Consider the following 110747-nt stretch of genomic DNA (forward strand, 5'->3'; position numbering starts at 1 on the left):
GCCTGGTGATCTATCTCGCAGGGGCCGATCCCTTCGAACGCGATCGCCTCGGCCGTCTCAAGCTGAGCTTCGACGGCCTGGAGGCACGCGACCGGCGCGTCTTCGATTTCGCCTGGCAACGGCGCATTCCGATGGCCTTCGCGATGGCCGGTGGCTATGCGAGCGACATCGCCGAGACGGTTCAGGTGCAACTGGGCACCTTCAAGGTCGCCTTCGAATACTGGCGGCGCTGGCAAAATGCCGCGCCATGAATGCCCGACCATCCCCCGAACTTCGCACCGGCTACCTCGCCTTTCGCAGCATTCCCACGCGCTGGGCGGACAACGACATGTACGGGCATGTCAATAACGTCGTCTACTACAGCTGGTTCGATACCGCGGTCAATGCGCTCCTGATCGAGCGGGGCGCGCTGGACATCCATCACGGCACGACGATCGGCTTCGTCGTGGAGACGCAGTGCAACTACTTCGCGCCGCTTGCGTTCCCGCAGACGGTGGAGGCGGGGATTCGGGTGGCACATGCCGGCAGCTCCAGCGTGCGCTACGAGATCGCGCTGTTCGCAGAGGGCGCCGAGACCGCAGCGGCACAAGGGCACTTCATCCACGTCTATGTCGACAGGGCGACCCAGCGGCCGGTCAAGTTGCCGGCGGCACTGCTGGCCGTGGTCGACGACCTGCGCGTCTGAGGCAAAAGAAAAACGGCGCCCTAAGGCGCCGTTGGCAATCGCGAACCGGCCCGGAGGCCGATGGGGCTGATTAACCCTTTGTCTTCATGGCCTTGATTTCGGCCTTGCCCTTGGCTTCGTCAGCCTTGGCTTGCTTTTCGCAGGCGTTCTTGGCATCGCCCTTCAGGTCGTCGCACTTTTCCTTGGCGACTTCATAGGTGGCCTTCACCTGTTCTTCCTTCACATTGCGAGCATGGCTTTCGCTGGGCTTGTATTGCTGTTCGAGTTCAGCCTTGGCGACGTTTTCCTTGCCCTTGGCTTCCTTGTCGCAGACATCCTTGGCGTTGTCCTTCAGCGTGTCGCACTTCGCCTTGTCGACCTTGTAGTCGGCTTCGATCTTTTCCTTGGCGACCTTGTATTCGTCACTGGTCATCGCGCTGGCTTGGCCCGCAATCAGGCATGTAGATGCGATGGCGATCATGAGCAGATGTTTTTTCATGGCTTTTCCCTCTGGAGTTGTGAATCGGTTGTTCGGTGAATGAGTGGACGCGGCGTCAGACGCGTTCCATCCAGATGGCAGCAGGGGTGCGGCCGTCGCGGCTTTCCCAGTCGGCCACCTGCTTTTCGGCTTCATCGCGGCTGATGCCATGGCGTTCCTGGATGCGGCCCAGAAGCTGATCGCGCTTGCCGGCGATGACGTCGAAGTCGTCGTCGGTGAGCTTGCCCCACTGCTCCTTGACCTTGCCCTTGAGCTGTTTCCAGTTGCCTTCGACGGTGTCCTTGTTCATGACGTATCTCCTTCAGATCAGGTTTCGTCGCCGACCTGAACTTGTGCTGGTCGGCGTGGACACACTGTCGCGTCAAGGCATTGGCCGCACGGTAGGACGCCCGGGGAACGGTTCGTAGGCACATGCCGACGCAGCCCGTGATAATCGAACGCACATCGAACCCGGAGACAGCGTCCCGCACCATGATCATTCACAGCCTGCTCGATACCGACCTCTACAAGTTCACGATGATGCAGGTGGTGCTGCATCACTTTCCGGGCGCGCGCGTCGAGTACCGCTTCAAGTGCCGCAATCCCGGCATCGACCTGGCGCAGTTCGCCGGCCAGATCCGCGAGGAAGTGCGCCACCTCTGCTCGCTGCAGTTCAAGGATCCGGAACTGAGCTACCTGCGCACGATGCGTTTCATCAAGAGCGACTTCGTCGATTTCCTCGGCCTGTTCCGCCTCAACGAGAAATACATCAACATCATCCCGAAGGCTTCCGGCGAACTCGAGATCCGCATCGAGGGACCCTGGCTGCACACCATCCTGTTCGAGATCCCCGTGCTGGCGATCGTCAACGAGGTGTACTTTCGCAATACCCAGCCGAACCCGGACCTCGCCGAAGGCCGCAACCGGCTCGACACCAAGATCGTGCAGTTGCAGGACGAAGGTCTCGCCGACCTCAAGATCGCCGACTACGGCACGCGCCGCCGTTTCTCCAAGGACTGGCACGAAGAGGTACTGCGCACGCTCGCGACGCGGCTCGGCGCCGTGACCGCGCCCAACCATCCGAGTGCGTCGGGGAAGCTGCCGCAGTTCGCCGGCACCAGCAACGTGCTGTATGCGATGAAGCTCGGGTTGATTCCGCTGGGCACCATGGCGCACGAATATCTCCAGGCCTGCCAGGCGTTGGGGCCGCGGCTGCGCGACAGCCAGATATTCGGCTTCGAGTCGTGGGCGCGGGAGTACCGCGGCGACCTGGGCATCGCGCTGTCGGATGTCTATGGCATGACGGCGTTCCTGCGCGACTTCGACCTTTACTTCTGCAAGCTGTTCGACGGTGCGCGCCACGACAGCGGCGATCCTTTCCAGTGGGGCGAGCGCATGCTGGCCCACTACATCGCCAACCGGGTCGATCCGCGGACCAAGACGCTGATCTTCAGCGACAGCCTCACCGTGCCCCGCACCATCGAGCTTTACCAGCAGTTCCGCGGACGCTGTCAGCTGGCTTTCGGCATCGGCACCAATCTCACCAACGACCTGGGCTACGAGCCGCTGCAGATCGTGATCAAGATGATCCGCTGCAACGACCAGCCGGTGGCCAAGCTGTCGGACACGCCATCGAAGAACATGTGTGAAGACGAAAGGTATCTGGCCTATCTGCGCCAAGTGTTCGAAATCGCCCAGCCCGTCGCATGACAGCGGGGCAAACCACGAAGACTGCTTTGCGCATGCTGGCGGCCGGCGCATTGCCGATGGTGGCGCCGGCCATGGCCTTTGCAGCCGATTTCGACGGGAGTCGCCTTTCTCCGCTGTGGGGCGTGCCGTTCGCCGGCCTTCTGCTGTCGATCGCGCTGATGCCACTGCTGGTGCCGTCCCTCTGGCATCACCACTACGGCAAGGTGGCTGCGGCCTGGGCGCTGGCATTCTTGCTGCCCTTCGCAGGGATCTATGGCCTGTCGCTGGCGAGCGCCCAACTCGTGCATGCGTTGCTGGCCGAATACATACCGTTCATCGTGCTGCTGGGTTCGCTCTTCGCGGTGGCTGGCGGCATCCACATTCGCGGCAACCTGCGCGGGTCGCCCAAGCTCAACACGGCGATTCTGGCGATCGGCGCTGTGCTCGCGAGCCTCATGGGCACGACGGGCGCGTCGATGCTGCTCATCCGGCCGATGATCCGGGCGAACGACAACCGCAAGCACAAGGTGCATGTGGTCGTGTTCTTCATCTTCATCGTGTCGAACGTCGGCGGCTCGCTGACGCCGCTGGGCGACCCGCCGCTTTTTCTCGGCTTTCTGAAGGGCGTTGATTTCTTCTGGACCGCGAAGAACATCTTTCCAGACACCCTGTTCGTCGTCGGTGCGCTGCTCGCCATCTTCTATGCGGTCGATTTCTTCTACTACCGCAACGAGGGCGTGATGCCCTTCGATCCGACGCCCGATACCGGCGCGATCGGCTTCGATGGTGCCGTCAATTTCTGGCTGCTGGGGGGCATCCTGTTCTTCGTCCTGCTGAGCGGCATCTGGAAATCGCCCGTCAGCTTCGACATCCATGGCACCACGGTTGGCTTGCCGGGCATCGTGCGCGACGTGGCGCTGATCGTGATCACGCTCGTCTCGCTCAAGATCACCGCGCCCAACGTGCATGCGGCCAACCAGTTCGGCTGGGAGCCGATGGCGGAGGTCGCCAAGCTCTTCGCCGGCATCTTCCTGACCATCGTTCCGGTGATCGCCATGCTCAAGGCGGGCACGGAAGGTCCGTTCGGCGCCATCGTCTCGGCCGTGACGCGGCCCGACGGCCAACCCGATCCCGCGATGTACTTCTGGGCCACCGGGATCCTGAGCTCTTTCCTCGACAATGCACCGACCTACCTGGTGTTCTTCAATACCGCCGGCGGCGACCCCCAGGCGTTGATGACCACCTACGCGACGACGCTGGCGGCGATTTCGGCCGGCGCCGTGTTCATGGGCGCCAACACCTACATCGGCAATGCGCCCAACCTGATGGTCAAGGCCATCGCTGAAAGCCGCGGTGTGCGCATGCCGAGCTTCTTCGGCTTCATGCTGTGGTCGGGTGTCATCCTGATCCCGCTGTTCATCATTGCGACCTTCATCTTCTTCCGTTGATCATGAGCAAACCCAAAATCCTCGTTGCCCGTTCGATCTTTCCCGAGACCATTGCCCGTCTAGAGGAACACTTCGAAGTCGATTCCAATCCGAACGACGAAAGCTGGAGCAAGGCCCGGCTAATCGAAAAGCTCCAGGGCAAGCAGGGCGTCTTCACCACCGGCAGCGAGCGCATCGACGCCGAGGTGCTCGATGCCTGCCCCGACCTGAAGATCTGCGCCAACATGGCCGTGGGCTACAACAACTTCGACATCGACGCGATGACGGCGCACAGGGTGCTCGGAACCAACGCACCGGACGTGCTGACCGAAACCACGGCCGATTTCGGTTTTGCGCTGCTGATGGCCACTGCGCGCCGCATCGCGGAAAGCGAGCATTTCTTGCGCGCGGGCAAGTGGGAAAAGTGGAGCTACGACATGTTCTCCGGTTCCGACATCCACGGCGCCACGCTCGGCATCATCGGCATGGGCCGGATCGGGCAGGGCATTGCGAAACGCGGCGCGCACGGCTTCGGCATGAAGGTGATCTATCACAACCGTTCGCGGCTCGACGCGGCGCTCGAGGCCGAATGCAAGGCCAGTTACGTGGGCAAGGAAGAATTGCTGAAGACCGCCGATCACGTCGTGCTCGTGGTTCCCTACACGCCGGCATCGCATCACACGATCGGTGCGGCCGAACTGGCGCTGATGAAGCCCACCGCCACGCTCGTCAACATTGCGCGGGGAGGCATCGTCGACGATGCGGCGCTCGCGGCGGCGCTGCGCGACAAGCGCATTGCGGCGGCCGGCCTCGACGTATTCGAGGGCGAACCGAAGGTGCACCCGGACCTGCTCACCGTGCCCAACGTCGTGCTCACGCCCCACATCGCCAGCGCCACGGTGCCTACGCGCCGGGCCATGGCCGACTTGGCGGTCGACAACCTCATTGGCTACCTCATGAACAACAAGCCGGTCACGCCCCTCAACCCCGCAGTGCTTGCGGCCAAATAAGAAGACAACGTCACCCGTGATCGAAACCTGGATCCTGCTGGCCCTCGCGGCCCTGAACTTCATCCTCATCCTGTGGTTGCTGCTGCGCAAGCAGCCGGCGCCCGACCATTCGACGCTGGTCGCGACCCTGGGCGCCGGCAACGAGCGCATCGAGCGCGAACTGCGCCACGAGATCGGCGAGTCCTCGCGCGGCGCCCGGCAGGAAACGGCGCAAGCTTTTGCCACCTTCCAGCAGGCGTTGATCCAGCAAGGCGCGGAGTCCACCCGCACGCAGAATGCGCAGATCGACGCCTTCGCGCAGCAACTCACGCTGTTGCAAAAGACGCTGGCCGACACGCTCAACACCCAACTCCAGGGGCTGAGCGAATCCAATGCGCGCCGACTCGCCGAAGTGCGCGCCACGATGGAGACCCAACTCGCACAACTCCAGCAGAACAACAGCGCGAAGCTCGACGAGATGCGCAAGACGGTCGACGAGAAGCTGCAGAGCACGCTCGAAGCCCGCCTGGGCGAGAGCTTCAAGCAGGTGGCGGACCGGCTCGAACAGGTTCATAAGGGCCTGGGCGAAATGCAGACGCTCGCCGTCGGCGTGGGCAGCCTGCAGCGCGTGCTGACCAATGTGAAGACCCGTGGCGTGTTCGGCGAAGTGCAGCTCGAGGCGCTGCTCGAACAGGTGCTGACGCCCGACCAGTATGCCAAGCAGGTCGAGACCAAGCCCCGCAGCGGCCAGCGCGTGGATTTCGCGATCCGCTTTCCGGGCCGCGGCGGCGATGGCGCGCCGGTCTGGCTGCCCATCGACGCCAAGTTTCCGCGCGACGACTACGAGCGCCTGCTCGACGCACACGAACGGGCCGATCCGGGCGCCGCCGAAATTGCCGCCAAGGCGCTGGAAACACGCATTCGCACCGAAGCAAAGTCGATCGCCGAAAACTACCTGGCCGCGCCGCACACCACGGACTTCGCGATCCTCTTCCTGCCGGTCGAAAGCCTCTATGCCGAAGTGCTGCGCCGTCCCGGCCTGATGGATGCGATCCAGCGCCAGCATCGCGTGACGCTCGCCGGGCCAACCACGCTGCTGGCGATGCTCAACAGCCTGCACATGGGCTTTCGAACGCTCGCGCTGGAGCAACAGGCTTCCGAAGTGTGGAAGGTGCTGGGCGCGGTCAAGACGGAGTTCGAGCGCTACGGCGAATGGGTCTCGCGCATCAAGGAACAGGTGGCGAAGGCTTCCGACACCCTCGACAAGGCGGACACGCGCGCCAAGCAGATGCGGCTCGCGCTACGCAAGGTGGAGGCGTTGCCCGAAGCGCAGTCCCAGGCGCTGCTGCCGCCTGCCGACGGCGACGACGACCTCCAGACGTGAATGCCGGCCTGCTTCGCCTGATCCTCGCGCAGGTCTGCCTGCACGCCGCGATGACGGGCACCCGGCTGGCAGCCCCGCTACTGGCGCTGCGTGAGGGCTACAGTGCGGCCGCCGTCGGGGTCCTGCTGGCGCTGTTCGCGCTGACGCAGGTGTTCCTGGCGCTGCCTGCCGGGCGCTTTGCGGATCGGCATGGACTGCGGCGGCCGTTGACCATCGCCGTTGTTTCAGCCTCGGCCGGAGCCGCGATGGCCGCGGTACTGCCGGTGTTCCCGGTGCTTTGCCTGGCGGCGCTGTTGACGGGGGGCGCCACCGGCATCGCGGTGATTGCGCTGCAGCGCCACGTCGGCCGCGCGGCGAGCAACCCCACCCAACTCAAGCAGGTGTTCAGCTGGCTCGCGATCGCGCCGGCTGCGGCCAATTTCGTCGGTCCCTTCGTCACGGGTCTGCTCATCGACCATGCCGGCCCCACACCGGGCGATTTGCTCGGCTATCGGGTGGCTTTCGCCTTGCTGGCGCTGCTGCCAATTGCTTGCTGGATGCTCGCGCGCGGGACAGCCGAACTCCCCCCGGTGCGCCTGCCACCCGGAGTGCCAAGGCCGCGTGCCTGGGATCTGCTGAGCCAGCCCATGTTCCGGCGCCTGCTGTTTGTGAACTGGCTGCAGTCCGCGTCGTGGGACGTGCACACCTTCGTGTTGCCGATCCTGGGTCACGAGCGCGGGCTGAGCGCGTCGATGATCGGCTCCATCCTCGGCGCCTTCGCGGTGGCTGCGGCCGGCATTCGCGTCGTGCTACCGCTGGTGGCTTCGCGCTTCAGCGAACGCGGCGTGATCACCGCATCGAACGTGGTCACGGCGCTGGTCTTCGCGGCCTATCCATTCATGACCTCGGCGTTCGGCATGGGCGTCTGCTCGGTGGTGCTGGGTGTGGCCCTTGGTGCGGTGCAACCGATGGTGATGAGCATGCTGCACCAGATCACTCCGCACGCGCGGCACGGCGAAGCCCTCGGCCTGCGCGTGATGACGCTCAACGCCTCCAGCGTCGCCATGCCCATGCTCTTCGGCGCAGCCGGCGCCCTGATCGGCGTCGCGGGCGTGTTCTGGATCGTCGGCGGCGTGGTGGCGCTTGGCACCCGCTCGGTCTGGGGACTGCAGGCTCCGTCGCGCGAAGACCAGCCCGTTCAGAGTTTGTAGAAAGTCTTGATGTAGTCCCAGGCGTCTTGCGGGGCATCCACGTATTCGATCAGCTTCACGTCGTTGGGCGAGATCACACCTTCCTCGGCCAGGAACTCGAAATTGATGAGTTGCTTCCAGTAGTCCGAGCCGAACAGCACGATCGGCACAGGCTTGGCCTTGCGGGTCTGTACCAGCGTGATGACCTCGAACAGCTCGTCCAGGGTGCCGAAGCCACCGGGAAAGGCCACCAGCGCCTTTGCCCGCATCATGAAATGCATCTTGCGAATCGCGAAGTAGTGGAACTTGAAGCTCAACGCCGGGGTGACGTAGGGGTTGGCTTCTTCCTCCATCGGCAGCGCGATCGCCAAGCCGACGGAGAGGCCTCCACCTTCGTACGCGCCGCGGTTGGCCGCCTGCATGATGCCCGGACCGCCGCCGGTACAGACGAAGAGCTTGTCCTGGGGCTCCTTGTCGTTGCTGTACTGCGCGACGAGCTTGCCGAAGGCACGCGCCTTTTCGTAATAGTGGGAACTGCGTGCGAGCTTGCGCCAGCGGTCGGCCGCGATCGAGTCGCCGGATGCCTCGGCTTGCGCGATCAGCGCGCCTGATTCCTCTTCGCTTCGAAATCGCGCGCTTCCGAAAACGACCACCGTGTTCTCGATGCCGTGCGCGCGCATCTCGAGGTCGGGTTTCATGAGCTCGAGCTGCATGCGCAGTCCGCGCGTTTCGCGGCGCAGCAGGAATTCGGGGTCGGCGAAAGCCAGGCGCGAAGGATCGGTGTGCAGGGGAAGGCCTTTGTCCGCATGGGCCTGCAGAGTGGCCCAGGCGTCGGCGAGGCGCTTGTCGTGGAGGTCGTGTGTGCTGTTGGGCATGGTCTTGCGAGGAAAGCGAGGCTGAATTGTGCGCCTTGCAGATTTCGGGCCCGGTGCGTCGGAACGCACGCAAAAAAGGCTCCCGAAGGAGCCTTTTTCAGGGTGATCGGTCGCTCAGACGCGCTTGCGGTATTCGCCGGTGCGGGTGTCGATTTCGATGCGGTCGCCTTGCGCCACGAAGAGCGGCACGCCGATTTCGAAACCGGTGGAGATCTTGGCCGGCTTCATGACCTTGCCCGAGGTGTCGCCCTTGACGGCCGGTTCGGTCCAGGTGATTTCGCGCTCGACGCTGGTCGGCAGTTCGACCGAGATGGCCTTGCCGTCGTAGAACACCACTTCGACCGGCATGCCGTCTTCGAGGTAGTTGAGCGAGTCGCCCATGTTCTCGGCTTCGACTTCGTACTGGTTGTACTCGGTGTCCATGCAGACGTACATCGGGTCGGCGAAGTAGGAATAGGTGCATTCCTTCTTGTCGAGCACGATCTGCTCCATCTTGTCGTCGGCCTTGAAGACCACTTCGGTGTTGAAGTTGGCGATCAGGCTCTTGAGCTTCATGCGCACGGTTGCGGAATTGCGGCCGCCACGGCTGTATTCGGTCTTGAGGACGACCATGGGGTCCTTGCCGTGCATGATCACGTTGCCAGCGCGGATTTCTTGAGCGATTTTCATAATCAGGGTCTCTGGATGTTGGCCGCTCGGTGCGTCGTCGAGCCCTCTGGCCCTTCTGGCGCATTCACCGCGGCGGGTTCAGCGGATGGTGCGGCAATCGGGGAACGCCCCGGCCGGAAATCCGCAAAGCCCGCAATTTTAGCTTTTTTGGGCGACGAAACGCTGCAGCCGCGTCAAAAGGTCGTCCTGTTCGAGCAGGCATGCGCGTGCGGCCAGCGCGCTGGAACCCCAGGATTCGAGCGTCGTCGGGTTCAGATCCGGCAATCGATCCCTTGCCATGCCGTTCCAGAGATGGTGGAAGCCGCGCAAAGAGGGCGCGGCGTTCATCCAATCCATCAAAGCGTTCAGTTTGGTGTGGTGCGCGTCGTCGTCCTGCGGGTAGATCTGCCAGATGAAGGGAGCGCCGGCCCAGATCGCCCGAACCAGGGAGTCTTCGCCACGGACGAAATTCAGATCGCAGGTCCAAAGCAGGTGGTCGAATTCGGGTTGCGGCACATGGGGCAGCCATGAGATCGAAAGCGCGCCGCGCTGTGCGGGACCGGGTGGCAAGGCGGCCGCGGCGCGTCCTGCCGTGACCAGCAAGCGGGTGGGCCGGTCGGCGCGCTCGAATTGGGAGAGCAGGGCTTCGAGCGCCGGCGGTTCGTAGCAAAACAGCGAGACGAGGCGTTCGCCTTGCCAGGGGATGCCTTGGCTTGCGAGCCACGCGCCGCGATCGAATCGCTCGCGCCGCGCTATCAACTCGGGCTCGCGCAGCAGGCCGCCCGTGGCTCTGGTGAAGCCTGGATAGAAGAAATGCTTGGTCAGCCCGGCGCCGGGTGCCCTGAAGACGGGGGAGGGGAGGCCGTGCAGGCGCTCGACATAGGGCTCGGCCGACAGGTATTCCAGGTTGATCCATCGGTGAGTCGAGCCGTTTCTTGGCGCGTGCAGCGCGAACATTGCAACGATTTCTGGCGCGGGATCGCAGCCGAAGGCCTCGATCAACACGTCCGGGGCGGGTGCGTTGGTGGCCTGGATTTCCGCCGTCGCCGCAGTCCAGGCGACGACAGAAACCCCTTCGCAACCTTCGGGCGCCATCCAGGCCAGCGCGGAGGGATCGTCGATCCACAAGCGCACCGTCTCGCCTTCGCCGCTGAGCGCAGCGGCCAGCCGCCAGCAGACGCCGGCGTCGCCATGGTTGTCTATCACCTTGCAGAAAATGTCCCAGCGCATCGCGGGATACTCTACAGCCCCCCAATGGAGACACCGGAGACAGATTCCATGTCACATCACTCCGCCGACATCCTCTGGCAACGCGACGGTCAGGATCTCGTCGGCAATCGCTACAGCCGTCGCCACGCGATCCGCTTCGACGGCGGCGCGGAATGGGTCGGCTCGTCCTCTCCGCACGTTGTGCCGCTGCCGATGTCGGATGCCACGGCCGTCGACCCGGAAGAACTCTTCGTCGCTTCGCTGTCGAGCTGCCACATGCTGTGGTTCCTGTCGATAGCGGCATCGCGCGGCTTTTGCGTGGAACGCTACGCCGACAGTGCCGACGGCCGGATGGGGCGCAACGCTGCCGGCAAGTTGGCGATGACCGTCGTCACGCTGCGGCCGCAGGCGCTTTTTTCCGGCGAGCGCCTGCCGACGCGCGAGCAAATCGAAGCCATGCACCACTCGGCGCACGACCAGTGCTTCATCGCCAATTCGGTCCACACCGACGTGCGCTGCGAGCCAGTGCTGGAAGACGGGACCCCACAGTAAACACAATGGCTGAAACGCATTCCGATCAATTGCTCAGCGAAGTGGCGGCATTGCCGCAATTGCCTGGTGTCTATCGCTATTTCGACGCGGCAGGTGCGGTGCTCTACGTGGGCAAGGCGCGCAATCTCAAGAAGCGCGTGGCGAACTATTTTCAGAAGAATCACGCCGGCACGCGCATCGGCCACATGATCTCGAAGATCGCCCGCATGGAGACCACGGTGGTGCGCTCCGAGGCCGAGGCGCTGCTGCTCGAGAACAACCTGATCAAGACGCTCAAGCCGCGCTACAACATCCTGTTTCGCGACGACAAGAGCTATCCGTATCTCAAGATCGCCTCGCACACCTTCCCCCGGCTGGCGTACTACCGCGGGTCGGTCGATCGCAAGCACCGCTATTTCGGGCCGTACCCAAGTGCGTGGGCGGTCAAGGAGTCGATCCAGCTGCTGCAGAAAGTGTTCAAGCTGCGCACTTGCGAAGACACGGTCTACAGCAATCGCACGCGGCCCTGCCTGCTCTACCAGATCAAGCGCTGCAGCGGCCCCTGCGTGGGCTACATCACGCCCGAGGATTACGCACAGGACGTCGCCAACGCCGAGGCCTTCTTGATGGGTGACACGCAGGTCGTTCTCACGCAACTCGAGGCGCGGATGATGTCCCACGCCGAGAAGCTGGAGTTCGAGCAGGCGGCCGAATTGCGCAACCAGATGTCGGCGCTGTCACGTGTGCTGCACCAGCAGTCGATCGAGATCGCCTCCGACAAGGATGTGGACATCCTCGCCGTCAAGGTGCAGGGCGGCAAGGCCTGCGTGAATCTCGCGATGGTGCGCGGCGGCCGGCACCTGGGCGACCGTGCCTATTTCCCGGTGCATGTGGAAGACGCCACGCAGATCCAGCATGGCGAGCGGGATGCCGAGAGCGACGACGAACCGCCGTTGTCCGACACGGTCGAGGTGCAGGTACTCGAGGCCTTCATCGCGCAGCACTACATCGACGTGCCCGTGCCGGCCACGCTGGTTCTGAGCGAACTGGTGGGCCGCGAGCTCATCGAGGCGATTTCGCAGCAGGCGGGCACGCGCGTGACCGCCGTGTTCCAGCCGCGGGAGCAGCGTCGCCACTGGCTGGAAATGGCGTGCAAGAACGCGGCGCTCCAACTCGCGCGCCTGCTTGCGGAGGAGGGCTCTCAACAGGCGCGCACGCGCGCGCTGGTCGATGCGCTCGAACTGGCGCCGGACGATCTCGACAACTTCCGAGTCGAGTGCTTCGACATCTCGCACACGGCGGGCGAAGCGACGCAGGCTTCGTGCGTCGTGTTCGAGCATCACGCCATGCAGAACCGCGAATACCGGCGCTACAACATCGAGGGCATCACGCCGGGCGACGACTATGCCGCGATGAGGCAGGTGCTGCATCGCCGCTACGGCAAGCTGGCCGAGGCGATGGCGGCGGAGACCGATGCGCCCCCTGCCGGCGATGCCGCGGGCGCGGGCACTGATGCACGGCCGGGCACGCGGACCGCGCGCATGCCGGAACTGGTGCTGGTCGACGGCGGCAAGGGCCAGGTGTCGATGGCGCGTGAAGTGTTCAGTGAGTTGGGGCTGCCGCTGTCGCTGATCGTCGGCGTGGAGAAGGGCGAGGGTCGCAAGGTCGGGCTCGAGGAGCTGGTGTTCGCCGATGGCCGCGAGAAGGTCTATCTTGGCCGCGATTCGGCGGCACTGATGCTGGTCGCGCAGATTCGCGACGAGGCGCACCGATTCGCCATCACCGGCATGCGCGCCAAGCGGGCGAAGATCCGGGTGGGCGGCAGCCAGCTCGAAGATATTCCTGGCATCGGGCCCAAGCGTCGCGCGCGCTTGCTGCAGCGCTTCGGCGGAATTCGCGGCGTTGCGGCAGCCAGCGTCGAGGACATCGCTTCGGTCGAGGGAATCGCTTTTGACCTTGCCGAGGAAATCTATAGAGCCTTGCATTGACCGGTCCCCGGCCTCGCACCGGGGCGGGCCATATACTCGTTCCAATGTTCTGGACTCTGCCAACGATCATGACCTGGACGCGCATCGTCGCGATTCCGTTGATCGTGGGTGTGTTCTACCTGCCGCTGTCGGAGCCGATGCGCAATCTCATCGCGACGGTGATGTTCATCGTGTTCGCGGCAACCGATTGGCTCGACGGCTTCTTGGCGCGCCGGCTCAACCAGACTTCGGCGTTCGGCGCCTTCCTCGATCCGGTCGCCGACAAGTTCCTCGTGTGTGCTTCGCTTCTCGTGCTGGTGCACCTGAATCGCGCTGACGTGTTCGTGGCGCTGATCATCATCGGTCGCGAGATCGCAATCTCCGCGCTGCGCGAATGGATGGCGCAGATCGGCGCCGGCAAGAGTGTCGCGGTCCACATGGTCGGCAAGGTCAAGACCGTGGTGCAGATGGTGGCGATCCCCTTCCTGCTCTTCAACGGCATGCTGTTCGGTGTGATCGACACCGGCGCCTGGGGCCAGTGGCTGATCTGGATCTCCGCCGTGCTCACCGTCTGGTCGATGGTCTACTACCTACAGAAGGCCATTCCCGAGATCCGGGCCCGGGCGAAATGACGGGGGCGGCCCGTTCGGCGGGCTGGCTTCGCATCATGCCAGCGGTCTTCGTGCTGATCTGGAGCACCGGCTTCATCGTGGCGCGGTATGGCATGCCTTACGCGCCGCCGCTCAAGTTCCTCACGGTGCGCTATGCACTCTCGGTGATCTGCTTCCTCGCCTGGGTCCGGGTGGCGCGCGTCGCGTGGCCGCGAGATCGGGTGCAGTGGGGTCATCTCGCGGTCACCGGCGTGCTGATGCAGGCGGGCTACCTGGGTGGCGTCTGGGCGGCCGTCAGGGCCGGAATGGGCTCCGGCCTCATCGCATTGCTGGTCGGTATCCAGCCGGTGCTGACCGCCGTCTGGATGTCGATGACTGGCGGCACGATCACGCGTCGCCAGTGGGCGGGACTGTTCCTCGGATTTCTCGGGCTCGTGCTGGTCGTGTCGCGCAAGCTGGGACAGGGCGGGGAGGTCAATGTGCTGACGATGGGGCTGGCGCTGATGGCGCTCCTGTCGATCACCGCCGGCACGCTGTATCAGAAGCGCTTCGTCGCGCCTCGCGACGTGCGCAGCGCGAATGCGATCCAACTCGCAGCGGCGCTGCTGGTCACGCTGCCCTTCGCTGCGCTGGAGACCGACAGCATCCAATGGAACCTGGCTTCAGGTGGTGCGATGGCATGGTCCGTCCTCGCGCTGTCGCTGGGCGGCAGTTCGCTGCTCTATATCCTGATCCAGCGCGGCACCGCCACCGCCGTCACGAGCCTGCTCTATCTCGTGCCGCCGTGCACCGCCGTGATGGCTTGGCTCTTGTTTGCAGAGCCGATCACCGTGGTGACGCTGGCAGGCATTGCGACGACCGCCGTTGGCGTGAGCCTGGTGGTGCGCGGCGAGCGCTGAAAGCTCAGCGCGAACGCGTGGGGTCGACCTTCCACGGCTCGCCGCGAAAACGTTCCACCAGAAAGTCGATCAGTACCCGCACGCGCCGGGGCGTCTTGGGTCGCCACGGCGCGACCCATTGAATGTCGGCATCCGGCATCGCGAGTTGCGGCAGCACGCGCACCAGTTCGCCCGAGGCGAGGTGAGGTGCAATGTCCCAGAGGCTGCGCAGCATGATCCCGCGACCGGCCAGGCACCAGTCGCGCACCAATTCACCCGAGTTGCTCGACAGTGGACCGCGCACGTGGACGCGAACCGTGGTTCCGTCCTTGACGTGGCGCAGCGTCCAGAGCGCGAATTCACGCTCGCTGCCTTCGCTGTTCTCGCGTGCCACGAGGCAGTCGTGCGACGCGAGCGCAGCAGCGTCGGCCGGAAGACCATGGTGTTCAAGATACGCCGGAGCAGCCGCCAGCACGCGCTGGTTGCGCGCGACGCGGCGCGTGACCCAGTCGCCTGCACGGCGATGTTGGGGCTGCCACAACCACACGGCACCGTCGTGTCCTTCCGCGCCCAGGTCGGGCAGTTTCTCCGCCAGCGTGAGCTGGATCTGCAGTCCGGGATGCTGCTCGTTGAACGCCGCGAGCGCCGGCCCGAGCCAGCGCCTGCCGAATCCGAAGGTGGCGACGAGCCGGATGGTGCCGCTCAGTTCGCTCTGGCGTTCGCCCAGTTCGTTCTCGAGCGCGGCGAAGCCGTCGAGCAGGCCTTTGGCATGCAGGCACACCGCTTCGCCGTCCGCCGTGGCGCTGAGTCTGCGCGTGGTGCGGTCGAACAGCCGCTGGCCCAGTCGCGCCTCCAGCGACCCGAGCCGTTTGGTCACCACGGAAGGAACGACGTTCAGCGCGAGCGCGGCACCGGCGAGGCTTCCGCGCGCGCGGATCGCCATCACGAGTTCCAGATCACTGCGTTCCATTGCTGCCATTTGGGAAAGTATCAATTGGCTGATTGTTGCTTGATGAAGAGAGGTGTGCAACGCACAATTCATCGCATGTTGGCTTCGTTCTCCACCTTCGACTTGTCGCGCGACGGTGTTCGGCTGCACGGACGCGTTGGTGGCAACGGCGCACCCCTGCTGCTGCTCCATGGGCACCCGCAGACGCACGTGATCTGGCATCGCGTGGCGCCAGTGCTGGCCGAGCACTTCACCTTGGTCATGCTTGATCTGCGCGGCTACGGGGACTCCGGCCGTCCCGTGGCCGATGCGGCCCATGTCCGCTACAGCAAGCGCGAGATGGCGCTCGACGCGCTCGCCGCCATGCGGCATCACGGTTTCGAGCGCTTCGGCGTGCTCGCGCATGACCGGGGGGCGCGCGTGGCCCATCGGCTCGCGGCAGATCGCCCGGAGGCGGTGGAGCGCCTCATGGTGCTCGACATCGCGCCGACGCTCGCGATGTACGAGGACACGTCCGAAGCTTTTGCGAAGGCCTATTGGCACTGGTTCTTCCTGATCCAGCCGCCGCCGTTGCCCGAAGCGCTGATCGAATCGGATCCGGTGCGCTATGTGCGCAGCGTCATGGGCAGTCGCCATGCGGGTCTTGCGCCCTTTGCACCGGAAGCGCTCGCGGAGTACGAACGCTGCGCATTGATCGATGGCAGCGCGAAATCCATCTGCGAGGACTATCGGGCCTCGGCCACCATCGACCTGGATCACGATCGCGCCGACATCTCGGCCGGCCGCAAGCTCACGCAGCCGCTGCGCGTGCTGTGGGGCGAGCATGGTGCGGTCGGGCGCTGCTTCGATGTGCTGGCACTCTGGCGCGAGCGCGCCGACGACGTCTCGGGCGAAGCGCTCGCCTGCGGCCACTACATTCCCGAGGAAGCGCCGCACGACCTGCTGGCACGCGCGCTTCCCTTTTTCAACGCGACCCACAAGGATTGAGACATGAGCACCCAACGAATCGCAGTCATCGCCGGCGACGGCATCGGCAAGGAAACCATGCCCGAAGGCCTGCGCGTGCTCGATGCCGCAGCGCGCAAGTTCGGCATCGACCTGAAGTTCGACCACTTCGATTTCTCGAGTTGGGACTACTGCGAGAAGCACGGCAAGATGCTGCCCGACAACTGGAAGGACCAGATCGGCGGGCACGACGCGATCTACTTCGGAGCGGTCGGCTGGCCCGAGAAGATCGCTGACCATGTGTCGCTCTGGGGCTCGCTGCTGCTTTTTCGTCGCGAATTCGACCAGTACGTCAACCTGCGCCCCGCGCGCCTGATGCCGGGCATCGTCGCGCCTGTGGTTCGTCGCGATGGCACGCCACGGCAACCGGGTGAGATCGACATGTACATCGTGCGCGAAAACACGGAGGGCGAGTACTCGAGCATCGGCGGCAGGATGTACGAAGGCACCCCGCGCGAGATCGTCGTCCAGGAGACCGTGATGTCGCGAGTCGGCGTGGACCGTGTGCTCAAGTTCGCGTTCGATCTGGCGCAGTCGCGCCCGAAGAAGCATCTCACCAGCGCCACGAAGTCCAATGGCATCTCGATCACCATGCCTTACTGGGACGAGCGTGTGGCTGCCATGGCGCAGAGCTACCCGGACGTCAAGCTCGACAAGTTCCACATCGACATCCTGACCGCGCACTTCGTGCAGCGCCCTGACTTCTTCGATGTGGTGGTGGCGAGCAACCTGTTCGGCGACATCCTGTCGGACCTGGGGCCTGCATGCACCGGCACGATTGGCATTGCGCCTAGCGCCAACCTGAATCCGGAGCGCACCACGCCGTCGCTCTTCGAGCCCGTGCATGGCTCCGCGCCGGACATTGCTGGCAAGGGCATCGCCAACCCGATCGGCCAGATCTGGTGCGGCGCGATGATGCTGGAGTTTCTCGGCCACAAGGCCGCGCACGACGCGATCCTGTCGACGATCGAGAAAGTGCTGGCTCCCGGCAGCGGCGCCCCGCGCACGCCCGACATCGGCGGAACCGCAAGCACGAGCGACCTGGGCAAGGCGATCGCCGAGGCACTTTGAAAAAGACTTGTCAAAACGCCACTAAAATCGCGCTCCTCGCTGTGTTCTAGGGGGGAGTGTCGTATTGACACCCTGTAGACCAGTGGTTGTAATCCTTGTCGGCAGCGCGCTGCCGGCGCGTCAGAACTGCCACCCTTTTTTCGCATTTCGCCCCCGTGGCATCGTCACGGGGCTGGCATCGCTTCTGACGACTGATCAACAATTTTCCTGCAAGGGGCCCTTGTGAACAAAACCGAACTCATTGAGCACATCGCAAAAAACGCCGACATCTCCAAAGCTGCCGCCACGCGCGCACTCGAATCCACCATCGGCGCCATTCGTACAACGCTCAAGAAGGGCGGTTCCGTATCGCTCGTCGGTTTCGGTACATTTGCAGTAGGCAAGCGTGCCGCGCGGACCGGTCGCAATCCGCGCACCGGCGACGCGATTAAAATCAAGGCCGCCAAGATCCCGAAGTTCCGTCCCGGCAAGGCGCTGAAAGACGCGCTGAACTGAGACACTGTTTTCCGGTGGGGTGCTTAGCTCAGCTGGTAGAGCGGCGCCCTTACAAGGCGTAGGTCGGGGGTTCGAGCCCCTCAGCACCCACCACCCGAAGCAAAGGCGAACAGCGTGTTCGCCTTTTTTGTTGCCGTCCCGCAATCCGTCACAGAGAGTGCCCAAGCATGTTTGATTCCTTCCGCAAGTACAACAAGATCATCATGGTGCTCTTGTTCTTGCTGATCATTCCTTCGTTCGTGCTCTTCGGCGTCGATCGGTATCAGGGAAATACGCAAGGCGAAATGGTCGCGCGCGTCGCGGGCCATGAGATCACCCGTCCCGAATGGGATGCGCAGCATCGCAACGAGGTCGACCGAATCCGCCGTCAGGCGCCCAACATCGATCCGGCCTTGCTCGACTCCGATGCAGCGCGCTACGCCACTCTGGAGCGCATGGTGCGTGATCGCGTGCTCGCGGCAGCGGCGTCCAAATCCAATATGACCGTGTCGGAAGAGCGGCTCGCACGCCTTTTTGCGGCGGACTCGGGCCTCGCTTCGTTCCGCACAGCCGATGGCAAATTCGACCGCGAGAGCTTCATGCGCGCGACCGGCCGCACGCCCGAGCAGTACGAGGCGTCGGTTCGCGCCGATCTGGCAACCCAACAGGTGTCTCTGGGCGTTTCGGGTACGACCTTCGCGACCGTCGCCCAGGCCGCCGCGGCGCTCAATGCGTTCTACGATCGCCGCGAGATTCAGGTGGCGTTGTTCAAGCCCGCCGACTTCGCGTCGAAAGTCAGCGTGAGCGATGCCGATCTTCAGGCTTTCTACAAGGACCACGCGGCGCAGTTCCAGGTGCCTGAACAGGCCAGCGTCGAATACCTGGTCCTGGACCTCGAAGCCGCGAAGAAGAACATATCGGTCAGCGAGGCGGATCTGCGGAGCTACTACGACCAGAACAGCGCGCGCTTCGGCACCAAGGAAGAACGTCGTGCCAGCCACATCCTCATCGCCGCGCCGGCCAACGCACCGGCCGCCGAGCGCGAGAAGGCGCGTGCCAAGGCGGAACAACTGCTGGCCGATCTCCGGAAGGCACCCCACACCTTTGCCGAGACGGCACGGAAGAATTCGCAGGATCCCGGATCGGCGGAGAAGGGCGGCGATCTCGATTTCGTGACGCGCGGCGCGATGGTCAAGCCTTTCGAGGATGTGATGTTCTCGCTCAAGAAGGGCGAGATCAGCAATGTCGTCGAGACCGAGTTCGGCTACCACATCATCCAGCTCAACGACATCAAGCCCGCCGTGGTTCCGCCCTTCGACAAGGTGCGTGCCACCATCGAGAACGAAGTGCGCAGCCAGCAGGCCACGCAGGAGTTCGCCAAGGCCGCCGAGATCTTCACAGACATCGTCTACCAGCAGCCGGACAGCCTGAAACCAGCTGCCGAGAAACTGAAGCTCACGATCCAGACGGCTGGCAATGTGGCGCGTACGCCTGCGCCGGGTGCCGCGGGCGCGTTGGCCAACCGCAATTTCCTGAACGCGCTCTTTGCTCCCGACACGCTCGAGCGCAAGCACAACACCGAAGCCATCGAAATCGGGCCAAACCAACTCGCATCGGGTCGCGTCACGCAATACGCTCCGGCGCGCACGCTGCCCTTCGAAGAGGTCAAGGACAAGGTTCGCACGCAACTCATTGCCCAACGCGCGGCCGCCCTCGCAAAGGCCGAAGGCGAGGGCAAGCTGGCGGCCTGGCAGGCGAACCCTGCGGGCGCGACTTTCGGCGCACCTGTAACGGTTTCGCGGCTGGAGATGCAGTCGCAGCCGCCAGCTGTCATCGAAGGCGCGTTGCGTGCCGATACCAGCAAGCTGCCGGCTCTCATCGGAACGGATCTTGGTGCGCAGGGCTTTGCCGTGGTGCGCGTCGTCAAGGCCGTCCCCCGTACGCCGCCCGCGGCGGAGCTGGCGAAGCAGGAGAACGAGCAGTTTGCACAGGCCGTGGGCGCGGCGGAAAGCTCCGCTTACTACGACTTGCTGAAGAACCGCTTCAAGGCTGAAATTTTGGTTCCGAGGCCCTCGGATCCGACGGCGGGCGTCGAACGCTAGTTTTTTCACGCTACAATCGCAGGCTGCGGTGGCTGTAGCTCAGCTGGTAGAGTCCCAGATTGTGATTCTGGTCGTCGTGGGTTCGAGTCCCATCAGCCACCCCAAACGTCATTGACAAAAAGCGCCGATCGAATGGTCGGCGCTTTTTTTGTGCCTGCCTTACTTGTGGCAATTGACTTTTGAATTAGAATTTTCGCTTTCTAATTCGAGGATTAGCACCGATGGCCTCATCCCTTGCCGACATCAATTCCCAGATCAAGAAGCACGACGAGCAGATTGCGCAATTGCGCAAGCAAGCCGAAGAGCTGAGAAATCAGGAACGCTCAGGAGTGATCGAGGAGATACGCAAGAAGATCGCTGAATACGGTTTGACGGCAACCGATCTCAAACTCGCGGGACGCGTTGGCAAGCGCAGCGCAGGGGTTGCTGTAACCAAGTCCGCTGCAAAGTATCGCAGCCCCACCGGTGAGACCTGGTCCGGCGGCCGTGGTCGCAAGCCGCGTTGGATCACGGAGGCGCTTGCAGCCGGTAAATCGCTGTCGGACTTCGAGATCAAGTAAGGCCTTCGTGTCGGCCAAAGTAAAAAGCCCGCTCATGCGGGCTTTTTTGCGGGCTTCTCGAGTCCTCAGTTGACCAGCACGAGCTTGCCCTTGACCCCGCGCGAGCCCATGTGGGCGTAAGCGGCCTTGAGTTCCGCCATAGGGATGGCGCGATCGATCACGGGCTTGATCCTGCCCTGGCCGTACCACTGGGCCAATTCGGCCATCATCTGCGCGTTGGCCTTGGGCTCGCGCTTGGCGAAATCGCCCCAGAACACGCCGACCAGCGATGCGCCTTTGAGCAGCATCAAATTCAATGGCAGCGAAGGAATGGGGCCTGCGGCGAAACCGACGATGAGATAGCGGCCGCGCCAACCGATCGAGCGGAACGCTGGTTCGGCAAATTCGCCGCCCACAGGGTCGTAAATGACGTCAGGTCCTTTGCCGCCGGTTGCTGCTTTGACTGCATCGCGAAAACCATTGGGAATCGCGTGCGTGGTGTAGTTGATCGTGACGTCCGCTCCGATGGATTTGCAGAGTTCGCATTTTTCATCGGTCGACGCGGCTGCGATGACCTTGGCACCCGCAGCCTTTGCAATCTGGATCGCCGCGGTTCCGACGCCGCCGGCTGCACCGAGCACCAGCACTGTTTCACCCGCCTTCAATTGCGCGCGGTCCATCAATGCGTGCCAGGAGGTCGCGTAAATCATGATGAACGCGGCGGCATCGACATAGCCAAAGCCTTCGGGAAGGGGCATGCAAAGCGCTGCGGGCGCGAGCGTATGCGTTCCGAAGCCGCCCGTGCCGGACAGACATGCAACGTTTTGCCCGATCTTGAGATGCGTGACGCCTTCGCCGACGGCGGTGATCACGCCGGCGTATTCGGAGCCCGGCACGAAAGGCAGTGGCGGCTTGATCTGGTATTTGTTCTGGACGATCAGCAGATCGGGAAAATTCAGGCTTGCCGCCTTGATTTCGATCAGCACCTGTCCGGGCCCGGGGGTCGGCGTTGGCAGTTCTTTCCACGTGAGTGCGTCGACGCCGGTGGGGTTCTCGCAGAGCCATGCGTGCATGCTCGTGTCTCCTATCAATGAGTCTGGGGGCAATGAATGCGGGCCATGATAGGCGCGGTGCGCTGGCCGTGTTGTCCCAGCCGTGACGCCCCCGCCGCCTACAATCGCGCGCACTGATAGACGCCATGAAGATACTTATTTCGAACGACGACGGTTTCCAGGCTCCGGGTATCGTCGCATTGCACGACGCACTGAAGGAAATTGCCGAGGTCGAAGTGGTCGCGCCCGAGCACAACAACAGCGCGAAGTCGAACGCGCTCACGCTGGCCGCGCCGCTCTACGTGCATACCGCTCACAACGGATTCCGCTACGTGACCGGAACGCCGGCCGATTGCGTGCACATCGCGTTGAAAGGCTTGCTCGACTATCGGCCCGACTTGGTCGTGTCCGGCATCAACAACGGCGCCAACATGGGCGACGACACGATCTATTCGGGCACTGTCGGCGCCGCGATGGAGGCCTACCTGTTCGGCATCCCAGCGATCGCCTTCTCCCAGATCGAAAAGGGCTGGGCCCACATCGACGCGGCGGCCCGAGCGGCGCGGCGACTGGTCGAGCAGATCGAGCGAGATCAGATGCTTGGCGGTAACGCATTCCTTCTCAACGTCAACGTGCCGAATCTTCCCTTCGATGAACTGAAGTCGGTCCAGGTGTGTCGTCTGGGGCGTCGCCATGCCGCCGAGAAAGTGATCACGCAAGACAGTCCTCGCGGCGAGACGATGTACTGGATCGCCGGCGCGGGGGGAGCGAAGGACAGCGGCGAGGGCACCGACTTCCATTCCACCGCTGCCGGCCACATCGCGCTGACACCGTTGCAGATCGACCTGACCGATCACGCCAATCTGGGACAGTGGCGCGACACGGTGGCTCGCCTCGGCGAGCGCTCCTGACATGGCTGGCCAGCGCCCGGGATTTCCCGTGCGGCTAACGCCCACGGCTTCTGCGGCGACGCGCGGACGTTTGCCCGCGGTACCCGCCAAACCGACGGTCCACAGCACGCCTTCCATGGCGTCGGACGCGGTCCGTGCGCGGATGGTCCAGCGCCTCGCCGCTCAAGGCATTGCCGATGCGCGTGTACTGCGCGCCATGGGCACGGTGGAGCGTCACCTGTTCGTGGACAGCGCGCTGGTCAATCAGGCGTACGAGGACACCAGCCTGCCGATCGGGCTGGGCCAGACCATCTCCAAGCCCAACGTCGTGTCACGCATGATCGAATTGCTTCTCGGCGCGTCCGCATTGGCGGGCAAGCCCGGCGATCGATTGGGACGAGTGCTCGAGATCGGCACCGGCTGTGGTTACCAGGCCGCGGTGCTCAGCCACGTTGCGACCGAGGTCTACAGCATCGAGCGCTTGCGAGGGTTGCATGAACGCGCGCGCACGAACCTTCGCCCTTTCAGGTTGGCGACAGTCCATCTATTGCTTGGCGACGGGATGATCGGCTATGCCAAGGGTGCGCCTTATGCCGGAATCATCGCGGCGGCGGGCGGGGAGGCCGTGCCGGAAGCGTGGATTACGCAGTTGGCGGTGGGCGGAAGAATCGTCGCGCCGACGCAATCCGCGACGGGCGGACAAGCCCTGGTTGTCATTGACAAAACCGCACGCGGCGTCGAGCGACGCATTCTTGAGGCGGTTCACTTTGTCCCCCTAAAATCGGGAATTGCTTGAAGGAAAAACACATGCAGGGTATTGGCAATCGGGGCTGGCTTGCCGGCATGACGCTGGTGGTTTCGCTCGTGATTGCGGGTTGTGGCGCACCGCGTGGCCCGGTGCCGGTCGAGGATCGCGGCACCATGACTCGTACGCCGGTCGCAGCCACCAACGGAGCCGCTGTTCCTGGTGTGCCGCCGATCACCACCGATGCCAGCGGCAAGCCGCTGGCCGGCATCGAGAACTACGGCAAGCCGGGGTACTACGCGGTGCGTCCGGGCGACACCATTCGCCGCATCGGCACGGAAACCGGCCAGAGCTGGCAGAACATCGCGCGTTGGAACAATCTCGACAATCCTGATCTCATCGAAGTCGGCCAGGTGCTGCGGGTGATCCCGCCCGTTGGCGCAACGGCGACGGCATCCACACCGCCCGCGACGACCGACGCGTCCGGTGTCGTCACTCGGCCGGTGACACAGCCGATCGTCGCACCGAGCACCGCGGCGGCGGCTGCGGCTGCGGCTGCGGTCGCACCTGGTGCGGCGCCGAGCGCGGCAACCAAGCCGACTCCGCCGGTCACTGCGTCGCCAACGCCGCCGGCCGCCACGGCTTCGGGCGACGAGGACGTGGGCTGGATCTGGCCAGCCCAAGGATCTTTGATTGCAGGCTTCGACGAGGCCAAGAACAAGGGGCTCGATATCAGCGGCAAGGCGGGCGATTCGGTCCTCGCGGCAGCCGATGGTCGTGTCGTCTACGCAGGCGCAGGACTGCGCGGCTATGGCAACCTCATCATCCTGAAGCACAACAACACTTACCTGACCGCCTACGCCCACAATCGCACGTTGCTGGTCAAGGAAGATCAGTCGGTGCAGAAGGGGCAGAAGATTGCCGAGATGGGCAACAGCGACGCAGACCGCGTCAAGCTGCACTTCGAAATCCGCCGCCAGGGCAAGCCGGTTGATCCGGCGCGGTACCTGCCAGCGCGCTAGCGTCATGACCGCCTCTCGCCTTCGTCGCACCCCGGTCGTGCGGCGAGTGGCGGGCAACGGCGGCACCTCGGACTTCGAACCGCCGCGAGCTTCGGACTCTCCCATCCCGATGCGGGGCGCGGTGGACCGCGTCGCTGGCGAGGCGTTGGGCCTCAATGAAAATCCTCGCGAAGCAATACCCACCGACCTTGGCGGCGATGGTGGCGATTCGTTGACGATCTACCTGCGCGAGATCCGGCGCACGCAGTTGTTCACGCCCGAGGAAGAGTATGAAACCGCCTGTGCCGCACGCAGCGGTGATTTCGCAGCGCGGCAATCGATGATCGAGCACAACCTGCGGCTGGTGGTCAATATCGCCAAGTCCTACCTCGGACGCGGCGTGCCGATGGCGGACTTGATCGAAGAGGGCAACCTCGGTCTCATGCATGCGATCAACAAGTTCGAACCGGAGCGCGGCTTCCGCTTCTCGACCTATGCAACCTGGTGGATTCGGCAATCCATCGAACGCGCGGCAATGATGCAGGCGCGCGCCATCCGCTTGCCGGTGCATGTGGTGCGTGAGTTGCAACAGGTGATGCGCGCGCGTCGTGCGCTGGAGGGCGACCCCGAATTCATTGCCCGTCGTCCGGATGGCGTGCGCGTCGAAGATGTCGCAGCGCTTCTGGGCCGCGAGGTGCAGGAAGTGGCGGACCTGATGGCGCTCGCCGAGGCACCGCGCTCGCTCGACGCCGGTGCTGAGCGCGGCGACGACAGCTTCACGTTGGCAGACACGGTGGCGTCGGACGACGAAGGCGGCGATCCTACGGGCGTCACACAGACGCACGAGGTCGAGAAACTGCTCGATCAGTGGATCCTGGTATTGACCGAGCGCGAACGCGAAGTGCTCGAAGGCCGGTACGGCCTGCATGACCGTGATCCGGAGACGCTGGAAGTGTTGAGCGTTCGTCTTGGACTGACCCGCGAGCGCGTCCGGCAGATCCAGAATGAGGCGCTGGCCAAGATGCGCCGGCAACTGGCGCGCGCAGGCGTGCAGCGTGACGCGCTCCTGTAGGGCCCGAGGAGCGCGCTTCCCGCGGCCTGAGACAATCCAGGCATGACGGAATCGATTGAAAAGAAGGAAGCGCAGCGCCCCCACGATGAATGGCTGCAGGTGGAGTCGCTCGATCTCGACGCGCAGGGTGTGGCGCACAAGGCCGACGGCATGGTGGTGTTCATCGAAGGCGCATTGCCCTTCGAAGAGGTGCAGTTCAACGTGCACCGGAAGAAGAACAACTGGGAGCAGGGCACTGTGACGGCGATTGCCCGTGAATCTTCGCAGCGCGTGCGACCCGGGTGCCCGCACTTCGGCTTGCATGCCGGTGCCTGCGGGGGCTGCAAGATGCAACACCTCGATGCAGCCGCACAGGTTGCGGTGAAGCAGCGATCGCTCGAGGACAACCTCTGGCACCTCGGCAAGGTGCGGCCCGAGAACGTGCTGCGCCCGCTCGAAGGACCCTCCTGGCACTATCGCTATCGTGCGCGCCTTTCCGTGCGTCACGTGGTGAAGAAGGGTACGGTTCTCATCGGCTTCCACGAACGCAAGAGCCGCTATCTGGCGGACATGAAGGTATGCCCCGTCTTGCCGGCGCAGGTCAGCGACATGCTCATGCCCTTGCGCGAACTGATCGGCTCGATGGACGCGCGGGAGACCTGCCCGCAAATCGAGCTGGCCTGCGGCGATTCTCCCGATGGCACGGGCCGCTTGGGTGTCATTGCCTTGGTCCTGAGGCATCTGGAGCCGTTGACCCATGCCGATGTGGCCCGGCTCAAGGCTTTTGCATCAAAGAACGAAGGCGTTCAATGGTGGCTGCAATCCAAGGGGCCCGAGACCGTCAAGTTGCTGGAAGAGGGCGGAGAGCCGCTGGCTTATGGGCTCCCCGAGTTCGGTGTCACGATGCCCTTCAAGCCGACCGATTTCACACAGGTCAACCCGCACATCAATCGCGTGCTGGTCGGCCGCGCGTTGCGGCTGCTCGATGTGCGGCCCGATGAACGCGTGATCGACTGGTTCTGTGGACTGGGCAATTTCACCTTGCCGTTGGCGAGCCGGGCTCGCGAGGTGCTGGGCATCGAAGGCAGTGACACGCTGGTGGCGCGTGCCACGGACAACTACGAGCGCAATCGCCCCGCGGTGCCCGGGCGGCGCGCGCTGGCATCAACGAGCTTCGTTGCGCGCAATCTGTTCGAGATGACGCCTGCGATGCTGGTAGCAGACGGCGCTGCGGACAAGTGGCTGGTCGACCCGCCGCGCGAAGGCGCGTTTGCGCTGGCCAAGGCGCTCGCGGATCTGCACCAGCAGGTCGAATTGCATCGGGGCGGCTGGGCTCCGCCCAAGCGGATCGTTTATGTGAGCTGCAACCCCTCTACGCTGGCGCGCGATGCGGGCCTGCTGGTTCATCAGGCCGGGTATCGATGCACCTTCGCGGGGGTGGTCAACATGTTCCCGCACACCTCGCACGTGGAATCGATCGCAGTATTCGATCTCGCATGAAAAAAGGGCCCTTGGGGGCCCCTTTTTCTGATGTGGCGAGACCTCTCAGTCGCGCTCGCCGCCGAAGATGCCGAGCAGGGCCAGGAGGCTCTGGAATACATTGAACAGATCGAGGTACAGCGCCAGCGTGGCGCTGATGTAGTTGGTCTCGCCGCCGTCCATGATCTGCTTCAGGTCGTACAGCATGAAGGCCGAGAATATGCCGATCGCGGCGACCGAGATTGCCATCATGCCTGCGCTCGAACCCACGAATACGTTGATGATGGCGCCGACCATCAGGACGATCGCGCCGACGAAGAGCCATTTGCCCATGCCGGAGAGGTCGCGCTTGATCACCGTGGCCAAAGAAGCCATCACGAAGAACACGCCAGCGGTGCCGCCGAAGGCGGTCATGATCAACTCCGAGCCATTCTTGAAGCCCAGCACCATCGCGATCAGCCGCGACAGCATCAGGCCCATGAAGAAGGTGAAGGCCAGCAGCACCGGCACGCCGGCAGCAGAGTTTTTGGTCTTCTCGATCGCGAATATGAAGCCGAACGCACCGCCCATGAACACCATGAGGCCGAGGCCGCCACCGAGAGAGCGGGTGATGCCGGTGGCAACGCCGAGCCAAGCGCCGAGCACTGTGGGCAGCAGGCTCAGGGCGAGCAGCCAGTAGGTATTGCGCAGGACGCGCTGACGGTCTGCCTGCGGCAACGTCTGGCCGTAGCCGACGGTGGTGTCGAGGGTGTTGACGCGGTCGTTCATTGCTGAAACTCCAGGGGTTTGCTGCAAAGATGCAGTTGGGCGCATTCTAGGACCCTGCAAGGGCCACCGATCAGAAAGACCTGGGTTCGGATATTCCTATCTGCGTCAAGGGCTCTATCGGTCCCAAACGCTATGCTTCGGGATTACGCAACTTCCCTCAAGACCATGAAGACCAAGTCATTCCTCGAACTCGCCGATGTCAAGGCCATTGCCGCCGCCGCCGAAGCCGAGGCCCTCAAGAACAACTGGGCCGTGACCATCGCCATCGCCGATGACGCAGGCAATCTGCTGTGGTTGCAGCGACTGGACGGCGCGGCAGCGTTGTCGTCCCACATTGCGCCAGCCAAGGCCCACACGGCTGCGATGGGACGCCGCGAAAGCAAGACTTACGAAGACATGATCAATGGTGGTCGCACTTCGTTCCTGACGGCGCCGGGCGTCACGGGCCTGCTGGAAGGCGGCGTGCCAATCGTCAAGGATGGCCACGTCATCGGCGCGGTGGGCGTGAGCGGCGTGAAGTCGAACGAGGACGCCCAGATCGCCAAGGCGGGCATCGCGGCAATCGGTCTCTGAGCACCGCCCCGTCAAAAGCAAAACGCCGACTGCGAGGTCGGCGTTTTTCGTTGGCGGTCCAAGGTGGAAAAAGAGCTTGGCTAGTCGGCGAACCGTTGGCTAGCAAAAAACGACCCTTCGGAGATGAATCTCCTCGAGTCGCCCCACGATGAAACTTGCGCGAGGGGCGGACTGAACCTTATTTGGTCAGGATCAGCTTGCCGAGTTTGGTGGCTTGAAGTCGATAGAGGGAACCGTTGTGCAGGATGCCGACCGTCTTGCTGCCCTTGAGGAGTTCAGCGCTTTCGAGCAACGGCGCCGGGCGCGCCACCTCGCTGGAAACGCGGCCACCGCCTGTATGGTCAAGCGAGGGATGGCTCAAGACGGTGAAGGCATTGGGCGTGGCTTGCATTGAAAATCCCCTTATCGAAGCGATGAGCAAATGATAATGATTCTCAATAAAAAGTCAATCGTCGCGATCGATTTTTTTGTCTTGCGCGCCTGCTTTACTTGGGATCGGGTTCGGTGATGAACCCGATCTTGCGCACGCCGGCTTCGCGCGCCGCCGACATGGCCTGCGCCACACGCTCATAGCGGACCGCCTTGTCACCGCGAATATGCAGTTCGGGCTGCGGGTCCTTGGCGGCTTCCGCGGCGAGACGCGTCTTCACGTCGGCGTCTTCGATCTTCTGCTCGTTCCAGTAATAGGTGCCGTCGGCTGCCACTGTGAACAGGATGTTCTGCGGCTTGGTCTGCTCCGGCTCGCTCGAGGCGCGGGGAAGGTCGATGTTCACCGCATGCTTCATCACGGGCACCGTGATGATGAAGATGATGAGGAGCACCAGCATGACGTCGACCAGCGGCGTCATGTTGATCTCGTTCATCACCTCATCGGGTTCGTCCTGTGTTCCGAAAGCCATGGCGCTCAGCCTTTCTTGAGCGGAACGACCGTGGCTTCGACGCTGCCGCTTTGAACGCGCGCGCCGGTCACGAAGTAGGCATGCAGATCATGCGCAAAGCTGTTGAGCTTGGTCAGCACGAACTTGTTGCCGCGCACGAGTGCGTTGTAGCCCAGCACGGCGGGAATGGCGACCGCGAGGCCCAGCGCCGTCATGATCAGCGCTTCACCGATCGGACCGGCCACCTTGTCGATGGTTGCCTGGCCAGCAGTGCCGATGCTCATCAGTGCGTGATAAATGCCCCATACCGTGCCGAACAACCCGATGAACGGCGCCGTCGAGCCGACCGAAGCGAGGACGGCGAGACCGGTCTGCAGGCGCGCCGTGAACTCGTCGATGCCGTTGCGCAGTGCGCGCGTGATCCAGTCGCTGACGTCGAGCGCATCATGAAGATGGGCCTTGGTGTTGCGATGGTGGGCGGCCGCTTCGCGACCTTCGAGGGCCAGTGCCCGGAACGGATTGCTGTCGTTCGTGCCCAGCTTGTTGAGTGCGGTGGCGAAGTCTTCGCTGTGCCAGAAGTCTTGCGAATGCGTCGCCTGGCGCTTGTACTTGATGACGTCGAGCGCCTTGATCAGGATCACGATCCATGATGCGAGGGACATGCCGATCAAGAGCAGCGCAACGGCCTTGGTGACGAAGTCGCCCTGATGCCATACGTTCATCAGGCCAAATTGGGAATCCATACGAAGCTACTCCAGAGAAATTAATTGAGAACCCAGTTGATCGGCACGTTGAACTCCATCGGTTCAACGACCCCGTTGCGTTTGCCCGGCACGAAGCGCCAACTCATCACGGCGGCACGTGCAGCGTCGTCCAGCCGTTCGTAGCCGCTTGACGTGCGAATGCTTGCTTGTTTGGGAAGCCCGTCGACGCCGATCAGGACACGCAGGACCGTCTTGCCTTGTTCGCCGAGGCGCCTGCTCATGGCAGGGTAGACCGGCTTCGGGTTCTGCAGATAGTCGGCGTTGCTGGACGGCAGTTGAATCGAAGTTGGCGCCGGCGGCGCGGGCGGAGGTGCCGGCGGCTCGGGCGGCGCCGGCGGTGCAATGGGCGCGGGTGGCGGTGGCGGTTCGACGCTGCCGGTCGGCGCGTTCGGCGCCGGTGTTGGCTTGGGTTCGCGAATCGCCTGCGGGCGCGGCGGAGGCGGTGTCTTGGTGATCTGCCGCTTGGGTTCGGGTGGCGGCGGAGGAGGAGGGGGCGGTTCGACCGGCTTGGGCGGCTCGACGAACTCGCTCAGGATCGACACCGGAATGACCACCTCGGCGGCGCGGCGCAACAGCCCGCTTTGAAGCGCCCAGAGGGCGGCGACGTGAAAGAGCACCACGCCGCCTGCGATGATGGCGTTGCGCGAAAGGCCAAGGGCTGTGGGAGGGGGCGGAGAAAAGCGGCTAGACACAATCAACCATTCGAGTGCGGACACCGTCAAAGGTGCCCCGATGCAGCAAAACCGCTACGCCAATTACTACTTGCGAAAAATCCACCAGACCGAGCTGGCGACGAAGATCAGGCTACCGCCGAGGGCCGCGAAGAGTTCCATGCGTTGCTTTCCTTGATGGAATTGGCAAGCTGGATCGCCACCGGCCCTGTTTCGCGATGAAGCGCGGCGACCGGATGCGAGATGCTGCACTGCGCGACCACGTCGCGCGCGCAACCTTCGCACTGGCCGCACTGGGTGGCCACGCCGAGTTCAAACTGCACTTCGTCGAAAGTCATGCCGGCTCGCACGTGACGTGCGATTTCTCGGTCGGAGACTCGGCGACATACGCAAACGATCATGGCGGTGAGAGCGGCTGTTGGCTGGCTGTTTGAAGAGGATTCGATTATAAATACGAATTCTTCGCATTTGCAATAACTATCGTGTCTTCAGGGTCGGCCCGCCAACGCCAAGCCCTCAGACCTCAGACCACATGCGCAGGAGATTGTGGTACTGGCCGGTGAGCGCGACGGATTCTTCGCATTCTCCGAGGCGACCGCGCAGTTTCTGGATCACCTGGTCCATTTCGAACAGCATGGAGCGCTGTCGGTCGTCGCGCACCATGCTTTGCAGCCAGAAGAACGAGCAGACACGCGCACCGGCCGTTACTGGGTGGACGCGGTGCAAGCTGCTGGACGGATACAGGATCAGGTCGCCCGCCGGCAGCTTGACCTCGTGCGTGCCATAGGTGTCGACCACCTCGAGTTCGCCGCCCTCGTAGTCCTCCGGATCGCACAGGAACAGCGTGCAGGACAGGTCGGTGCGCAACTGCTCGCCGCTGCCCGGTACCGAGCGCACCGAGCCGTCGACATGCAGGCCGTAGTGCTCGCCGCCCTCGTAGCGATTGAACAATGGCGGCACGAAGCGCAAGGGCAGGGCGGCCGAGAAGAAAAGTGGATTGCGTGCCAGGGCGCCGAGGATCGTCCTGCCAAGTTCGCGGCCGACCGGGGATTGCTCAGGCAACTGCCGGTTGCGCTTGACCATCGCCCCTTGGTCGCCAACGGTCTCGCGTCCATCTACCCAGTCGGTAGCGTCCAGGCCGGCGCGAATCTCACGCACTTGATCTGTGCTGAGAACTTCGGGCACATGCAACATCATCTTGCGGATTCCTCAAAGAAATAGCCCCGCCCAAGGGGCCGAATGCGAGTGTCGCACCGAGGGGACGCGACTGGATGGACCGGGGAAGGCAACTTCACGGCTCAATAGACGTCGCGGCAATACCTTCCGCTGGACAAGAGCTCGCCCATGACGGACTCCCCGACGATCTGGCGCAGCGCCGCGTCGACGCCACCCGCCATGCCCTGCAGGCTGCCACATACGTAGATCGCGGCATCGCGCGTAACCCAGGCGCGCACTTCCTCGTGCAGTTGCAGCAGGCGATGCTGAACATAGAGCCGCTCGGACTGATCGCGCGAAAACACCATGTCGACCCGTTGCAGAACCCCGCTGTGCTGCCAGGCTTCGATTTCGTCGCGGCAGAGGAAGTCGTGCTGCACATTGCGCTCGCCGAATACCAGCCAGTTGTCCTGTCGACCCATAGCCGCACGGGCCCGCAGGTGGCTGCGGAGGCCAGCCAGGCCGGTGCCGTTGCCGATCAGCAGCAAGGGGCGGCGCGCGTTCTCGCCAAGGCGAAAGCCGCGGTGCGGGCGCAGGCGCAACTGAATCGTGTCGCCCAGGCTCAGCGTCGACGTCAGCAGCCCGGATGCGGCGCCGAGGGTGCCGTCCTGATGCTGCTCTTGCCGCACCAGGAGCTGCAGTTCGCCGTCGGCGGCGATGGAGGCGATCGAGTAGTCGCGGGGCCGTCCGGAATCGCTCGCGAGCGCCAGTTGCGCGATGTCGCCGGACTCCCAGTCGGGCGCCGGAGCGGCCGCCGGCGTGAAGGCCAGCAAATAGACCGGGGCACCCGCGCTGCCACGGTTCAGCAGGCGGCGCGAGGCGAGGCGCCAGGATGCGTCTCGCGTCTCTGGAGTGTCCGCCGTGGAGGTGTCGGGGCTGCTGCCGCATCGCGCTTGCCATTCAGCCAGCGTGGCTGGGTCCGCGTTGTCGACTTCGATGCGCTCGAAGGCACGTGTCGCGCCAGCCGCGTGGAGCCATTCGTCGAGCTGGCGCCCGAAGCGGCAGAAGTTGGCGTACTGCCGGTCGCCGAGCGCCAGCACCGCATAGCGCAGGGATGACAACTCGGCCCGCACACCCATCACGCGCTCCGCGAACACGCTGGCGCCATCGGGCGCGTCGCCTTCGCCATAGGTGCTGGCTATGAACAGGGCCCGTGGCGCGCTGCGGAGCATGGCCGTGTCGACATCGTTGAGCGCAAGCACGCGGGCGGGCGTACCGGCCTCGTGCAGCCATCGACCGGTCTGCCAGGCGAGGGCTTCAGCCTGTCCAGTCTGGCTGGCAAACAGCACCAGGGTCGCCGCGCCAGGCTGGTTGCCGGCCAGCGCCGCTGCCCGGCGGGCCGTGGCGTCGCGCAGTTGCCGCTGGCGCCAGTAGATGGTGGTGCACAACACGACATAGGCGAGCACGGTCAGGCTCGCGGCCAGCGCTCGCAGGGTGGGCTCGGTCATGGGGCGGAGTCGCTGAGTACGGGCCAGCGGTCGCTGGCGAGTCGCTGCGGCCCATCGGCGCCGCGGCAGACGAACAGCGCGGCGATGCTGTGCCGCCGGGCGAAGGCCAGGCCCTCTTGTGGACCGAGCACGGTCAGCACCGTCGCCAGTGCGTCGGCCTGCATGCAGGCCTGGTGCAGTACCGTCACCGAGCCCAGGGCGTGGATGCTCGGTTCTCCGGTACGAGGATCGAGCGTGTGAGACCAGCGCCGGCCCTGGTGCTCGCGCACGTGCCAGCGGTCGCCGGAGGTTGCGATCGCCATGTCTTCGAGTGGCATTCGCAGGGGGGGCACTGTTGATGCTTCTATCGACACTCGCCAGGGTTGGCCGTCAGGCCGCCTTCCAGCGGCACGCAGTTCGCCGCCGACCTCGAACAGGAAGTCGGACAGTCCGAGAGCCCGCAGTCCGGCGGCGCCCAGATCGACCGCGAAGCCCTTCGCGATGCCCGAAAGGTCGAGCGAGGCTCTACCTGGCTGCACGAGGCTGCGCGTGGCAAGGTCGAACCTCAGGCGCTGCCAGCCTACCTGTCCGCGCGCGTGCGCGAGCGCGGCTGGAGAAGGCGGAGCGATGGCTGATGCGCCGGCATGCGCGCCGAATCCCCAAAGCGCGACCAACGGACCGATGCTCGGATCGATCGCGCCCTCACTGGCGGCCGCCCAGTCGAGCGCGCAGGCCAGCACTTCGGCGAATTCGGGATCGAGCAGGTGCCGACTGCCGGTATCAGAGCGGTTGAAGCGACTGATGGCCGAATCGGCCTCCCACGTGCTCATCTGCGCGACTACGCGGTCGAGAGCGCCCTGCACGCTGGCGCGCACCTCGTCGAGCGCCATCATGCGTGGGTTGTCGAAGCGAAGCGACCAGGTCGTGCCCATGGTGCGGCCCGCCAGGGACTGCAGCGTCGGCGGATCGGCGCGGCGCGGCTGCGGCGTATTGGCGTAGCCGCCAGCGCGCCAGGTTGCGAACGAGGGGCGTTGCGCGGCCGGATCGTTGCTGGGACTCAGGGCATCACTTCCAGGGTGGCGGCGTAACTCAGGCGGCGTTCCTTGGCCTTCGGCGCCGAGGTCTTCTGGTCCGTCGTGTTGACATCGAGCCAGTACATGCCGGCTACCGGCCAGGTCACGCTGAACTGGCCCTTGGCGTCTGTCTTGATCTTGAGCTCGTCGAGCTTGTCGCGGTAACGTGTGTTGCCCAGCGTCACCGTGACCTCGAGATCCTTGGCCGGCTGGCCGTCGAGTTGCAGGGTGAAGCTCGTCTTCTCGCCCTTGACCAGGTCGGTCGGGTTGGCCGAAATCAGTTCGAGGCCCTTGCCGGTCGGGCGCAGCGCACTGGGCTTGCCGACGGTGATGAAAGTCTCGTTGCGGCCCGCCGATTGCGTGATCTCGACCTCCTGCGCATCGGCCGGGATCTGGCCGGCGATGTTCTCTGCCGTCCCACGGGCGCGCTTGGCTTGGCCGGTGGCCTTGTCCTTCCAGCGTGCGAAGACGCCGTCGTTGACGAGTGCCACACGGTACGTGCCGGACTGCGTGAGGTTCAGGTCGAACACGCTGCGCAGCTTGCCCTTGAACATGTTCTCGGGCTTCACCGTGCTGCCGTCGGGCGCGGTGACGGCCAGGCTGTCCAGGTTCAGCGGGTTGTGATTGAAGAAGAACAGGTCGTTCGACACCGCGGCGTCGACCGTGATCCAGTCGGCCTTCGACAGCACGGTGCTCGAAGGCATCAGCCAGGCATTGTGGGCCTGGACGGCGGCGGTGCCGGCGCAGAGGGCGAGGCCGAGGGCAAGGGTGCGAAGGGAGAGCTTCATGATGGGATTCCGGTGAGGATGTAGGAAGAAGAACTCAGGGCTTGAGTTCGAGCGTGACGGCTCCGAGCTCGCTGTTGCCTGCGGCCTGCGACTGCTCGGCCTTCGCCGGTGGCCACTGAAAGGGAATGCTCACGATCTCGCGGCCGCCGACCTCGCGCGCGGCCTCGACATACAGCTTGTAGGCCCCGGGGGCCAGCTTCGGCAGCATCACCGAACCCTCGGAGAACGCGATCTGGTGCTTGCCGGCGGGGCGGGTGGCGCTGCTCACGCCATCGATCGGCATTTCCAGGTCGCGGCCGGTGCGTCGCCACCACTGGCGCATGTCCTTGAGCCACTTGGTGCCTTCGCCCTCGGCATTGCCGCCCTTGTTCTTGACGTCGTACCAGACCGCGAGCGTGCTGGCCACCGACTGGTCGGGCCGCTCGATCCAGGCGGCCACGTAGGGACGGTGGTACTCGGACACATTGAGCCGCGGCACTTCGATGTTGACCGTGAGCCCCGCAGCGAAGGCCGGCGCGCCGAATAGTGCGGCGAGCGCGAGGGAGTAACGAACTTGCACGAAAACCTTCTTTCCTGGATCAGTGGATGAACAGCAGCGCGAGCAGCACCGGTATCACGAGGCCCATCCCGACCATCGGCCAGGTGAAAGGCCGGTTGCCGGCGTGCATCTTGAGAATGAAAAGCCCGGTGATCGAGAACACCAGCGTGGCGGCGGCAAAGATGTCGATGAACCAACTCCATGCGGCGCCGCTGTTGCGGCCCTTGTGCAGGTCATTGAAGTAGGACAGCCAGCCGCGGTCGGTGCGTTCGTACTCGGCCTCGCCGTCGGCCAGGCTGAGCCGCAGCCAGGCATCGCCGCCGGGGCGGGGCAGGGAAAGGTAGATCTCGTCGTCCGACCATTCGGCCTCGCGGCCCGCTGTGTCGATCGACCACTGCTTGTGGATCCACTGCTGCAGGTCGGCGGGCAGTTCGGCCTTGCCCTTGTTGGCCTTTGCCTCGGGCAGTTGCTTCAGCAGCGCTGCGCGCAGGACATCGTCGGCCGTGGCGGTCCGGCTCGTCACCTTGGGCTTGGCTTCGATGCTGGCCGCATGGTTGAGCGTGAAGCCGGTGATGCCAAATAGCAGCAGGCCGATCAGGCAGAGCGCCGAACTCACCCAGTGCCATTCGTGCAGGGTCTTGAGCCAATAGGCGCGTCGGCGGTTGTCGGTGGGAGCTGCGGTCATCGAAGGCGACGATTCTAGCCTTACAGATGAGAATGAATGTTATTTGCGAGATCGTGGATCAAGAGTCGCCAGGGAGGCCGAGGTACCTGGGCGCCTCGTCGTCGCTAAGTCGAATGCTCCGAAATTGATAGCGGTGAAGTTTCGTAAAGGCGAAAAAAAGCGGGGCTGGGCCCCGCTTGGATGGTGCGTGTCGCGCGCCTATTCGATCTCGCCCATCTGCGACTGCAGGTAGTTCTGCAAGCCGACCTTGCCGACCAGATCGATTTGCGTCTCGAGAAAGTCGATGTGCTCCTCGGTGTCATCGAGGATTTCCTGGAGCAGGTCGCGCGAGACATAGTCGCGTACCGATTCGCAATGAGCGATGCCGGCCTTGATGGTCGCTTGCGCGCCGGTTTCAGCCTTGAGGTCGCACTCGAGAATTTCCGGCACGTCCTCTCCGACGTTGAGCTTGGCCAGATCCTGCAGGTTGGGCAGGCCGTCCAGCATGAAGATGCGGTCCATGAGCTTGTCGGCATGCTTCATCTCGCCGATCGACTCGTCGTATTCCTTCTTCGCGAGCTTGTCCAGACCCCAGTGCTTGAGCATCCGGTAGTGGAGGAAGTATTGGTTGATCGCAGTGAGCTCGTTCTTGAGCTGCGCCTGCAGATGATCGATGACTTGTGGGTCGCCCTTCATGGTTTTTCCTTGTTCTTAAATGGTCGATTGTGAGAGCCACTCGTGCGGCGTTGCAAGTAAACCCATGCTTTCGCGCTCTGCATGCGTGTGAGGGTGATAGGCGTTCGCATTCATAGGGGAGTGCAATGCCTTTAATAGTTCATGCCTATTAAAATTGACAAATCAGTAGTTATACTAAGCACTCGTTTTTTCATCAGCTACCAAGGAACCCTACATGTCCCTGATCAATACAGAAGTCATCCCGTTCAAGGCCACCGCATATCACAACGGCAAGTTCGTGCCTGTCAGCAACGAGAACTTCAAGGGCAAATGGTCCGTCGTCGTGTTCTACCCGGCCGACTTCACCTTCGTGTGCCCGACTGAACTCGGCGACCTGGCCGACCACTACGCAGAGTTCCAGAAGCTGGGCGTCGAGGTGTATGGCGTGTCGACCGACACCCACTTCACGCACAAGGCATGGCACGACACCTCCGACACCATCGGCAAGGTGAAGTACCCGCTGATCGGCGACCCGAGCCAGCAACTGGCCCGCGCTTTCCAGGTTCTCATCGAAGAAGGTGAAGACGCAGGTCTCGCTTACCGCGGCACCTTCGTGATCGACCCCGAAGGCAAGATCAAGACCATCGAAGTGCACGACAACGGCATCGGCCGCGACGCTGCCGAACTGCTGCGCCGCGTGAAAGCTGCCCAGTATGTGGCAGCGCACCCGGGCGAAGTCTGCCCCGCCAAGTGGACCGAAGGCGCTGAAACGCTGAAGCCTTCGTTCGACCTGGTCGGCAAGATCTAAGCCGCCTCGTTCGCGCCACAGCCCGGGCGTGTCAACTCCCGGGCTTTTTTGTTCCCATCGCATTCAAGAAGAGAGTTCACCATGCTCGACGCCGGCACCAAATCACAACTCAAGAGCTATCTCGACCGCATCACGCAGCCCGTCGAGATCGTCGCATCGCTCGACGACAGCAAGGCGTCGGGCGAACTGCAGGCCCTGCTCAAGGACGTGGCTGAATCGTCGACGCTGGTGAAAGTCATCGAGAGCCGCGACGACAACCATCGCAAGCCTTCGTTCTCAATCAATCGGCCGAGCGAAAACCACGGTCCGCGTTTCGCGGGCGTGCCCATGGGGCATGAGTTCACCTCGCTGGTGCTGGCGTTGCTGCAAGTCGGCGGCTATCCGCCCAAGGTCGACGACGCGGTGCTGCAGCAGATCCGTTCGCTCGACGGCGATTTCGAGTTCGAGATCTACATTTCACTGACCTGCCACAACTGCCCGGACGTCGTCCAGGCGCTCAATCTGATGGCAGTGCAGAACCCGCGCATCAAGTCGACCATGATCGATGGCTCGCTGTTCCAGGACGAAGTCAAGGAACGCCAGATCATGGCCGTGCCCACCGTGTTCCTTAACGGAACCGAGTTCGGTCAGGGTCGCATGAGCCTGGAGGAAATCCTCGCCAAGATCGATACCAGCGGCGTCGAGCGCGAGGCCAAGAAGATCGCTGGCAAGGATCCGTTCGACGTGCTCATCGTTGGCGGTGGCCCCGCGGGCGCAGCGGCTGCGGTGTACGCGGCACGCAAGGGAATCCGCACCGGTGTGGCATCCGAACGTTTCGGCGGCCAGGTGCTGGACACCATGGGCATCGAGAACTTCATCTCGATCAAGGAAACCGAAGGGCCCAAGTTCGCGCTGGCGCTCGAGGAGCATGTGCGCAACTACGACGTCGACATCATGAATCTGCAGCGCGCGGCGGCATTGGTGCGCGGCAGTGATTTCATCGAGGTCAAGCTGGAGAGCGGGGCCTCGCTCAAGAGTCGCTCGGTGGTGATCTCCACTGGCGCACGCTGGCGCAACATCAACGTGCCCGGCGAGCACGAATACAAGAACAAGGGCGTGGCCTATTGCCCGCACTGCGACGGTCCCCTGTTCAAGGGCAAGCGCGTGGCGGTGATCGGCGGCGGCAACTCGGGCGTCGAAGCGGCAATTGACCTGGCCGGCATCGTGGGCCATGTGACCCTGATCGAGTACGACACGCAACTGCGCGCCGACGCAGTGCTGCAGCGCAAGCTGCACAGCCTGTCGAACGTCAAGGTCATCACCAACGCGCAAACGACCGAGATCACCGGCGACACGCAGAAGGTCAATGGCCTGGTCTACAAGGATCGCGCGAGTGGCGAGAGCCACTCGGTGCTGCTCGAAGGCGTGTTCGTCCAGATCGGCCTCGTGCCCAACACCGACTGGCTCAAGGGCACGGTCGAGTTGTCGAAGCATGGCGAGATCGTGGTCGACGCGAAGGGACAGACTTCAGTGCCCGGCGTGTTCGCGGCCGGCGACGCGACCACGGTGCCGTTCAAGCAGATCATCATCGCAGCCGGCGACGGTGCGAAGGCGGCGCTCAGTGCCTTCGATCACCTGATCCGCACCTCGGCGCCGGCGGAAGAGACAGTGGCCTGACAACCTTTGATCCGACGGCACGAGCCAATATCTCTTCGCGCAGCCCGCAACCGGTTCAGTAGGTCAGCCGTTCGGGCCGCAGCTCCTGCAGGATCGTCGTCGCGATCTCCTCGATCGACTTGGTTGTCGTCGACAGCCAGCGGATGCCAGCGCGGCGCATCATCGCCTCGGCCTCGCTGACCTCGTGGCGGCAGTTTTCGAGGCTCGCGTAGCGCGAGTTCGGCCGCCGTTCGTTGCGGATCTCGCTCAGGCGCTCCGGTTGGATCGTGAGCCCGAAGATCTTCTTGCGATGCGGCATCAGGGCCGGCGGCAACTGGCGGCGGTCGAAGTCTTCGGGAATCAGCGGGTAATTCGCTGCCTTCAGGCCATGCTGCATGGCGAGGTACAGCGAGGTCGGCGTCTTCCCGCTGCGGCTCACGCCGACGAGGATCACGTCCGCGCCGTCGAGATCGCGATTGCTCTGGCCGTCATCGTGCGCCAGGCTGAAGTCGATGGCCTGGATCCGAGCGTTGTATTCCTTGCTCTTGCTGACATCGCTGAAGCGGCCGATGCGATGGTTGGACTTCATCGCCAGCTCGATTTCCAGCGGTCGGACGAAGGTGCCGAACATGTCCAGCAGCATGCCCTTGCAGCCGGTTTCGATCACCTCCAGGACTTCCATGTTGGCCAGAGTCGTGAAGACGATGGGGCGAAGCCCCTCGATCTCCGCCGTGTGATTGATTCTTCGAACCGCCTGGTGGGCCTTGTCGACCGTGTCGGTGAAAGGCAGCCGAACGTGGCGGGGCTTCATCTCGAATTGGGCGAGAACGGCGTTACCGAAAGTTTCGGCAGTGATGCCGGTTCCGTCCGAGACGAAGAAAACTGTGCGCGTGTGCATGATGTGGCGGCCTTGTCCTGCGGCACGCCGAACCGGGGCGCGCCTACAATTCGGCCCATTATCGGGAATGCGATCCGCGATTCCCGCCCCAATCTTTCCATGCACCTCCCGCCAACGCCCAGAACAAGAAAAGTGATCGCGTTGCGCCGCCTGCATGAAGCGTCGGTTTCAACTTCTGGAGCTTTCCCATGTCTGCACTCTTCGAAGCGACCGCCCTGGTCGTACCGTTTGAAAACCTGAGGATGACCGACGTCGAGTCGGTCGGCGGCAAGAACGCCAGCCTCGGCGAGATGATTTCCCAGTTGCCCGAGGGCGTGCGCGTTCCCACGGGATTCGCCACCACGGCCCACGCGTTCCGGCAGTTCCTCGCCCACGACGGTCTGGCCGACAAGATCAGCGCCAAGCTCGCGAAGCTCGACACGGAGGACGTTCGCGCCCTCGCAGCCGCCGGCGCCGAGATTCGCGCGATGGTCGAGGCGCAGCCCTTCCCGGACGATCTCCAAAAAGCAATTCAGGGCGCTTTTGCAACCCTTTCGGCGGGCAGCCCCCAAGCCAGTTTTGCGGTACGTTCTTCGGCGACGGCGGAAGACTTGCCGGACGCGTCCTTCGCAGGGCAGCAGGAAACCTTCCTGAACGTGGTCGGTATCGACGACGTGCTCCACAAGATGAAAGAGGTGTTCGCCTCGCTCTACAACGACCGCGCCATCAGCTACCGCGTCCACAAGGGCTTCGCGCACGACGTCGTTGCCCTGTCGGCGGGCGTCCAGCGCATGGTGCGCAGCGACCTCGGGGCTGCCGGCGTGATGTTCACCATCGACACGGAATCGGGTTTCGAGGATGTGGTTTTCATCACGTCGAGCTATGGCCTCGGGGAAACGGTGGTGCAGGGCGCGGTGAATCCCGATGAGTTCTACGTGCACAAGCCGACGCTCAAGGCCGGCAAGCGCGCGGTGATCCGCCGCAACCTCGGCTCCAAGCTGATCCAGATGGAATTCGCGACCGCCGAGGAAAAGGCGGCCAGCGGCAAGCTCGTCAAGACCACCGATGTTCCGACCGAACACCGCAACCGCTATTCGCTGAGCGACGTCGACGTCGAGCAACTCGCCAAATACGCGCTCGTGATCGAGGAGCACTACGGCCGTCCGATGGACATCGAATGGGGCAAGGACGGCACCGACGGTCAGCTCTACATCCTTCAGGCGCGGCCCGAAACCGTGAAGAGCCAGCAGCAGGGCAAGGCCGAGCAGCGCTACAAGCTTCTCGGCAGAGGCGCCGTGCTGGCCGAGGGGCGCGCGATCGGGCAGAAGATCGGGACCGGGCCGGTGCGCCTTGTCCACAACATCAGCGAAATGGACAAGGTGCAGGCCGGCGACGTGCTTGTGACCGACATGACCGACCCGAACTGGGAACCGGTGATGAAGCGCGCGGCAGCGATCGTCACCAATCGTGGCGGGCGTACCTGCCACGCGGCCATCATCGCGCGCGAGTTGGGTATCCCGGCGGTCGTGGGCTGCGGTGATGCGACGGACCTGCTCAAGGACGGCACACTGGTGACCGTCAGCTGCGCGGAAGGCGATACCGGTTTCATCTACGACGGCTTGCTCGAGACCGAAGTGACCGAGGTCACGCGCGGCGAGATGCCCGAGATCGACCTCAAGATCATGATGAACGTGGGCAACCCTCAGCTTGCTTTCGACTTTGCCCAGTTGCCGAATCACGGCGTGGGTCTGGCGCGCCTCGAGTTCATCATCAACAACAACATCGGCGTGCACCCGAAGGCGATCCTCGACTACCCCAATGTCGACGCGGACCTCAAGAAGGCGGTGGAGTCGGTCGCACGCGGCCACGCGTCTCCGAGGGCCTTCTACGTCGACAAGGTGGCCGAGGGCATCGCGACGATCGGTGCGGCGTTCTGGCCCAAGGCGGTGATCGTGCGCCTGTCCGACTTCAAGTCGAACGAATACCGCAAGTTGATCGGCGGCAGCCGCTACGAGCCCGAGGAAGAAAACCCGATGCTCGGCTTCCGCGGCGCGGCGCGCTACCTCAGCAAGGATTTTGGCGAGGCGTTTGCCATGGAGTGCGAAGCGCTCAAGCGTGTGCGCAACGAGATGGGCCTGACCAACGTGCAAATCATGGTGCCCTTCGTGCGCACCCTGGGCCAGGCAGAGCGCGTGACGAGTCTGCTCGGCGAGCACGGCCTGAAGCGCGGCGAGAACGAGCTCAAGCTGATCATGATGTGCGAGGTGCCGAGCAACGCGATCCTTCCGGAGGAATTCCTGAAGTACTTCGACGGCTTCTCGATCGGGTCCAACGACCTGACCCAACTTACCCTGGGCCTGGACCGGGACTCGGGTCTCGAACTGCTTGCCGCAGATTTCGACGAGCGGGATCCGGCTATCAAGGCGCTTCTCGAGCGCGTCATCAAGGCATGCAAGTCGCAAGGCAAGTACGTCGGCATTTGCGGGCAGGGGCCTAGCGACCATCCGGATTTCGCGCTGTGGTTGGCCGAGCAGGGTATTGAATCGATCTCGCTCAATCCCGACAGCGTGATCGATACCTGGCAGCAGCTCGCGAAGCGCTGACGCGAGGGGCGGCGGCGGATGCTTGTCACCGCCGCGCAACGACATTGTTCACAGCTGAGGTCGTAATCCCTATGTCAGCTTGGTGTACTTGAAACCAAATGAATCTTTGGTGTCAAACTTACCACTCACAGGGGGATGCACCTCCGAGAGCGCGCACATGGGCCGTATGTCGGTCTCGAAGGCGCTCCGGACTTCCGCGTCCAGGAACACATGATTCTTGTCAAGACAGAAGCCGGGCACCAAGCGCTCAAGGACCGATCCGTGCGGCTCACGCCCCGGCAACGCTCCGCATTCATCCTCTTCGACGGCAAACGCTCGTTGAACGACGTGCTCGAAGCCGGCATGGGCATTGCGCGAGAGGACATCGACCAGATGGTCGAACTCGGGCTGCTAGGGCAAGTGGGCGGATCTTCGGATGCGGCCAACGCTGGGGCAGACGGTAAGCCAGCCATGCCGGACGTCCCGGCGCGCGTGCCGTCGGCGCCTCCGACCGAGATGCTGCCCGTTGCCTCATCGTTGCCCTCGGAGCGCTCGAGCCAGCAGCGCTACAAGGACGCCTATCCGATCGCTACGCAACTCACGGGAAGCCTCGGGTTGCGGGGGTTCAGACTCAATCTGTCGGTCGAAGGAACCTCGACATACGAGGAACTGGTCGAGCTCCTGCCGAAGATTCGGGCCGCCGTAGGCCCGGAGAAGGTGGCCGCACTGGAACTCGCGCTGGTCGGGTGATCGGTCACGGGCCTGCCGGCAGCGTTTGACTGCTATAATTTCCGGCTTTGCCTTGCCACACCGCGACCGACGCTGCGGGTGGCTTTATCCCTTCTACGGAAGATCCACAAGGAGTGCCATGCGTCACTACGAAATCATTTTGCTGATCCACCCGGATCAGAGCGAGCAAGTTCCGGCCATGCTGGAGCGCTACAAGGGCCTGATCACCGCCGGCGGCGGCAAGGTCCACCGCGTCGAAGACTGGGGCCGCCGCCAGCTGGCCTACCAGATCAACAAGCTCAACAAGGCGCATTACCTGTGCGTCAACATCGAGGCTGAACAAGCCGTGATGGCCGAGCTCGAGCACGCATTCAAGTTCAACGACGCTGTTCTGCGCCACCTCACCGTGGTCAAGAAGAAGGCCGATACCGGTCCTTCGTCGATGATGAAGACGGTCGAACGCGAAGAGGCCCGCAAGGCCCAGCAGGCCGAATACGCCGCCAACAACAACTGATGGTGTGAGTGCTGCCGCAGTCAATCAGCTGGTGCTGACTGCCTGCGTCGCCGAACTCGGAGCCCTGCGTTTCACTCCTGCCGGATTGCCCGCCGTCGACCTCAGACTCGAACACGAGTCGACAGTCTCCGAGGCGGGGCAACCCAGGCAGATCAAGGCGGCCCTCAAGGCCGTGGCGTTCGGCGCAGTGGCCGAGCGACTCGCAAGGCAGGCGTTGGGAAGTCTCTGGCGATTCCAGGGATTTCTCGCCACCCCGGGCAACGGCAAGCATCCGGTTCTGCACATCCAGGATTTTCAGCAAGATTAATTTTCGACAAGAGGTCCCTCAATGGCCACGTTCAAGAAATTCAACAAAGACAAGCGCCCGAAGCGCAATACCCAGTCGCTGCTGTTCAAGCGCAAGCGCTTCTGCCGCTTCACCGTCGCTGGCGTCGAAGAAATCGACTACAAGGACATCGACACCCTGCGCGATTTCATCAGCGAAAACGGCAAGATCATCCCCGCACGCCTGACCGGCACGCGCGCGATCTACCAGCGCCAGCTCAACACCGCGATCAAGCGCGCACGCTTCCTCGCAATGGTGCCGTACAGCGACCAACACCGCGTCTAAGGAGCAAGACACCATGCAAGTCATTCTTCTGGACAAAGTCGTCAACCTCGGCGTGCTCGGCGAGATCGTCAAGGTCAAAGACGGCTACGCACGCAATTTCCTGATTCCGTCGGGTCGCGCACGCCGCGCCACCGAAGCCAACAAGGCCGAATTCGAAGCCAAGCGCGTCGAACTCGAAAAGGCCGCGGCCGCCAAGCTGGCCGAATCGCAAGCCCAGGGCGAAAAGCTCGGCGGCACGACCGTCAAGCTGACGCAGAAGGCCGGCGTTGACGGCCGTCTGTTCGGTTCGGTCACCAACCACGACATCGCCGAAGAGCTGAACAAGCAAGGCTACAAGGTTGCGAAGTCGCAGGTGCGTATGCCCAACGGCCCGATCAAGGTCGTCGGCGACAGCACCGTCAGCGTCGCACTGCACACCGACGTGGTGGTCGATATCACCGTCACGGTGTACGGCGAAAGCGCCTGATCACCGAGCGCGCCTCGTGCGCGTCGAAAAAGCCGCCTTCGGGCGGCTTTTGTTTTTCTGGCCACCTGGGTTGTCCCGCGTGGTGCACCGGAAGATCACCGTTTATTCACAGCCTTGTCCACGTGACGCAGCGCGTCGCGCGGCTTAGCATGCAAGGTTGCAAGGAGCTTCATGTCCGCCGTCTTTTCCTACGCCGATAACGATCCGTCGTCCGATCGCCAGATTGCGCAGCTGCGCATCCCCCCGCATTCGATCGAGGCCGAATCGAGCGTGCTCGGCGGCCTCCTGCTCGACAACGGTGCCTGGGACCGGATGGCCGATGTGTTGGTGGACAGCGATTTCTATCGCCATGAACACAAGCTGATCTACGCGTCCATAGGTACGCTGATCAACGCCAGCAAGCCGGCGGACGTGATCACGGTGTACGAGCAACTGCAAAACCTCGGGAAGGCAGAAGAGATCGGCGGCCTCGCATACCTCAACTCGCTCGCGCAGTACGTGCCGAGCGCAAGCAACATCCGGCGCTACGCGGAGATCGTGCGCGAGCGCTCGATCCTGCGCAAGCTGGTCAGCGCGAGCGACGAGATCGCGACCAATGCGTTCAATACGCAGGGCAAGGCGGTTGACAAGATCCTCGACGAGGCCGAACAGAAGATCTTCAACATCGGCGAAGAAGGCACCCGCATGAAGCAGGGCTTCCAGGGCATGGATACGCTGGTGGTCGAACTGCTGGATCGGGTGCAGGAGATGTCGGAGAACCCCAACGACATTACCGGCGTTCGTACGGGCTTCTACGAATTCGACAAGATGACTTCGGGTCTGCAGCCGGGCGACATGATCGTGCTGGCGGCGCGCCCGTCCATGGGAAAGACCTCGCTGGCGATCAACATCGCCGAGCACGTCGCGCTCAACGAGGGTTTGCCGGTGGCGGTGTTCTCGATGGAAATGGGTGCGTCGCAACTCGCGGTGCGTATCGTCGGCTCGATCGGCCGCATCGACCAGGGACATCTGCGGACCGGCAAGCTCACCGACGAGGAATGGCCGCGTCTCACCGAAGCGATCGAGAAGCTTCGCAATGTATCGCTGCATATCGACGAGACGCCAGGTCTGACCACCAGCGAGTTGCGTGCGAACGCCCGACGCCTGGCGCGGCAGTACGGGAAGCTCGGGCTGATCGTGGTCGACTACCTTCAGCTCATGAGCGTGTCGACCAGCATGAACGATGAGAACCGCGCGACGGCCGTGGGCGAAATCTCTCGCGGACTGAAGATGCTCGCCAAGGAACTCAAGTGCCCGGTGATCGCGTTGTCGCAGCTCAGCCGTGGCGTGGAAAGCCGCACCGACAAGCGCCCCATGATGAGCGACCTGCGCGAATCTGGCGCCATCGAACAGGATGCCGACATCATCATGTTCATCTACCGCGACGACTACTACGACAAGAACAGCAAGGAGCCGGGCGTGGCCGAAGTGATCATCAGCAAGCATCGCAATGGGCCGACGGGGACGGTCAAGCTGGCGTTCCTCAAGCCGCTCACCAAGTTCGAGAACCTCGCCGGTGGCGGCGCCGATTTCTGACCTATGACTTCTGCGGTGAATCGTATTGCCGCGATTCTTCCTGCAGGCGTCGAAGCAACTCGGCCAGCGTCTTGCCGGGTTCATCGCGAAAGCGCTCGGGCAGAACTTCGATATGGTCGATGCGATCGATCCTGAACCCGCGAAAGTCCTGGCGGAGCTCGCACCAGGCGGAAAAGGTCCAGACCTTTCCCCAATAGAAACAGCCGAGCGGCCGGACGATGCGCTGGCTCGGGGCGCCATTGACGTCGCGGTAGTCCATGCGCAGCTTCTGGCGTGATTGCACGGCTTCACGCAAGGTCTGCAGGCGGGCGCGCGTCCCGTCGTCGAGCGCGTAGGCCGGCGCGTAGAGCGCAAGGCTTTCGGCCGAGATCCGCGCTGCCGGAGACAAAACCGACAGGATCTTGCATAGCGCAGTCTCGATGTCCCGCGCCATCGCGGGATCGACCCAGCTTTGCGCCATCCGCGCCGACGCCACCAGTGCCGCCGCTTCATCCTGCGTGAACATCAGCGGCGGTACGTCGAAGCCTGCGCCGATGCGATAGCCGACGCCGGCTTCGCCCTCGATGGGCACTCCCTGGCGCTGAAGGTCGGCCACGTCGCGGTACACCGTTCGATCCGACACCTCGAGGCGTTGCGCCAGGAAGGTGGCGGTCGTGAGTCGTCTCCCGCGAATGAGCTGGACGATCTGGAAGAGGCGGTCTGCGCGACGCATAAAGGGAGATTAGCGCATGAGCTTCTTCTCGAAGTCCTCGACGAAATATCGCCGTCCGCGCTGGACCACGGTGTGACCTTCGGATTCGAGCCGTTGCATGAGTTCATCGAGGCCGCCCGGATACTTGAGATTCAGCTCGCCGTTGGCTTTCAAGGTGCGCCAGTAGGGCGTGATATCTGCAACGCCGGCCTGCCGGTCTTCTTCGGCGGCCTGGGCCGCCATGCTCGCGAAGATGGCCGTTGTCACCGTGCAGCCGATCGTGGTGCCGTGCTGAAGGGCCAGTTGCTGTCCGATGCCGAAGACCGTGACCAGGCGACCTTCCGGCACGCGCTTCATCGCTTGGTCGACCTCGCGAGGGGAGGGCGTCACGATCGTCCCGTGTCCGTGGCGCTGCTGCATGCGCTCCGGAATCGGCTTGATGTCGGGCAGCGTGGGATAGCCGGCGAGCCTCTCTCGCCAGCTTTTGCCGTTCCTCGCGATGGCCGAACCCATGTCAATCCAATTCGACTCCGATGTGGATGGCGACCTGTTCCGGGCCGCTGTAGGCCTCGAAGTCGCTCCGGTAGCGGCGCTTGATTTCGGGGTGCTCCTCGAAATACTGCCAGATCGCCCTCCACACGGCGAGCACCATCTCCGGCATTTCGCCTTGCCCAGTAAAGACCAGGTAGTCGCCCCCCTCGATCCGGACCGCCGACGGCCCATCCGACACCGCGACGCCGGTTGTGATGTCGAACACTCCGTGCGTGTCTGCCGCGCAGGCGGAATAAACGCCGAAGAGCCGCATGTCGTTCATCCGGTGCGGCGTCTTTTCGTACACGCGCTCGTCGAAAAAGCGATCCCACAGTGCACCGATCTGCGCAGCGCCGGGGTCGCTGTCGTTGCGATGAGTGGTTCGCCCGGAGACGCCAGCGACGTTGAAGGCGTCGACGCGTCGAAGTTGGGGTTGTGATTGAGTCTGCATGTGTCGCTCCATGTGAAATCAGAGGGCGAGCGCCCGGGGACTGGCCTTCATCGCGCCGGCGATCAGGCGCATGTCGTGCTCGTTGACTTCAAATAATCCGAATCGGAACGTGTAGCCCCAGCGCCTCGGGTCTTCGACGAAGTCGAACCGGTCGATCAGGGGAAGGATCTGCGCCTCGCTCGCGACCGCATAGCGCACGTCGCGGCGCCACGGAACGAAGCCGTTGCCCATGTCCGCTTCGTAGGGCTCGTCGCCGTGCACAAGGCCAATCGAAACGAAGCTTTGAAGTTTGTCGGTGCCGCCCAACGCGGTGGCGGGCGAGTAGTAGGCGATGCGGTCGCCTGCGGCAATCCGCTTCAACGGCGCGAGCTTGCCGTGCCCGACCTGCATGAAGCCGCCTTCCGGGTTGTCACGCCCACGGCGGGCGTGCTCGGCACTGGCGACTGCGATCCAATTTCTGCGGTTCATGCCCGCCATGCTGCGCGAGCCCTACTGACAGCGTCCTGTCAGCAGCGATGTGGCTCGCCCCCAGGTTGGCTCACTTCGTGTAGCTGCCCACCCCCTGCCGGGGGCAACACCAGCGGCCCGGCAAAGCCGGTACCGCGGCGTTTCACCAACGGGCCTGGCTTCGCCAGGGTCGTCCTCGGCCGGCTAAACGAAGGGGACTAAAGGACTTCGCTGGCGAAATCGGCTAGGCGCGAGCGCTCGCCGCGTGCAAGGGTGATATGGCCGCTGTGCGGCCAGCCCTTGAACTTGTCGACCGCGAAGGTCAGGCCGGACGAGCCCTCGGTGAGGTAAGGCGTATCGATCTGCGCCAGGTTGCCCATGCAGATGATCTTGGTGCCCGGACCCGCGCGCGTGACCAACGTCTTCATCTGCTTGGGCGTCAGGTTCTGCGCTTCGTCGATGATCACGTACTTGTTGAGGAAGGTGCGCCCGCGCATGAAGTTCATGCTCTTGATCTTGATCTTGCTGCGGATCAACTCGTTGGTCGCCGCCCGTCCCCATTCGCCTGCGCCGCCGCTGTCGCCTTTGGCGAGGAATTCGAGGTTGTCGTCGAGCGCGCCCATCCAGGGGCCCATCTTTTCCTCTTCCGTGCCGGGCAGGAAGCCGATGTCCTCGCCGACGCTCACGGTGGCACGGGTCATGATGATCTCGGTGTAGCGACGGTCGTCGAGTACCTGTGTCAGGCCCGAGGCCAGCGCCATCAGCGTCTTGCCGGTCCCGGCGGTGCCGGTGAGCGTCACGAAGTCGACATCGGGGTCCATCAGCAGGTTCATCGCGAAGTTTTGTTCGCGGTTGCGCGTACTCACGCCCCAGACAGCGTTTTTGAGCGAACCGTAGTCCTTCAGCGTCTTGAGTACTGCCGTCTTGTCGCGGATTTCGGTCACGCGCGCATACATGCTCGGCTCGCCGGGCGCCTCGAAATAGACGAACTGATTGATATAGAGGTTCGGCACGATCGGACCGCTGATCCGGTAGAAGGTGCTGCTGCCGCTCTGCCAGCTCTCGACCGTCTTGCTTTGGCGCGTCCAGAAATCAGCTGGCAGGGCGAGCGATCCGGAGTAGAGGAGGTCGCCGTCCTCGAGCGTTTTGTCGTTCTGGTAGTCGTCGGCGGCCAGGCCCAGCGCGCGCGCCTTGACGCGCATGTTGATGTCTTTGGACACCAGCACCACTTCCTGCTTCGGGCGGTCGGGCGCGTCCTTGGCGTAGAGGTCGCGCAGGGCCTGCACCACGCCCAGGATCTGGTTATCGGCCTTGCCTTGCGGCAGGCTGGTCGGCAGCGTGTAGTCGAGTGGCGCGGTCTGGAAGAACAGCTTGCCGCCGGCTTCGCGGTGACCGGTGGTGTCGAGCTTCAGGCCTTTGCCGATGTCCGCGCCTTGCGCCGCGGCGAGCGCATCGAGCGTGCGGCTGGTCTGGCGGCCGTTTCGCGCGACTTCCGTCGTGCCCTTTTTGTGGCCATCGAGTTCTTCCAGCACGATCATCGGCAGGAAGATGTCGTGTTCCTCGAAACGGAACAGGCACATCGGGTCATGCAGCAGCACATTCGTGTCGAGGACGAAAAGCTTGGCCGGACCGTTGGATTTGCCGCGTTTGGCGCGCGGCGGGTTTTGCGGGGCAGCCACCGGCGCGCTCACACGAGTCTCGCCGCGGCGGCTGGGCGGCGCTTCGGGCACCGCTGGCGCGGGTGCTTTTGCCCTGGGCGCGACCGGCGCCTCGACAGCGCCGCCGGCTTCCGCGGCATGGCGGTCGAACAATTCGAGCGGTCGGGTCCCGTTCGACCCGGCGTCTTCGGTACTGCGATCAGACGAGCGTCGGCCGCTTCTTCCGTGCGAAGAACGGGCGGGCGCGTCGTGCGCGTCCGGCGAAAGCAATGCGGCGCGTTTCGTGGGGGCGGGAGGCAGGGGCATGGATCGGTTCGCTCGCAAAAAAGAAGGGGCCAGAAAGCGAAAAAGCCGCCTGAAGACCAGGGCGGCTTTGTTCGGTGGATGCGGTCGTGGAGCTCAACGGCATTGGGCCATTATGCACATCAGGTGTGTCGCATCCGGTGTTCGTTGCGCGTCACCAACGAGATTGCGCAAAACCTCACACACTTCACAGTTCAAGCAGCTTTTTTGAGTGCCTTGACAGCCTTCAGCACGTCGTCCACGTGGCCGGGCACCTTGAGGCCGCGCCATTCGGCCTTCAGGACGCCATCGGCGCCGATCAGGAACGTGCTGCGCTCGATGCCCTTGACCTTCTTGCCGTACATGATCTTGTTCTTGACCACGCCGAACATGTGGCACATCTTTTCTTCGGTGTCGGCGATCAGTTCGAAGGGGAGTTCGAGCTTGGCCTTGAATTCATCGTGCGACTTCATGTTGTCGCGAGAAACACCGAATACGGTGGCGCCTGCCTTTTCGAAGTCCTTGTAGCGGTCTCGAAACTGCATCGCTTCCGTCGTGCAACCTGGCGTGTTGTCCTTGGGGTAGAAGTACATGACCAGCACGTGGCCGAGATGCGAGGTGTTCGAGACCTTGAGACCGCCGGTGGCATTGGCGTCGAATTCGGGAATGGGTTTGTTGACAACGATCGCCATGAAACTTGTTTTCTCCGTTTGATTCCATGCCCGATCCGGTCGGGTTCATGAAGGATTGGTCGTTGCTAACTGAGGGCGGGCCGCCGGTTCGCAACCCGCGATTTTACCCCGAAATGCCTGCTACTGCCCAGCGTCCGGGCTCTCGACGAGCAGAGCGGCGACCACGTGACGGCCTTCGCTCGCAAGGATGTTGTAGGTGCGGCAGGCCGCAGGCGTGTCCATCGTCTCGACACCGGTACGCTGCGCCATCAGGGGCTGAAGCCAGGCCGGTTGCGGGAAACGGATGCGTGCGCCGCTGCCAAAGATGATCAGTTCCGCGCCCAGCGAGGCGAGTTGGGCGAAATGCTCCGCGCCGATTTCGTCGAAGCGGGAGCAATTCCACTCGACGCGCTCGCCGCGCGAGCCGACCACCACACTGGTTTCGACCCGTTCATTGTTGATGGCGACCCAGCCCGGGCCATGTGCCGTGAGTGTCTGGACGTCGGATTTGTCGGGCTGGAGCTTCATCTGGAGGGGGTGGGAACTGTGGTCAAATTATAGGTTTTCCCCTGCGCAGACCCCCTTGGAGGGACTTTGAAACCGCTCAAGAAATCGGCCAAGCTGGCCAACGTGCTCTACGACATCCGCGGCCCGATCATGGACGCCGCGAAGCAGATGGAGGAAGAGGGCCAGAAGATCATCAAGCTCAACATCGGCAATCTCGCCCTGTTCGGCTTCGATGCACCCGAAGAGGTCCAGCAGGACATGATCCGCAATCTGCCGGCGTCGGCGGGCTATTCGGACAGCAAGGGGATTTTCGCGGCGCGCAAGGCCGTGATGCACGAAACCCAGAAACAAGGTGTCGCGGGCGTCACGCTGGACGATATCTACCTCGGCAATGGCGCCAGCGAACTGATCGCGATGGCCACCAACGCGCTGCTCAATGATGGTGACGAACTGCTGCTGCCGGCGCCTGACTATCCGCTGTGGACGGCAGTGGCGAGCCTGTCGGGCGGCAAACCGGTGCACTACCTGTGCGACGAGGACAACGGCTGGATGCCGAACCTCGACGACATCCGCGCCAAGCTTTCGCCCCGTACCAAGGGCATCGTCGTCATCAACCCCAACAACCCGACCGGCGCGCTGTATTCGGACGACCTGCTCAAGGGCATCGTCGCTATCGCGCGCGAGCACGGCCTGGTGATCTTCGCCGACGAGGTCTACGACAAGGTGCTCTACGACGGCGTCAAGCACACCGCCATCGCCAGCCTCTCGAAGGACGTGCTCACGCTCACCTTCAATTCCTTGTCGAAGAGCTACCGCTCTTGTGGCTATCGCGCCGGATGGCTCGTCGTGTCCGGCGACAAGAAGATGGCGCGCGACTACATCGAGGGCTTGAACATGCTCTCGAACATGCGCTTGTGCGCCAACGTGCCGGGCCAGTGGGCGATCCAGACCGCGCTGGGCGGCTACCAGAGCATCAATGACCTGGTGGGTCCGGGCGGTCGACTGCGCAGGCAGCGCGACCTGGCCTACGAACTCATCACCGCGATTCCGGGCGTCAGTTGCGTCAAGCCCAGTGCGGCGCTCTACATGTTCCCGAAGCTCGACCCCAAGGTCTATCCGATCGATGACGACCGGCAGTTCTTCCTCGAATTGCTCAAGGAGACCAAGGTGATGCTGGTGCAGGGCACCGGCTTCAACTGGTCGACGCCGGACCACTTCCGCATCGTGTTCCTTCCCCACGAAGAAGACCTGCGCGAGGCGGTTGCACGCATCGCCAGCTTCCTCGAACGCTACCGAAACCGGGTCGCCTGAAGCCGCCGCGCGTTCAGATCCCATTGCTTTAGAAGACGAATCGAATGAATCCCATCCAAGTTGGCCTGCTCGGCATCGGCACGGTCGGTAGCGGCACCTTCAAGGTGCTCCGGCGCAACCAGGAAGAAATCAAGCGCCGCGCGGGCCGCGGCATCGAGATCACGATGGTCGCCGATCTCGATACGGCGCGCGCCAGGGAGGTGGTCGGCGATAGCGTGCAGGTCGTCAACGACGCACGCGCCGTCATCGCCAATCCCGAGATCGACATCGTGGTCGAGCTGATCGGTGGCTATGGCATCGCCAAGCAGCTGGTGCTCGAGGCGATTGCCGCCGGCAAGCACGTGGTCACCGCCAACAAGGCGCTGCTCGCCGTGCACGGCACCGAAATCTTCGCGGCGGCGCACGCCCAGGGCGTCATGGTGGCCTTCGAAGCCGCGGTCGCAGGCGGCATCCCGATCATCAAGGCGCTGCGTGAAGGCCTCACGGCCAACAGCATCCAGTGGATCGCCGGCATCATCAACGGCACCACCAACTTCATCCTGTCGGAGATGCGGGACAAGGGCCTCGACTTCGCCACGGTGCTGAAGGAGGCGCAACGCCTGGGCTACGCCGAAGCCGATCCGACGTTCGACATCGAAGGTGTCGATGCCGCGCACAAGGTCACTCTGATGAGCGCGATCGCCTTCGGCATCCCGGTGCAGTTCGACAAGGCGCACATCGAGGGCATTACCAAGCTCGCCGCGCAGGACATCAAGTACGCCGAGCAGCTCGGCTACCGCATCAAGCTGCTGGGTGTGACCAAGCGCAAGGCGCAGGGCATCGAGCTGCGCGTGCATCCCGCGCTGGTGCCTTCCAAGCGGCTGCTCGCGAACGTCGAAGGGGCGATGAACGCGGTGGTGGTCAACGGCGATGCCGTCGGCACCACGCTCTACTACGGAAAGGGCGCCGGCAGCGAGCCGACCGCCAGCGCGGTGATTGCCGACCTGGTCGACATCGCGCGCCTGCACACGGCCGATGCGGCGCACCGCGTTCCGCACTTGGCCTTCCATCCCGACGCAATGAGCGACCTGAAGGTCCTGCCGATGGCCGAGGTGGTGACCAGCTACTACCTGCGCCTGCGAGTGGCGGACGAGGCCGGCGTGCTCGCCAAGGTGACGGGCCTGCTCGCCAGCGCCGGCATCAGCATCGATGCCGTGCTGCAGCGGGAAGCCGACGAAGTGGGCGGCGAAGGCTCGACGCAGACCGACTTGATCATCCTCACGCACGACACGCGCGAAGGGACCCTGGACGACGCGCTCGCCCAACTGCAGGCGCTGCCCACGGTGCTGGCGCCGATCGTGCGCATTCGCAAGGAAGAGCTGTCCTGATGCGTTATCTCTCCACGCGCGGTCACCCGGACCGCCGACGTTTCTGCGAGATCCTGTTGGAAGGTCTGGCGCCCGACGGCGGCCTGTACCTGCCCGAGCGATACCCCCAAGTCGATGCCGCCACGCTGGCGAAGTGGCGTGGGCTTTCCTACGCCGAGCTGGCGTTCGAAATCCTCTCGCTCTACATCGACGACATCCCGCCTGCCGACCTGAAGGCGATCTGCGCGAAGACGTACACCGCCGAAGTGTTCGGCACGGTCGAAATCGTTCCGCTGCGCGAGCTGGAGGATGGCGTCTACCTCGAGGCCCTGTCCAACGGCCCCACGCTCGCGTTCAAGGACATGGCGATGCAGCTGCTCGGCAACCTGTTCGAGTACGAACTGGCCCGCCGTGGCGAAGAGCTCAACATCCTCGGCGCGACCAGCGGTGACACCGGCAGCGCCGCCGAGTACGCGATGCGCGGCAAGAAGGGCGTGCGAGTCTTCATGACCTCGCCGGACGGGCGCATGAGCCCGTTCCAGCAGGCGCAGATGTTCAGCCTGCAGGACGCGAACATCCACAACATCGCGATCGCCGGTGTGTTCGACGACTGCCAGGACATCGTCAAGGCGGTGTCGAACGACCTGGCCTTCAAGCGCAAGTACAAGATCGGCACGGTCAACTCGATCAACTGGGCGCGCTTGCTGGCGCAGGTCGTCTATTACTTCGCGGGGTACTTCCAGGCGACGGGCGGCAACGACAAGCAGGTGAGCTTCACCGTGCCGTCCGGAAATTTCGGCAACGTCTGCGCCGGCCACGTCGCGCGCACGATGGGCCTGCCGATTCGCACGCTCGTGGTCGCCACCAACGAGAACGACGTGCTCGACGAGTTCTTCCGCACCGGCGTCTACCGGGTGCGCTCGGCCGCCGACACACACGAGACGTCGAGCCCGTCGATGGACATTTCCAAGGCAAGCAATTTCGAGCGCTTCGTGTTCGACCTGGTCGGCCGCGACGCAGCGAAAGCGCGCGGGCTGTTCGAGGACGAACTCGGCCGCGAAGGCCGCTTCGATCTGAGCAAGGATCCGGTCTTCGCCCAGGCCGCGACGCGTTTCGGCTTCGCGAGCAGCCGGAGCACGCATGCCGACCGGCTCTCCACCATCCGCGATACCGACAAGCGCTTCGCGACGCTGATCGACACGCACACCGCCGACGGCCTGAAGGTCGCGCGCGAGCACTTGGTGCCGGGCGTGCCCATGATCGTTCTGGAAACCGCGCTGCCTATCAAATTCGCCGAAACGATCGTCGAAGCGTTGGGGCACGAGCCGGAGCGTCCCGCACGCTTCGAGGGCATCGAAGCGCTCCCCAAGCGCGTTGTCAAGCTGCCGGCTGATGCCGAAGCGGTCAAGGCTTACATTGCGCAGCACTGCGACTGATGCGGTAGGCGACGCATGAAAGTCATCGGCTTCGCCGGTTACTCGGGGGCGGGAAAGACGACGCTGGTCGAGCGGCTGATTCCCGCGCTCAAGTTGCACGGGCTGCGCGTTTCGGTGGTGAAGCACGCGCACCACAAGTTCGACATCGACCATCCCGGCAAGGACACCCACCGCCACCGCGAGGCAGGTGCATTCGAGGTGGTGGTCGCGTCGGACAAGCGGCTGGCGCTGATTCGCGAATTCGAGCAGCCGACGCACCTCGATGTGCACCAACTCGTTGCCGAACTCGATACCGGCGTCGACTGGGTGCTGGTGGAGGGCTTCAAGCACAGCGATCTGCGCAAGATCGAGATCTGGCGCGCCGCCGGGGAGGGCGAGGCGGCCCGGCCTGCGCGCTATGTCGACGACAAATTCATCGATGCCATCGCAACAGACGATCCGCACAGTCTGCCGTTGCCAACCGACCTGCCGATCTTTGACCTCGATGACGTCGATGGCATCGTCGCCTGGCTGCTGCTGAATGCCGAACGTTTCGACTACAAGGTGAAGCACCATGGCTAGCACTTCCCCGCGTCCTCCGCTGATGGCCCTCGACGAGGCACTGTCTCGATTACTCGCCGCCGCGACGCCGAAGGTCGGGATCGAAAGCGTGTCGACCTTCGAGGCCGATGGTCGTGTGCTCGCCCAGGACGTGGTGTCGGCGCTGACGGTGCCGCCACGCGACAACAGCTCGATGGACGGCTACGCGGTGCGGATGGCCGACTGTGCCGCGCCCGGTGCCGTGCTCCGCGTGGCACAGCGCATCCCGGCTGGCACCGTGGGCACGCCGCTCACGGCCGGCACGGCAGCCCGCATCTTCACCGGCGCGCAGATTCCCGAAGGTGCCGACGCGGTCGTGATGCAGGAAGACACGAGCGCACTGCCCGAAGAGGGCGGCCTGGGTAGCGTACGCATCGATATCGCGCCGGCCGTGGGTCAGTGGATTCGCCGCGCCGGCGAAGACGTTGCCGCCGGCGACATCGTGCTGTCGAAGGGCGAGCGTCTCACGCCTGCCGGGCTGGGCCTGGCTGCAAGCGTCGGGCTGGCCCAGCTCGAGGTTTCGAAGCGCCCCCGCGTTGCACTGCTGTCGACTGGCGACGAACTCGTGATGCCGGGCGAGGTGTCGCCGGAGGCGATGAAGCCGGGCTCGATCTACAACTCGAACCGCTTCTTCATGCGCGCGCTGCTTCAGCGGCTCGGATGCGAGGTCAGCGACCTCGGCATCGTGCCGGACCGGCGCGACGCGACCATCGAGGCGCTGCGCGCTGCGTCCCTGAGCAACGACCTCATCATCACCACGGGCGGTGTTTCGGTGGGCGAGGAAGACCACATCAAGGCTGCCGTCGAGCACCTGGGGCAGCTCGACCTGTGGTCGCTGTCGATGAAGCCGGGCAAGCCCTTCGCTTACGGCCGGATCGGCAACGCGCATCTCACTGGCCTGCCTGGGAATCCGGTGTCGAGCTTCCTGACCTTCCTGCTGCTCGTGCGGCCATTTCTGCTCACCTTGCAAGGTGCAGCGCGCGTGGCGCCGCAGGCGATCCCCATGCGCGCCGATTTCGACTGGCCGCGCGCCGATCGCCGTCGCGAGTTTCTGCGCGCACGTCGCAATGCGGCGGGCGGGCTCGATGTATTCGCCAACCAGAGCTCGGGTGTGTTGACATCCACGGTCTGGGGCGACGGCGTGATCGATACGCCTGCCGGCCAGCCGTTCAAGGCCGGCGATACCGTGCAGTTCATTCCGTTCGCGTTGCTGCTGGCCTGAGCATGAAGATCAACGTCCGCTATTTCGCCTCCGTCCGCGAAGCGCTCGGAACGGGCAGCGAAGCGGTGGAAACCACCGCATCCGACCTCGGCGCGCTGCGTGATGAATTGATCGCGCGTGGCGAACCGCACGCCAGCGTGCTTGCGCGCGGCCGCGCGGTACGCATGGCGCTCGATCAGGTGATGAGCGGCGAGGGCGCCGAACTGCGCGACGGCAGCGAGGTCGCCTTCTTTCCACCCGTCACGGGCGGCTGAGCGCGGCCTGGATTTCCAGCAAGCGCTCGCGTAGCTCGTCCGAAGCGCGCGTCATCGGCGCCCGCAAGTCGTCCTGCATCAAACCCTCGTTGGCAAGAATGGCCTTGAGCGGTCCGGGATTGGCGTCGCTGAAAAGTGCTTCGATCAGCGGCAGCAAGGGCTGCCATTGCGCACGGGCATCGGCAAGGCTGCCTTCGCGAAGCAGGCGCAGTACCTTGACGAAACGTTCGGTCTGCAGGTGCGCACTGGCGGCAATGGCGCCGGCGCCGCCCTCGGCCACCGTGCTGAACATCTGCGCGTCTTCGCCAGCCAGCACTTGGAGCCGGCCGTCCGCGATCAGCGCGCGTGTCTTGCCCGCGTCGCCACCGCAGTCCTTGATGGCGCGGATGAGCGGGTGGTCTGCGAGTGCAAGCAGCGTCTCGCGCGTCAGGGTGCTGCCGGTGCGGTAGGGGATGTCGTAAATCAGGAGCGGCACCGCGCCAGCCCCAGCAATCTCGCTGAACCAATCGATGAGTCCCGCCTGCGACGGCCGGATGTAACTTGGCGCGGGCACGAGCAGTCCGGCCAATTCGCGATCGGCGAGTCGGCGCACCCACTCCCGCGTCTTGCCAAGGTGGTAGCCCGAGATGCCCATGATGCGCGGCAGCGACCGTGCCGTCCTGGCGACGGTATCGAGCACCGCCAGTTGTTCGTCGCTGTCGAGCGCAGCGGATTCGCCCGTGGATCCGCAGACGACGAAGCCGGCGATGCCGGTGGGCGCGAGTTGCTCGACCAACCGAGCGAGTGCGGGATGGTCAATCGCCTCGTCGCGAAACGGCGTCACGAGCGGAATCCAGAGGCCCGAGAAATCGGGGGGAGGAGAGAGAGTGTCTTGCACGCGGATTTCCTTTCAGGAATCGACCGATGGACAACCATCGTCAGATGCGCGCGCACAACCAGCTTCGACCTGGGTCTTGCAGTTCCGTCGCTCATCCGACGACGGAACCGAAGCTCCGGTCAGACGAGCTTTGGTTTTTTGGCTTTGCCTTGCTGGCGCACGCAGGCCGGTTCTTCGTGGGAAGAAAGAAGGCGTTGCAGGGCACGGGAAGGCATCGGCGGAGTCTATCGCAGTGCCACAATCCCGGGATGACCGGTGCACGTGTTTCGATCCAAACCGAAGACTTCGATCTGCAGACGGAGGTTGCCGCGTTGCGCCAGGCCGACGCGCGCGTGGGGGCGGTCTGCAGCTTCATCGGCACGGTGCGTGACCGGAACGACGGGAGCACGGTCGCTTCGATGGAGTTGGAGCATTACCCCGGCATGACCGAGAAGGCGATCGAGGCCATGATCGACGAGGCGCATCGCCGCTTCGACATCCTCGGCGCCCGTGTGGTCCACCGCGTTGGGCTGTTGCAGCCGCTGGACCAGATCATGATGGTGGCCGTCATCTCGGCCCATCGCGGCCAGAGCTTCCAGGCCTGCGAATTCCTGATGGACTATCTCAAGACCCAGGCGCCGTTCTGGAAGAAGGAACAGACGCCCGAAGGTGCGCGCTGGGTCGACGCCAGGGTCGACGACGACGCAGCGCTGGCGCGCTGGGGCATCACCGCCAGCAACGCCTGACGCGAGCCAGTTACTGGGGCTGGAAGCCGCTGGCTCTAATGATCTGTTCCCAAGTCTGCGTATAGCTGCGCACGCGACCAGCGAATTGCCCTTGCGGCATGAAGCTGACCGTCAAGCCCATGGCCACCAGGCGCTCGCGCACATCAGGCATGGCGAGCACCTTCGACAGCGCTTCGCCGAAGCGATCGATCACCGGCTGCGGCGTGCCCACCGGCGCGAAGATGCCGTAATAAGGCAGGTCTTCCAGTCCCGACAGGCCGAGTTCCGCGAAGGTGGGCACTTGCGGTAGCACGGCCTGACGCTTGCCGCCGATCACGGCAACCACGCGGATCTTGCCGGCCTTCTGGTTCTCGATGAAGTCGGGAACGGAGCCGATGCCCGCGCTGATCTGGTTGCCCAGCATGTCGGCCATCATCGGCGCGCTGCCGCGGTAGGGTGCTGCCTGGAGGTCGAGCTTGTACTTGGTGCCGATCAGCTTGACCAGGAACTCGGGGATCGAAGCTGGTGCCGGCACGCCGATGGTGTCCTTGCCGCCGCGCTGGGTCCTCACCCACGCCACGTACTCATTGACCGACTTGGCCGGCGTGCCACCGGACACGGCGAGCGCATTGGCAAAGGTCGCGAAGCCCGCCACGGGGACGAAGTCGCGCGCCGGATCGAAGCCCGGGTTCTTCACCACCAGCGGCAGGATCGAGATCGAGTGGTCATGCGAGAGGAAGAGCGTGTGGCCGTCGGCCGGCGAGGCTTTGAGCGCCTGCGCGGCGATCTGGCCGCCTGCGCCGGCGCGGTTCTCGACCACGACAGGGCTGCCCAGCTGGTCCTTGAGCTTCTCGGCCAGCGTACGGGCAATGACGTCGGTGCCCCCGCCGGCTGGGAATCCGACCAATAGCCGGATCGGCGTGCCGGCGGGCTGCGCGAGCGCCATTCCCCCGGCGGCCAGCAGGCCCGCCGCGAAAACGCCGCGCATCAGGCGCGAGGCGCCACCCCATGTTGACTTCAGCATCTGTCGACTCCAAATGATTGCTTGATGAAAAAAGTCCGGACGGTCTTGATATCGCCTCGGAACAGCCCTATTTTGAATGCAGGAATCAAGCCATGCGCCAAGACAAACTCACCACCAAATTCCAGGAAGCCCTCGCGGACGCCCAGTCGCTCGCCTTGGGCAATGACAACGCGTACATCGAACCTGTCCACCTGCTGGTCGCGATGCTGCGCCAGGACGACGGTCCTCGGGCGCTGTTGGAGCGTGCCGGCGCCAACGTGCCCGGCCTGCTGCATGCCGCCGAAGCCGCCATCAAGAAGCTGCCGCAAGTGCAGGGCCATGACCAAGTGCAGGTCGGCCCCGAACTCGGCAAGCTGCTGCAGGCGACCGAGAAGGAATCGATAAAGCGCAACGACCAGTTCATTGCGAGCGAACTCTTCCTGCTGGCACTGGCGGACAGCAAGGCCGATATCGGCAACCTTGCGCGCAGCAATGGTGTCACGCGCAAATCACTCGAAGCCGCGATCGAAGCGGTGCGCGGCGGGCAGGGCGTGAACAGCGCCGATGCCGAAGGCCAGCGAGAAGCGCTCAAGAAGTATTGCCTCGACCTCACCGAGCGTGCGCGTCTCGGCAAGCTCGACCCGGTCATCGGCCGCGACGAGGAAATCCGCCGTGCCATCCAGGTGCTGCAACGCCGCACCAAGAACAACCCCGTGCTCATCGGCGAACCCGGCGTCGGCAAGACCGCGATCGTCGAAGGTCTCGCACAGCGCATCGTCGCGGGTGAAGTGCCCGAATCGCTCAAGGGCAAGCGCGTGCTGTCGCTCGACATGGCGGCACTGCTCGCCGGTGCCAAGTACCGTGGCGAGTTCGAGGAGCGGCTGAAGACCGTGCTCAATGAACTCGCGAAGGACGAAGGCCAGACCATCGTCTTTATCGACGAGCTTCACACCATGGTCGGAGCAGGAAAGGCCGAGGGCGCGATGGATGCGGGCAACATGCTCAAGCCGGCCCTTGCACGCGGCGAGTTGCACTGCGTCGGCGCGACCACGCTCGACGAATACCGCAAGTACATCGAGAAGGACGCCGCGCTGGAGCGCCGCTTCCAGAAAATCCTCGTGGGTGAGCCGAGCGTCGAAGCGACGGTCGCGATCCTGCGCGGCCTGAAGGAGAAGTACGAAGTCCACCATGGCGTCGACATCACCGACCCGGCGATCGTCGCGGCGGCCGAGCTGTCCGACCGCTACATCACCGACCGTTTCTTGCCCGACAAGGCCATCGACCTGATCGACGAGGCTGCGGCCAAGATCAAGATCGAGATGGACTCGAAGCCAGAGGCCATGGATCGTCTGGACCGCCGCCTGATCCAGCTGCAGATCGAGCGCGAAGCCGTGCGCCGCGAAAAGGACGAGGCCTCGCAGAAGCGCTTCGGCCTGATCGAGGACGAGATCGCCAGACTGCAGAAGGAAATCGCCGATCTCGACGAAATCTGGCAAGCCGAGAAGGCGCAGGCCCAGGGCAGCGCGCAGATCCGCGAAGAGATCGACAAGATCAAGTTCCAGATCGCCGAGTTCACCAGCAAGGGTGACTTCAACAAGGTGGCCGAGCTGCAATACGGCAAGCTGCCGGGGCTCGAGAAACGCCTGAAGGAAGCGCAGGAGACGGAAGCGAACAAGGGCAAGTCCAGCGTACCCACCTTGCTGCGCACGCAGGTTGGCGCCGAAGAGATCGCCGAGGTCGTGGCGCGCGCCACCGGCATCCCGGTCTCGAAGCTGATGCAGGGCGAGCGCGACAAGCTGCTCATGATGGAAGGCAAGCTGCACGAGCGCGTGGTCGGCCAGGACGAGGCCATCGGTGCGGTCGCCAACGCGATCCGCCGCTCGCGCTCGGGGCTGTCGGACCCGAACCGTCCCACGGGCTCCTTCCTGTTCCTGGGCCCCACGGGCGTGGGCAAGACGGAGCTGTGCAAGGCGCTCGCGGGCTTCCTGTTCGACAGCGAGGATCACCTGATCCGCGTCGACATGAGCGAGTTCATGGAGAAGCATTCGGTCGCGCGTCTGATTGGTGCGCCGCCCGGCTACGTGGGCTACGAGGAGGGCGGCTACCTGACCGAAGCCGTTCGCCGCAAGCCCTACAGCGTGCTGCTGCTCGACGAGGTCGAGAAGGCGCACCCGGATGTCTTCAACGTGCTGCTGCAAGTGCTCGACGATGGTCGCCTGACCGACGGCCAGGGCCGCACCGTGAACTTCAAGAACACGGTGATCGTCATGACCAGCAACATCGGCTCGCCGATCATCCAGGCGATGGTGGGCAGGCCGGGCGAAGAGATCAAGGAGGCGGTCTGGGACGAGCTGAAGAACTACTTCAGGCCCGAGTTCCTCAACCGCATCGACGAGACGGTCGTGTTCCATGCGCTCGACGCGAAGAACATCGAGGCGATCGCGGCGATCCAGCTCAAGGTGCTGCAGGAGCGCCTGGCGAAGATGGACCTGGGGCTCGATGTGTCGCCGGCGGCGCTGGCGGAGATCGCCAAGGTCGGCTTCGATCCGGTGTTCGGTGCGCGGCCGCTCAAGCGAGCGATCCAGCAGCGCATCGAGAACCCGTTGTCGAAGCTGCTGCTCGACGGAAGCTTCGGGCCGAAGGACACGATCGTCGTGACCACCGACCCGATCCAGGCGCCTGGGCAGTTCGCGTTTGGCAAAGCCGGGGAACAAAGCGCCGAGGCCGTGGCCTAAGCCCGATGCTGAACTTTTTTCTGCGCTTGGTCCTGTTCTTCCTCGGCCTCATCTTCGCGGCCAGCCTGGCCGTTGCCGTGCTCCTGCTGGCAATGGTCTGGGGGCTGCGTTACGGATGGGCGCGCCTCACGGGGCAGCCCGTGAAGCCGTGGGTGATGCGCTTCGACCCGCGCGGCGGCTTCGATCGCTTCCGGGCGGCGGGCCGTCCCGCCGAGCCGACGGCGGCCGATGTCGTCGCCGCGCGCGCACGGGGCCAGGAGGCCGACAGCCCGGTGCGCTTGCGCGATCCTGGCCAGGTGACCGACGTTCAGGCGCGGCCGGTATCGCGTGAGGAGTGAGCGTGTCGGGCGCGATAAGGCGACTCGACGCAAGCCAGAATAGCGGATGACCTTGCCGCACCCACCCGTCCTGATCGATCCGCTGGAGGTCGAGTTCAGCGCGATCCGTGCGCAGGGCGCGGGCGGACAGAACGTCAACAAGGTCTCCAGCGCGGTGCATCTGCGCTACGACATCCCGGCCAGCTCGCTGCCCGACGATGTCAAGGAGCGCCTCCTCGCCTTGCGCGACAGCCGCATCACGCAGGAGGGCGTGCTCGTGCTGAAGGCGCAAAAGCACCGCAGCCAGGACAAGAATCGCGCCGATGCGCTCGCACGCCTGCAGGAACTGGTCGACAGCGTTGCCGCGCCGCCTCGCGTGCGTCGCGCCACCAAGCCAAGCTACGGCGCGCGGCAGCGCCGGCTCGAGGGCAAGAGCCAGCGCTCGGCCATCAAGAGCCTGCGTGGGCCGGTGAGGGATTGAGGTTGTCTCGAGGAGTGCCGGACGCGTTGGATAGGGCCGCCAGCGCCTCGGCGTCGGTCCGGTAGCTGAAGAGCATCGGCCCGGGCGCCAGCAGCCCGGCGCGGTCGAGCACCTGCTGCGCAGGCAGCTTGAGGCCCGAGATGTGAAAGCGCACGCCCTGCGATTCGAGCAGCCGGCGAATGCTGCCGAAGACTTCGGCGCCCGTGATGTCGATGCGGTTGATCGGCTGCGCAAAGAGGCACACATCGGTCAGGCCGGGCCGCTCGGCCAATGCAACGGTGACGGCGCGCTCCAGCGTGCTGGCGGACGCGAAGTCGAGTTCCGCATCCATGCGCAGCGCATAGAGGTCGGGCGCAAGCAGCGGCAGATGCCACAGGTGACGGTCGCGCAGGCTGCCGTCCGGGTGCAGGCCGACTTCGATGATCCTCGGATGCAGATGCCGGTACATGTAGTGCGCCAGCGCCGCGAGCAGGCCACCCAGCACGCCCCAATAGATCGATGGTGCGGTGGCGATGGTCAGCGCAAAGGTGCTGAGCGCGATGGCCGCCTCGATACGCGAGATGTGCCACAGGGCGACGAAAGCAGATGGCCGCAGCAGGCCGATGGTTGCCGTCGCCACGATCGATGCCAGCACCGCCTGCGGCACGTGATAGAGCAGCGGCATGGCCCAGAGCAATGCAGCCGCGACCACCGCGACGCTGAAGAGCGTCGCCCACTGGGTCTTGGCGCCCGCGTAGAGCGTGATTGCCGAGCGCGAGAACGATGAACTGGTCGGGAATGAGCCCGTGAGGCCCGAAGCGATCTTGCCCAGCCCCTGGCCGATCAGGTCCTGGTTTTCGTTCCACAGCTTGCCGGCGCGCGCGTTGTCCACCTTGGCGCTCGAAGCCGTTTCGAGAAAGCTCACGAGCGTGATCAGGAAGGCCGGTAGAAGCAGCGTGCCCAACTGGTTCAGTGACAGCCCGCCCGGCCAGTAGAGCGAGGGCAACCCTGAGGGCAGCTTGCCGATCACCGCGCCGCCCTTCAGCGCATAGCCGACCGCGGCACTGGCGGCCGCCGCGACTGCGACGAGCGCCATGGTGGTCGGGAAGCGCGGCATCATCCGCTTGCCCAGCCACAACATCGCCATGCCGCCCAGGCCGAATGCGATCGCGATCGAGTCGGGCGGCGGTCCATGCAGCACCTGGGCGAACGAGCGCCCCGTGAAGCCCAGCAGCGCCGGCAGTTGCGAGAGCGTGATCAACACGGCCGCGCCTTGCGTGAAGCCCATCAATACTGGCGAATTCACCATGCGCAGCAGCCAGCCGAAGCGCGCCGCGCCCAGCACCACCTGCATCGCTCCCGACAACAGGGTCAGCCAGACGGCGAAGGCGACCCATTCGCTGCTGCCCGGAATGGCGAGCGGCGCGAGGGACGCGCCGACCAGCAGGCTCGTCAACGCCGTGGGCCCGACCGACAGCCGCGCCGAGGAACTGAAGAGCAGCGCGACCAGTGCCGGCAGCAGCGCGGCATACACGCCTGTCACCAGTGGCATTCCCGCCAGCGCGGCGTAGGCAACGCCTTGCGGGATGACCATCAGCGCCACCGTGACGCCGGCCGTGGCCTCGTTGATGAGGAGGGCCCGGTCGGGGCGCGGCCAGGAAAGGAAGGGGAACCAGCGCGTGAGCTGGTGGCGATTCAAGGCCATGGCCTTGGTGCGCGGAAAGGTGGGAAATGCACCCGGCGATGATACGAAAGCGCCCGGCGCTGCGGCGGCTAGGACCGTCTCTTGTGCTGGAACGCCGTCGGCGATTGCCCCGTTGCCGCCTTGAACATCGCGCAGAAGGCGCTGTCGGTTGCATAGCCGCTCGCCGAGGCGACCTGGCTCACCGCCATGCCGCGCGCGAGCAAGGGCAGTGCGTGGGCGAGCACGGCCTGCTGACGCCACTGCTGCCAGCTCATCCCGAGCTGGTCGCGAAACAGGCGTGCCACGGTGCGCTCGCTGGCACCGATGGCCTCGGCGCGTTCGGCCAGCGTGGCGCGGTTGGCCGGATTGCGCAGCAACGCTTCGCACAACTGGCGCAGCCGCTTGTCGGAGGGCAGCGGGACGTCGATACGGATTTGCGTCGCGCGCTCGAGTTCATCGACCAGAAGTGGCGCAATCCACCGTTCGCGCTGCGCTGCATGGGGATCCGCCGGCGGCAGGCCGTCCGGTGTCGTATCGAGCGCGAGCATCAGCGCCCGCAGCAAGGGGCTGATCTCCAGTACCTCGCACCTCTCCCATGCCGGCCCGAGCCAGCTATGGAGGTACACGGTGCGAAGTTCGGCGTCCTCGATCAGCGTGACGCTGTGCGCCATGTCGGCCGGTACCCACAGGGCGCGCGAGGGCGGCACGATGTAGCTGCCGTCTTCCGTGCTCAGGCGGATCACGCCGCGCGTCGAGAAGGTCAGTTGTGGCCACGGATGCTTGTGCAGGTCGACCAGCGTGTCGGCCTTGAGAAAGTGCTCCTTGGCCCGCAGCGGGCGCAGCGCGTTGGGCTCGTACAGATGAGGCGTCAGGGGGCCCACGCTCGTCGTGGCGTCGGGGTGGGGCGAGTTGGGGCGCTTGGTGCTCGTGTCGACGGGCGCCGGAGGCGGGGCGGTGGACGGCATGATTTCGACAAATGTTGTCTCTGTATCGCCATTCTGCCGCGACGCGCTGGCTTAGGATCGACGTCCAATCCAGTTTGTTGTTGCAATCCATGTCTTCCTCCAACGCGACCGCCGCCACGACCACCCTGGGCTCCGATGCCAAACTGATCGGCCTGGTCGGCTTGGCGCACGCCATCAGCCATTTCAGCCAACTCGTGCTGCCGCCGTTGTTCCCATGGCTCAAGGATGCGTTCAACGTGAGCTACACCGAACTCGGCGCGGTGCTCACTGTGTTTTTCGTGGTCTCGTGCATCGTGCAGGCGGCCTCGGGTTTCATCGTCGACAAGCTGGGCCCGCGGCCGGTGCTGTTCGTCGGGCTCGGGATGCTGGGTCTCGCCGCCTTCGGCTATGCGCTGGCGCAGAGCTACTGGATGCTGCTCGGCTGTGCCGTCGTGGCGGGCGTGGGCAACGGGGTGTTCCATCCGGTCGACTACACACTGTTCAATCGCAAGGTCGCGCCGACGCGGCTCGGACATGCCTACAGCGTCCACGGCATCACCGGCAGCCTCGGCTGGGCGCTGGCGCCGGCGTTCGTGGTGCCGTTGGCGATGGCCTTCTCGTGGCGCGTGGCGCTCGCCTCCGCGGGCGTGGTGGCCGTGGTCGTGATGCTCATCCTCTGGGCCTATCGCAGCGTGCTGTCGCTGGACGTGAAGGCGGTGCACAAGGCGGCAGGCGCCGACGTGGCTGCAGGCAGCGAATTCGCGTTCCTGAAGATTCCCGCGGTGTGGATGTGCTTCGGCTTTTTCTTCTTCTACGCGATGGCATTGAGCGTGGTGCAGACCTTCGCGCCCGCTGCGGCAGGGCGTCTGCACGCGGTGCCGGTGACGCTGATCGCCATCTGCCTGACCGTCTACATGGTCGCCAGTGCGGCAGGCATGGTGGTGGGTGGCTTCCTCGCGTCCGACCCGTCGCGCTGCGAGCGCGTCGTCGGCGCGGGTTTCGGCGTGGCAGCGTCTATTGCGCTCGTACTCGCGCTGGCGGACTTCGCGCCCTTCCTGGTGCCGGTGATGTTCGGCGCGATGGGCTTTGCAACCGGCATCGCGGGGCCATCGCGCGACCTGCTGGTCAAGCGCTCGACGCCGGCGAATGCTTCGGGCCGCGTCTATGGCGTCGTCTATGCGGGCCTGGATATCGGGCAGGCCGTGGCGCCGCTGATCTTCGGCCGGCTGATGGACCACGGCAAGTACGCGAGCGTGATCGTCGGCCTGGCGGTGGTGCAGGGCGTGCTGATCGCCAGTGCGTTCAACGTGAGACGCGTCCGGCGCGAAGCGCTGGTGCCCGTCTCAGCCTGAAGCGCGACCGGCTTTGTCGCTCTACCTGATCGTCGCGCTGGGCGCGGTGGTGGCTGGCTTCGTGCAGGGCCTGTCGGGCTTTGCGTTTTCCATGGTCTCGATGTCGATCTGGGCATGGACGGTGGACCCGAAGCTTGCGGCAGTGCTGGCGACCTTCGGCGGGCTCACCGGGCAGATCATCGCGGCGGTGACGACGCGGCGCGGCTTCGACAAGGCGTTGCTGCTGCCTTTCATCCTGGGCGGGCTGGTCGGCCTGCCGGTCGGTGTCTGGCTGCTCCCGCGACTCGACGTGCCCCTGTTCAAGGCCTGTCTCGGCAGCTTGCTGGTGATCTGGTGCCCGGCGATGCTGATGGCGCGAAATCTGCCGAGGATCACCGTGGGCGGACGGGTTGCCGACGCCGTCACAGGGATGCTCGGCGGCGTGTGCGGTGGCCTGGGCGGCTTCACGGGCGCGATCCCGACCCTCTGGTGCACGCTGCGCCGCCTGGACAAGGACGTGCAGCGTGCCGTGATCCAGAACTTCAATCTCTCGATGCTGGCGGTCGCCTTTGCGCTCTATCTGGGCGCAGGCATGGTCAGCGCTGCGATGGTGCCCCTGCTCGGGATCGTCGCGCTGGCGGTGCTGGTGCCCGTGCTGCTCGGCGCCCGGCTCTATGCAGGCCTCAGCGAGGCGGCTTTCCGGCAGATCGTTCTGGGGCTGTTGACTTTGTCGGGCGTGGCGCTTCTGGCTTCGTCGCTTCCCGTGCTGTTCGCTCGCGCCGGTTGAGGCCGCGGGAATGCGTCATGGCTTGGGAAGGATCTCGAGCACCTGCTCCGCAGGCCGGCACAAGCGCGTGCCGATCGGCGTGGCGACGATCGGGCGGTTCATGAGGATCGGGTGCTCGACGATGAAATCCAGCAGTTGGTCGTCGGTCCACTTCGGGTCGCCGAGGCCGAGCTCGTCGTAGGGCGTTCCCTTCTGACGCAGGATGTCGCGCACCGGAACGCCCATCGCCGTCACGAGCTCATGCAACTGCGCCTTGGTCGGTGGCGTCTTGAGGTACTGGACCACTTCGGGTTCGAAGCCGTTGTCGCGGATCAGGGCCAGCGTGTTGCGCGAGGTGCCACACGCGGGGTTGTGGAAGATGGTGATGGAGGAAGACTTGGGTTGCATCGCGCCATTTTGCGCGGAACTCAAGCGGCGATCAGCGCCTCCACGCGCCGAAGTCCTTCGATGGTCTTGACGCAGGCTTCCGCCGCCTCGGTGCCCTTGACCGCGAAATGGGCGTGGAAGTACTTGCGGTGCTCCACGTGCTCGTGGAAGTGGTGCGGCGTGAGCACCGCCGAGAGGATCGGCACGTTGGTCTCGAGTTGCACCGTCATTAACGAATTCACCACCGTGCTGGCGACGAATTCATGGCGGTAGATGCCGCCGTCGACCACCAGCGCGCAGCCGACGATGGCGGCGTAGCGGCCCGAGGTGGCGAGCCGCTTGGCATGCAGCGGGATCTCGAATGCACCGGGTACGTCGAACACGTCGATGGTGTCGAGCGGCACGCCCTGCCGCTTCATTTCGGCGAGGAAGGCGTCGCGCGCCTGGTGGACGATGTCCGAATGCCACTGCGCCTGCACGAAGGCGATGCGCTGCCCGCGCGGGGCGTCCGATGCGGGGATGGCGGAAAGGGGAAGGTCGTTGATCTGACTCATGGTGTGCCTTTTGAAGGATTTCCTGAATCAGGGCGCACGAACCCGAGGCCCGGCACGCGCGTGAACACGCCTGCCCGACAACAGGATCGCGCTCTCTTTCATCCGGACTGTGACCGTCGGCCCCGGGATCTCACCAGGTCTGCTGACCCTGCGGCGCATGGCGCGCCGCAGGCGCTCGCGGGCTCGTGCGGCTCTCGCCGCCATCACCGCCGGTGGGGAATTGCACCCCGCCCTGAGAACGCTTGCTCCGGCCTGAGCCGGAACGACGCAGATTCTAGGCAAAGCGGCAAAAGCGCGCTGTCACGGAAGCGGCAAGACCCCCGAATGCGGGCGGGGATCGGGGCGTCCGGCGAGAAACACCGTCATTCGCTGCAACTCGTCATCGAGCGCCGCCCGGAACGCGGGGCCCGTCGGCTTCTTGACGGCAAAGCCGAAGGCCGGCTGCAACTGCCCTTGGTGAGTCGACACATTGGCCCACCCCATGACGCGATCGTTCAGCAGCAGCGGCAAGGCGTAGTAACCAAACTGGCGCTTCGGCGCTGGCGTGTAGGCCTCGAACTTGTATGTCCAGTTCCACAACAGCTCGAAGCGACGCCGGTCCCACACCACGGGGTCGAAGGGCGCGAGCAGACGGAGCGCGTCGTCAGGCGCGTGGCGCCGAGAGGCCGGGTTCTCGTCGGCGGGCCAGTACCAGGTCGTGCCGTCGATGCGGCAACTCGCGAACTTGTCGCGCGCCAGGCGCAGGGCCGTCTGCGTCTGCGCGGCGAGATGCGGTGCGCCGTAGCCCAGCAGGCGCACGAGGTAGGTCAGGCTCGAAGACGGCAGAGGCGCGTATTTGCGCACCACCAGATCGATCAGGGCCGCCGCGCGTTGCGCACGGGCGGTCGTGCTGTCGTCTGCGGGAGGATGCGTCACCGCTTCATAGATCCGCGTGCCGCCTTCGCGCCGTTTCACACGCAGCATGCCGCGGTAGTGCATGCCATCGAGCAGATGCGTGCTTGCGTTGCTCGAGCCGCCCCAGTAGTTCTTCACTCGCCCGTGCGCGAAATGCTGCTCCACCAGCCGCGGATGCACAGGTCCGTGCTCTCGCACGAAGGCCAGCACATCGGCGGCCTTGCGTCGTGTCTCGGCGTCCCAGGCGCTGGCCGCCTCGCGCGGATGCATGAGCGCCAGATGCTCGCGCGGCAGGAAGCCGTAGTTGACGAGGCAGTCCTCTTCGATCGGCAGTTGCGCGTAGCGCCGTTCCAGATCGCCGGCCCGATAGTCCTTGACGCGGTGGCGCAGTGTCAGGTCCTGTGCACGCGCAGGCGCACGAATCGGATCGGCCTGCACGAAGCCGAGCCGCCGAATGGCTTGCGGCAGGGAGGTGGCGTTGAAGAGGGTGCGCGCTACCGCGTAGCGGCGCAGGTCATCGAGGGTCGGTGCGGCCATGCTGCGAATTGCAGCACAACCGCGCGCGTCAGACAGCCTCCCGGTGTCGCTGGATGCAAGTGTCCAGCGTCTCCTCGCCTGAGCGCTTCCACCAGTCCAGCACCGAGAAAATCTCGACCTCGCTGAAGCCCTGGAAGCCGGCCGCCTCGACCCAGCCGCGGATCTTCTTCAGCTCGACCACGCCGTCGCCCATCATCCCGCGGTCGGAGAGCAGATCGCGCGTGGGCGTGAGCCAGTCGCATACGTGGTAGGCGAGCAGGCGTTCCTTGCCGGCGCGGGCGATCTGCTGCTGCAGCTTCGGATCCCACCACACGTGATAGATGTCGAGCGCGACGCCGAGCATGCCGGAGCGTGCCGGATCGAGTTCGTCGCAGAGATCGAGCGCGTGCTCCATCGTGTTGACGCAGGCGCGGTCGGCGGCCTGCATCGGATGCAGGGGCTCGATGGCGAGCGGCATGCCGACTTCGCGGGCGTAGTCGAGCGACGCCGAGATGCCGTCGCGCACTTCGCCGCGTGCTCGGCCGATGTCCTTGTAGAGCGCATTGCCGTCCAGCGCGCCGGGCAAGGCGCCGACGACCAGCACGAGGCAGGGTGCGTCGAGCGTCTTTGCTTCGTCGATGGCCCGGCGGTTGTCGTCGAGCGCGGCCTTCAGTCCGGCTGCATCGGGCGCGGGAAAGAAGCCGCCGCGGCAGTAGCCTGACAGCCCGATGCCTTGTGCCTTGAGCTGCTTCGCGATCCTGTCGAGCCCGACCGCCGCGACCTGGTCACGCCAGGGGCTGATGGCGCGGACGCCACGCGCGGCGCACTGGTCGATGATGCGATCGAGTGGCACCTCCGCGCCGAGCTGCTTGCGGATCGTCGCGGTGTTGATCGACAGCCAGTCGTGGTTCTGCGAGAAGTCGCGCATGGCTGAATCAACCTTCGACGCCGTGCAGCGCCAGCAGAGTCTTCATGCGCCGAACCGCCAGCTCCGACTGCTCGAGCAGATTGGCCGCGTCAGCCAGCCGGAACAGTTCCGCGAAATGCTGCAGCGAGCGTGTGCTTTGCTGGCCACCGACCATCGTGAAGTGGCTCTGGTGACCGTTGAGCCAGGCCATGAAGACCACGCCCGTTTTGTAGAAGCGCGTCGGCGCCGCAAAGATGTGGCGCGACAGCGGCACTGTCGGGCCGAGGATGGCGTGGAACTTCTCGATGTTGCCTTGCGCAAGTTCGCCCAATGCGGCGCTCGCGGCCGGCGCGATCGCGTCGAAGATGCCCAGCAACGCATCGCTCTTGCCGTGCGTAGGCTCGTTGCCATGGCCGTCACCGGCGATCAGTTCCGCGTAGTTGAAGTCATCCCCGGTGTACATGCGAACGCCGCGCGGGAGACGGCGACGCATTGCGATTTCCTTGTCCTTGTCGAGCAGGGAGATCTTGATGCCGTCGACCTTGTCCGGATGCGCCGCGATGATGCCGAGCGCGGTATCCATGGCGCGGTCGACGTCGGCCGTGCCCCAGTAGCCGGCGAGCGCCGGGTCGAACATGTCCCCGAGCCAATGCAGCACCACGGGTTGCTTCGCTTGGGACAGGATGCGGTCGTACACGCGCTCGTAGTCGGAGGGGCTCTTCGCGACGCGGGCGAGCGCGCGGCTCGCCATGACGATCAGCTTGCCGCCGAGCGCCTCGATCGCCGCCATCTGCTCCTCGTAGCCGCGGATCACGTCGTCGACGTTCTTGACCTCGTCGAGGTTCAGATGATCGGTGCCGCAACCGGAGGCGACCAGCGCACCGGGAACATCCTTGGCGGCGTCGAGCGAGCGGCGGATCAGTTCGAGCGAGGTCGGCCAGTCGAGGCCCATGCCGCGCTGCGCGGTGTCCATGGCTTCGGCGACGCCCAGGCCCAGAGACCAGAGGTGGCGCCGGTAGTCGATGGTCGCGTCCCAGTCGACCGCACATTGCAGCCAGGGATCGACGGCAGCCAGCGGATCGGCAACGACGTGCGCGGCCGAATAGGCGATGCGGTTGAACTTGGCGCCCGTCGGCGGCTTCACCGGCGTGGTGCCGCGCAGCGTGTAGGGCGCGAGCGCGCCGCTCGCGGTGGGGAGGGTGAGTGCGATGGCCATGGCGTGACTCAGATCTTCAGCGTGGGCACGTCGACCCAGCGACGGTCCTTCCAGCTTTCGAGCGCGGTCTCGACCAGTTGAACGCCCTTGGCGCCTTCGGGCAGCGTCCACTTGTAGGGCGCGTTCTCGACCACGTGGCGAATGAAGTGTTCCCACTGGATCTTGAAGCCGTTGTCGTAGACCTGCGAGTCCGGGATCTCCTGCCACTGGTCGAAGAAGTTCATGGTCTGCTTCTCGTCCGGATTCCACACGGGGCGCGGCGTCGCGACGCGCGATTGCGCGCGGCACGACGACAGGCCCGCCACGGCGGAGCCGTCGGTGCCGTCCACGTGGAAGGTCACCAGATCGTCGCGGCGTACGCGCGTGACCCAGCTCATGTTGATCTGCGCGATCACCGGCTCGCCGTTGTGGCCCTTGAGTTCGCAGGTGGCATAGGCCGCGTCGTCGGCGGTGGCTTCGTAGGGCTTGCCTTCCTCGTCCCAGCGCTTGGGGATGTGCGTGGCGCCGATGCAGGACACCGACTGCACTTCGCCGAACAGGTTGTCCAGCACATAGCGCCAGTGGCACATCATGTCCAGGATCATGCCGCCGCCGTCTTCCTTGCGGTAGTTCCACGAGGGGCGCTGGATCGGCTGCAGGTCGCCTTCGAACACCCAGTAGCCGAACTCCAGGCGCACCGAGAGCATGCGGCCGAAGAAGCCCGCGCGGCGCAGCATGTCGAGCTTGCGCAGGCCGGGCAGGAAGAGCTTGTCCTGCACCGCGCCGTGCTTCAGGCCCGAGCCTTCGGCGAGACGGGCGATCTCGACCGCTTCGTTGAGGTTGGTCGCGATCGGCTTCTCGCAGTAGACGTGCTTGCCGGCGCGGATGGCCTTGGCCAGCAGCGTCGGGCGCATCTGCGTGGTACCGGCGTCGAAGAAGATCGTGTCGTCCTTGTTCTCCAGTGCGAGGTCGAGGTCGGTCCCCCAGCGTGTGATGCCGTGGGCCTTGGCCAGCGCCTCGATCTTCTCGGCATTGCGGCCGATGAGGATGGGGTCGGGCATGACCTTGTCGCCATTCGAGAGTGTCACGCCGCCTTGCGCGCGAATCGCGACGATGGAGCGGATCAGGTGTTGGTTCATGCCCATGCGTCCGGTGACGCCGTGCATGATGATTCCGAGTCTTTGCTGTGCCATGGATTTCTCTCCGCTGAGTGTGTGGGTTAGTTGGTTGGCGAGAGGCCGGCGGCCTTCACCAGGGTGGCGTTGCTTGCGATTTCGTCCTTGATGTAGGCGTCGAACTGCTCGGGCTTGAGCGTCCATGCATCCGCGCCGAGCTTCAGGAAGCGCTCCTTGACTTCGGGACTGGCGAGCGCTTTGGCGACTTCATCGTGCAGGCGGTTGACGATGTCGCGCGGCGTCTTGGCGGGCGCCATCATCCCGATCCAGAAGTTGAATTCGGAGCCGGGCACGCCGGCTTCGGCGGTCGTAGGCACATCGGGCAAAGCAGCGGCGCGCTGCGGCGAGCCCACGGCCAGTGCGACCAGATGGCCTTCCTTGATCTGACCGATGACCGGCGCGATGGGCGAGAAGTAGTAGTCGACGCGGCCCGACAGCACTTCGGTCACGGCATCGGCCGAGCCCTTGAAGGGAATGTTGGTCGCGTCGATCTTTGCGGCCAGCTTGAACTTCTCGGCGTTGAGATGGGTAGCGCTGCCCTGGCCGGCGGACGCGAAGTTGATGGTGCCAGGCTTGGCCTTGGCGGCGGCGACCAGTTCCTTCAGCGTCTTGATGTTCTTGGCCGGAGAGATCACGAGCGCGTTCGGCAGCGTGGAAATCGGTGTGACGCCGGCGAAGTCGCCCACCGTGTCGAAGGGCAGTTTCGCGAAGGTCGACGGGCTCACCGTGTGCGACGACGAGTGGATCATGATCGTGTAGCCGTCGGGCGCGGCCGTTGCTACGGTCTGCTGGCCGATGGTGCCGCTGGCGCCGCCGCGGTTGTCGATCACGAGCGTCTGGCCCATGCTCGCGCCCATCTTGTCGGCGATGGCGCGGGCGATGATGTCGGTGGTGCTTCCGGCCGCGAACGGGACGATCACGCGGATCGGCTTGTTGGGGTAGCCGTTCTGCGCGGCTGCGCCGAACGAGGTCGTGAGCGCGAGGCAGGCCAGGAAGGCGGCACGTCGAGTGAATTGCATGATGTCTCTTTGGGAGTTGGAAGAAAAAACGGGCGGCTACACCAGGGCAGGCGCTTGCGAAAGGGGCTGCAGGCTGTCGAAGTCGGGGTCGGCGCAGTGCGCGAAGCCGGGTCGCCCGAGTGAGGCGATGGCCAGGCGGCCGTCGCGAATGGAGAGGCGGGGCCGGCCTGCGCTGGTTTCGTACAGGTCGCTGTGTGCGGAGGCGAAGCCGGCCTGTTCGTCGGACGGCGCGTCGCCGAAGCCGTCCACATAGTGATGGCCGTTTCGCTCGCAGTGCGAGAGGCCGAGCAGCGACGCGAGCGCAAGGTCCTGCTGCACGGCCAGCCCGGCCTGGCAAGTCAGATCCTCGGCGGACATGAAGAAGAGTTTGTCGCTTCCTCCGTCGGAGAGATTCCACTGATCACAGCGTGCCCGGTTGATGACGGCCTTGTAGAGACCCTTGCAGGCCTTGCTCGATACGCCGCGCCAGCCGTGCTGGCGGCCGGTGACGAATGCGTCGAGCGTGCCGTCGGCCTCATCGAGCAGCAGCGGGGCCGGCGAATGGAGCGCGACGAGCGATGAATCCATGCTCGCCTCGCGCGGCAGGGGTTGTTCGAGGTAAAGCAGCGCGTCGGGCCGTGCGGCCAGCCGAGGCAGCGAGCGCAGGCCATCGCACAGCGCGCGCAGCGCATGCGAATCGGTGTATTGCTCGTTGCCGTCGAGCGTGAACCGGTAGCCCGGCGCCACCGTGTCCAGCGTCGTGAGCACTGCATCGAGTCGTGTGAGGTCGGCTTCTGGCTGACCGCCGAGCTTGATCTTGAAGAAGCGATGGCCGTAGCGGCGCACGACGGCCGGCAGGCTGGTCGGCAAACCTGCGGCGTCCGTACTGTCGCCTTCGCGTGCATCGAGCATGCCCACGGTGTGTCGCGCGTGCAGATGGGAGGAGGGCGCGAGCTTGGCGAGCCACGCGTTCCAGTCCCATCCGCGCAAGTCGTCGACCAGCGACGCATCGCCGATGCCGACCAGATTGCGCTGGAATGCGGTGTAGACCGGGATCTGCATGGCGCGGCACAGTGCATCCAGCACCGCGCGGTCCAGCACGGCCTGGCCGAAGGCGGTGGAGAGTGCGGTCATGCCGAGGGCTGCACCGTGCGCCATCAGCGCGTCGTAATGGCGCGCGAACAACGCAAAGGCCGGTAGCGGCGCGCCGGATTGGTACGCGTCCGCTGCGGCCTCCAGCGCCTGCTGAAGGTGGTGCACGTTGTCGGCCTGGCTGAAGCCTTCGCGCTTGTCGAACCAACGGGGCACCATCAGTTCCGCGGCCCAGCCCTCGGCGGCGCCGTGCGTGCCGCAGTCGACGGTGGCGCGCACGAAGACCTGGGGACAGCGCGTGAGCGTGACGGCGCCGAACTTGAACGGCAGGCGCAGCGTCATCGGCCGCACGCCGAATTCGACGGCCAGCACTCGAACCGGCGGCGCGAAGGATGAAGTCACAGCAGACACGGCGGAAGCCCTAGTGCGCGTCGAGGTTGCCCTGCGCGAAGAAGTGCGCGCGCAGGGTGCGGGCGTAGGAGGCAAAGCGTTCGGTGCCCATCACATCGATCGGGCGAGGGCGCGGCAGATCGATGTCGTAGATGGCGGCGATCGAACCGGGGCGCTCGCTCATCACGATCACGCGATCCGAGAGGAAGATGGCCTCCGGGATGCTGTGCGTGATGAGCAGCACGGTCTTCTTCGATGCGGACCAGATGCGCTGCAGTTCGAGGTTCATCTTCTCGCGCGTCATCGCATCGAGTGCGCCGAAGGGCTCGTCCATCAGCAGCACGGAAGGATCGTGCAGCAACGCGCGGCAGATCGAGGCGCGTTGCTGCATCCCGCCGGAAAGCTGCCACGGGTACTTGTTCTCGAAGCCCGTGAGCCCCGCCATCTTCATCAACTCGCGTGCGCGTTCGCGCGCGGCCGCCTTGGGCAGATGACGGATCTCGGCCTGCAACAGGATGTTGTCCTCGACGCTGCGCCAAGCCAGCAGCAACGCGCTCTGGAACACGATTCCCACGTCCTTCTGCGGACCCTTGATCGGCTGGCCGGCGAGGCTCAGCGTGCCGCCGCTGATCGGCAGTAGTCCTGCCACCATCTTCAGGAGCGTGCTCTTGCCGCAGCCCGACGGGCCGACGACGGAGACGAATTCGCCTTCGCGGATCGAGAAGTCGAGCGGTTTCAGTGATTCGACCGGGCCGTCCTTGCTTTGATAGGTCTTCGAGACGCCGCGCGCTTCGATCAGTTTTTCATGGGCCATGGAAAGCGGGGAAGTGAGAGCGCGCGGAGGCAGGATCAGTTGGTCGGCAGGAAGTCGAGCGTCACGTAGTCTTCAGGCTTGCCGCGCGTTGCCGCGTCCATGCCGCCGTACTGCACGAGCAGGTCGAGCGAGTCGTTGACGTCCTTCATCGAGACGCGGTACGGGCGCTGGTTGGTCGTGTCCTTGGTGTGATAAAGCGCCACGCTCTGCTTCATGCCGACGATGAGCGTGTCGCGCACGCCGGCCTTCGGGTTGGCCTTCAGCATTGCGTCGACCGCGGCCGCCGGGTCTTTCTCCGCGGCTTCGGCAGCGCGCGTGGAGGCGCGCATGAAGCGCTTCACGAGATCGGGGTTCTCGGTCAGCAGGTTCTTGTTGGTGATGATCCCGGAGCTGATCTGGTTGACGCCGGAGTCGGCGAAGCGGATCGGCGTGACGGACTTGCCCGTCGCGTCCTGCAGCTTGATCGCCTGGTCCATCACGTAGCCAAGCAGCAGGTCTGCCTGCCCGGTTGTCACCGCATTGAGCTTGGTCTGGGCGTCGCCCGAGACGATCTTCACCTGGTCGGCCTGGATGTTGTTGGCCTTCAGGAAGAGTGGCCACATCTGCGACATCGAGTCGCCCGGCGTGACCGCCACTGTCTTGCCGATGATGTCCTTCGGGGTCTTGATGTTCTTCTCGGAGAAGCCCATCACGGACATTGGGCTGACCTGAAACAGCACGCCCGTCGACTTGAGCGGTGCGCCCTTGGCGGCTGCCTTGATCATCGTCGTGACGTCGATGTAGCCGAAGGTCGCCGACTTGGCGGCCACGGCCTGTGCGGTGACGGCGGAGCCCCGGCCTTCCTGGATGTCGAGATCGATGCCTTCTTCCGCGTAGTAGCCGCGTTCCTTGCCGAGAAAGAAGGGTGCATGCTCGCTGTAGAGATACCAGTTGAGCATCAGCGTGACCTTGTCCTGCGGCTTGTTCTGCGCGTGCGCGGGAGTCATGGCGAGCGCCAGGGCCGTGGCGGCGCCTGCCAGCAGCGAAGGAAGCAGTTTCTTCATGGTTGTCTCCTGGTTGGATGTTGTTGCGACGGGACTCACTGGGCGTGGCGCTGCGAGGCGTGCCACGGAATCATCAGCCGCTCGACCAGGTCGACGGCCACGAACAGGATCACGCCGATGCTCGAGAGCACCACCAGCGCGGCGAACATCAGCGGCAGGTCGAAGTTGCCGTTGGCCACCTGCAGCACGTAGCCGATGCCGGAGTTGGAACCGACGAACTCGCCGACCACCGCGCCGACGACGGCGAGGGTCACGGAAACCTTGAGGCCGCTGAAGATCGCGGGCAGGGCCTGCGGCAGGCTGATCTTGAAGAAGGTCTGCAGGCGGCTGGCACCCATCGAGCGTGCGAGGTCGAGCATGTCGGGCTCGACCGACTTGAAACCCATCACCGTGGAAACCACGACCGGAAAGAAGCCCAGCAGGAAGGCCGAGATCACCTTCGGAAAGATGCCGAAGCCGAACCACACCACGAACAGCGGCGCAATTGCGACCTTGGGGATGCTCTGCGAAAACACGAGCAACGGATAGACGAAGGACTCCACCACACGCGAGTAGGCGATCACCATGGCCATCGGGATGCCGATGACGATGGTGAGGCCGAAGCCGCCGAGCGTCGCCAGCGTGGTCTTCCAGCTTTCGGAGAGGAGGCGCGGCCACTCGGCGACCAGCTGTTGCACGACCTGCAGCGGCGGGGGAATGAGATAGGCCGGAATCCTGAACAGGCGGATCGCGAGGTCCCACAGCACCAGCAGCATCAGGATGAGCAGGAAGGGCCGCAATGCAGGCGAAAGCAGGACGTTGCGAAGCATCGGCAGGACTTTGTTGGACCGTGAAACCGGTGGCTTGGAATGGCCGCGCCGTGCTTCCAATTCACCGGAAAGTGAATTAACGATTCTAGAAAGTCCACCGGGCCCGTCAACCGGCGGGCCCCTAGGAGATACCCGTATCAGCGCAGCACGTAGCCGAGGACGAGTTCGGTCATGTGCGACAGACGCTGCGCCATGGCCTTGGGCGCGCGCAGGTTCCGGCCGAAGACGGCCGACAGCGTGTCGTTGTTCGACAGGTAGAAGTAGCAGAGCGAGGCGATCGAGATGTAGAGCTGCACGGGGTCCACGCCGGCACGAAAGAGGTTGTCGCGCTTGCCGCGCTCCAACACGTCGTCGAGCAATTGGACCAACGGCGAGTTCATCTCCTGGATGCGCTCGGAGCGCTTGAGGTGGGCGGCGCGATGCAGGTTCTCGCTATTGAGCAGGGTGATGAATTCCGGGTGCTCGAGGTAGTAGTGCCAGGTGAAGGAGATCAGCCTTCGGATGGCCTCGACCGGTTCGACCTCATCGAGATGCAGGCGTTGCTCGGCCTGGCGGATGTCAGCGTAGGTGCCCTCAAGCACCGCGAGGAAGAGATCGTCTTTGCTGCCGAAATAGTAGTAGATCAGCCGCTTGTTCAGTCCCGCGCGCGCGGCAATGCTGTCCATGCGGGCGCCGGCCAGGCCACGCTGTGCGAATTCATCGCGCGCCGAGGCGAGGATCGCGAGTTGCGAGCGGTCGGCATCGCGCGAACGCGGCTCCGCGGGTGCCGTGGGTTGGGCTTTCATGGGAGCGAATTTAACCAATTGGGGAATTAAGGCAAGCTGATGCAAGGCGCGCAGATAATCCGCGCAACCCTATTGCAGCAGAGAGGCGCAACGCACATGAACTCATCACAACCCGCAGGCCACCTGATCGTCGAATGCCTGGTCGAACAAGGTGTCGAACTGGCCTTCGGGGTCCCGGGGGAGAGTTTTCTCGCGGTGCTCGACGGCTTTCATGCCTACGGCGAGCGCATCCGCTTCATCGTCAATCGCCAGGAGGGCGGCGCCGCGTTCATGGCCGAAGCGCACGGCAAACTGACAGGCCGGCCAGGTGTCTGCTTCGTCACGCGCGGGCCGGGCGCCACCAATGCATCGATCGGCGTGCACAACGCCTTCCAGGATTCGACGCCGATGGTGCTGTTCGTCGGCGATGTCGGCAGCGACTTTCGCGACCGTGAGGCTTTCCAGGAAGTCGACTACGGCAGTTTCTTCGGTCCGAGCACCAAGGGTTTCGCCAAGCGTGTGGAGCGCATCGACGACGCGAACCGTATCCCCGAATACATCGCACGCGCCTTCGCCACGGCGATGAACGGACGCCCGGGCCCGGTCGTGGTCGTGCTGCCCGAGGACATGCTGCGCGCCACGACGACGGCTCGGCCGCTGCGGCGGGTGGAGGCGGTGGAGCCATGGAGCGATCCCGGCGCGTTGCGCACCTTGCGCGAGCTACTGCTGAAGTCGCAGCGCCCGCTGGTGATCGCGGGTGGCGGTGGATGGACGCCGCAGGCCGCGCAGGCCCTCCAGCGCTTCGCGGAGAACTGGAAGCTACCAGTCGCGAATGCCTTCCGCTTTCAGGACACCTTCGACAACCATCACCCGCTCTACGCAGGCGACGTCGGCATCGCGATCAATCCGAAGCTGGCCGAGCGTGTCAGGCAAAGCGATCTGGTCATCGCGATCGGCCCGCGGCTCGGCGAGATGACGACCAGCGGCTACACGCTGCTCGAAGCGCCGAAGCCGAAGCAGACCCTGGTGCACATCCACGCGAGCGCTGAAGAGCTCAACCGGGTCTACCAGGCGGACCTCGCCATCAACGCCGGCATGAGTTCGGCCGCGCGAAGCCTCGAAGTGCTGAGTGCGCCGACCGAGTTGCCCTGGGAGGCTTGGACCGCCGCAGCGAATGCCGACTACCTCGCGAACCTGGAGCCGCAAGCGCTGGCCGGACTTCCGCCGGAGACGCCACGTGGCGCGGTCGACATGGTCGAGGTCGTTGCGCTGCTGCAGAAGCACCTGCCGCCGGACGCGGCCATCACCAACGGCGCAGGCAACTTCGCCAGCTGGGTGCATCGCTACTTCCGCTACCACGGCCTGGCGAAGGGCCACAAGACGCAGCTCGCGCCCACCAGCGGCGCGATGGGCTACGGCGTGCCCGCAGGCATCGCGGCCAGCATCGCGACCGGCCGCATCGCCTTCACCATTGCCGGCGACGGTGACTTCCTGATGAACGGGCAGGAACTGGCGACGGCTTCGCAACATGGCGGCAAGAGCATCATCGTGCTGCTCAACAACGGCATGTTCGGCACGATCCGCATGCACCAGGAGCGGGAGTACCCGACGAAGGTAAGTGGCACAGCATTGCGCAACCCGGACTTCTGCGCCTTGGCCCAGGCCTACGGTTACGCCGCCGAGCGCGTGACCGAGACCGCGCAGTTCGAGGCGGCGCTGCTGCGCGCACTGGCGGCCGATACGGGCACGCTGATCGAGATTCCGCTGGATCCCGAGGTAATCACCACGCGCGGCACGCTCAGCACGATCACCAAGGCGGCGCAGGCTCGGGGGTGAGGGGGCACCCGCATGGGCGAAAAAAAGCCGGCAGATGCCGGCTTTTTGATTCAGGCGGGTGAGGCGCCCGAGGCTTACTTGACGTGCTTGCCGATCAACGAAGCCAGTTCGAACATCGACACTTGCGGCTTGCCGAAGATCTCCTTCAGCTTGGCGTCGGCGTTGATGTTGCGCTTGTTGGCCTTGTCTTGCAGGTTGTTCTTCTTGATGTAGTCCCACAGCTTGCTCACGACAGCGGTGCGCGGCAGAGGCGTCGAGCCGACCACAGCGGCGAGCGCCGGGCTGGGGGTCAGTGCCTTCATGAACGCAGCGTTGGGAGTGCGCTTTTTTGCGGGAGCAGCCTTCTTCGCAGCAGCCTTCTTGGCCGGAGCCGCCTTCTTGGCGGGTGCTGCCTTCTTTGCAGGAGCCGCCTTCTTTGCCGGTGCTGCCGCCTTCTTGGCCGGAGCGGCCTTCTTCGCGGGAGCTTTCTTGGCCGGAGCCTTCTTTGCAGTTGCCATGGTTGATTTCCTTTTTTGGTTGGACACTTTCACCAATGAAAAGCAGTGTCTCCATCGGCATTGCGGATGCTAAAGGAGAAGAAACGCGTTTCCAAGGGAAAAAGCGGTTTTTTCATTGGGAGCTGTTGTTTTTTCAGAGGGGAGAAGAGGCGCGTTTTCCCTAGGGAGTGCACTTCGATGGCATCAGACTCTGCGCGCCGGCCACGTCGCGAGCACCACGCCGAGCAACGCGAGTGCGAATGCAAGCACCTGGGGGGTCGACAGACTTTCGCCCAGCACGAGCACGCCGACGACGGCGGCGCTCACCGGCAGCATCACCGTGAAGACGCCCGCCTGCGAAGCGGGCACGCCCTTCAGGCCGGTCATCCAGAGCCACACCGTCCAGATGCTCGCTGCCAGTGCGTAGACGACAAGCAGGCTCCAGACGCCGAAGGGGACGGCACCGAAGTCGAAGTGCAGGGCGAACCAGATGCCGAAGGGCGTCGACAGCGCGAAGCCCCACAGGTTGATGAGCGACGAGATGCGCTTGGGTCCGAGCCGTCCCGTGAGCGACTTGCCGATGACCGCATAGGAGGCCTCGCAAACCACGGCGCAGAAGACCAGCAGATTGCCGAGCCATGGCATCTGTGCATACGTTGCATTGCTCGCATGCCCCGTGGCTTGGCCTGGAGCGAGCGCAAGGAGCCCGATGCCGACTGCGGCGCAGGCGATGGCCAACCCGACACGCGGCGTGATCCGCTCGCGCAGGAACATCCAGCTTCCGATGGCCACGACCGCGGGAATGGACGCCATGATCACGCCGGCCGACACCGCGCTCGTGAGGCTCACGCCGAAGAGCATGCAGATCGAGAACATGAAGTTGCCGAGAAAGGACTCGAGGAAGACCAGCCCGCGCGTGTGTGCGGTCATCACGGGCTCTTCCGGTGGCCGCCGAAGCCAATGCGGCATCGCCAACGCTGCGATGCCGAAGCGCAGCCACGCGAGCAGCAACACGGGAAACGCAGCGACCAGCGGCTTGGAAAGCGCGACGTAGCTGCCGACGAGTGACATGCTCAAGGCGAGGCAACCGTAGGCCACCAGGCGGCCCGGTGCAGGGAATGCGGTGTTCAATAGACTGGGAGCGTTGAGAGGACTGATTCGATGATGCCCCAATCCACCAACATGCCTCGGTATGTGTTTGTCTACGGCACGCTGCGCAGCGGGGGGCGCAACGACATCGCACGCTTCCACCCAAAACCGGAGCGCGTGGCCGACGCGCGCATTGCCGGCACCCTGTACGACCTGGGCGCCTACCCCGGAGCGGTGCTGGGTGGACCTGGCGAGGTGTTCGGTGAGATCTATCGCATCACGCCAGAGCTGGAAGCCCAACTCGATGCGCTAGAGGAGGTCAAGCCGGACGGCTCGGGCGAGTACATCAAGCGCGAAGTGCCGGTCGAACCCGACGCAGGTGGCGAAGGGCTGTCTTGCCTTGTCTATGAGATCCATCCTGAACGCGTCCGAGGCCGCAGAGTCATCGCCGGCGGCGATTGGTTCGGCGTGCGCTAACGCGTCGACCTGCGGTTTTCACGCACGAAAAGTTGATTGCGCATTGCGGAATGTTCGAGTGCTGCGCCGCAATATTTTTTCTCAATACAAGAAAATTTATTTCGCATTGAGAAAAAGTCGTGTAACTCATTGATTTTGCTTGATCAAAAATATGTCTTCTATAAGACATAAGAGTCGCGACCTTGCCGTACAGTTACTCCCACGGCGCGACAACGCCACCTCTCAATCAACCCTCGGAGTGACCATGCCCCAGACCATCACAGAACAACTGAGCCGCGAACAACAGATTGCCGCCCTCGAAAAAGAATGGGCGACCAATCCTCGCTGGAAAGGCATCAAGCGCGGCTACAGCGCGGCCGACATCGTGCGCCTGCGCGGTTCCTTCCCGATCGAATACACGGTCGCTCGCCGCGGTGCCGAGAAGCTCTGGGACCTCGTGAACAACGAACCGTACGTCAACTGCCTCGGCGCCCTGACCGGCGGCCAAGCGATGCAGCAGGTCAAGGCGGGCGTCAAGGCGATCTACCTGTCGGGCTGGCAAGTCGCCGCCGACAACAACAGCTACGCCTCGATGTATCCAGACCAGTCGCTGTATCCGGTGGATTCCGTGCCGTCCGTGGTCGAGCGCATCAACAACACCTTCCGCCGCGCGGACGAGATCCAGTGGTCCAAGGGCACGAATCCCGGCGACCAGGGCTACGTCGACTACTTCGCTCCGATCGTGGCCGACGCTGAAGCAGGCTTCGGTGGCGTGCTGAACGGCTTCGAACTGATGAAGGCCATGATCCGCGCCGGCGCCGGCGGCGTGCACTTCGAAGACCAACTCGCCTCGGTCAAGAAGTGCGGCCACATGGGCGGCAAGGTGCTGGTCCCCACCACGGAAGCCGTGCAGAAGCTGATCGCCGCACGGATGGCTGCCGACGTCTGCGGCACGCCGACGCTCGTCATCGCACGGACTGACGCCGAAGCTGCTGACCTGCTGACCAGCGATTACGACGAAAACGACAAGCCCTTCCTGACTGGCGAGCGCACGGCCGAAGGCTTCTACAAGACCAAGAAGGGCATGGACCAAGCCATCTCGCGCGCCATCGCCTACGCCCACTATGCCGACCTGGTGTGGTGCGAGACCGGCACGCCCGACCTGGAGTTCGCCCGCAAGTTCGCCGAAGCCGTGCACAAGGTGCACCCCGGCAAGATGCTGGCGTACAACTGCTCGCCGTCGTTCAACTGGAAGAAGAACCTCGACGACGCGACCATCGCCAAGTTCCAGCGCGAACTGGGTGCGATGGGCTACAAGTACCAGTTCATCACGCTGGCCGGCATCCACTCGATGTGGTTCAACATGTTCGACCTTGCCCAGGACTACGTCGCCCGCGGCATGTCGGCCTATGTCGAGAAGGTGCAAGAGCCTGAATTCGCAGCGCGCGACCGCGGCTACACCTTCGTGTCGCACCAGCAGGAAGTCGGTACGGGCTACTTCGACGAAGTGACCACCGTGATCCAGGGTGGCAAGTCGAGCGTGACGGCCCTGACGGGTTCCACGGAAGAAGAGCAGTTCCACTGATTTTCTCGTGCCGGCTCGCCGGCACGAGTGATCAAGAAGCGCCCGTAAGGGCGCTTTTTCGTTGTTGCCCCAATCAATTGTTGGCCCGCAATTCGCGCACGCTGCGGCCGATGCGCTGGCGAAGCAGCGACCGAAGCGTGACGCCATCGGCATAGCCGACCAGTTCGGCGATTTGCTCGAGGCTCTTTTCGCTGGTCTTGAGCATGTGGACGGCCCGCTCGACCCTCAGATCCTGAAAGTACGAGAGCGGGCTCTTGCCCAGGATCCGGTGCATGCGCCGGGCGAGGGTGCGCTTGCTCGTACCTGCTGCCGAGGCGGCCTCGTCGAGCGAAAAGCCGTCCGCGAGGCGGCCGCGGGCCCATCGCTCGAAGCGCTCGACGGTTGGGTCGGCGTGGCTCAGATGGTCCGTGATCACATACGCGGATTGCGAAGGCCGGGAGTCGACGATGAGGTACTTCGCCACGAGGGCCGAGAGTTCCGGGCTCGCCTGGCGCACCAGGAGCAGTGCCATGTCGATATGGCTCAAAGCGGCTCCGGCGGTGACGAAGGCCCCGGAACTCACGACCATGCGCGATTCGTCGAGCCGAACCGCCGGATAGCGCTGGCGAAACAGAGAGGCCAGCCACCAGGTGGTTGTCGCTTTCTGCTCGTCGAGCAGGCCGGATTCGGCGAGCACGAAGGTGCCTATGCAGGCGGCTGCGATCTTGCCTCCGTGGCCCGCGTGCTCTCGCAGGACTTGGGCGGCATCTGCCACGTCGCGTCGTTGCAGTGCCGTCTGCAATGCGTCCGGCATCTTGTCGCCGATGGCGGGCACGACGATCCAGTCCGCTGCGCCGCCCTCGCTGATCGGGATGACGGGAACCCGAAGACCCTGGAAGGTATGCACCTTCGTCCGCATGGCGACGACGGAGACGTCGAATCGGGCTACGTCGAGAGCCAGCATGCCGGCCAGTTCGTTGGCCGTGCTGAAGACGTCCTGCACCGTGGCAAGACCGGTATCGAACACGCCATCAAGCGCGAGGATGTTCACCTTCATGGCAATAACGATAGCAAAGATGTCAAAAATGCCAATAGAGCGTTTTGATGGCGGGGCATAGAGTCACGTCCGGTGAGCGCGATTTCGCCCACCGTATCCACCGGAGACTCTCATGATCAAGTTCGCATTGTTCGCTCGCCTCGAAGCCAAGCCGGGCAAGGAAGCCGAAGTCCAGCAGTTCCTCGAAGCCGGCCTCGCGATGGCGCGCGACGAAAAGACCACGCCGATGTGGTTCGCCTTGCGCCTGTCGGCCAGCACCTTCGGAATCTTCGATGCGTTCGAAGACGAAGCGGGGCGCCAGGCGCACCTCACCGGCCCGATCGCCCAGGCCCTCATGGCGAAGGCGCCGGACCTGTTCGCCAAGGCACCGACCATCGAGCCGATCGAGGTGCTGGGACTCAAGAACGCAGCCCCTGCATCCTGAGCCGCAGCGGATAGAATCGCCAGTTCCGACTCAGCAGCAACAAGGGCGAGAAAGGCACTTTGGTTATGACACCGCGAACTACGCCGCAAGGATTCAGCGGTCTTTTCCCTGAAGGAAAAGGCCGGTAGGCCGCGCACGCTGGAAATCTCCGGCACATGAACCAAAGCAAAGCGCGGCCCCAGACCGCGCTTTTTGTTTTCTCCTCGAGGTTTTTTCATGATCCAGATCACTCTTCCCGACAACTCGCGCCGCGAGTTTCCCGGCCCGGTTTCGGTAGCCGACGTTGCCAAGTCAATCGGCCCCGGTCTGGCGAAGATGACCGTCGCCGGCAAGGTCGACGGCCGGCTGGTCGATGCGAGTGACTTGATCGACCACGACGCGAAGCTGCAGATCATCACGCCGAAAGATGACGAAGGGCTGGAGATCATCCGCCACTCCACGGCTCACCTGGTGGGGCATGCAGTGAAGCAGCTCTATCCCACGGCGAAGATGGTGATCGGTCCCGTGATCGACGAGGGCTTCTACTACGACATCTCCTACGAGCGCCCCTTCACGCCGGAGGACATGGAGGCCATCGAGGCGCGCATGCGCGAATTGATCGCGCAGGACTACGACGTGGTCAAGAAGATGACGCCACGCGACGAAGTCATCGACGTGTTCAAGTCCCGCGGCGAGGAGTACAAGCTGCGCCTCGTCGAGGACATGCCCGACGAGAAGGCCATGGGCCTGTACTACCACCAGGAGTACGTCGACATGTGCCGCGGCCCGCACGTTCCGAATACGCGTTTTCTCAAGGTTTTCAAGCTCACCAAGCTGGCTGGCGCCTACTGGCGCGGCGACGCCAAGAATGAGCAACTGCAGCGCATCTACGGCACGGCGTGGGCCGACAAGAAGCAGCTCGACGACTACATCCGCCGCATCGAGGAGGCCGAGAAGCGCGATCACCGCCGGCTTGGCAAGGAACTCGACCTCTTCCACATCGACGAAGCCGCGCCGGGCGTGGTGTTCTGGCATCCCAAAGGGTGGGCGATCTGGCAGCAGGTCGAGCAGTACATGCGCCGCGTCTATCGCGACACGGGCTACCAGGAGGTCAAGGGTCCGCAGATCCTCGACAAGAGCCTGTGGGAGAAGACGGGTCACTGGCAGAACTACCGTGAAAACATGTTCACAACGGAGTCGGAGAAGCGCGAGTACGCCCTCAAGCCGATGAACTGCCCCGGCCACGTGCTGATTTTCAAGTCGGATCTGCGCAGCTACCGCGACCTGCCCCTGCGCTACGGCGAGTTCGGGCAGTGCCACCGCAACGAACCGAGCGGTGCACTGCACGGAATCATGCGCGTCCGCGGCTTCACGCAGGATGACGGCCACGTCTTTTGCACAGAAGACCAGATTCTCGAGGAATGCGTCGCCTACACGGCGCAGCTGCAGAAGGTCTATGCCGACTTCGGCTTTACCGACATTCTCTACAAGGTGGCCACGCGGCCTGACAACCGGGTCGGCTCCGACGAACTGTGGGACAAGGCTGAGTTTGCGGTAATGGAAGCGCTGCGCCGCTCAGGCGTGGACTTCGTCATTTCGCCTGGCGAGGGCGCCTTCTACGGCCCCAAGATCGAGTACACGCTGAAGGACGCCATCGGCCGCCAGTGGCAATGCGGCACGATGCAGGTTGACTTCAACACGGCCGAGCGGCTGGGTGGCGAGTACGTGACGGAAACGAGCGGGCGGTCCTATCCGGTCATGCTCCACCGCGCGATCGTCGGGAGCCTCGAGCGATTCATCGGCATGCTGATCGAGCACCACGCGGGTGCGCTGCCCGCGTGGCTCGCGCCGGTGCAGGTGGTGGTGCTCAATATCAGCGAAGGGCAGGCCGAGTACGCAGCCCAAGTTGCCAAAACGTTGCAGGATCAAGGGCTTAGAGTTTCGCTCGACCTGCACAACGAAAAGATTACGTATAAAATACGGAAGCATTCGTTGCAAAAGCTTCCCTATATCCTGGTTGTAGGTGACAAGGAGAAGGAAGCAGGTGCCGTCGCAGTGCGCGCCCGAGGCAATCTTGACCTCGGTGCCATGTCGGTGGAGGCGTTCTCTCAAAAGGTCGCTCACGACATCCAACACAAGCTTTGAATTTGAACAAGTTCAAAGGCCGATTTGTCGATCAGGCTGCTTGTGGGCGTGGACTCTACGGTGTTAGCTACAGTTTTTGTAGCAAATTGTTTGAAGGATCCTGACCATCGCTACTGCATTTCGCGACCGCCGCCACCGCGAGGAACGCCAACACCGCCTGAACCGGGAAATCATGGCCCCGGAAGTCCGCCTGATCGGGCCCGATAACGAGCCGTTGGGTGTAGTGAGTCTTGCCGAGGCATTGCGCCTGGCTGGTGAACAAGACGTGGATCTGGTGGAAGTTGTCGCGGCGGCCAATCCGCCGGTCTGCCGCCTGATCGAGTACGGCAAGTTCAAGTACCACGAGCAGAAGAAGGCGGCCGAAGCGAAATCGAAGCAGAAGGTCATCGAAGTCAAGGAAATCAAGTTCCGCCCGGGCACCGACGACGGTGACTACAACATCAAGATGCGCAACATCCGGCGTTTCTTGGAAGAGGGCGACAAGTGCAAGATCACGCTCCGCTTCCGCGGTCGCGAGATCACGCACCAGGAGCTTGGTCTGGCATTGCTTCAGCGCATTCGCGACGAACTCGGCGACCTGATCGTCGTCGAGCAGTTCCCGAAGCTGGAAGGCCGCCAGATGATCATGATGATCGCTCCAGGCCGAAAGAAGGCGGGCGGAGTTGCAAAGCCGGCGGCTGAGCCCACGGCAGCGCCTGCGGCAGCGTAAGTCGTCGATAGATTTGAAGGGATTTCGCCCTTGGCTGCACTTCAGGGTGCAGGCAAGGGCGGGATAAAGAAGTGTCTCGGGGCCAACAAGTCCGTGGAACATCCGCGGCGCCTCACGAGCACAAACTAAAGGAGCATTCACATGCCCAAAATGAAGACCAAGAGCAGCGCGAAAAAGCGTTTCCGCGTTCGTCCCGGTGGCACCGTCAAGCGCGGTCAAGCCTTCAAGCGTCACATCCTGACCAAGAAGACCACCAAGAACAAGCGTCACCTGCGCGGTGCAACGGCAGTGCACGAGACCAACATGGTTTCGATGGCCGCCATGTTGCCCGGTAGCGGCATCTAACCCAGACGAACAAGGAGTACACACATGCCTCGCGTCAAACGTGGTGTAACGGCTCGCGCCCGCCACAAGAAGGTTCTCGCACTCGCCAAGGGTTTCCGCGGTCGTCGCGGCAATGTTTTCCGCATCGCCAAGCAGGCGGTGATGAAGGCAGGCCAATACGCCTACCGTGACCGCCGTACCAAGAAGCGCGTGTTCCGCCAACTGTGGATTGCGCGTATCAACGCCGCCTCGCGTGAACTGGGCCTGACCTACAGCCAGTTCGCCAACGGCATCCGCAAGGCCGGTATCGAGATCGACCGCAAGGTCCTCGCTGATATCGCCGTGCACGACAAGGCCGCTTTTGCCGGCATCGTGGAGCAGGTCAAGGCCAAGCTGGCTGCTTGATTCTGCACAGCAGGTTGCCGTCTTCCGGATGGCTGCCTGCGCCCACGGCACAAGGGCTGGCGCTTGAAAGGGCTCCAGCCCTTTTTTCATCCTGGCGGCAGCCCGCTTCCTTTTCACCTCGAAGAATTTCCCCATGAACGAGTTGGACTCCCTGGTCGACACCGCACGCGCAGCCTTTGCCGCAGCCTCGGCGCCGGCCGACCTCGAGAACGCCAAGGCTCTGTTTCTCGGCAAGGCCGGCCGCATCACGGAATTGATGAAGGGCATGGCCGCACTGAGCGTCGAAGAGAAGAAGTCTCGCGGCGCTGCCATCAATGTTGCCAAACAGGCGATCGAGGCCGCGCTCACCGAGCGCCGCCAGCAACTCGCGGACGAGGAACTCGCGGTTCAATTGCGAGCCGAGGCGCTCGATGTCACGCTTCCTGGCCGCCAGCGAGTGCCGGGCGGATTGCATCCGGTGAGCCGCACGATGGATCGCATCGAGGCGATCTTCTCAAGCATGGGTTTCGACGTGGCCGACGGTCCCGAGATCGAGACCGATTGGCACAGCTTCACCTCGCTGAACAACCCGCCGAACCATCCGGCGCGGTCGATGCAGGACACCTTCTACGTCGACATGAACGGCGAAGACGGCATTCCCTACAACCTGCGCCCGCACACCAGCCCGATGCAGGTGCGATATGCGCACCAGCAAATCAAAAAGTACGCTGCGCAGTTCGAAGCTGCCTCGGCAGACGCCAGCGGCACGGTCAAGGCTCCAGAGATCCGCGTGATCGCACCCGGCCGCACTTACCGGGTCGACAGCGACGCGACTCATTCGCCGATGTTCCATCAGTGCGAAGGCCTGTGGCTCGGCGAGAACGTGAGTTTCAAGGACCTGAAGGTCGTGTTCACCGATTTCTGCCGGACCTTCTTCGAGAGCGACGACCTGGTGCTGCGCTTCCGCCCCAGCTTCTTTCCGTTCACCGAACCCAGCGCAGAGATCGACATCCAGTTCCAGAGTGGCCCGTTGGCCGGCCGCTGGCTCGAAGTCGCGGGCTCGGGGCAGGTGCACCCGAATGTGGTGCGGAACATGGGCCTGGACCCGGAGCGATACATCGGCTTCGCATTCGGCATGGGCCCGGATCGGCTCACGATGCTGCGCTACGGCGTGAACGACCTGCGCCTGTTCTTCGACGGCGACCTGCGTTTCCTGAGCCAATTCCAGTAATTAGAACGAGTACGACGAGATGCAATTTCCCGAGTCCTGGTTGCGCGAATTCTGCGATCCGCAGCTCAGCAGCGCCGAACTGGCCGAAACGCTCACCATGGGCGGCTTCGAGGTCGAAGAGCGCCGGCCGGTCGCGCCGCCCTTCGCCAAGGTGGTGGTCGGCGAGATCAAGGAAGCCGAGCAGCACCCCAATGCCGATCGCCTGCGCGTGTGCCAGGTCGACGCAGGGCAGGGTGCCTTGTTGAACATAGTGTGCGGTGCGCCCAATGCGCGTGTCGGCATCAAGGTCCCGGTCGCGCTGGTCGGCGCCGAACTGCCTCCAGGCGAGGACGGCAAGCCATTCCTCATTCAACTCGGCAAGCTGCGTGGCGTCGAGAGCCAAGGCATGTTGTGCTCGGCGCGGGAACTCAAGCTCAGCGAAGACCATGGCGGGCTGCTCGAACTCGCTGCCGACGCTCCGATCGGTACCGATGTGCGCGAGGTGCTGAAGCTCGACGATTCTTTGCTGACGCTCAAGCTCACACCCAATCTCGCGCATGGACTGAGCGTTCATGGCATCGCGCGCGAACTGGCCGCGCTGACCGGCGCACCGCTCAAGACGCCCGAGATCGCACCCGTCGCGGCGGCCTTGGAGGTCAAGCTGCCCGTCAAGGTTGAGGCTCCCGAGCTGTGCGGCCGTTTTTCGGGGCGCGTCGTGCGCGGCGTCGACACCAAGGTCGCGACGCCCGCATGGATGGTTGACCGGCTAGCCCGTTGCGGTCAGCGCAGCGTGTCACCGCTGGTCGACATCTCGAACTACGTGATGTTCGAGTACGGACAGCCATCTCACATTTTCGACCTCGACAAGATCCATGGCGGACTCAGCGTGCGCTGGGGCAGGCCGGGCGAACAACTGAAGCTGCTCAATGGCAACACGGTCACGGTCGACGAGAAGGTCGGAGTGATCGCTGACGATCGCGAAGTCGAGTCGCTTGCCGGCATCATGGGCGGCGACGCGACGGCCGTGTCCGACGACACGCGCAACATCTACGTCGAGGCTGCCTTCTGGTGGCCCGAGAGCATCCAGGGACGTTCGCGCCGCTTCAATTTCTCGACCGACGCCGGGCACCGTTTCGAGCGTGGCGTCGACCCGAGCCGTACCGTGGCGATCATCGAGCGCATCACGCAATTGGTGGTCGACATTTGCGGCGGAGAGGCCGGCCCCATCGACGACCAGACCCTGCGACTGCCAGAAGCCAAGCCTGTCTCGATGCGCGTGGCACGCGCCGCGCGTGTGATCGGCATGCCGCTCACACAGGCCCAGTGCGCCGACGCGTTGCGACGTCTTGCCCTGCCGGTCGCGGAAGGCGACGGGACGCTGATCGTCACGCCGCCGCCGCATCGCTTCGATCTGCTGATCGAGGAAGACCTCATCGAGGAGGTCGCACGCCTCATTGGCTATAACAACCTGCCGACCACGCCACCGCTGGCGCCGATCACTGCGCGCGTGCGGGCCGAGGCGCAACGTGGCAACGCCGCCGTGCGCCACCGCCTCGCTGCGTTGGGCTACCAGGAAACCATCAACTTCAGCTTCGTCGAAGCCCATTGGGAACAGGATCTCGCCGGTAACGAGAACCCGATCAAGCTGCTGAACCCGATCGCGAGCCAGATGAGCGTGATGCGATCGTCGCTGATCGGCTCGCTGTTGCAGGTGCTCAAGTTCAACCTGGACCGCAAGGCGCCGCGCGCCCGCGTGTTCGAGCTGGGCCGGGTCTTCCTTCGCGACGACTCGGTCGTCACCACCGACAGCACGGTCAAGGGTATCCATCAGCCCATGCGTGTGGCCGGGCTGGCCTGGGGCGATGCGGACGAGGCCCGCTGGGAAGGCAAGGCGCAACGCACCGATTTCTTCGACGTCAAGGGCGACGTCGAGGCCTTGCTTGCACCGCGCGTGGCATCTTTCGAGCCTGTGGAGCACCCTGCATTGCATCCGGGACGCGCCGCGCGCGTGCTGCTCGACGGTCGCGCCATCGGCGTCGTCGGTGAACTGCATCCGCGCTGGCGTCAAAAATGGGACTTCGCCCATGCACCCGTGCTGTTCGAGCTTGAGCTTGACGCCGTGACCGCTCGGCCGGTGCCAGTGGCGCAACCGGTGCCCAAGCACCAGGCGGTTGAACGCGACATCGCGGTGGTGGTCGCTGAAGCGGTCACGCACGACGCACTCATGCAGGCGATCCGCGCCGCTTCGGATGCGAGCCTGTTGCGTGAAATCAGCCTCTTCGACATCTACCGGCCGACGGTTGGTCGCGATGGTGCGGTTGCTTCTGGCGGCCTCGCACAAGGCGAGAAGAGCATGGCCGTGCGCCTCAGTTTCAACTCCGACGCCGCGACGCTGACCGACGAGCAGGTCGAAGCGGCCGTGCGCGCGATCATCGAGCAACTCGGCGCGCGGCTCGGCGCGCGCATGCGGGCATGAACGCCATGGAATTCACGCTCGAGGCCCTCGAAACGCCGGCGCTCACCAAGGCGCATCTGGCCGATCTGCTGTTCGAGCAAATCGGCTTGAACAAGCGCGAGTCCAAGGACATGGTCGAGGCCTTCTTCGACCTGATCGCCAACAGCCTGATCGAGGGCACGGACGTGAAGATCTCGGGATTCGGCAACTTCCAGATCCGCGTCAAGGCGCCCCGGCCCGGGCGCAATCCGCGGACTGGCGAGGCCATCCCCATCGGCGAGCGTCGCGTCGCCACCTTCCATGCGAGCGCCAAGCTCAAGGAACAAATCCACGGAAGCATCTCCGAAGAAGCGCCGCAAGAGGTCGAATGGAGCCTCGGGTCCGAATAAGTGCTTGGTGCTGCAAGCGAGGGTGGAGTAACCTATGAGGTTTCGCTTGCACTGTATTGATTTCAATGGAGAAAACCCTCCCGCCGATTCCCGTCAAACGCTACTTCACGATCGGTGAGGTGGGGGAGTTGTGCGGCGTCAAGCCGCACGTGCTGCGCTACTGGGAGCAGGAGTTCACGCAACTGCGCCCCATGAAGCGGCGCGGCAACCGGCGCTACTACCAGCACCATGAGGTGCTCATGATTCGCCGCATCCGCGACCTCCTGTACGACCAGGGGTTCACCATCAGCGGAGCGCGCAACAGGCTGCAGGAGCTGGTGCAGTCCGAGCGCGATCGCCGCAAAGCCGCTGATGTGCCGCTGGAAGGCCTTGAGGCGATCGAGATCGATCAGGAAGAGTTCGATGCAGCGGTGCAGGACGAGATGGAAACGCCGCCGCCGCAGGCAGCCCGGACAGTCGATCTGTCGCAATTGCTCCATCTCCGGCGCGAACTGAATGAAATTCGTGAGTTGCTCACCACAAGTCACTGAATTCGCGAGGCTATAATTGAGGGCTTCGGTGTGTGGCGCAGCCTGGTAGCGCACTTGCATGGGGTGCAAGGGGTCGAAGGTTCGAATCCTTTCACACCGACCAGTATTGACAGGGGTTAGCAGCGTAGTAGTTGCTAACCCCTTTGTCGTTTCTGAGCGCCGCGTCCTGGCGGCGCCAGAGCGGGAACATGGATTTCGACTGGGCCGTCAAAGTCATCGATTTGGCGATCATCGTGGCAACGCTAGTCAGTCCTTTCGTGGCCGTGCAGGCTATGTACAACGCCTACGATCCGACCGGCTTCGCGGACGCTGAGATTCGGCAGCGCGATTTGCAAATTGCAACCCGTAAGGTCATGAAGGGCAACGCGGCCTTGGTCGTTAAGCCGGTGCCGACCGCCGAGTAGGCATCGGTGTCATGGCTAGCTCGACATTTGGCGTGTTACTGCACGCGAAGCACTGGACTTGATGATGGGTGACGGCACGCTGGCGGACTGGCGGACTGGCGGACTGGTGGACTGGCGGACTGGTGGATGGTGTGGGTCTCGATTGGTCCGCCCACGATCGCCGCAGTTCGGGCGGCGATGTCTACTGGCAGTTTTGTACCTTTCGCAGGGCAAGGTCGTACTCCACGCATTGCGCAATCTGGGTCGCGCTATCGAGACCCCAGTTCCTTCTCATATCGCTGCTGTACCGACGGCACCAACTCCCGAGGCTCCGTCTCAAGTCTCTTGGCGAGCCGAAAAAGAGTGGTCAACGAGGGACTGGTCTGTTCGCCGCGAGGATTGGCGATGGACTCGGGCAGTCGATCGTCGTTTCTCGACGCAGGGCGCTGAGCCCGGCCGCCAGCCTACGCAAATTGGCTGGCCCGGACAGGCCGTCCGGCTTCTTGAGACGAGGGTAGGAACTGCCTACCATGCCCGCAACGCCACCGACTGTGCTGCGCGCTCGTCGGCCTGGAAAAAGACGGACACGGCGCGGGGGACTGAGTAATATGGAAGTTGTAAATTTGTCTTGCAGCTAGGAACCATGATGCTCGACGCCAGCGGAGTTACGTCTTTGCGGCTCGCAAGGATCTTGTTCGGGTTCCTGTTGCTGTGCGCCGCGAGCCTGTTCGCATCGCCATTTGCTTGTGCGCAAGCCACCGGCGCCTCGCCGACCCCGGCGCGATCCGGCAGCATCGTCGGCATCGTCGAAGGCGAGGTCGCGCTCATCCGCCAGACCACGCGCTACGCGCTCGCCGAGGGCGTGTTGTTGAATGATCAGGACATCATCGAGACGGCGCCCGGCGCATTTGCCCAGATCGAACTTCCCGGGGGCGTCCTCGTCGGCATCGGTGAATCCACGCGGCTGATGCTGCGGCCTCGCGTTGGCAAGGGGCTGACGGCGCCGCCGCTTTATCTGCTCGAGGGCTGGCTCAAGACCACCGCCACCGGCGCCTTCGGCTACGTCGGCCCCGGCGTCGAGGTGGCGACGCAGGCCGCCGCTGCCGTCATCCACACCAAGGGGGCCCAGTATGAGTTGTTCGTCGAATCCGGCTCCGCCAGGCTGACGCTGCGCGATGGCTCGCAGACGGTCATGCAACTGGCCGGCGGCGACTTCGCACAGCGGCGCGAAGGCACCGCGCCGATGGTCGGGCAGCGTGCCACGCCCGAGTTCGTGAGCAAGGTGCCGCGCCAGTTCCGCGACCAGCTGCCCGCGCGTGGCGAGCAGATCGCCAAGCGCAACGTCGCACTCAAGGCGCGCGGCGAAATCACCTACGCCGATGTGGCCGCCTGGCTGCGCACCGAACCGGCGCTGCGGCTGCCGCTGCTGCCGCTGTGGCAGTCGCGTGCGGCCGACCTGGACTTCCGTGCGGGGGCCAAGGCCGATCTGGCGCAACACCCCGAGTGGGAGCGCTATGCCGACCCCGAGGGGTATGCGCGCCGCCTGGCCGAAGAGGCCGAGCGTCGCCGGGCGCGGGAGGCCGCGGCCGCAGCGGCACGGGCCCGGGCGGCTGCCGCTGCAGCTGCAGCCGCCGCCGCCGCACCCGCACCTGCGCCTGGATCCATCCCCGCAGCCTCGGGCACCAGCACCGGGCGCGGCACATCTCAGTGAACCGTTCCCTGTCGTGGCGCAACCCAGCGACTACTACGACCAGGACTGGAGAATTTCATGAACCTTCTACTCAAGTTCAATCTGATCTTCCTGGTTGTCTTCGTCGCAGGTGTGGCCGGCACGGGCAAGATTTCCTACGACCTGCTGCAAAGCAACGCCAAGCAGGAAGTGCTCAACCATGCGCGCCTGACCATGGAAAAGGCGATGGCGGTACGCGCCTACACCAATGACCAGATCCGCCCATTGCTCGAAACGCAGATGAAGTACACCTTCCTGCCCCAGACCGTGCCGGCCTATTCCGCCACGGAAGTGCTTGCGACACTGGCCAAGAGCTTCCCAGACTACACCTACAAGGAAGCGACCCTGAATCCGACCAACCCGCGCGATCGGGCCGTCGATTGGGAAGCCGACATCGTGAATCGCTTTCGCACCCAGGCCGATCAGAAGGAGTTCATTGGCGAGCGCGAGTCGGGTACCGGGCGGGCGCTCTACATCGCACGCCCGATCCGTATCACGAACGCCGCCTGCCTGACCTGCCACAGCACGGTCGAGGCGGCGCCGCGCACGGTGATCGAGAAGTACGGGCCGGCCAACGGCTTCGGCTGGCATTTGAACGAGGTGATCGGCGCGCAAGTCGTTTCGGTGCCGATGTCGGTGCCGCTGGCGCGCGCCGAACAGACTTTCAAGATCTTCATGACGTCGCTTGTCGGCATCTTCCTGGCCATCGGCATCGTGTTGAACGTGATGCTCTACCTGCTCGTGATCCGGCCGGTGACGGCGCTGTCGAAGGTGGCCAACCGCGTCAGCCTGGGCGAACCCGATGTGCCGGAGTTCGCGACGAATGGCCGTGACGAGATCGGAACCCTGGCGAAATCGTTCACGCGCATGCGCCGCAGCCTCGATCAGGCCATCAAGATGATCGATACCTGAGGCCCGTACCCGCATGTCGCCGCCCACCCACGTCGGTCCGTACCCCCTCCGCGGCGTGATCGGCTCGGGCGGGATGGGCATCGTGTACCTGGCGCACGATCCTGCGATCGACCGTTCGGTGGCGATCAAGACGATTCACCGCCGCCTGCTCGAATCGGGGGGCGACGACATGAGCGTGGCGGCACGCTTTCGGGTGGAAGCCAAGGCGGCGGGGCGGCTGACCCACCGCAACATCGTCTCGATCTACCAGTTCGGCGAAGACAACGACTTCGCCTACATCGTGATGGAGTACGTCGCCGGACGCAACCTGCGCGACTATGTCCAGCCACCGCGCAAGCTCGAGGTGCCGCAGGTGCTGTGCGTGATGATTCAACTGCTCGACGGCTTGCACTATGCGCACGAGCGCGGCATCGTGCACCGGGACATCAAGCCGGCGAATCTGCTGATTGCCGATGATGGGCGCCTCAAGATCACCGATTTCGGCATCGCGCGAACCGAATCGTCGAATCTGACCCGCGCCAATTCGATCGTCGGGTCACCCGGCTACATCGCGCCCGAGCAGTACACCAACCGCGAGATCGACCGCCGCGTCGATGTTTTCTCGGCGGGCGTGCTGCTCTATCGGATGCTGAGCGGGACGACGCCATTCGTCGGCACGGACGACGCGATCATGTACAAGATCGTCTACGAGCCTCACAAGCCGCTGAGCGAAGTGACGAACGACGCCAGCCTCAAGCCATTCGATGCCGTGCTGGACCGCGCGCTGGCGAAGGATCCGGCACAGCGCTATCCGAACGCGATGGCAATGCGAACGGCGCTGCAGGCGCTCGCCACCGAGACCTTGCCGGAGGTGCTCCCGGCCCACATCGTGTTGGCGCCTGTCATCGAGAGCCTCGATCCGAGCCTGCCCGTCCCGACGCTGCGCCACGTGTCCGACGTCCCCGGGCCGAGCGCGCCGATCGTGGCGACGGTGCCCGACTCGGAGCGGAACGCCCCGGCGCCCCCGAAGTCGCTGCCCGTCACCGTCCCGCCTTCGATTCCCGCGCCCACCGGATGGGACACCGTCGCGCTGGCCGAGGTCGAGCGCGAACTGGCCCAGCACGTGGGCGCGGTGGCGCGCGTGATGGTGCGCCGCGCCGCGCGTGGGTTGTCCACGCTGGCGGAAGTGCGCCATGCCGTCGCCAGCGCGATCATCGACATCGAAGCGCGCGAGCGCTTCCTGGCCAGGGCCGGCGTGCCGCCAACCCAGGGTGCGGTGTCGGCAGGACGGGCCTCTGGTTCCCAGGTCTCGAGAGCGGAGGGCGCGGCGCCGAACGGCGTGCCCATGCGCGAAGGCGATGTCGACAAGGCGGCCGCTGCACTCCTTTCCTCGCTCGGGCCGATCGCGCGGGTAGTCGCGAAGCGCTGCGCCGCGAAATCGAACACCCGCGAGCAGTTCGTTGCCAGCGTCATGGAACAGCTCGCGCCCACCGTCGATGCCCGCCGTGTGCAGGCCGACTTGTGGCGAGCCTTGGGTTGAATCCGAACGGGCCCACCGTGATCGCGCTGCATGTCATGCGCCGCCCCGGCGCCACCGAGCCCGATGCGACGGCGCTTCCGCTTTCGCCGGAGGGCGTCATCATCGGCCGCTCTCCCGAATGCGACCTGGTGCTCGCCGACCCGCTGCGCGGGGTGTCGCGCCAACACGCGCAAGTCGTCATGGCCGGCCAGGACGCGCTCGTGCGCTGCATCAGCGTCACCACCCCCTTGTGGGTGAACGACACGCAGCTCGCCCCGGGTGACCAGCTGGGCCTGTCGGCGGGCGACCGCCTGCGCATCGGCGGGTTCGAGCTCGCTGTCGAGTGCATTGCTGCGCCGGCGGCTCCGCGGGCGCGTCTGGATCGCTGGTTCGATCTGGACGGCGCGCTCGATCCGCTTGCCGCGCAATCGCCGCTGCCGGCCCTGGCGCCGGCGCCCGAAGTGGGATCGGCGTCCGAGGCGGCGTCAGCGAGCGCGGTGGTGTCCTGGAAGACGGATCCGCTGGTCGTGCGAACCGGCACGCCGATGATGCACAGCGCGCCTTCGTTGCCACCGCCTTCGCTGCCCCGGCAAGTCGCTGAGACGGCAGAACCGCCGCGGCCCGCCACCGCAGCGGCTGCCGCATCGACCGCGCCCGCGCCTCTTTCGTCAAGCTCGGCTTCGACTGCCGAGGGCGGATCGCCGGATCTGGCCGAGCTTGCAGCGGCATTCGGTCGCGGCGCCGGACTGGGCGGCGCCCAGGTGCCGCCGTTGACGCCGGAGTTGATGGAACATCTGGGCGCACTGCTGCGGGCCACCGCCGAGGGCACGCTCGCGCTGCTGAAAAGCCGCGCGGTCGCGAAACGCCACATGCGCGCCGAGGGCACGGTGATCGCGCCGCGTCAGAACAACCCCCTGAAGTTCTCGCCGGACGCGACCGAGGCCTTGACCCGGATGCTGCAGCGTGTCCCGAGCCCCGGCTTTCTCGACCCTGTGGCGGCGCTGCGCGATGCGAATCGCGACCTGCTGGTCCACCAGGTGGCGATGGTCGCCGGCATGCGCGCGGCGGTGTTCGAGCTCTTCTCCCGCCTGGGGCCCGAGGCCGCCGAGAACGCGGAGGGACCGCCGCGCGATCTTCTTGCGCGCCTTCCCAACCGCCGCGCCGCGGCCCTCTGGGAGCGCCATCGGCTGCAGCACGCCCACCTGCTCGCGCACCTGGATGACGACTTCGAGACCATCTTCGGACGGGAATTCCTGCGCGCCTACGAAGCCCAGTCGCGCGTGAACGCCGATGCCGATGCCCCACCGCCGGAGCCGCCATGGCCCAACGCGCGTTGAACTTCTCGGTCGCCGCGCTGTCGCGAACCGGGCGGCGCGAGTGCAACGAAGACGCCTTCGGCTATTGGCAGGGCGCCGACGCCCTTGTCGCTGTCCTGTGCGACGGTGCGGGTGGACACGGCGGCGGCCAGACGGCCTCGCGCGCGGCCGTGACGCATGTGCTCGAAGCCTTCGCGCTCCGACCCGAGGTCAGCCCGAACGCGCTGAAGCGCCTTGTCCAGGGGGCCAACGACGCGGTGGTCGCGCAGCAGGTCGCCGGCACGACCACGGCCGACATGCGCACCACCATCGTCGTGCTGCTGCTCGACCTGCGCGGTGGCGCGGCGCTCTGGGCCCATGCCGGCGACTCGCGGCTGTACCGATGGCATGACGCCCGGTTGCTCGGGCGCACGCGTGATCAAAGCCTCGCGCAGAGCTTGCGCGATGCCGGGCTGAACGCAGGCGACGCCGCCCCGGGGCAACTGACTTCGGCGCTCGGATCGCCCGAAGGCTTCGACGTCGAGATCCTGGAAACGCCGCAGCTGCTCGCTTCCCGCGATGCCCTCCTGCTGTGCAGCGACGGCCTCTGGTCGGCGTTCGACGATCTGGCAATGGAGCGCAGCCTGGCCGGCTGCAGCGGCATCCAGGCCTGGCTCGATCGACTCGAAGCGGGTGTGCGGCGAGCCGATCGCAGCGACCAGGACAACTATTCCGCGCTCGCGATCTGGTGCGAGCCGGGTTGAATACCGAGCAGTTCGAGCAGAAGTGCCGGCTCCGGCGGCCAGGCCGCGGGCCGCGCAACGACATCGTGTGCGGCGGCGAGCGGCCACCAGAGGCTGGCCGGCGCCGGCGGCCAGGGCTCGGCCGGTTTGAAGTCCTGCTCCGGACGGGGCGGCAGGGCGGCGATCGCGGCCTCGAGCGCCTCGGGCCCTTCTGCGACTGCGTCGAGCAGCGACGCGAGCCGTGAGGCGCCTTCGTCCGGTGAGGGCGGGGTGTTGAAGCGTTCGGCCAGCGTCAGCGGAAAGGCGCGTCCGACACGATCGTGCGACGCCGTGATGATGCCGCACCAGATCTCGCCGGGCGTCGGCAGCGCCACATATCGCCACGGCGCGAAGGTGCTCAAGCGTTCACGCAGCGCGGCGGCGTCCGGCGTCGTCGCGGCGAGGGCGAGGCCGCGTTGCAGCCATCCATCCCAGTCGCTGCGCCAGCGTGCGGGCAGGCCGCGGCCGACGAAGTCGCCACGCGCGGGCAACTTGCCGTACCAGGAGACGCGACGCGAGGGCGACTTCACCATGATGCCTGCGGGCAATGAAAACGTGCCAGTTCCCGGAGGGTCCAGACATCGGCGTCTTGTGTCCCGGCTGCGCTCGCCTCGACGTCGAAAGTGCGCGTGTCGACGACGAAGGTCAGCCGCGCCGGCGCGCCGTGCTCGCCCTTCCAGTCGCCGCGCAGCAGCACCCGGAGCCAGGCGAACGCACCTTCATGGACTTCGGCGCCGACTCCAGTCGGGCCGGGCGGCAGCACGCGCAGCAGCACTTTTTGCGTCGAGGCCGGTCCGGGCCAGACCAGTTCCTTGGCGCGTGGCGGGCCGTTTTCGAAGCGCAAGAGCTGGCCATCGACATCGATGCTGAACTGCAGCAACTCGGCATCCATGCGCCGTGGCGTGATGCGCAGTTTGAGCTCGGGCAGCGGCGCACCCTGGGGAAAGAACAGGCTGCCGATGGCCGCCGCCCGCTCGAATGCGTCCGAATTGCTCGAGGTGCTCGAATTGGCACCCGCGCTGCGCGCCTTCCACGGCCGGGTCGACGTGTCGACGCGTTCGGTCAACTGGTTGCGCCGGAATTCGTCGAACAGGCCACCGGGTCCGAACAGGCGCGCGAAGTCGGACGGCGCCATGTCCCGCGTCGCGGTGGCACTGAACGGAAAGCGCTCGCGCGTCAACGTGCTGCAGGCCTGCGCGAGTTCGACCAGCGCGGCGTCGAAACCCGGCTTGGCGCGACCGCGCGAGCGGATCAAGGTCCCGAGGTCGGCATAGAGCCTGCGCAGCGGCGCTGGTGCACCGGCCGCCTCGGTGCGCAAGGTCGCGTCGAGTTCGGCGCTTCGGGTCTCGTCGCGCTTGCCGGCGACCAGGGCGTGAAGTCGGTCGAGCGTTTGCGGTCCGGGACCGGCCGCGTAGTCGCCGAGGGCACCGAAGCGTGCCCGCAGCGTGCCATCGAAGGCGATCTCGGCGGCGTTTGCGCCTTGCGAGGTCGCGCTGAAGTCGTCGGCCAGGCGTGTCAGGAGGCGGCGCAGCGGCGAATCGGGCGCCGTGAGTTCAGTGGTCTGGCGCGAGGCATCCACCGCGTCACTGCCCGGTGCCAGCACAAGGGCATCGAGTTGGCGCGACCAGGTGGCGATCACGCGTTCGGCCTGGCGTTTGCCGACCTGGGTGGCGATTTCGTCGCGCCAGGCGCGGTCCTTCTGCAGGCGTCGCACTTCGCCGCCGGTGTCGCCGAGCACCCAGTCCGCCTCGCTCACGAGTTCGTCGAAGGTCGTCTCGAGCGCTGGCGCCAGATTGCGCCGCCAGTCGCTGGCGCTCGCATGCGCCGGCATCGGCCCGGCGCTCGACGCCGCGAACAGAAGGGCGCTGGCCGCGCCGAGGCGCGTCGGCAGATCCTGCGGCGGCTCGGGATCGGGAACGCGTCGCAGCAGGCGTTCGTGCACGCGTTGCGCCAGCGGCAGTGCCGCGAGGGCGCTGCGCGCCGCGCGTACGCCGGCGTCGTCGGGGCGCATGGCCTCGGGCAGCCCGCTGCGTTCGAGCAGGTTCCCCGCATGGCGCGCCACCTCGCCGCGCTCGCCGGCGCCGCTCGCCTGGGCAAGCGTCTGCTCGACCCAGCCGCGCAACTCGCCGCGGATCAGCCCTGGCGGGTTGGCGAGCATCAATGAGGTGCGCAGCGCCTCGTAGCGCGTCGCGCTGTCCCCGGCCTCGCGCAGGTCGCGGCGCAATCGCTCGATGAGCAGCGGCGCCAGGCTCCGATCCAGCATCTCGCGATAGACCTGTTCCGCCGAGCGCGCCAGCCGCGGTCCCTGGAACAGCCCGAAGCCGAGCCCCGCAGGCGGCGCACCCGGATCGATGCCGTCGTTCGCGGCCAGGTGGTCGAGCACCGAATAGAGCGGCAACACCTGTTCGAGACTTGCCGATTCCAGGGGGCCGATGCGCCGGGTCAACTGCTCGACACGCGTGCGCACGGCGTCGACATAGTCGAGGTTGCGCCGGTAGCTGTGCCACCACAGGGCGGAGGCGGCGAGCAGCGCGGCACCGGCAAAGGCCGCGCCGAACAGGCCGAGGCGCCGACGCCGCTGCAGCCGCTGCAGCCGCTGGCCTGCCAGGGGCGCTTCGACGATCACCAGGCGCTTGAGCAGCGCATTCAGGAAGAACGACTTGCCACCGGCATCGGGGCGCGGCAGCGGCTTCAGCGCCAGGCCGTGGCTGCGCGCGAGTTCGCCGATCACCCGGTCGATCGGATTGCCCTCCTGCGTGCCACTCGTCAGCGCGATCGACCGCAGGCGCTGCGCCGGCGCGGCGGCAGCGTCGGCGAAGGCCTCGCGCACGAATCCTTCGAGCGGCGCGAGCAGGGCCTTGAACTGTGCCGCGAAGGCGTAGATCGGCAGGCGGCGCTGCGGCATCCGCTCTTGCTGCAGCAACTCGGGCGTGCGTTGCGCCAGGCGCTGCGCGAGGTCGTCGAGGCGTGCTCCGAGATCGGCCGGGATGCCTGCGACATCGGCGTCGAACACCAGGCCCCAGAGCTGCTCGCGTTGCGCGACGTCGAGATCGCCGAAGGTCTCGACGAAGCCGGCGAGCAGGTCGGCCTTGGTCACCAGCAGGTAGACCGGAAAGGAGAGATCGAGCTCGCGGCGCAGTTCTGCCAGGCGCGATGCGACGGCTGCCGACTGGCGCGCGAGTTCCGCGCCGCCTTGCAGCAGGTCGGGCACGCTGACGCTGACGATCACGCCGTTGATCGGCTGCACCGGCCGGTGCCGGCGAAGGAGCGCGAGGAACTGCTGCCATTCCCCGGCGTCGGCCACGGCGTCGCTGTCCTGCGTCGTGTAGCGTCCGGCCGTGTCGATGAACACGGCGTCCTCGCTGAACCACCAGTCGCACTGGCGCGTTCCGCCGATACCCGCGAGCGGGTCGCGTCCGAGCTTTTCGGCGAGCGGAAAGCGCAGGCCCGAATGCAATATCGCGGTGGTCTTGCCGCCCCCGGGCGCCCCGATGATGAGGTACCAGGGCAATTGCTGCACCTGTCGCCGGCGCTGCCACCAGCGATGCGCGCCTTGCGCCCCGACACCCTGCCGCAGCATCGCGAGCGCCTCGCGGAAACGCTGGCTCAGCTCGACGGTGGCGTCGCCGGATTCGAGGCCCTTCAGCAATTGCTCGTTGCGCCGCCGGGCCAGCCACCCGCGCAGTCCCTGCAGGCCGACCAGCAGGAGCGCCACCAGCGCCAGCAAGGCCACGCGTGCGCGCAGGCCGTCGAAGGGGTGCCAGCTGCCGAAGGCCAGCAGCGGTGCCGCGAACCACAACAAGGCGCCTGCCGCGCCGAGGTTGACGGCGCGTTGCACGAAGCGTGGCGAGGCCTTCATTCCGGGAACAGGACGATCTCGACGCGTCGAAGTGGCGCGCCGGCCGCGGCGTCGACGCGGGCCTCGACCGCCAGCCGCTCATCGCCGAGTTGTGGACGCAGGACGTTGGCGGCGCCGCGCGCCCACTCCATCGCCTGATGCCAGGCCGAGGGCGTGCGCGCCGTCGGGGGATCGCTGCCGTCGGTGTAGCCGACGACGAGCACCTTGCCCGGCACCTTCTTCAGCGCCGAGCCCAGGCGCGTCAACGGGCCGGTGGCGTCGTCGAGCGCGTTGGCGCCGATGACGACCACGCTGCGCAGCGCTTCATCGCGCACGGACAGCCGGCCCGCATCGATGTCGTCACGCAGGCTCGAGGCCAGCCGCGGCGGCCCCATCGCTGTGGCAACCACCGGCTGCGCGGCGACGGCGGGTGCCGGTACGAGTCGCTGCAAGGACGCCAGCACGCCGTCGACGCGCGCTGCAAGCTGAAGCTGGCTGGCGGTGTAGATGCCTACGGCAAGCACGCCGAGCAGCAGCACCGCCGGCAACGCGACACGTGACGCCCGCGGTGGGCTGGCCGCGGCGGGCGCGCAGTGCCACGGCGCCACCAGCGCCGGAACCGGAGACGCCTGTTCGAGCGCGAGGTGCACGCGCGTACGCAGGATTTCATGGTCTCGGCTGTCGGGCGCCATGCCCGCACGCAGCCCGAGACTCAGGCAGGTATGGAAGAGTTCGAGCAGCGCGCGATGCTCGCGCGGCTTTTCGGCCAGCCGCGACAGCAGGCGCAGGAGCTTGTCGCCGCCCTCGACCTCCCCGTGAAAGCGCTGCAGCAGTCCGGCGGCTCCCGCGCCGAACTGCTCATCGCCCCAGGCGCAGAGCACATAGCTCGCGGCCGCGACGCTTGCCTCATCGACGCCTGCGACGCGCGCATTGGCCTCGAAATGGGCCACCGCCGCTGACAGCGTTCGGCGCAATTCGGCCGGATCGACGGGCGCCGAGTCGCGCAAGCGTGACATCAGGGCCACGAGGGGGAGGGCTTCGACGCGCAGTGCGCGCGCGGCCGTCGGCTCGTCGACGCCATCCGGCGCACCGAAGGCCGGCGACGCAAGCGCGGCGCCGGTGCCCATCACTTGGCCCACCCCAGTTGCAGCCGGCGCGCCTGCGCGTCGAGGCGCGCACGCGCCAACGATCCACCCGGCAAGGGCAGGACGGCACGCCACTGCGAGCTCTCGATTTCCCGAAACGCACCGAACACCGCGACGGCACGCGCGTCGCCGCGCAGTTCGAGGTCCAGTTCGCGCGCCTCGCCGGGGCGCAGGAACAGACTCTGGCGCGCGAGCATGTTCGACCCGAGGGTGGCTTCGTCATCGTCGTAGAGGCTGTCGAAGCTCGCCTTCTCGAACCCGCTCGCATCGCTCAGTACATAGACCCGCAGCGCCAACGAGGCCGATGCATCGCGCGCATCGGTGTTCAGGCTGCGTTGCGCCTGTACGAGCAGCTGCAGGTTGCGTTTCGGCCCCGCCAGCGTCGGTGCCGGAGCGGGGTTGAACATGAAATTCACGACCATCGACGTGTTGACCCAGGGGATCTGGCGCTCCTGGGTGTCGCGCAGCACCTTGATGCGCACGGTCTTCATCATTTCCTCGACATCCACCCCCGGGGTTCGCATCTCTGAGGCGAGGTAGCGCGTGTAGATGCTGTTGCCGCCGACCGGGCCGTCCTCGGCGACGCGACCGGGCGCCGCGGAGAAGGCAATGAGGGCACCCGGCGCCGCCATCTCGGCCAGGCCGTTGGCGTTGCGCGACGCGGCACGGCGCGACGCGAAGGGGTCGTTGCGGCAGGCGTCGATGATGAAGATGCGCGCGCGCGGACGCACCCGGTCGACATGCGTGAGCAGCGCTTCCTGCATGTCGATGGCCTCGTCGCGCACTTCGGCCTCGTCGCGCAACGCGATGTCGACCGGCAGCAGGAAGTTGCGCCCGCCGATCTGTATGCCGTGGCCGGCGTAGTAGAAGACCGACGCGACCTGATCGTCGTCCATGCGGCGCGCGAATTCCCGCAGCACGCGCTTGAAGTCGCGGGCATTGAGATTCAGATGCTCGCCGACCTCGAAGTTGAGGCTGCGCAATGTCTGCGCGACCAGGCGAGCGTCATGCTCGGGATTGCTCAGCGGGATTTCGGGGTACCGCCCGTTGCCGATCACGAGTGCGACACGGCGTTGCCTTGGTGAGTCGACCGTGGCCTGCTGCGCTTGCGCGAGGCCGGCCCGGCTCCACCCGAAACCGAAGCCAAGGCAGGCGAGCAGGCGACGGCGATTCATGGTGACGGCCGAAAGAATGGATGCTGCGGACCTCGAGGACTCCACGGGCGATCGCATGCCATTCTCGGGCGAGCGCTGCGGCGGCACAAGGGGAGGGCGGGCCGCCGCGATCCGGTCCGCCTTGGGCATTGCGCGGCGAACGCTCAGGCGCCGCGGAACTGCACACGACGGTTGATGGCCGAGTACGGATCGGTGTCTTCGATCGGCTGGCTGGGGCCGTACCCGACCGTCTTCAGGCGTGCGGCGTCGATGCCGTGCTCGTGAACGAGATAGTCACGCACGGCGCGGGCCCGGTTGCGCGAGAGCTCGAGGTTGTAAGCCGGGCTGCCCTTGGCGTCGGTGTGACCTTCGACCGTGACGATGCTTCCTGGTGCCAGCAGCTTGATGCCCTTGGCGAGTGCGTCGAGCTGGATCCGTGCGGCCGGAAGGATCTCGGCGGAATCGAAAGCGAACCGTACCGGCAGGGACAGCGCCGAGGCGGGCGCTTTCGAGTCATTGCGCGCGGCACGGGTGGATTCCGAGGGACGTGCCAATGCATTCACCCGGGAGCCCGTCGCCACCGCCGTGGCCTTCGCCGGGGCGGCGGGCGCATCGGCGAGCAGGCGGATCGAACGGGTATTGCCGAGCACGTCCGCCACGTCCTGCGGGATCACGAGCTGGCCTTCGCGGTAGACCATGACCTTCTCGGCCTTCACGAGGGGGGTGGCCAGTGCGGCGGCGATGGCGAGGGCGAGGGTGCTGAAGTAGCGGATCATGGGAGGGCTCCTTGGGTGTTGGGTTCGTCGATGCCCATGGGTTGCGCGCGCCGCCTGCCCGGTTCACTCTTTCTCGACCGAGCCGATGCCGCGGATGGAACGTGTCACCACCGGGTCGCCGTGGTAGCGCACGTTGCCGACACCGCCGATGCGCACCGCCAGCGTGGTGCTGGCGGCGAGTTGCACTTCACCGTTGCCATCGATGGCCACGTCGGCGCGCTCGCTGGCGAGCCTGGGCGCGGAATAGGTGCCGATGCCGGCGATGGCGAGCTGCTGCGCCGCCACCTTGCCGCCCCCGACAGCGACATCGCCGGCACCGGTGATCCGCACGTCGAGGCTGCGCGCGTTGTCCAGGCGCTCGAGGCGGATCGAGCCGCTGCCTGCCAGCACCAGCGCAAGCGTGTCGCTGCGCAGCGGTCCGATGCTGATCTCGCCAGCGGTGCGCGACTCGAAGGCGCGCAAGGTCTGGACGCCGAGCTTCATCCGGATCGGCTGCTTCGTCTCGACCCGGCCGGGCGCAAGGCCGATGAGCAGGCGCCGATCGTGGACCTCGGTCGTGATCTTGCGCAGCACCGCAGGCTCGGCCTCCAGGGTCAGCGACTCGCGCGGGCCCTGTTCGATGCGGACGTCGCCGGCAACGGCAAACACGACCTCGTCGAAGTCGGCGACGCTGCGGGTTTCGGTGGCTGCCTGTGCGGGCCCGGAAGGGGTCGCGGCAAGAAACGCAGCGCAGCCGGCGGCAAGGGCCGCAGCCCGGAGCGACGGCGGTTGCGGGAAGGCTTGGGTGAACCAGTTCATGACGGGGCTCCGGGTTGCGGCGGCATTGGCCTCAGCGCGGCAGCCAGAGGGCGGGAGGGGGCGGGTAGGGGCGCGCCATGCAGGTGGTTCCGCCGAGATCGGCGGTGACGAACAGGGCCCCGCCACGGCGGTCGGTCGCCACCATCCTTGCGCCCTGCCGTGCTTCGGCGCTCAGCGTGACCGGACCTTCCTCGAACAGCAGCCGGCCGTACTGCCAGCAGCGGAGTTGGTAGGTGGCGGGTGCCTTCCCGCCCGTTGCCGGCGGCGCTGGCGCGACCTGGGATGCGACACGGTCGTCGCCACCGATGATTGCCGCGACAGCTGCGGTCGCGCCGCGGGGCCACTGCAGAACGATGCCGGTCACGGCGACGACGGCCACCAGGGAAAGCGCTGCCAGGCGGGCGCCGCGCCGTGCCCGACGATCAGAGAGGAAATCACTTGGCTTGTACATTGAAGTTCTCCTGGGCGAGGGTGCCGCCGCTGGCTTTGTCGAAGGCGGCGCTGATCATCTCGAGCGTGGCGCCGGGCAGGGGTTCGAAGTCGATGCCGACCACCGCCTGGGGCAGCGAGGACATCACGTCGCGCGGGGTTGCGAAGCAGGTCACTGTCTCGGGCACGCCCTTCGCATTCATCGAGAGCTGGAAGCGCATCGAGCCGGGCAATGTCAGAGGCTTGGCCGAAGCGATGCGTGAGTCCCGCGTGAACCGGTTGGGGAAGAAGCGGATGACCTTGGCCTCCTCGTCCCGCAGGTAGCAGTAGACGTGGGCGTCCTGCGACGGCGCCAGGGAGAGGCTGATCGACTCCCCGCGGGCAAACCGCGTCTGCTGGTTCGGGGCCGAGACGGACAGCTTCAGGGGCGTCGCCGTGGGTGCAGGGGCCGTCGTCGGTGCGGTGGCTGCAGCCGTCCGTGATCCGGGCGTCGAGGCAGGCGTGCCGGGCGTTCCAGGGGCAACGTAGC

The 110747-nt window shown here is 64.8% G+C and carries 116 protein-coding genes, 3 tRNA genes, 1 pseudogene and 1 riboswitch (2 of these 121 running past the window's edge); of the genes and pseudogenes, 64 read left to right on the plus strand and 56 right to left on the minus strand.

The annotated features are described in order from the left end of the window. Positions 1–251 carry the 3' portion of a histone deacetylase family protein gene (locus QTI24_RS00530; protein WP_286597659.1) on the plus strand. It extends 679 nt beyond the left edge of the window, so 251 of the gene's 930 nt are visible here — the last part of the coding sequence; its start codon lies off the left edge, out of view; the stop codon is at positions 249–251. Next, entirely contained in the window at positions 248–685 is a 438-nt protein-coding gene (locus QTI24_RS00535) for an acyl-CoA thioesterase (protein ID WP_286597660.1), read from the plus strand. Before QTI24_RS00530 ends, QTI24_RS00535 begins: the two co-directional genes overlap by 4 nt. Positions 686–755: 70 nt before the next feature. On the opposite strand, the gene QTI24_RS00540 is transcribed toward QTI24_RS00535, so the two are convergent. Then, positions 756–1163, minus strand: a complete 408-nt coding sequence (locus tag QTI24_RS00540) for a hypothetical protein (RefSeq protein ID WP_286597662.1) — start codon at positions 1161–1163, stop codon at positions 756–758. 55 nt (positions 1164–1218) lie between these two features. Next, positions 1219–1452 carry a CsbD family protein gene (locus QTI24_RS00545; RefSeq protein WP_286597663.1) on the minus strand — a complete coding sequence of 78 codons (234 nt, stop codon included), beginning with the start codon at positions 1450–1452 and terminating at the stop codon, positions 1219–1221. Between the two features lie 182 nt (positions 1453–1634). On the opposite strand from QTI24_RS00545, the gene pncB reads away from it, so the two are divergent. From pncB to QTI24_RS00570, 5 genes are read left to right on the plus strand one after another with little or no spacing between them, the layout of a single operon-like run. Further along, entirely contained in the window at positions 1635–2852 is a 1218-nt protein-coding gene (pncB, locus tag QTI24_RS00550; RefSeq protein ID WP_286597664.1) for a nicotinate phosphoribosyltransferase, read from the plus strand. 32 nt (positions 2853–2884) lie between these two features. After that, on the plus strand, positions 2885–4279 hold the full coding sequence (locus QTI24_RS00555; RefSeq protein ID WP_286597665.1) for a sodium:proton antiporter: 1395 nt from the start codon (positions 2885–2887) through the stop codon (positions 4277–4279). A 2-nt stretch (positions 4280–4281) separates the two neighbouring features. Next, positions 4282–5268, plus strand: a complete 987-nt coding sequence (locus QTI24_RS00560; RefSeq protein ID WP_286597666.1) for a 2-hydroxyacid dehydrogenase — start codon at positions 4282–4284, stop codon at positions 5266–5268. A gap of 19 nt (positions 5269–5287) precedes the next feature. Beyond that, entirely contained in the window at positions 5288–6631 is a 1344-nt protein-coding gene (locus tag QTI24_RS00565) for a DNA recombination protein RmuC (RefSeq protein WP_286599223.1), read from the plus strand. Next, positions 6628–7821: an MFS transporter gene (locus QTI24_RS00570; protein WP_286597667.1), complete on the plus strand. Its 1194-nt coding sequence runs from the start codon at positions 6628–6630 to the stop codon at positions 7819–7821. Before QTI24_RS00565 ends, QTI24_RS00570 begins: the two co-directional genes overlap by 4 nt. Here the strand turns inward: QTI24_RS00570 and QTI24_RS00575 are convergent. The 3 genes from QTI24_RS00575 to earP all read right to left on the minus strand — a co-directional run bounded on the left by QTI24_RS00575 (position 7809) and on the right by earP (position 10553). Then, on the minus strand, positions 7809–8675 hold the full coding sequence (locus tag QTI24_RS00575) for an LOG family protein (RefSeq protein ID WP_286597668.1): 867 nt from the start codon (positions 8673–8675) through the stop codon (positions 7809–7811). The two genes, QTI24_RS00570 and QTI24_RS00575, sit on opposite strands and share 13 nt — an antisense overlap. Positions 8676–8789: 114 nt before the next feature. Continuing rightward, entirely contained in the window at positions 8790–9344 is a 555-nt protein-coding gene (efp, locus tag QTI24_RS00580; protein ID WP_286568623.1) for an elongation factor P, read from the minus strand. A 138-nt stretch (positions 9345–9482) separates the two neighbouring features. Beyond that, a complete protein-coding gene (gene earP, locus QTI24_RS00585; protein ID WP_286597669.1) occupies positions 9483–10553 on the minus strand; it encodes an elongation factor P maturation arginine rhamnosyltransferase EarP in 1071 nt (356 codons plus the stop codon). A gap of 48 nt (positions 10554–10601) precedes the next feature. Between earP and QTI24_RS00590 the strand changes: the two genes are divergently transcribed. Genes QTI24_RS00590 through QTI24_RS00605 form a run of 4 tightly spaced genes read left to right on the plus strand, consistent with a single transcriptional unit; the run spans position 10602 to position 14540 of the window. After that, complete coding sequence (locus tag QTI24_RS00590) at positions 10602–11084, plus strand: OsmC family protein (RefSeq protein WP_286597670.1); 483 nt, start codon at positions 10602–10604, stop codon at positions 11082–11084. A 5-nt stretch (positions 11085–11089) separates the two neighbouring features. Beyond that, positions 11090–13051 (plus strand): excinuclease ABC subunit UvrC, encoded by a 1962-nt coding sequence (uvrC, locus tag QTI24_RS00595; RefSeq protein ID WP_286597671.1) that lies wholly within the window; start codon positions 11090–11092, stop codon positions 13049–13051. A 44-nt stretch (positions 13052–13095) separates the two neighbouring features. Next, a complete protein-coding gene (gene pgsA, locus QTI24_RS00600; protein WP_286597672.1) occupies positions 13096–13662 on the plus strand; it encodes a CDP-diacylglycerol--glycerol-3-phosphate 3-phosphatidyltransferase in 567 nt (188 codons plus the stop codon). Further along, a complete protein-coding gene (locus tag QTI24_RS00605) occupies positions 13659–14540 on the plus strand; it encodes a DMT family transporter (protein WP_286597673.1) in 882 nt (293 codons plus the stop codon). Before pgsA ends, QTI24_RS00605 begins: the two co-directional genes overlap by 4 nt. A 4-nt stretch (positions 14541–14544) precedes the next feature. On the opposite strand, the gene QTI24_RS00610 is transcribed toward QTI24_RS00605, so the two are convergent. Then, positions 14545–15489, minus strand: coding sequence for a LysR substrate-binding domain-containing protein (locus QTI24_RS00610; protein WP_286599227.1), 945 nt, complete (start codon positions 15487–15489; stop codon positions 14545–14547). Positions 15490–15564: 75 nt separating this feature from the next. On the opposite strand from QTI24_RS00610, the gene QTI24_RS00615 reads away from it, so the two are divergent. From QTI24_RS00615 to QTI24_RS00645, 7 genes are all read left to right on the plus strand, one after another. Beyond that, on the plus strand, positions 15565–16455 hold the full coding sequence (locus QTI24_RS00615) for an alpha/beta fold hydrolase (RefSeq protein ID WP_286599228.1): 891 nt from the start codon (positions 15565–15567) through the stop codon (positions 16453–16455). A gap of 3 nt (positions 16456–16458) precedes the next feature. Beyond that, a complete protein-coding gene (locus QTI24_RS00620) occupies positions 16459–17544 on the plus strand; it encodes a tartrate dehydrogenase (RefSeq protein WP_286597674.1) in 1086 nt (361 codons plus the stop codon). Between the two features lie 222 nt (positions 17545–17766). Beyond that, complete coding sequence (locus QTI24_RS00625) at positions 17767–18039, plus strand: HU family DNA-binding protein (RefSeq protein ID WP_007830705.1); 273 nt, start codon at positions 17767–17769, stop codon at positions 18037–18039. A gap of 17 nt (positions 18040–18056) precedes the next feature. Continuing rightward, positions 18057–18132 (plus strand) — tRNA-Val (locus tag QTI24_RS00630). Between the two features lie 74 nt (positions 18133–18206). Beyond that, positions 18207–20120 (plus strand): SurA N-terminal domain-containing protein, encoded by a 1914-nt coding sequence (locus QTI24_RS00635; protein WP_286597675.1) that lies wholly within the window; start codon positions 18207–18209, stop codon positions 20118–20120. 28 nt (positions 20121–20148) lie between these two features. Further along, positions 20149–20224, plus strand: a tRNA-His gene (locus QTI24_RS00640). A 117-nt stretch (positions 20225–20341) separates the two neighbouring features. Beyond that, positions 20342–20680, plus strand: coding sequence for an H-NS histone family protein (locus QTI24_RS00645; RefSeq protein WP_286597677.1), 339 nt, complete (start codon positions 20342–20344; stop codon positions 20678–20680). A 65-nt stretch (positions 20681–20745) separates the two neighbouring features. Here the strand turns inward: QTI24_RS00645 and QTI24_RS00650 are convergent, their stop codons facing one another. Further along, positions 20746–21732 carry an NADPH:quinone oxidoreductase family protein gene (locus tag QTI24_RS00650; RefSeq protein ID WP_286597678.1) on the minus strand — a complete coding sequence of 329 codons (987 nt, stop codon included), beginning with the start codon at positions 21730–21732 and terminating at the stop codon, positions 20746–20748. Between the two features lie 125 nt (positions 21733–21857). On the opposite strand from QTI24_RS00650, the gene surE reads away from it, so the two are divergent. From surE to rlmD, 5 genes are read left to right on the plus strand one after another with little or no spacing between them, the layout of a single operon-like run. Next, positions 21858–22622 (plus strand): 5'/3'-nucleotidase SurE, encoded by a 765-nt coding sequence (surE, locus tag QTI24_RS00655; protein WP_286597679.1) that lies wholly within the window; start codon positions 21858–21860, stop codon positions 22620–22622. A 1-nt stretch (position 22623) separates the two neighbouring features. Continuing rightward, on the plus strand, positions 22624–23397 hold the full coding sequence (locus QTI24_RS00660; RefSeq protein ID WP_286597680.1) for a protein-L-isoaspartate(D-aspartate) O-methyltransferase: 774 nt from the start codon (positions 22624–22626) through the stop codon (positions 23395–23397). 11 nt (positions 23398–23408) lie between these two features. Next, positions 23409–24368, plus strand: coding sequence for a peptidoglycan DD-metalloendopeptidase family protein (locus QTI24_RS00665; protein WP_286597682.1), 960 nt, complete (start codon positions 23409–23411; stop codon positions 24366–24368). 4 nt (positions 24369–24372) lie between these two features. Continuing rightward, positions 24373–25419: a sigma-70 family RNA polymerase sigma factor gene (locus tag QTI24_RS00670; protein ID WP_286597683.1), complete on the plus strand. Its 1047-nt coding sequence runs from the start codon at positions 24373–24375 to the stop codon at positions 25417–25419. A gap of 42 nt (positions 25420–25461) precedes the next feature. Continuing rightward, on the plus strand, positions 25462–26898 hold the full coding sequence (rlmD, locus tag QTI24_RS00675) for a 23S rRNA (uracil(1939)-C(5))-methyltransferase RlmD (RefSeq protein WP_286597684.1): 1437 nt from the start codon (positions 25462–25464) through the stop codon (positions 26896–26898). A gap of 45 nt (positions 26899–26943) precedes the next feature. On the opposite strand, the gene QTI24_RS00680 is transcribed toward rlmD, so the two are convergent. Next, positions 26944–27645 (minus strand): Bax inhibitor-1/YccA family protein, encoded by a 702-nt coding sequence (locus QTI24_RS00680; protein ID WP_286597685.1) that lies wholly within the window; start codon positions 27643–27645, stop codon positions 26944–26946. A 165-nt stretch (positions 27646–27810) separates the two neighbouring features. On the opposite strand from QTI24_RS00680, the gene QTI24_RS00685 reads away from it, so the two are divergent. Then, positions 27811–28218 (plus strand): GlcG/HbpS family heme-binding protein, encoded by a 408-nt coding sequence (locus QTI24_RS00685; protein ID WP_286597686.1) that lies wholly within the window; start codon positions 27811–27813, stop codon positions 28216–28218. A 178-nt stretch (positions 28219–28396) separates the two neighbouring features. On the opposite strand, the gene hemP is transcribed toward QTI24_RS00685, so the two are convergent. The 12 genes from hemP to bfr all read right to left on the minus strand — a co-directional run bounded on the left by hemP (position 28397) and on the right by bfr (position 36932). Then, on the minus strand, positions 28397–28609 hold the full coding sequence (hemP, locus tag QTI24_RS00690) for a hemin uptake protein HemP (RefSeq protein WP_286597687.1): 213 nt from the start codon (positions 28607–28609) through the stop codon (positions 28397–28399). A gap of 94 nt (positions 28610–28703) precedes the next feature. Beyond that, positions 28704–29117 (minus strand): ExbD/TolR family protein, encoded by a 414-nt coding sequence (locus tag QTI24_RS00695; protein ID WP_286597688.1) that lies wholly within the window; start codon positions 29115–29117, stop codon positions 28704–28706. 5 nt (positions 29118–29122) lie between these two features. Then, positions 29123–29839, minus strand: a complete 717-nt coding sequence (locus QTI24_RS00700; protein WP_286597689.1) for a MotA/TolQ/ExbB proton channel family protein — start codon at positions 29837–29839, stop codon at positions 29123–29125. Positions 29840–29859: 20 nt separating this feature from the next. Continuing rightward, a complete protein-coding gene (locus tag QTI24_RS00705; protein WP_503011213.1) occupies positions 29860–30555 on the minus strand; it encodes an energy transducer TonB in 696 nt (231 codons plus the stop codon). A gap of 104 nt (positions 30556–30659) precedes the next feature. After that, complete coding sequence (locus QTI24_RS00710) at positions 30660–30932, minus strand: (2Fe-2S)-binding protein (protein WP_286597691.1); 273 nt, start codon at positions 30930–30932, stop codon at positions 30660–30662. Between the two features lie 115 nt (positions 30933–31047). Continuing rightward, positions 31048–31728: a Fe2+-dependent dioxygenase gene (locus QTI24_RS00715; protein WP_286597692.1), complete on the minus strand. Its 681-nt coding sequence runs from the start codon at positions 31726–31728 to the stop codon at positions 31048–31050. A 101-nt stretch (positions 31729–31829) separates the two neighbouring features. Next, positions 31830–33194, minus strand: coding sequence for a sulfite reductase subunit alpha (locus QTI24_RS00720; RefSeq protein ID WP_286597693.1), 1365 nt, complete (start codon positions 33192–33194; stop codon positions 31830–31832). After that, complete coding sequence (locus QTI24_RS00725; protein WP_353506077.1) at positions 33191–34105, minus strand: FAD:protein FMN transferase; 915 nt, start codon at positions 34103–34105, stop codon at positions 33191–33193. Before QTI24_RS00725 ends, QTI24_RS00720 begins: the two co-directional genes overlap by 4 nt. Positions 34106–34230: 125 nt before the next feature. Next, the gene (locus QTI24_RS00730) at positions 34231–35034 is read right to left on the minus strand and encodes a DUF4198 domain-containing protein (RefSeq protein ID WP_286597694.1); all 804 of its coding nucleotides are present in this window, start codon (positions 35032–35034) and stop codon (positions 34231–34233) included. A gap of 34 nt (positions 35035–35068) precedes the next feature. Beyond that, on the minus strand, positions 35069–35593 hold the full coding sequence (locus QTI24_RS00735) for a DUF2271 domain-containing protein (protein ID WP_286597695.1): 525 nt from the start codon (positions 35591–35593) through the stop codon (positions 35069–35071). A gap of 19 nt (positions 35594–35612) precedes the next feature. Beyond that, the gene (locus QTI24_RS00740) at positions 35613–36257 is read right to left on the minus strand and encodes a PepSY-associated TM helix domain-containing protein (RefSeq protein ID WP_286597696.1); all 645 of its coding nucleotides are present in this window, start codon (positions 36255–36257) and stop codon (positions 35613–35615) included. 198 nt (positions 36258–36455) lie between these two features. Beyond that, positions 36456–36932: a bacterioferritin gene (gene bfr, locus QTI24_RS00745; RefSeq protein ID WP_286597698.1), complete on the minus strand. Its 477-nt coding sequence runs from the start codon at positions 36930–36932 to the stop codon at positions 36456–36458. 214 nt (positions 36933–37146) lie between these two features. Between bfr and ahpC the strand changes: the two genes are divergently transcribed. Together ahpC and ahpF are read left to right on the plus strand one after the other, a co-directional pair. Then, the gene (ahpC, locus tag QTI24_RS00750; protein WP_286597700.1) at positions 37147–37719 is read left to right on the plus strand and encodes an alkyl hydroperoxide reductase subunit C; all 573 of its coding nucleotides are present in this window, start codon (positions 37147–37149) and stop codon (positions 37717–37719) included. Between the two features lie 81 nt (positions 37720–37800). Continuing rightward, complete coding sequence (ahpF, locus tag QTI24_RS00755; RefSeq protein ID WP_286597701.1) at positions 37801–39375, plus strand: alkyl hydroperoxide reductase subunit F; 1575 nt, start codon at positions 37801–37803, stop codon at positions 39373–39375. A gap of 55 nt (positions 39376–39430) precedes the next feature. On the opposite strand, the gene ppsR is transcribed toward ahpF, so the two are convergent. Next, positions 39431–40252 carry a posphoenolpyruvate synthetase regulatory kinase/phosphorylase PpsR gene (ppsR, locus tag QTI24_RS00760; protein WP_286597703.1) on the minus strand — a complete coding sequence of 274 codons (822 nt, stop codon included), beginning with the start codon at positions 40250–40252 and terminating at the stop codon, positions 39431–39433. A 188-nt stretch (positions 40253–40440) separates the two neighbouring features. On the opposite strand from ppsR, the gene ppsA reads away from it, so the two are divergent. The 7 genes from ppsA (at position 40441) to dnaB (ending at position 46707) form a co-directional block, all read left to right on the plus strand. Then, positions 40441–42834: a phosphoenolpyruvate synthase gene (gene ppsA, locus QTI24_RS00765; RefSeq protein ID WP_286597704.1), complete on the plus strand. Its 2394-nt coding sequence runs from the start codon at positions 40441–40443 to the stop codon at positions 42832–42834. A 210-nt stretch (positions 42835–43044) separates the two neighbouring features. Next, the gene (locus QTI24_RS00770; RefSeq protein ID WP_286597705.1) at positions 43045–43563 is read left to right on the plus strand and encodes a hypothetical protein; all 519 of its coding nucleotides are present in this window, start codon (positions 43045–43047) and stop codon (positions 43561–43563) included. 118 nt (positions 43564–43681) lie between these two features. Continuing rightward, positions 43682–44056, plus strand: a complete 375-nt coding sequence (rpsF, locus tag QTI24_RS00775) for a 30S ribosomal protein S6 (protein ID WP_028253450.1) — start codon at positions 43682–43684, stop codon at positions 44054–44056. Between the two features lie 4 nt (positions 44057–44060). Then, entirely contained in the window at positions 44061–44363 is a 303-nt protein-coding gene (gene priB, locus QTI24_RS00780; protein ID WP_286597706.1) for a primosomal replication protein N, read from the plus strand. Positions 44364–44384: 21 nt separating this feature from the next. Beyond that, positions 44385–44666, plus strand: a complete 282-nt coding sequence (gene rpsR / locus QTI24_RS00785; protein ID WP_007830781.1) for a 30S ribosomal protein S18 — start codon at positions 44385–44387, stop codon at positions 44664–44666. Between the two features lie 13 nt (positions 44667–44679). Beyond that, positions 44680–45132: a 50S ribosomal protein L9 gene (gene rplI, locus QTI24_RS00790; protein WP_286597707.1), complete on the plus strand. Its 453-nt coding sequence runs from the start codon at positions 44680–44682 to the stop codon at positions 45130–45132. Positions 45133–45303: 171 nt separating this feature from the next. Beyond that, positions 45304–46707 (plus strand): replicative DNA helicase, encoded by a 1404-nt coding sequence (dnaB, locus tag QTI24_RS00795; RefSeq protein WP_286597709.1) that lies wholly within the window; start codon positions 45304–45306, stop codon positions 46705–46707. Between the two features lies 1 nt (position 46708). Here dnaB and QTI24_RS00800 read toward each other — a convergent pair whose 3' ends face one another. The 7 genes from QTI24_RS00800 to QTI24_RS00830 form a co-directional block, all read right to left on the minus strand. Next, positions 46709–47419 (minus strand): helix-turn-helix transcriptional regulator, encoded by a 711-nt coding sequence (locus QTI24_RS00800; protein ID WP_286597710.1) that lies wholly within the window; start codon positions 47417–47419, stop codon positions 46709–46711. Between the two features lie 9 nt (positions 47420–47428). Beyond that, positions 47429–47911, minus strand: coding sequence for an MGMT family protein (locus QTI24_RS00805; protein ID WP_286597711.1), 483 nt, complete (start codon positions 47909–47911; stop codon positions 47429–47431). Between the two features lies 1 nt (position 47912). Beyond that, positions 47913–48380 carry a GyrI-like domain-containing protein gene (locus tag QTI24_RS00810; RefSeq protein WP_286597712.1) on the minus strand — a complete coding sequence of 156 codons (468 nt, stop codon included), beginning with the start codon at positions 48378–48380 and terminating at the stop codon, positions 47913–47915. A gap of 18 nt (positions 48381–48398) precedes the next feature. Beyond that, entirely contained in the window at positions 48399–48848 is a 450-nt protein-coding gene (locus QTI24_RS00815; RefSeq protein ID WP_286597713.1) for an EVE domain-containing protein, read from the minus strand. A gap of 197 nt (positions 48849–49045) precedes the next feature. Continuing rightward, positions 49046–50791 (minus strand): PhoH family protein, encoded by a 1746-nt coding sequence (locus tag QTI24_RS00820; protein ID WP_286597714.1) that lies wholly within the window; start codon positions 50789–50791, stop codon positions 49046–49048. Between the two features lie 191 nt (positions 50792–50982). Continuing rightward, on the minus strand, positions 50983–51459 hold the full coding sequence (locus QTI24_RS00825) for a peroxiredoxin (protein WP_021006537.1): 477 nt from the start codon (positions 51457–51459) through the stop codon (positions 50983–50985). 120 nt (positions 51460–51579) lie between these two features. Further along, entirely contained in the window at positions 51580–51966 is a 387-nt protein-coding gene (locus QTI24_RS00830) for an Mth938-like domain-containing protein (RefSeq protein ID WP_286597715.1), read from the minus strand. A 66-nt stretch (positions 51967–52032) separates the two neighbouring features. Between QTI24_RS00830 and QTI24_RS00835 the strand changes: the two genes are divergently transcribed. Genes QTI24_RS00835 through QTI24_RS00860 form a run of 6 tightly spaced genes read left to right on the plus strand, consistent with a single transcriptional unit; the run spans position 52033 to position 58093 of the window. Next, complete coding sequence (locus QTI24_RS00835) at positions 52033–53256, plus strand: pyridoxal phosphate-dependent aminotransferase (RefSeq protein WP_286597716.1); 1224 nt, start codon at positions 52033–52035, stop codon at positions 53254–53256. A 44-nt stretch (positions 53257–53300) separates the two neighbouring features. Then, positions 53301–54623 (plus strand): homoserine dehydrogenase, encoded by a 1323-nt coding sequence (locus tag QTI24_RS00840; RefSeq protein ID WP_286597717.1) that lies wholly within the window; start codon positions 53301–53303, stop codon positions 54621–54623. Then, positions 54623–56038 carry a threonine synthase gene (thrC, locus tag QTI24_RS00845; protein WP_286597718.1) on the plus strand — a complete coding sequence of 472 codons (1416 nt, stop codon included), beginning with the start codon at positions 54623–54625 and terminating at the stop codon, positions 56036–56038. Before QTI24_RS00840 ends, thrC begins: the two co-directional genes overlap by 1 nt. 15 nt (positions 56039–56053) lie before the next feature. Then, complete coding sequence (gene mobB, locus QTI24_RS00850) at positions 56054–56599, plus strand: molybdopterin-guanine dinucleotide biosynthesis protein B (protein WP_286597719.1); 546 nt, start codon at positions 56054–56056, stop codon at positions 56597–56599. Further along, entirely contained in the window at positions 56592–57839 is a 1248-nt protein-coding gene (locus QTI24_RS00855; protein ID WP_286597720.1) for a molybdopterin molybdotransferase MoeA, read from the plus strand. The genes mobB and QTI24_RS00855 overlap by 8 nt, the downstream gene beginning before the upstream one ends. Before the next feature lie 2 nt (positions 57840–57841). Further along, complete coding sequence (locus QTI24_RS00860) at positions 57842–58093, plus strand: MoaD/ThiS family protein (protein ID WP_286597721.1); 252 nt, start codon at positions 57842–57844, stop codon at positions 58091–58093. Here the strand turns inward: QTI24_RS00860 and dapA are convergent. Continuing rightward, positions 58080–58976 carry a 4-hydroxy-tetrahydrodipicolinate synthase gene (gene dapA / locus QTI24_RS00865; protein WP_503011214.1) on the minus strand — a complete coding sequence of 299 codons (897 nt, stop codon included), beginning with the start codon at positions 58974–58976 and terminating at the stop codon, positions 58080–58082. The two genes, QTI24_RS00860 and dapA, sit on opposite strands and share 14 nt — an antisense overlap. A gap of 242 nt (positions 58977–59218) precedes the next feature. Between dapA and QTI24_RS00870 the strand changes: the two genes are divergently transcribed. After that, positions 59219–59695, plus strand: a complete 477-nt coding sequence (locus QTI24_RS00870; protein WP_286597723.1) for a molybdenum cofactor biosynthesis protein MoaE — start codon at positions 59219–59221, stop codon at positions 59693–59695. A 10-nt stretch (positions 59696–59705) separates the two neighbouring features. Here QTI24_RS00870 and QTI24_RS00875 read toward each other — a convergent pair whose 3' ends face one another. Then, on the minus strand, positions 59706–60698 hold the full coding sequence (locus tag QTI24_RS00875; RefSeq protein WP_286597724.1) for a Bug family tripartite tricarboxylate transporter substrate binding protein: 993 nt from the start codon (positions 60696–60698) through the stop codon (positions 59706–59708). Between the two features lie 92 nt (positions 60699–60790). Here QTI24_RS00875 and clpB point away from each other — a divergent pair, with 92 nt between their 5' ends. The 3 genes from clpB to arfB are packed head-to-tail and all read left to right on the plus strand — an operon-like array spanning position 60791 to position 64210. After that, positions 60791–63412 (plus strand): ATP-dependent chaperone ClpB, encoded by a 2622-nt coding sequence (gene clpB, locus QTI24_RS00880; protein WP_286597725.1) that lies wholly within the window; start codon positions 60791–60793, stop codon positions 63410–63412. Between the two features lie 5 nt (positions 63413–63417). Continuing rightward, positions 63418–63750 (plus strand): hypothetical protein, encoded by a 333-nt coding sequence (locus tag QTI24_RS00885; RefSeq protein ID WP_286597726.1) that lies wholly within the window; start codon positions 63418–63420, stop codon positions 63748–63750. A 46-nt stretch (positions 63751–63796) separates the two neighbouring features. Then, positions 63797–64210 (plus strand): alternative ribosome rescue aminoacyl-tRNA hydrolase ArfB, encoded by a 414-nt coding sequence (arfB, locus tag QTI24_RS00890; protein ID WP_286597727.1) that lies wholly within the window; start codon positions 63797–63799, stop codon positions 64208–64210. Here the strand turns inward: arfB and QTI24_RS00895 are convergent. Continuing rightward, entirely contained in the window at positions 64179–65894 is a 1716-nt protein-coding gene (locus tag QTI24_RS00895; RefSeq protein ID WP_286597728.1) for a SulP family inorganic anion transporter, read from the minus strand. The two genes, arfB and QTI24_RS00895, sit on opposite strands and share 32 nt — an antisense overlap. Positions 65895–65962: 68 nt before the next feature. Further along, positions 65963–66838, minus strand: a complete 876-nt coding sequence (locus QTI24_RS00900; protein ID WP_286597730.1) for an AraC family transcriptional regulator — start codon at positions 66836–66838, stop codon at positions 65963–65965. A gap of 89 nt (positions 66839–66927) precedes the next feature. Here QTI24_RS00900 and QTI24_RS00905 point away from each other — a divergent pair, with 89 nt between their 5' ends. Further along, positions 66928–68169, plus strand: coding sequence for an MFS transporter (locus QTI24_RS00905; protein WP_286597732.1), 1242 nt, complete (start codon positions 66928–66930; stop codon positions 68167–68169). 13 nt (positions 68170–68182) lie between these two features. Continuing rightward, the gene (locus QTI24_RS00910) at positions 68183–68935 is read left to right on the plus strand and encodes a sulfite exporter TauE/SafE family protein (protein WP_286597734.1); all 753 of its coding nucleotides are present in this window, start codon (positions 68183–68185) and stop codon (positions 68933–68935) included. 18 nt (positions 68936–68953) lie between these two features. Here the strand turns inward: QTI24_RS00910 and arsC are convergent. The 12 genes and pseudogenes from arsC to QTI24_RS00970 all read right to left on the minus strand — a co-directional run. Then, a pseudogene (gene arsC, locus QTI24_RS00915) lies at positions 68954–69322 on the minus strand (arsenate reductase (glutaredoxin)); the annotation flags it as partial. Between the two features lie 20 nt (positions 69323–69342). Beyond that, positions 69343–69855 carry a 6,7-dimethyl-8-ribityllumazine synthase gene (locus QTI24_RS00920; protein ID WP_286568543.1) on the minus strand — a complete coding sequence of 171 codons (513 nt, stop codon included), beginning with the start codon at positions 69853–69855 and terminating at the stop codon, positions 69343–69345. Between the two features lie 86 nt (positions 69856–69941). Then, a riboswitch (FMN riboswitch) is annotated at positions 69942–70099 on the minus strand. A gap of 56 nt (positions 70100–70155) precedes the next feature. Continuing rightward, entirely contained in the window at positions 70156–71286 is a 1131-nt protein-coding gene (locus tag QTI24_RS00925) for a DNA glycosylase AlkZ-like family protein (RefSeq protein WP_286597735.1), read from the minus strand. A gap of 28 nt (positions 71287–71314) precedes the next feature. Next, complete coding sequence (locus QTI24_RS00930) at positions 71315–72193, minus strand: sugar phosphate isomerase/epimerase family protein (protein ID WP_286597736.1); 879 nt, start codon at positions 72191–72193, stop codon at positions 71315–71317. A gap of 7 nt (positions 72194–72200) precedes the next feature. Then, positions 72201–73388 (minus strand): dihydrodipicolinate synthase family protein, encoded by a 1188-nt coding sequence (locus QTI24_RS00935; RefSeq protein WP_286597737.1) that lies wholly within the window; start codon positions 73386–73388, stop codon positions 72201–72203. An 8-nt stretch (positions 73389–73396) separates the two neighbouring features. Continuing rightward, entirely contained in the window at positions 73397–74560 is a 1164-nt protein-coding gene (locus tag QTI24_RS00940) for a Gfo/Idh/MocA family protein (RefSeq protein WP_286597738.1), read from the minus strand. A 26-nt stretch (positions 74561–74586) separates the two neighbouring features. After that, positions 74587–75561, minus strand: a complete 975-nt coding sequence (locus QTI24_RS00945) for a tripartite tricarboxylate transporter substrate binding protein (protein WP_286597740.1) — start codon at positions 75559–75561, stop codon at positions 74587–74589. 36 nt (positions 75562–75597) lie between these two features. After that, positions 75598–77034: an enolase C-terminal domain-like protein gene (locus tag QTI24_RS00950; RefSeq protein ID WP_286597741.1), complete on the minus strand. Its 1437-nt coding sequence runs from the start codon at positions 77032–77034 to the stop codon at positions 75598–75600. A gap of 19 nt (positions 77035–77053) precedes the next feature. Continuing rightward, positions 77054–77836, minus strand: coding sequence for an ABC transporter ATP-binding protein (locus QTI24_RS00955; RefSeq protein WP_286597742.1), 783 nt, complete (start codon positions 77834–77836; stop codon positions 77054–77056). Between the two features lie 35 nt (positions 77837–77871). Beyond that, positions 77872–78879, minus strand: coding sequence for an ABC transporter substrate-binding protein (locus QTI24_RS00960; RefSeq protein WP_286597743.1), 1008 nt, complete (start codon positions 78877–78879; stop codon positions 77872–77874). 35 nt (positions 78880–78914) lie between these two features. Continuing rightward, entirely contained in the window at positions 78915–79688 is a 774-nt protein-coding gene (locus QTI24_RS00965; RefSeq protein WP_286597745.1) for an ABC transporter permease, read from the minus strand. 137 nt (positions 79689–79825) lie between these two features. Beyond that, positions 79826–80473, minus strand: a complete 648-nt coding sequence (locus QTI24_RS00970) for a TetR/AcrR family transcriptional regulator (protein WP_286597747.1) — start codon at positions 80471–80473, stop codon at positions 79826–79828. A 96-nt stretch (positions 80474–80569) separates the two neighbouring features. Between QTI24_RS00970 and QTI24_RS00975 the strand changes: the two genes are divergently transcribed. Further along, a complete protein-coding gene (locus QTI24_RS00975) occupies positions 80570–82288 on the plus strand; it encodes a thiamine pyrophosphate-binding protein (protein WP_286597749.1) in 1719 nt (572 codons plus the stop codon). Positions 82289–82362: 74 nt separating this feature from the next. On the opposite strand, the gene QTI24_RS00980 is transcribed toward QTI24_RS00975, so the two are convergent. Both QTI24_RS00980 and QTI24_RS00985 read right to left on the minus strand, forming a co-directional pair. After that, positions 82363–82785, minus strand: coding sequence for an SWIB/MDM2 domain-containing protein (locus QTI24_RS00980; protein ID WP_286568531.1), 423 nt, complete (start codon positions 82783–82785; stop codon positions 82363–82365). Between the two features lie 183 nt (positions 82786–82968). Then, positions 82969–83895, minus strand: coding sequence for a DMT family transporter (locus QTI24_RS00985; protein WP_286597750.1), 927 nt, complete (start codon positions 83893–83895; stop codon positions 82969–82971). Positions 83896–83925: 30 nt separating this feature from the next. Here QTI24_RS00985 and QTI24_RS00990 point away from each other — a divergent pair, with 30 nt between their 5' ends. Next, complete coding sequence (locus tag QTI24_RS00990; RefSeq protein WP_286597751.1) at positions 83926–84330, plus strand: gamma-glutamylcyclotransferase family protein; 405 nt, start codon at positions 83926–83928, stop codon at positions 84328–84330. 244 nt (positions 84331–84574) lie between these two features. Further along, entirely contained in the window at positions 84575–85894 is a 1320-nt protein-coding gene (aceA, locus tag QTI24_RS00995) for an isocitrate lyase (RefSeq protein WP_286597752.1), read from the plus strand. Positions 85895–85967: 73 nt separating this feature from the next. On the opposite strand, the gene QTI24_RS01000 is transcribed toward aceA, so the two are convergent. Beyond that, on the minus strand, positions 85968–86930 hold the full coding sequence (locus QTI24_RS01000; protein ID WP_286597753.1) for a GlxA family transcriptional regulator: 963 nt from the start codon (positions 86928–86930) through the stop codon (positions 85968–85970). A 112-nt stretch (positions 86931–87042) separates the two neighbouring features. Here QTI24_RS01000 and QTI24_RS01005 point away from each other — a divergent pair, with 112 nt between their 5' ends. Together QTI24_RS01005 and thrS are read left to right on the plus strand one after the other, a co-directional pair. After that, positions 87043–87354, plus strand: coding sequence for a putative quinol monooxygenase (locus QTI24_RS01005; protein WP_286597754.1), 312 nt, complete (start codon positions 87043–87045; stop codon positions 87352–87354). 216 nt (positions 87355–87570) lie between these two features. Next, positions 87571–89478 carry a threonine--tRNA ligase gene (gene thrS / locus QTI24_RS01010; protein WP_286597755.1) on the plus strand — a complete coding sequence of 636 codons (1908 nt, stop codon included), beginning with the start codon at positions 87571–87573 and terminating at the stop codon, positions 89476–89478. Between the two features lie 67 nt (positions 89479–89545). On the opposite strand, the gene QTI24_RS01015 is transcribed toward thrS, so the two are convergent. Next, the gene (locus QTI24_RS01015; RefSeq protein WP_286599307.1) at positions 89546–89740 is read right to left on the minus strand and encodes a hypothetical protein; all 195 of its coding nucleotides are present in this window, start codon (positions 89738–89740) and stop codon (positions 89546–89548) included. On the opposite strand from QTI24_RS01015, the gene infC reads away from it, so the two are divergent. The 14 genes from infC to QTI24_RS01085 all read left to right on the plus strand — a co-directional run bounded on the left by infC (position 89651) and on the right by QTI24_RS01085 (position 102060). Then, entirely contained in the window at positions 89651–90187 is a 537-nt protein-coding gene (infC, locus tag QTI24_RS01020) for a translation initiation factor IF-3 (RefSeq protein ID WP_286597757.1), read from the plus strand. The genes QTI24_RS01015 and infC overlap by 90 nt on opposite strands. Positions 90188–90328: 141 nt before the next feature. Then, positions 90329–90532, plus strand: coding sequence for a 50S ribosomal protein L35 (gene rpmI, locus QTI24_RS01025; RefSeq protein ID WP_028253491.1), 204 nt, complete (start codon positions 90329–90331; stop codon positions 90530–90532). 24 nt (positions 90533–90556) lie between these two features. Continuing rightward, entirely contained in the window at positions 90557–90916 is a 360-nt protein-coding gene (gene rplT / locus QTI24_RS01030; RefSeq protein WP_028253492.1) for a 50S ribosomal protein L20, read from the plus strand. A gap of 133 nt (positions 90917–91049) precedes the next feature. Next, positions 91050–92126, plus strand: a complete 1077-nt coding sequence (gene pheS, locus QTI24_RS01035) for a phenylalanine--tRNA ligase subunit alpha (RefSeq protein WP_286597759.1) — start codon at positions 91050–91052, stop codon at positions 92124–92126. Positions 92127–92145: 19 nt separating this feature from the next. Then, positions 92146–94581, plus strand: a complete 2436-nt coding sequence (gene pheT / locus QTI24_RS01040; protein ID WP_286597760.1) for a phenylalanine--tRNA ligase subunit beta — start codon at positions 92146–92148, stop codon at positions 94579–94581. Continuing rightward, positions 94578–94949: an integration host factor subunit alpha gene (locus QTI24_RS01045; protein WP_286597761.1), complete on the plus strand. Its 372-nt coding sequence runs from the start codon at positions 94578–94580 to the stop codon at positions 94947–94949. The genes pheT and QTI24_RS01045 overlap by 4 nt, the downstream gene beginning before the upstream one ends. Positions 94950–95014: 65 nt before the next feature. Further along, positions 95015–95479, plus strand: a complete 465-nt coding sequence (locus tag QTI24_RS01050; RefSeq protein ID WP_286597762.1) for a MerR family transcriptional regulator — start codon at positions 95015–95017, stop codon at positions 95477–95479. A gap of 26 nt (positions 95480–95505) precedes the next feature. Then, positions 95506–95582: transfer RNA gene (locus QTI24_RS01055), tRNA-Pro, on the plus strand. 85 nt (positions 95583–95667) lie between these two features. Next, positions 95668–95883 (plus strand): hypothetical protein, encoded by a 216-nt coding sequence (locus QTI24_RS01060; RefSeq protein WP_286597764.1) that lies wholly within the window; start codon positions 95668–95670, stop codon positions 95881–95883. Positions 95884–96505: 622 nt separating this feature from the next. Then, entirely contained in the window at positions 96506–97573 is a 1068-nt protein-coding gene (locus tag QTI24_RS01065) for a FecR family protein (protein ID WP_286597765.1), read from the plus strand. A gap of 57 nt (positions 97574–97630) precedes the next feature. Continuing rightward, a complete protein-coding gene (locus tag QTI24_RS01070) occupies positions 97631–98503 on the plus strand; it encodes a Tll0287-like domain-containing protein (protein WP_286597767.1) in 873 nt (290 codons plus the stop codon). Positions 98504–98516: 13 nt separating this feature from the next. Further along, positions 98517–100022, plus strand: coding sequence for a serine/threonine-protein kinase (locus tag QTI24_RS01075; RefSeq protein ID WP_286597768.1), 1506 nt, complete (start codon positions 98517–98519; stop codon positions 100020–100022). After that, a complete protein-coding gene (gene tagH / locus QTI24_RS01080) occupies positions 100019–101338 on the plus strand; it encodes a type VI secretion system-associated FHA domain protein TagH (RefSeq protein WP_286597769.1) in 1320 nt (439 codons plus the stop codon). Before QTI24_RS01075 ends, tagH begins: the two co-directional genes overlap by 4 nt. After that, on the plus strand, positions 101320–102060 hold the full coding sequence (locus QTI24_RS01085) for a PP2C family protein-serine/threonine phosphatase (RefSeq protein ID WP_286597770.1): 741 nt from the start codon (positions 101320–101322) through the stop codon (positions 102058–102060). Before tagH ends, QTI24_RS01085 begins: the two co-directional genes overlap by 19 nt. Here the strand turns inward: QTI24_RS01085 and tagF are convergent. The 8 genes from tagF to QTI24_RS01125 form a co-directional block, all read right to left on the minus strand. Next, positions 102024–102611, minus strand: a complete 588-nt coding sequence (gene tagF / locus QTI24_RS01090) for a type VI secretion system-associated protein TagF (RefSeq protein ID WP_286597771.1) — start codon at positions 102609–102611, stop codon at positions 102024–102026. The two genes, QTI24_RS01085 and tagF, sit on opposite strands and share 37 nt — an antisense overlap. Beyond that, positions 102605–105937, minus strand: coding sequence for a type VI secretion system membrane subunit TssM (gene tssM, locus QTI24_RS01095; RefSeq protein ID WP_286597772.1), 3333 nt, complete (start codon positions 105935–105937; stop codon positions 102605–102607). The genes tagF and tssM overlap by 7 nt, the downstream gene beginning before the upstream one ends. Continuing rightward, positions 105934–107055, minus strand: coding sequence for a DotU/TssL family secretion system protein (locus tag QTI24_RS01100; RefSeq protein WP_286597773.1), 1122 nt, complete (start codon positions 107053–107055; stop codon positions 105934–105936). Before QTI24_RS01100 ends, tssM begins: the two co-directional genes overlap by 4 nt. Continuing rightward, a complete protein-coding gene (gene tssJ / locus QTI24_RS01105) occupies positions 107043–108236 on the minus strand; it encodes a type VI secretion system lipoprotein TssJ (RefSeq protein ID WP_286597775.1) in 1194 nt (397 codons plus the stop codon). The genes QTI24_RS01100 and tssJ overlap by 13 nt, the downstream gene beginning before the upstream one ends. A gap of 143 nt (positions 108237–108379) precedes the next feature. Continuing rightward, entirely contained in the window at positions 108380–108991 is a 612-nt protein-coding gene (locus QTI24_RS01110) for an OmpA family protein (RefSeq protein ID WP_286597776.1), read from the minus strand. A gap of 63 nt (positions 108992–109054) precedes the next feature. After that, complete coding sequence (locus tag QTI24_RS01115) at positions 109055–109789, minus strand: GIN domain-containing protein (RefSeq protein WP_286597777.1); 735 nt, start codon at positions 109787–109789, stop codon at positions 109055–109057. 31 nt (positions 109790–109820) lie between these two features. Next, positions 109821–110240 (minus strand): hypothetical protein, encoded by a 420-nt coding sequence (locus QTI24_RS01120; RefSeq protein WP_286597778.1) that lies wholly within the window; start codon positions 110238–110240, stop codon positions 109821–109823. Beyond that, positions 110224–110747 carry the 3' portion of a DUF4384 domain-containing protein gene (locus tag QTI24_RS01125; protein ID WP_286597779.1) on the minus strand. The gene runs 1081 nt beyond the window's last position, so 524 of the gene's 1605 nt are visible here — the last part of the coding sequence; its start codon lies beyond the right edge, outside the window; its stop codon occupies positions 110224–110226. Before QTI24_RS01125 ends, QTI24_RS01120 begins: the two co-directional genes overlap by 17 nt.

This window comes from Variovorax sp. J22P240, from assembly GCF_030316855.1.
Taxonomy (GTDB): Bacteria; Pseudomonadota; Gammaproteobacteria; order Burkholderiales; family Burkholderiaceae_C; genus Variovorax.

Bases quoted from the DNA above. Each gene is read 5' to 3' on its own strand.
- QTI24_RS00535 (WP_286597660.1), top strand. From the start codon at position 248: ATGAATGCCCGACCATCCCCCGAACTTCGCACCGGCTACCTCGCCTTT.
- QTI24_RS00540 (WP_286597662.1), bottom strand. From the start codon at position 1,163: ATGAAAAAACATCTGCTCATGATCGCCATCGCATCTACATGCCTGATT.
- QTI24_RS00545 (WP_286597663.1), bottom strand. From the start codon at position 1,452: ATGAACAAGGACACCGTCGAAGGCAACTGGAAACAGCTCAAGGGCAAG.
- pncB (WP_286597664.1), top strand. From the start codon at position 1,635: ATGATCATTCACAGCCTGCTCGATACCGACCTCTACAAGTTCACGATG.
- QTI24_RS00555 (WP_286597665.1), top strand. From the start codon at position 2,885: ATGCTGGCGGCCGGCGCATTGCCGATGGTGGCGCCGGCCATGGCCTTT.
- QTI24_RS00560 (WP_286597666.1), top strand. From the start codon at position 4,282: ATGAGCAAACCCAAAATCCTCGTTGCCCGTTCGATCTTTCCCGAGACC.
- QTI24_RS00575 (WP_286597668.1), bottom strand. From the start codon at position 8,675: ATGCCCAACAGCACACACGACCTCCACGACAAGCGCCTCGCCGACGCC.
- efp (WP_286568623.1), bottom strand. From the start codon at position 9,344: ATGAAAATCGCTCAAGAAATCCGCGCTGGCAACGTGATCATGCACGGC.
- earP (WP_286597669.1), bottom strand. From the start codon at position 10,553: ATGCGCTGGGACATTTTCTGCAAGGTGATAGACAACCATGGCGACGCC.
- QTI24_RS00590 (WP_286597670.1), top strand. From the start codon at position 10,602: ATGTCACATCACTCCGCCGACATCCTCTGGCAACGCGACGGTCAGGAT.
- uvrC (WP_286597671.1), top strand. From the start codon at position 11,090: ATGGCTGAAACGCATTCCGATCAATTGCTCAGCGAAGTGGCGGCATTG.
- pgsA (WP_286597672.1), top strand. From the start codon at position 13,096: ATGTTCTGGACTCTGCCAACGATCATGACCTGGACGCGCATCGTCGCG.
- QTI24_RS00605 (WP_286597673.1), top strand. From the start codon at position 13,659: ATGACGGGGGCGGCCCGTTCGGCGGGCTGGCTTCGCATCATGCCAGCG.
- QTI24_RS00610 (WP_286599227.1), bottom strand. From the start codon at position 15,489: ATGGAACGCAGTGATCTGGAACTCGTGATGGCGATCCGCGCGCGCGGA.
- QTI24_RS00615 (WP_286599228.1), top strand. From the start codon at position 15,565: ATGTTGGCTTCGTTCTCCACCTTCGACTTGTCGCGCGACGGTGTTCGG.
- QTI24_RS00620 (WP_286597674.1), top strand. From the start codon at position 16,459: ATGAGCACCCAACGAATCGCAGTCATCGCCGGCGACGGCATCGGCAAG.
- QTI24_RS00635 (WP_286597675.1), top strand. From the start codon at position 18,207: ATGTTTGATTCCTTCCGCAAGTACAACAAGATCATCATGGTGCTCTTG.
- QTI24_RS00645 (WP_286597677.1), top strand. From the start codon at position 20,342: ATGGCCTCATCCCTTGCCGACATCAATTCCCAGATCAAGAAGCACGAC.
- QTI24_RS00650 (WP_286597678.1), bottom strand. From the start codon at position 21,732: ATGCACGCATGGCTCTGCGAGAACCCCACCGGCGTCGACGCACTCACG.
- surE (WP_286597679.1), top strand. From the start codon at position 21,858: ATGAAGATACTTATTTCGAACGACGACGGTTTCCAGGCTCCGGGTATC.
- QTI24_RS00660 (WP_286597680.1), top strand. From the start codon at position 22,624: ATGGCTGGCCAGCGCCCGGGATTTCCCGTGCGGCTAACGCCCACGGCT.
- QTI24_RS00665 (WP_286597682.1), top strand. From the start codon at position 23,409: ATGCAGGGTATTGGCAATCGGGGCTGGCTTGCCGGCATGACGCTGGTG.
- QTI24_RS00670 (WP_286597683.1), top strand. From the start codon at position 24,373: ATGACCGCCTCTCGCCTTCGTCGCACCCCGGTCGTGCGGCGAGTGGCG.
- rlmD (WP_286597684.1), top strand. From the start codon at position 25,462: ATGACGGAATCGATTGAAAAGAAGGAAGCGCAGCGCCCCCACGATGAA.
- QTI24_RS00680 (WP_286597685.1), bottom strand. From the start codon at position 27,645: ATGAACGACCGCGTCAACACCCTCGACACCACCGTCGGCTACGGCCAG.
- QTI24_RS00685 (WP_286597686.1), top strand. From the start codon at position 27,811: ATGAAGACCAAGTCATTCCTCGAACTCGCCGATGTCAAGGCCATTGCC.
- hemP (WP_286597687.1), bottom strand. From the start codon at position 28,609: ATGCAAGCCACGCCCAATGCCTTCACCGTCTTGAGCCATCCCTCGCTT.
- QTI24_RS00695 (WP_286597688.1), bottom strand. From the start codon at position 29,117: ATGGCTTTCGGAACACAGGACGAACCCGATGAGGTGATGAACGAGATC.
- QTI24_RS00700 (WP_286597689.1), bottom strand. From the start codon at position 29,839: ATGGATTCCCAATTTGGCCTGATGAACGTATGGCATCAGGGCGACTTC.
- QTI24_RS00710 (WP_286597691.1), bottom strand. From the start codon at position 30,932: ATGATCGTTTGCGTATGTCGCCGAGTCTCCGACCGAGAAATCGCACGT.
- QTI24_RS00715 (WP_286597692.1), bottom strand. From the start codon at position 31,728: ATGATGTTGCATGTGCCCGAAGTTCTCAGCACAGATCAAGTGCGTGAG.
- QTI24_RS00720 (WP_286597693.1), bottom strand. From the start codon at position 33,194: ATGACCGAGCCCACCCTGCGAGCGCTGGCCGCGAGCCTGACCGTGCTC.
- QTI24_RS00725 (WP_353506077.1), bottom strand. From the start codon at position 34,105: ATGGGCACGACCTGGTCGCTTCGCTTCGACAACCCACGCATGATGGCG.
- QTI24_RS00730 (WP_286597694.1), bottom strand. From the start codon at position 35,034: ATGAAGCTCTCCCTTCGCACCCTTGCCCTCGGCCTCGCCCTCTGCGCC.
- QTI24_RS00740 (WP_286597696.1), bottom strand. From the start codon at position 36,257: ATGACCGCAGCTCCCACCGACAACCGCCGACGCGCCTATTGGCTCAAG.
- bfr (WP_286597698.1), bottom strand. From the start codon at position 36,932: ATGAAGGGCGACCCACAAGTCATCGATCATCTGCAGGCGCAGCTCAAG.
- ahpC (WP_286597700.1), top strand. From the start codon at position 37,147: ATGTCCCTGATCAATACAGAAGTCATCCCGTTCAAGGCCACCGCATAT.
- ahpF (WP_286597701.1), top strand. From the start codon at position 37,801: ATGCTCGACGCCGGCACCAAATCACAACTCAAGAGCTATCTCGACCGC.
- ppsR (WP_286597703.1), bottom strand. From the start codon at position 40,252: ATGCACACGCGCACAGTTTTCTTCGTCTCGGACGGAACCGGCATCACT.
- ppsA (WP_286597704.1), top strand. From the start codon at position 40,441: ATGTCTGCACTCTTCGAAGCGACCGCCCTGGTCGTACCGTTTGAAAAC.
- QTI24_RS00770 (WP_286597705.1), top strand. From the start codon at position 43,045: ATGATTCTTGTCAAGACAGAAGCCGGGCACCAAGCGCTCAAGGACCGA.
- rpsF (WP_028253450.1), top strand. From the start codon at position 43,682: ATGCGTCACTACGAAATCATTTTGCTGATCCACCCGGATCAGAGCGAG.
- rpsR (WP_007830781.1), top strand. From the start codon at position 44,385: ATGGCCACGTTCAAGAAATTCAACAAAGACAAGCGCCCGAAGCGCAAT.
- rplI (WP_286597707.1), top strand. From the start codon at position 44,680: ATGCAAGTCATTCTTCTGGACAAAGTCGTCAACCTCGGCGTGCTCGGC.
- dnaB (WP_286597709.1), top strand. From the start codon at position 45,304: ATGTCCGCCGTCTTTTCCTACGCCGATAACGATCCGTCGTCCGATCGC.
- QTI24_RS00800 (WP_286597710.1), bottom strand. From the start codon at position 47,419: ATGCGTCGCGCAGACCGCCTCTTCCAGATCGTCCAGCTCATTCGCGGG.
- QTI24_RS00805 (WP_286597711.1), bottom strand. From the start codon at position 47,911: ATGGGTTCGGCCATCGCGAGGAACGGCAAAAGCTGGCGAGAGAGGCTC.
- QTI24_RS00810 (WP_286597712.1), bottom strand. From the start codon at position 48,380: ATGCAGACTCAATCACAACCCCAACTTCGACGCGTCGACGCCTTCAAC.
- QTI24_RS00815 (WP_286597713.1), bottom strand. From the start codon at position 48,848: ATGAACCGCAGAAATTGGATCGCAGTCGCCAGTGCCGAGCACGCCCGC.
- QTI24_RS00820 (WP_286597714.1), bottom strand. From the start codon at position 50,791: ATGCCCCTGCCTCCCGCCCCCACGAAACGCGCCGCATTGCTTTCGCCG.
- QTI24_RS00825 (WP_021006537.1), bottom strand. From the start codon at position 51,459: ATGGCGATCGTTGTCAACAAACCCATTCCCGAATTCGACGCCAATGCC.
- QTI24_RS00830 (WP_286597715.1), bottom strand. From the start codon at position 51,966: ATGAAGCTCCAGCCCGACAAATCCGACGTCCAGACACTCACGGCACAT.
- QTI24_RS00840 (WP_286597717.1), top strand. From the start codon at position 53,301: ATGAATCCCATCCAAGTTGGCCTGCTCGGCATCGGCACGGTCGGTAGC.
- thrC (WP_286597718.1), top strand. From the start codon at position 54,623: ATGCGTTATCTCTCCACGCGCGGTCACCCGGACCGCCGACGTTTCTGC.
- mobB (WP_286597719.1), top strand. From the start codon at position 56,054: ATGAAAGTCATCGGCTTCGCCGGTTACTCGGGGGCGGGAAAGACGACG.
- QTI24_RS00855 (WP_286597720.1), top strand. From the start codon at position 56,592: ATGGCTAGCACTTCCCCGCGTCCTCCGCTGATGGCCCTCGACGAGGCA.
- QTI24_RS00860 (WP_286597721.1), top strand. From the start codon at position 57,842: ATGAAGATCAACGTCCGCTATTTCGCCTCCGTCCGCGAAGCGCTCGGA.
- QTI24_RS00870 (WP_286597723.1), top strand. From the start codon at position 59,219: ATGACCGGTGCACGTGTTTCGATCCAAACCGAAGACTTCGATCTGCAG.
- QTI24_RS00875 (WP_286597724.1), bottom strand. From the start codon at position 60,698: ATGCTGAAGTCAACATGGGGTGGCGCCTCGCGCCTGATGCGCGGCGTT.
- clpB (WP_286597725.1), top strand. From the start codon at position 60,791: ATGCGCCAAGACAAACTCACCACCAAATTCCAGGAAGCCCTCGCGGAC.
- QTI24_RS00885 (WP_286597726.1), top strand. From the start codon at position 63,418: ATGCTGAACTTTTTTCTGCGCTTGGTCCTGTTCTTCCTCGGCCTCATC.
- arfB (WP_286597727.1), top strand. From the start codon at position 63,797: ATGACCTTGCCGCACCCACCCGTCCTGATCGATCCGCTGGAGGTCGAG.
- QTI24_RS00895 (WP_286597728.1), bottom strand. From the start codon at position 65,894: ATGGCCTTGAATCGCCACCAGCTCACGCGCTGGTTCCCCTTCCTTTCC.
- QTI24_RS00900 (WP_286597730.1), bottom strand. From the start codon at position 66,838: ATGCCGTCCACCGCCCCGCCTCCGGCGCCCGTCGACACGAGCACCAAG.
- QTI24_RS00905 (WP_286597732.1), top strand. From the start codon at position 66,928: ATGTCTTCCTCCAACGCGACCGCCGCCACGACCACCCTGGGCTCCGAT.
- QTI24_RS00920 (WP_286568543.1), bottom strand. From the start codon at position 69,855: ATGAGTCAGATCAACGACCTTCCCCTTTCCGCCATCCCCGCATCGGAC.
- QTI24_RS00925 (WP_286597735.1), bottom strand. From the start codon at position 71,286: ATGGCCGCACCGACCCTCGATGACCTGCGCCGCTACGCGGTAGCGCGC.
- QTI24_RS00930 (WP_286597736.1), bottom strand. From the start codon at position 72,193: ATGCGCGACTTCTCGCAGAACCACGACTGGCTGTCGATCAACACCGCG.
- QTI24_RS00935 (WP_286597737.1), bottom strand. From the start codon at position 73,388: ATGGCCATCGCACTCACCCTCCCCACCGCGAGCGGCGCGCTCGCGCCC.
- QTI24_RS00940 (WP_286597738.1), bottom strand. From the start codon at position 74,560: ATGGCACAGCAAAGACTCGGAATCATCATGCACGGCGTCACCGGACGC.
- QTI24_RS00945 (WP_286597740.1), bottom strand. From the start codon at position 75,561: ATGCAATTCACTCGACGTGCCGCCTTCCTGGCCTGCCTCGCGCTCACG.
- QTI24_RS00955 (WP_286597742.1), bottom strand. From the start codon at position 77,836: ATGGCCCATGAAAAACTGATCGAAGCGCGCGGCGTCTCGAAGACCTAT.
- QTI24_RS00960 (WP_286597743.1), bottom strand. From the start codon at position 78,879: ATGAAGAAACTGCTTCCTTCGCTGCTGGCAGGCGCCGCCACGGCCCTG.
- QTI24_RS00965 (WP_286597745.1), bottom strand. From the start codon at position 79,688: ATGCTTCGCAACGTCCTGCTTTCGCCTGCATTGCGGCCCTTCCTGCTC.
- QTI24_RS00970 (WP_286597747.1), bottom strand. From the start codon at position 80,473: ATGAAAGCCCAACCCACGGCACCCGCGGAGCCGCGTTCGCGCGATGCC.
- QTI24_RS00975 (WP_286597749.1), top strand. From the start codon at position 80,570: ATGAACTCATCACAACCCGCAGGCCACCTGATCGTCGAATGCCTGGTC.
- QTI24_RS00980 (WP_286568531.1), bottom strand. From the start codon at position 82,785: ATGGCAACTGCAAAGAAGGCTCCGGCCAAGAAAGCTCCCGCGAAGAAG.
- QTI24_RS00990 (WP_286597751.1), top strand. From the start codon at position 83,926: ATGATGCCCCAATCCACCAACATGCCTCGGTATGTGTTTGTCTACGGC.
- aceA (WP_286597752.1), top strand. From the start codon at position 84,575: ATGCCCCAGACCATCACAGAACAACTGAGCCGCGAACAACAGATTGCC.
- QTI24_RS01000 (WP_286597753.1), bottom strand. From the start codon at position 86,930: ATGAAGGTGAACATCCTCGCGCTTGATGGCGTGTTCGATACCGGTCTT.
- QTI24_RS01005 (WP_286597754.1), top strand. From the start codon at position 87,043: ATGATCAAGTTCGCATTGTTCGCTCGCCTCGAAGCCAAGCCGGGCAAG.
- thrS (WP_286597755.1), top strand. From the start codon at position 87,571: ATGATCCAGATCACTCTTCCCGACAACTCGCGCCGCGAGTTTCCCGGC.
- infC (WP_286597757.1), top strand. From the start codon at position 89,651: ATGGCCCCGGAAGTCCGCCTGATCGGGCCCGATAACGAGCCGTTGGGT.
- rpmI (WP_028253491.1), top strand. From the start codon at position 90,329: ATGCCCAAAATGAAGACCAAGAGCAGCGCGAAAAAGCGTTTCCGCGTT.
- rplT (WP_028253492.1), top strand. From the start codon at position 90,557: ATGCCTCGCGTCAAACGTGGTGTAACGGCTCGCGCCCGCCACAAGAAG.
- pheS (WP_286597759.1), top strand. From the start codon at position 91,050: ATGAACGAGTTGGACTCCCTGGTCGACACCGCACGCGCAGCCTTTGCC.
- pheT (WP_286597760.1), top strand. From the start codon at position 92,146: ATGCAATTTCCCGAGTCCTGGTTGCGCGAATTCTGCGATCCGCAGCTC.
- QTI24_RS01045 (WP_286597761.1), top strand. From the start codon at position 94,578: ATGAACGCCATGGAATTCACGCTCGAGGCCCTCGAAACGCCGGCGCTC.
- QTI24_RS01050 (WP_286597762.1), top strand. From the start codon at position 95,015: ATGGAGAAAACCCTCCCGCCGATTCCCGTCAAACGCTACTTCACGATC.
- QTI24_RS01060 (WP_286597764.1), top strand. From the start codon at position 95,668: ATGGATTTCGACTGGGCCGTCAAAGTCATCGATTTGGCGATCATCGTG.
- QTI24_RS01065 (WP_286597765.1), top strand. From the start codon at position 96,506: ATGATGCTCGACGCCAGCGGAGTTACGTCTTTGCGGCTCGCAAGGATC.
- QTI24_RS01070 (WP_286597767.1), top strand. From the start codon at position 97,631: ATGAACCTTCTACTCAAGTTCAATCTGATCTTCCTGGTTGTCTTCGTC.
- QTI24_RS01075 (WP_286597768.1), top strand. From the start codon at position 98,517: ATGTCGCCGCCCACCCACGTCGGTCCGTACCCCCTCCGCGGCGTGATC.
- QTI24_RS01085 (WP_286597770.1), top strand. From the start codon at position 101,320: ATGGCCCAACGCGCGTTGAACTTCTCGGTCGCCGCGCTGTCGCGAACC.
- tagF (WP_286597771.1), bottom strand. From the start codon at position 102,611: ATGGTGAAGTCGCCCTCGCGTCGCGTCTCCTGGTACGGCAAGTTGCCC.
- tssM (WP_286597772.1), bottom strand. From the start codon at position 105,937: ATGAAGGCCTCGCCACGCTTCGTGCAACGCGCCGTCAACCTCGGCGCG.
- tssJ (WP_286597775.1), bottom strand. From the start codon at position 108,236: ATGAATCGCCGTCGCCTGCTCGCCTGCCTTGGCTTCGGTTTCGGGTGG.
- QTI24_RS01110 (WP_286597776.1), bottom strand. From the start codon at position 108,991: ATGATCCGCTACTTCAGCACCCTCGCCCTCGCCATCGCCGCCGCACTG.
- QTI24_RS01115 (WP_286597777.1), bottom strand. From the start codon at position 109,789: ATGAACTGGTTCACCCAAGCCTTCCCGCAACCGCCGTCGCTCCGGGCT.
- QTI24_RS01120 (WP_286597778.1), bottom strand. From the start codon at position 110,240: ATGTACAAGCCAAGTGATTTCCTCTCTGATCGTCGGGCACGGCGCGGC.